General features: G+C 58.8%; 90 protein-coding genes, 1 pseudogene and 1 riboswitch. Of the genes and pseudogenes, 50 read left to right on the top strand and 41 right to left on the bottom strand.

Translation table 11 applies throughout. The annotated features are described in order from the left end of the window. The first annotated feature begins 269 nt into the window (after positions 1-269). Together I1969_RS03825 and I1969_RS03830 are read left to right on the top strand one after the other, a co-directional pair. Positions 270-371 (top strand): TetR/AcrR family transcriptional regulator, encoded by a 102-nt coding sequence (locus I1969_RS03825; RefSeq protein ID WP_218565035.1) that lies wholly within the window; start codon positions 270-272, stop codon positions 369-371. A 435-nt stretch (positions 372-806) separates the two neighbouring features. Next, positions 807-1,256, top strand: a complete 450-nt coding sequence (locus I1969_RS03830; RefSeq protein ID WP_195233024.1) for a hypothetical protein — start codon at positions 807-809, stop codon at positions 1,254-1,256. A gap of 208 nt (positions 1,257-1,464) precedes the next feature. Here the strand turns inward: I1969_RS03830 and I1969_RS03835 are convergent, their stop codons facing one another. Next, entirely contained in the window at positions 1,465-1,884 is a 420-nt protein-coding gene (locus I1969_RS03835; protein ID WP_195233026.1) for a YjdF family protein, read from the bottom strand. 272 nt (positions 1,885-2,156) lie between these two features. Between I1969_RS03835 and I1969_RS03840 the strand changes: the two genes are divergently transcribed. Together I1969_RS03840 and I1969_RS03845 are read left to right on the top strand one after the other, a co-directional pair. Beyond that, positions 2,157-2,351 carry a hypothetical protein gene (locus I1969_RS03840; RefSeq protein WP_117746116.1) on the top strand — a complete coding sequence of 65 codons (195 nt, stop codon included), beginning with the start codon at positions 2,157-2,159 and terminating at the stop codon, positions 2,349-2,351. Between the two features lie 146 nt (positions 2,352-2,497). Continuing rightward, positions 2,498-3,028: a flavodoxin family protein gene (locus tag I1969_RS03845; RefSeq protein WP_195233028.1), complete on the top strand. Its 531-nt coding sequence runs from the start codon at positions 2,498-2,500 to the stop codon at positions 3,026-3,028. Between the two features lie 108 nt (positions 3,029-3,136). On the opposite strand, the gene I1969_RS03850 is transcribed toward I1969_RS03845, so the two are convergent. The 7 genes from I1969_RS03850 to I1969_RS03880 all read right to left on the bottom strand — a co-directional run bounded on the left by I1969_RS03850 (position 3,137) and on the right by I1969_RS03880 (position 15,919). Next, positions 3,137-3,427, bottom strand: a complete 291-nt coding sequence (locus I1969_RS03850; RefSeq protein ID WP_147330594.1) for a hypothetical protein — start codon at positions 3,425-3,427, stop codon at positions 3,137-3,139. 380 nt (positions 3,428-3,807) lie between these two features. Beyond that, positions 3,808-6,048: a DNA gyrase subunit A gene (locus tag I1969_RS03855; RefSeq protein ID WP_195233030.1), complete on the bottom strand. Its 2,241-nt coding sequence runs from the start codon at positions 6,046-6,048 to the stop codon at positions 3,808-3,810. 45 nt (positions 6,049-6,093) lie between these two features. Further along, positions 6,094-8,091 (bottom strand): DNA gyrase/topoisomerase IV subunit B, encoded by a 1,998-nt coding sequence (locus I1969_RS03860; RefSeq protein WP_195233032.1) that lies wholly within the window; start codon positions 8,089-8,091, stop codon positions 6,094-6,096. 391 nt (positions 8,092-8,482) lie between these two features. Continuing rightward, positions 8,483-12,850 carry a hypothetical protein gene (locus I1969_RS03865; RefSeq protein ID WP_195233034.1) on the bottom strand — a complete coding sequence of 1,456 codons (4,368 nt, stop codon included), beginning with the start codon at positions 12,848-12,850 and terminating at the stop codon, positions 8,483-8,485. Positions 12,851-13,006: 156 nt separating this feature from the next. Further along, positions 13,007-14,011, bottom strand: a complete 1,005-nt coding sequence (locus I1969_RS03870; protein ID WP_195233036.1) for a helix-turn-helix domain-containing protein — start codon at positions 14,009-14,011, stop codon at positions 13,007-13,009. Between the two features lie 67 nt (positions 14,012-14,078). Beyond that, positions 14,079-15,230, bottom strand: a complete 1,152-nt coding sequence (locus I1969_RS03875; protein ID WP_195233038.1) for a HAMP domain-containing sensor histidine kinase — start codon at positions 15,228-15,230, stop codon at positions 14,079-14,081. Then, a complete protein-coding gene (locus tag I1969_RS03880; protein ID WP_229028238.1) occupies positions 15,227-15,919 on the bottom strand; it encodes a response regulator transcription factor in 693 nt (230 codons plus the stop codon). Before I1969_RS03880 ends, I1969_RS03875 begins: the two co-directional genes overlap by 4 nt. 147 nt (positions 15,920-16,066) lie before the next feature. Here I1969_RS03880 and I1969_RS11370 point away from each other — a divergent pair, with 147 nt between their 5' ends. The 6 genes from I1969_RS11370 to I1969_RS11000 all read left to right on the top strand — a co-directional run bounded on the left by I1969_RS11370 (position 16,067) and on the right by I1969_RS11000 (position 22,982). Next, the gene (locus tag I1969_RS11370) at positions 16,067-16,138 is read left to right on the top strand and encodes a CD1871A family CXXC motif-containing protein (RefSeq protein WP_254179316.1); all 72 of its coding nucleotides are present in this window, start codon (positions 16,067-16,069) and stop codon (positions 16,136-16,138) included. A gap of 205 nt (positions 16,139-16,343) precedes the next feature. Continuing rightward, positions 16,344-17,033 (top strand): 4Fe-4S binding protein, encoded by a 690-nt coding sequence (locus I1969_RS03885; protein WP_271748000.1) that lies wholly within the window; start codon positions 16,344-16,346, stop codon positions 17,031-17,033. 29 nt (positions 17,034-17,062) lie between these two features. Continuing rightward, entirely contained in the window at positions 17,063-18,034 is a 972-nt protein-coding gene (locus tag I1969_RS03890; protein ID WP_195233044.1) for a TlpA family protein disulfide reductase, read from the top strand. A 253-nt stretch (positions 18,035-18,287) separates the two neighbouring features. Continuing rightward, a complete protein-coding gene (locus I1969_RS03895; protein WP_138374946.1) occupies positions 18,288-21,527 on the top strand; it encodes an ABC transporter ATP-binding protein/permease in 3,240 nt (1,079 codons plus the stop codon). A 175-nt stretch (positions 21,528-21,702) separates the two neighbouring features. Next, on the top strand, positions 21,703-22,482 hold the full coding sequence (locus I1969_RS10995; protein WP_229028240.1) for an MFS transporter: 780 nt from the start codon (positions 21,703-21,705) through the stop codon (positions 22,480-22,482). Continuing rightward, positions 22,479-22,982, top strand: coding sequence for an MFS transporter (locus tag I1969_RS11000; protein WP_229028241.1), 504 nt, complete (start codon positions 22,479-22,481; stop codon positions 22,980-22,982). Before I1969_RS10995 ends, I1969_RS11000 begins: the two co-directional genes overlap by 4 nt. A 137-nt stretch (positions 22,983-23,119) precedes the next feature. Here I1969_RS11000 and I1969_RS03905 read toward each other — a convergent pair whose 3' ends face one another. Continuing rightward, positions 23,120-23,683: a TetR/AcrR family transcriptional regulator gene (locus I1969_RS03905; RefSeq protein WP_022094929.1), complete on the bottom strand. Its 564-nt coding sequence runs from the start codon at positions 23,681-23,683 to the stop codon at positions 23,120-23,122. A 239-nt stretch (positions 23,684-23,922) separates the two neighbouring features. On the opposite strand from I1969_RS03905, the gene I1969_RS03910 reads away from it, so the two are divergent. From I1969_RS03910 to I1969_RS03925, 4 genes are all read left to right on the top strand, one after another. Next, on the top strand, positions 23,923-25,161 hold the full coding sequence (locus I1969_RS03910; RefSeq protein ID WP_117840390.1) for an agmatine deiminase family protein: 1,239 nt from the start codon (positions 23,923-23,925) through the stop codon (positions 25,159-25,161). Between the two features lie 123 nt (positions 25,162-25,284). Beyond that, positions 25,285-26,349: an ornithine carbamoyltransferase gene (locus I1969_RS03915; RefSeq protein ID WP_195233046.1), complete on the top strand. Its 1,065-nt coding sequence runs from the start codon at positions 25,285-25,287 to the stop codon at positions 26,347-26,349. 11 nt (positions 26,350-26,360) lie between these two features. Continuing rightward, entirely contained in the window at positions 26,361-27,626 is a 1,266-nt protein-coding gene (locus I1969_RS03920; RefSeq protein WP_006234574.1) for an MFS transporter, read from the top strand. Between the two features lie 448 nt (positions 27,627-28,074). Next, on the top strand, positions 28,075-29,028 hold the full coding sequence (locus I1969_RS03925; RefSeq protein WP_117840389.1) for a tRNA dihydrouridine synthase: 954 nt from the start codon (positions 28,075-28,077) through the stop codon (positions 29,026-29,028). A 151-nt stretch (positions 29,029-29,179) separates the two neighbouring features. On the opposite strand, the gene I1969_RS03930 is transcribed toward I1969_RS03925, so the two are convergent. The 3 genes from I1969_RS03930 to I1969_RS03940 form a co-directional block, all read right to left on the bottom strand. Next, a complete protein-coding gene (locus I1969_RS03930; protein ID WP_195233048.1) occupies positions 29,180-29,446 on the bottom strand; it encodes a ribbon-helix-helix protein, CopG family in 267 nt (88 codons plus the stop codon). Between the two features lie 829 nt (positions 29,447-30,275). Further along, positions 30,276-30,521 (bottom strand): glutaredoxin family protein, encoded by a 246-nt coding sequence (locus tag I1969_RS03935; RefSeq protein WP_117763676.1) that lies wholly within the window; start codon positions 30,519-30,521, stop codon positions 30,276-30,278. Between the two features lie 52 nt (positions 30,522-30,573). Beyond that, the gene (locus I1969_RS03940) at positions 30,574-31,401 is read right to left on the bottom strand and encodes a TipAS antibiotic-recognition domain-containing protein (protein WP_158558640.1); all 828 of its coding nucleotides are present in this window, start codon (positions 31,399-31,401) and stop codon (positions 30,574-30,576) included. 141 nt (positions 31,402-31,542) lie between these two features. On the opposite strand from I1969_RS03940, the gene I1969_RS03945 reads away from it, so the two are divergent. The 4 genes from I1969_RS03945 (at position 31,543) to I1969_RS03960 (ending at position 36,810) form a co-directional block, all read left to right on the top strand. Next, a complete protein-coding gene (locus tag I1969_RS03945; RefSeq protein ID WP_229028242.1) occupies positions 31,543-32,280 on the top strand; it encodes an SAM-dependent methyltransferase in 738 nt (245 codons plus the stop codon). Positions 32,281-32,392: 112 nt separating this feature from the next. Then, entirely contained in the window at positions 32,393-33,607 is a 1,215-nt protein-coding gene (locus tag I1969_RS03950; RefSeq protein ID WP_055309984.1) for a MalY/PatB family protein, read from the top strand. A 144-nt stretch (positions 33,608-33,751) separates the two neighbouring features. Beyond that, positions 33,752-34,621: a substrate-binding periplasmic protein gene (locus tag I1969_RS03955; protein ID WP_195233059.1), complete on the top strand. Its 870-nt coding sequence runs from the start codon at positions 33,752-33,754 to the stop codon at positions 34,619-34,621. Beyond that, positions 34,618-36,810, top strand: a complete 2,193-nt coding sequence (locus I1969_RS03960) for a hybrid sensor histidine kinase/response regulator (protein WP_195233067.1) — start codon at positions 34,618-34,620, stop codon at positions 36,808-36,810. The genes I1969_RS03955 and I1969_RS03960 overlap by 4 nt, the downstream gene beginning before the upstream one ends. Before the next feature lie 69 nt (positions 36,811-36,879). On the opposite strand, the gene I1969_RS03965 is transcribed toward I1969_RS03960, so the two are convergent. After that, a complete protein-coding gene (locus tag I1969_RS03965; protein WP_195233070.1) occupies positions 36,880-37,359 on the bottom strand; it encodes a pyridoxamine 5'-phosphate oxidase family protein in 480 nt (159 codons plus the stop codon). Between the two features lie 42 nt (positions 37,360-37,401). Continuing rightward, complete coding sequence (locus tag I1969_RS03970) at positions 37,402-40,206, bottom strand: response regulator (RefSeq protein WP_195233072.1); 2,805 nt, start codon at positions 40,204-40,206, stop codon at positions 37,402-37,404. Positions 40,207-40,404: 198 nt separating this feature from the next. On the opposite strand from I1969_RS03970, the gene I1969_RS03975 reads away from it, so the two are divergent. The 4 genes from I1969_RS03975 (at position 40,405) to I1969_RS03990 (ending at position 43,657) form a co-directional block, all read left to right on the top strand. Continuing rightward, on the top strand, positions 40,405-40,830 hold the full coding sequence (locus tag I1969_RS03975) for a potassium channel family protein (protein WP_195233074.1): 426 nt from the start codon (positions 40,405-40,407) through the stop codon (positions 40,828-40,830). A gap of 36 nt (positions 40,831-40,866) precedes the next feature. Then, positions 40,867-41,400 carry an LOG family protein gene (locus tag I1969_RS03980; RefSeq protein ID WP_195233076.1) on the top strand — a complete coding sequence of 178 codons (534 nt, stop codon included), beginning with the start codon at positions 40,867-40,869 and terminating at the stop codon, positions 41,398-41,400. A 125-nt stretch (positions 41,401-41,525) separates the two neighbouring features. After that, on the top strand, positions 41,526-42,830 hold the full coding sequence (locus I1969_RS03985) for a chloride channel protein (protein WP_195233078.1): 1,305 nt from the start codon (positions 41,526-41,528) through the stop codon (positions 42,828-42,830). A gap of 35 nt (positions 42,831-42,865) precedes the next feature. Then, positions 42,866-43,657: an EFR1 family ferrodoxin gene (locus I1969_RS03990; RefSeq protein ID WP_195233080.1), complete on the top strand. Its 792-nt coding sequence runs from the start codon at positions 42,866-42,868 to the stop codon at positions 43,655-43,657. Between the two features lie 15 nt (positions 43,658-43,672). On the opposite strand, the gene I1969_RS11225 is transcribed toward I1969_RS03990, so the two are convergent. The 4 genes from I1969_RS11225 to I1969_RS04010 form a co-directional block, all read right to left on the bottom strand. Further along, positions 43,673-44,548: an EamA family transporter gene (locus I1969_RS11225; RefSeq protein ID WP_195233082.1), complete on the bottom strand. Its 876-nt coding sequence runs from the start codon at positions 44,546-44,548 to the stop codon at positions 43,673-43,675. Positions 44,549-44,616: 68 nt separating this feature from the next. Continuing rightward, a complete protein-coding gene (locus I1969_RS04000) occupies positions 44,617-45,324 on the bottom strand; it encodes an ABC-2 transporter permease (RefSeq protein ID WP_195233084.1) in 708 nt (235 codons plus the stop codon). Beyond that, positions 45,321-46,202: an ABC transporter ATP-binding protein gene (locus tag I1969_RS04005; protein ID WP_195233086.1), complete on the bottom strand. Its 882-nt coding sequence runs from the start codon at positions 46,200-46,202 to the stop codon at positions 45,321-45,323. Before I1969_RS04005 ends, I1969_RS04000 begins: the two co-directional genes overlap by 4 nt. Before the next feature lie 23 nt (positions 46,203-46,225). Beyond that, positions 46,226-46,606, bottom strand: a complete 381-nt coding sequence (locus I1969_RS04010; protein ID WP_195233088.1) for a GntR family transcriptional regulator — start codon at positions 46,604-46,606, stop codon at positions 46,226-46,228. Between the two features lie 215 nt (positions 46,607-46,821). On the opposite strand from I1969_RS04010, the gene I1969_RS04015 reads away from it, so the two are divergent. The 3 genes from I1969_RS04015 (at position 46,822) to I1969_RS04025 (ending at position 50,004) form a co-directional block, all read left to right on the top strand. Next, positions 46,822-48,435: a peptide chain release factor 3 gene (locus tag I1969_RS04015; protein ID WP_117820856.1), complete on the top strand. Its 1,614-nt coding sequence runs from the start codon at positions 46,822-46,824 to the stop codon at positions 48,433-48,435. 156 nt (positions 48,436-48,591) lie between these two features. Beyond that, a complete protein-coding gene (locus I1969_RS04020; protein WP_229028244.1) occupies positions 48,592-49,314 on the top strand; it encodes a VUT family protein in 723 nt (240 codons plus the stop codon). A gap of 9 nt (positions 49,315-49,323) precedes the next feature. Next, complete coding sequence (locus I1969_RS04025; RefSeq protein WP_195233090.1) at positions 49,324-50,004, top strand: SDR family NAD(P)-dependent oxidoreductase; 681 nt, start codon at positions 49,324-49,326, stop codon at positions 50,002-50,004. A gap of 50 nt (positions 50,005-50,054) precedes the next feature. Here I1969_RS04025 and I1969_RS04030 read toward each other — a convergent pair whose 3' ends face one another. After that, complete coding sequence (locus tag I1969_RS04030) at positions 50,055-50,780, bottom strand: uracil-DNA glycosylase (RefSeq protein ID WP_195233091.1); 726 nt, start codon at positions 50,778-50,780, stop codon at positions 50,055-50,057. 87 nt (positions 50,781-50,867) lie between these two features. After that, the gene (locus I1969_RS04035; protein ID WP_195233093.1) at positions 50,868-51,770 is read right to left on the bottom strand and encodes a DMT family transporter; all 903 of its coding nucleotides are present in this window, start codon (positions 51,768-51,770) and stop codon (positions 50,868-50,870) included. A gap of 158 nt (positions 51,771-51,928) precedes the next feature. Here I1969_RS04035 and I1969_RS04040 point away from each other — a divergent pair, with 158 nt between their 5' ends. Beyond that, entirely contained in the window at positions 51,929-52,795 is an 867-nt protein-coding gene (locus I1969_RS04040) for a LysR family transcriptional regulator (protein ID WP_195233096.1), read from the top strand. A 27-nt stretch (positions 52,796-52,822) separates the two neighbouring features. Here the strand turns inward: I1969_RS04040 and I1969_RS04045 are convergent, their stop codons facing one another. Continuing rightward, positions 52,823-54,205, bottom strand: a complete 1,383-nt coding sequence (locus tag I1969_RS04045; RefSeq protein ID WP_195233098.1) for an MATE family efflux transporter — start codon at positions 54,203-54,205, stop codon at positions 52,823-52,825. 151 nt (positions 54,206-54,356) lie between these two features. Between I1969_RS04045 and I1969_RS04050 the strand changes: the two genes are divergently transcribed. After that, positions 54,357-55,172, top strand: coding sequence for a putative RNA methyltransferase (locus tag I1969_RS04050; protein ID WP_195233100.1), 816 nt, complete (start codon positions 54,357-54,359; stop codon positions 55,170-55,172). 128 nt (positions 55,173-55,300) lie between these two features. On the opposite strand, the gene I1969_RS04055 is transcribed toward I1969_RS04050, so the two are convergent. Further along, on the bottom strand, positions 55,301-55,702 hold the full coding sequence (locus tag I1969_RS04055) for a hypothetical protein (protein WP_195233102.1): 402 nt from the start codon (positions 55,700-55,702) through the stop codon (positions 55,301-55,303). A gap of 436 nt (positions 55,703-56,138) precedes the next feature. Between I1969_RS04055 and I1969_RS04060 the strand changes: the two genes are divergently transcribed. Continuing rightward, complete coding sequence (locus I1969_RS04060) at positions 56,139-56,843, top strand: class I SAM-dependent methyltransferase (protein ID WP_195233104.1); 705 nt, start codon at positions 56,139-56,141, stop codon at positions 56,841-56,843. Between the two features lie 48 nt (positions 56,844-56,891). Here the strand turns inward: I1969_RS04060 and I1969_RS04065 are convergent, their stop codons facing one another. Further along, positions 56,892-57,140, bottom strand: a complete 249-nt coding sequence (locus I1969_RS04065) for a hypothetical protein (protein WP_229025960.1) — start codon at positions 57,138-57,140, stop codon at positions 56,892-56,894. Positions 57,141-57,265: 125 nt separating this feature from the next. Here I1969_RS04065 and I1969_RS04070 point away from each other — a divergent pair, with 125 nt between their 5' ends. The 4 genes from I1969_RS04070 to I1969_RS04085 all read left to right on the top strand — a co-directional run bounded on the left by I1969_RS04070 (position 57,266) and on the right by I1969_RS04085 (position 63,737). Beyond that, positions 57,266-57,754 carry a GNAT family N-acetyltransferase gene (locus I1969_RS04070; RefSeq protein WP_195233106.1) on the top strand — a complete coding sequence of 163 codons (489 nt, stop codon included), beginning with the start codon at positions 57,266-57,268 and terminating at the stop codon, positions 57,752-57,754. A gap of 261 nt (positions 57,755-58,015) precedes the next feature. Then, positions 58,016-60,019 carry a GTP-binding protein gene (locus I1969_RS04075; protein ID WP_195233108.1) on the top strand — a complete coding sequence of 668 codons (2,004 nt, stop codon included), beginning with the start codon at positions 58,016-58,018 and terminating at the stop codon, positions 60,017-60,019. Positions 60,020-60,112: 93 nt separating this feature from the next. Next, positions 60,113-61,231: an AAA family ATPase gene (locus I1969_RS04080; RefSeq protein WP_195233110.1), complete on the top strand. Its 1,119-nt coding sequence runs from the start codon at positions 60,113-60,115 to the stop codon at positions 61,229-61,231. After that, positions 61,224-63,737 (top strand): excinuclease ABC subunit UvrA, encoded by a 2,514-nt coding sequence (locus I1969_RS04085; protein WP_195233112.1) that lies wholly within the window; start codon positions 61,224-61,226, stop codon positions 63,735-63,737. Before I1969_RS04080 ends, I1969_RS04085 begins: the two co-directional genes overlap by 8 nt. A gap of 29 nt (positions 63,738-63,766) precedes the next feature. Here the strand turns inward: I1969_RS04085 and I1969_RS04090 are convergent, their stop codons facing one another. The 6 genes from I1969_RS04090 to I1969_RS04115 form a co-directional block, all read right to left on the bottom strand. Beyond that, complete coding sequence (locus I1969_RS04090; RefSeq protein ID WP_195233114.1) at positions 63,767-64,366, bottom strand: tRNA (cytidine(34)-2'-O)-methyltransferase; 600 nt, start codon at positions 64,364-64,366, stop codon at positions 63,767-63,769. Positions 64,367-64,461: 95 nt separating this feature from the next. Next, complete coding sequence (locus I1969_RS04095; RefSeq protein WP_117797701.1) at positions 64,462-65,592, bottom strand: GTP-binding protein; 1,131 nt, start codon at positions 65,590-65,592, stop codon at positions 64,462-64,464. A gap of 86 nt (positions 65,593-65,678) precedes the next feature. Continuing rightward, positions 65,679-66,020: an arsenate reductase family protein gene (locus tag I1969_RS04100; RefSeq protein ID WP_117645782.1), complete on the bottom strand. Its 342-nt coding sequence runs from the start codon at positions 66,018-66,020 to the stop codon at positions 65,679-65,681. Positions 66,021-66,032: 12 nt separating this feature from the next. Next, positions 66,033-66,656, bottom strand: a complete 624-nt coding sequence (locus I1969_RS04105) for a flavodoxin family protein (protein ID WP_195233116.1) — start codon at positions 66,654-66,656, stop codon at positions 66,033-66,035. Positions 66,657-66,730: 74 nt separating this feature from the next. Next, positions 66,731-68,260, bottom strand: a complete 1,530-nt coding sequence (locus tag I1969_RS04110; protein ID WP_195233124.1) for a diguanylate cyclase domain-containing protein — start codon at positions 68,258-68,260, stop codon at positions 66,731-66,733. Positions 68,261-68,387: 127 nt separating this feature from the next. Further along, positions 68,388-68,684: an EAL domain-containing protein gene (locus I1969_RS04115; protein WP_195233126.1), complete on the bottom strand. Its 297-nt coding sequence runs from the start codon at positions 68,682-68,684 to the stop codon at positions 68,388-68,390. Between the two features lie 128 nt (positions 68,685-68,812). Between I1969_RS04115 and I1969_RS04120 the strand changes: the two genes are divergently transcribed. After that, a complete protein-coding gene (locus I1969_RS04120; RefSeq protein WP_195233128.1) occupies positions 68,813-69,682 on the top strand; it encodes a patatin-like phospholipase family protein in 870 nt (289 codons plus the stop codon). Between the two features lie 297 nt (positions 69,683-69,979). On the opposite strand, the gene I1969_RS04125 is transcribed toward I1969_RS04120, so the two are convergent. The 3 genes from I1969_RS04125 to thiM are packed head-to-tail and all read right to left on the bottom strand — an operon-like array spanning position 69,980 to position 71,856. Next, positions 69,980-70,675: a thiamine phosphate synthase gene (locus I1969_RS04125; protein ID WP_006234517.1), complete on the bottom strand. Its 696-nt coding sequence runs from the start codon at positions 70,673-70,675 to the stop codon at positions 69,980-69,982. Then, positions 70,672-71,013, bottom strand: coding sequence for a thiamine-binding protein (locus tag I1969_RS04130; RefSeq protein ID WP_225093307.1), 342 nt, complete (start codon positions 71,011-71,013; stop codon positions 70,672-70,674). Before I1969_RS04130 ends, I1969_RS04125 begins: the two co-directional genes overlap by 4 nt. Before the next feature lie 3 nt (positions 71,014-71,016). Continuing rightward, positions 71,017-71,856: a hydroxyethylthiazole kinase gene (thiM, locus tag I1969_RS04135; RefSeq protein ID WP_238022525.1), complete on the bottom strand. Its 840-nt coding sequence runs from the start codon at positions 71,854-71,856 to the stop codon at positions 71,017-71,019. A gap of 51 nt (positions 71,857-71,907) precedes the next feature. Then, positions 71,908-72,018, bottom strand: a riboswitch (TPP riboswitch). A gap of 163 nt (positions 72,019-72,181) precedes the next feature. Between thiM and I1969_RS04140 the strand changes: the two genes are divergently transcribed. From I1969_RS04140 to I1969_RS04150, 3 genes are all read left to right on the top strand, one after another. After that, the gene (locus tag I1969_RS04140) at positions 72,182-73,090 is read left to right on the top strand and encodes an HAD-IIB family hydrolase (RefSeq protein WP_138375182.1); all 909 of its coding nucleotides are present in this window, start codon (positions 72,182-72,184) and stop codon (positions 73,088-73,090) included. 10 nt (positions 73,091-73,100) lie between these two features. Further along, the gene (locus tag I1969_RS04145) at positions 73,101-73,997 is read left to right on the top strand and encodes a LysR family transcriptional regulator (RefSeq protein ID WP_138111844.1); all 897 of its coding nucleotides are present in this window, start codon (positions 73,101-73,103) and stop codon (positions 73,995-73,997) included. A gap of 155 nt (positions 73,998-74,152) precedes the next feature. After that, positions 74,153-75,286, top strand: coding sequence for a 5-methyltetrahydropteroyltriglutamate--homocysteine S-methyltransferase (locus I1969_RS04150; protein WP_229028245.1), 1,134 nt, complete (start codon positions 74,153-74,155; stop codon positions 75,284-75,286). A 237-nt stretch (positions 75,287-75,523) separates the two neighbouring features. Here the strand turns inward: I1969_RS04150 and I1969_RS04155 are convergent, their stop codons facing one another. Together I1969_RS04155 and I1969_RS04160 are read right to left on the bottom strand one after the other, a co-directional pair. Further along, a complete protein-coding gene (locus I1969_RS04155) occupies positions 75,524-76,189 on the bottom strand; it encodes an alpha/beta hydrolase (protein WP_195233132.1) in 666 nt (221 codons plus the stop codon). A 138-nt stretch (positions 76,190-76,327) separates the two neighbouring features. Beyond that, positions 76,328-77,638 (bottom strand): NCS2 family permease, encoded by a 1,311-nt coding sequence (locus tag I1969_RS04160; RefSeq protein ID WP_195233134.1) that lies wholly within the window; start codon positions 77,636-77,638, stop codon positions 76,328-76,330. Positions 77,639-77,831: 193 nt separating this feature from the next. Here I1969_RS04160 and I1969_RS04165 point away from each other — a divergent pair, with 193 nt between their 5' ends. Both I1969_RS04165 and bsh read left to right on the top strand, forming a co-directional pair. Continuing rightward, complete coding sequence (locus I1969_RS04165) at positions 77,832-78,251, top strand: peptide deformylase (protein ID WP_022094377.1); 420 nt, start codon at positions 77,832-77,834, stop codon at positions 78,249-78,251. A gap of 131 nt (positions 78,252-78,382) precedes the next feature. After that, the gene (gene bsh / locus I1969_RS04170) at positions 78,383-79,348 is read left to right on the top strand and encodes a choloylglycine hydrolase (protein ID WP_195233135.1); all 966 of its coding nucleotides are present in this window, start codon (positions 78,383-78,385) and stop codon (positions 79,346-79,348) included. Between the two features lie 79 nt (positions 79,349-79,427). On the opposite strand, the gene I1969_RS04175 is transcribed toward bsh, so the two are convergent. Together I1969_RS04175 and I1969_RS04180 are read right to left on the bottom strand one after the other, a co-directional pair. Beyond that, the gene (locus tag I1969_RS04175; protein WP_195233137.1) at positions 79,428-81,677 is read right to left on the bottom strand and encodes a KUP/HAK/KT family potassium transporter; all 2,250 of its coding nucleotides are present in this window, start codon (positions 81,675-81,677) and stop codon (positions 79,428-79,430) included. A 139-nt stretch (positions 81,678-81,816) separates the two neighbouring features. Beyond that, the gene (locus tag I1969_RS04180) at positions 81,817-82,728 is read right to left on the bottom strand and encodes a DMT family transporter (RefSeq protein ID WP_195233139.1); all 912 of its coding nucleotides are present in this window, start codon (positions 82,726-82,728) and stop codon (positions 81,817-81,819) included. A 118-nt stretch (positions 82,729-82,846) separates the two neighbouring features. On the opposite strand from I1969_RS04180, the gene I1969_RS04185 reads away from it, so the two are divergent. Together I1969_RS04185 and I1969_RS04190 are read left to right on the top strand one after the other, a co-directional pair. Continuing rightward, entirely contained in the window at positions 82,847-83,704 is an 858-nt protein-coding gene (locus I1969_RS04185; RefSeq protein WP_271748006.1) for a LysR family transcriptional regulator, read from the top strand. A gap of 201 nt (positions 83,705-83,905) precedes the next feature. Continuing rightward, positions 83,906-85,387, top strand: coding sequence for an aminotransferase class I/II-fold pyridoxal phosphate-dependent enzyme (locus I1969_RS04190; protein ID WP_271748008.1), 1,482 nt, complete (start codon positions 83,906-83,908; stop codon positions 85,385-85,387). 199 nt (positions 85,388-85,586) lie between these two features. On the opposite strand, the gene I1969_RS04195 is transcribed toward I1969_RS04190, so the two are convergent. Continuing rightward, entirely contained in the window at positions 85,587-85,997 is a 411-nt protein-coding gene (locus tag I1969_RS04195; protein WP_195233143.1) for a peptide deformylase, read from the bottom strand. A gap of 271 nt (positions 85,998-86,268) precedes the next feature. On the opposite strand from I1969_RS04195, the pseudogene I1969_RS11230 reads away from it, so the two are divergent. Together I1969_RS11230 and I1969_RS04210 are read left to right on the top strand one after the other, a co-directional pair. Continuing rightward, positions 86,269-87,618 (top strand): annotated as a pseudogene (locus I1969_RS11230) (MFS transporter). A gap of 152 nt (positions 87,619-87,770) precedes the next feature. Then, positions 87,771-88,682, top strand: a complete 912-nt coding sequence (locus tag I1969_RS04210) for a hypothetical protein (protein WP_035137032.1) — start codon at positions 87,771-87,773, stop codon at positions 88,680-88,682. Between the two features lie 355 nt (positions 88,683-89,037). On the opposite strand, the gene pdxT is transcribed toward I1969_RS04210, so the two are convergent. Together pdxT and pdxS are read right to left on the bottom strand one after the other, a co-directional pair. Continuing rightward, positions 89,038-89,625 (bottom strand): pyridoxal 5'-phosphate synthase glutaminase subunit PdxT, encoded by a 588-nt coding sequence (pdxT, locus tag I1969_RS04215; protein ID WP_195233149.1) that lies wholly within the window; start codon positions 89,623-89,625, stop codon positions 89,038-89,040. A gap of 20 nt (positions 89,626-89,645) precedes the next feature. After that, a complete protein-coding gene (gene pdxS, locus I1969_RS04220) occupies positions 89,646-90,536 on the bottom strand; it encodes a pyridoxal 5'-phosphate synthase lyase subunit PdxS (RefSeq protein ID WP_022094325.1) in 891 nt (296 codons plus the stop codon). Between the two features lie 145 nt (positions 90,537-90,681). Between pdxS and pdxR the strand changes: the two genes are divergently transcribed. Continuing rightward, on the top strand, positions 90,682-92,121 hold the full coding sequence (gene pdxR, locus I1969_RS04225) for a MocR-like pyridoxine biosynthesis transcription factor PdxR (protein ID WP_195233151.1): 1,440 nt from the start codon (positions 90,682-90,684) through the stop codon (positions 92,119-92,121). A gap of 539 nt (positions 92,122-92,660) precedes the next feature. After that, on the top strand, positions 92,661-93,542 hold the full coding sequence (locus I1969_RS04230; RefSeq protein WP_161115325.1) for a hypothetical protein: 882 nt from the start codon (positions 92,661-92,663) through the stop codon (positions 93,540-93,542). Between the two features lie 241 nt (positions 93,543-93,783). Here the strand turns inward: I1969_RS04230 and I1969_RS04235 are convergent, their stop codons facing one another. Continuing rightward, positions 93,784-94,344: a ferritin family protein gene (locus tag I1969_RS04235; protein ID WP_022094328.1), complete on the bottom strand. Its 561-nt coding sequence runs from the start codon at positions 94,342-94,344 to the stop codon at positions 93,784-93,786. A 256-nt stretch (positions 94,345-94,600) separates the two neighbouring features. Between I1969_RS04235 and I1969_RS04240 the strand changes: the two genes are divergently transcribed. The 6 genes from I1969_RS04240 (at position 94,601) to I1969_RS04265 (ending at position 100,367) form a co-directional block, all read left to right on the top strand. Then, positions 94,601-95,821, top strand: coding sequence for an iron-containing alcohol dehydrogenase (locus tag I1969_RS04240; protein WP_195233153.1), 1,221 nt, complete (start codon positions 94,601-94,603; stop codon positions 95,819-95,821). Between the two features lie 8 nt (positions 95,822-95,829). Further along, on the top strand, positions 95,830-97,209 hold the full coding sequence (locus I1969_RS04245; protein WP_195233155.1) for an aldehyde dehydrogenase: 1,380 nt from the start codon (positions 95,830-95,832) through the stop codon (positions 97,207-97,209). 123 nt (positions 97,210-97,332) lie between these two features. Next, a complete protein-coding gene (locus tag I1969_RS04250) occupies positions 97,333-97,659 on the top strand; it encodes an HIRAN domain-containing protein (protein WP_195233157.1) in 327 nt (108 codons plus the stop codon). Between the two features lie 18 nt (positions 97,660-97,677). Next, positions 97,678-97,857: a hypothetical protein gene (locus I1969_RS04255; RefSeq protein ID WP_035137042.1), complete on the top strand. Its 180-nt coding sequence runs from the start codon at positions 97,678-97,680 to the stop codon at positions 97,855-97,857. 66 nt (positions 97,858-97,923) lie between these two features. Next, entirely contained in the window at positions 97,924-98,469 is a 546-nt protein-coding gene (locus I1969_RS04260; protein ID WP_195233159.1) for a metallophosphoesterase, read from the top strand. Between the two features lie 140 nt (positions 98,470-98,609). Beyond that, positions 98,610-100,367 carry a DUF2130 domain-containing protein gene (locus I1969_RS04265; RefSeq protein ID WP_195233161.1) on the top strand — a complete coding sequence of 586 codons (1,758 nt, stop codon included), beginning with the start codon at positions 98,610-98,612 and terminating at the stop codon, positions 100,365-100,367. An 80-nt stretch (positions 100,368-100,447) separates the two neighbouring features. On the opposite strand, the gene I1969_RS04270 is transcribed toward I1969_RS04265, so the two are convergent. Then, positions 100,448-103,129: a DEAD/DEAH box helicase gene (locus tag I1969_RS04270; protein ID WP_195233163.1), complete on the bottom strand. Its 2,682-nt coding sequence runs from the start codon at positions 103,127-103,129 to the stop codon at positions 100,448-100,450. Between the last annotated feature and the right edge of the window lie 277 nt (positions 103,130-103,406).

Below are 103,406 nucleotides of genomic sequence, written 5' to 3' on the forward strand. Positions count from 1 at the left end.
GCCACGGCGTCCTGCGCCTGGTCGCCGCGGCCGAAGCGCTTGGTGAGCCCGCGCGTCTCGAGCATGTAACCCATGGGCTTATCCTTTCTCTTCCGGGCGCGCGGGCCGAGTCGCCGTGCCCGCGCGCCTTACCTTTCGGGTTCAACATCCATGGTGGGGCGCGTTTCTAACGAAGCCGTAACGGCCGTTGGGCTCTTTTGGCGCCAGCCAATCTCGACCCGCACGCCACTCATGGTATGTTTATCGCGATAACAAGGACGGAGGTGCTCGTGGCACGCAATAAGTACCCGGAGGAGACGGTCGAGAAGATTCTCGACGTTGCCGAGCGGCTCCTCGTGGAGCGCGGCTACGAGCACACCACGATGATCTGAAGAGCAATACGCTAAATCGAAAAAGGTAATCGAAGCCGCGCCTGTGGACTTATCGAGGGTCGAGATTCCCGCCCCATCCATCGGCACCCAGCAGAAGGTCGTCGACATCCTCGACCGCTTCGGCACCCTAACCAAATCGCTCACCGACGGTAGGATAAACCCCCATGAATATATGAATTGACCTGCTGACTCCAATGAAGATTGGAGGGTAACTGCCAGGGGTGACGGCCCAGCGAGTGTTATTTTGCGAGCTATGCGCATTGAAAGCGACCTTTCGTGGTATAAACTACTTGCCGGAAGCCGCGGCTTTCAGAGTACGGCTTACGTGTACGTTTAACCTCCGTGGGCGACGGGGTGCCGCAAGGCGTAGAATATCGCCCACCTGTAGGGGCCTGCAGCGATGCGGGCCCCGCTTCGTATGAGGGGGCGTAACCGATGAAGATCGTATCCATCTCCCAGGACTTCTTCGACCTCGTCGATGGCGACCGTGAGCTCATGCTTAAGCACAATCGCCCCTGCATCGTGGTGGTGAGGCTGCGTTTCCGCGGAAAGCGCAGGGACTTCGCCGTGCCGCTGCGTTCCAACATCGCCCCTAACGTGCCCAAAGACCAGTACTTTGCGTTGCCACCCCGCCCCACGACGCGCCCCGGCTGCCGCCACGGCATCCACTACATCAAGATGTTCCCCATAACCAAGGCCTACCAGCGCCGCTTCAGGACCGAGGGCTCGGCCTACTACGAGACGCTCCAGCGCATCATCGATGGCAACACCAAACGCATTGTCTCCGAATGCCAGGCGTACCTTGACCTCTATGAGCGCGAGGGAAGGTCCTGCTTTGCCGTCGACATCGATCGCATCGTGGGCCTGCTGGAAGGCGAGAAGTAGGGCACCTCGGCTCAGTCTCGAGCCATGCGGAGTCGCTCCGCATTTTTGAACGCCGCGTGTGCGTCCTAAATACTTGAGAAACAAGCTGTGAAGTGCGGTGGCGCGCCCGTGCCCGTGCATAGCCGTCACCATCAGCGTCTACGCGGTGTCGGCTTCAAGTGGAACTGGCGCCGCTGCTGTATATGGTTTGCCTTGCTGCAAATGGCAATCAATGCCCACGATGCTTCTGCTTGCGCTTCAGCTTTCGCTGCTCGAAGCGCGCATCAGCCTCTTCCGCGCGGCGTCGGCTTCTTGCATGAGCTGACTCCTGTTTCATCGCTTCTCTCTGTGCTGCGAGCGCCTGCTGCGCCTTGGTGCTCATCGCGGGCCGCTTAAGGGCTTTCGCCGCCTCACGGGCGCGCCGCTTGGGGTTCTTCGCGGGCTTGTTTGTTTCAATGGCCTTGTCGCCGAAGAACGAGAGCTTCTCCCATTCGCTTGTAACGAATCGCAGGATCTCCTCATCGGACGGCTCCGCGCCGAAGACGATGCGGGCGACGCCGTACTTTCCGCCCTCGACGTGCTCCGCCAGCCCGACCCAGAATTGACCGTCGTGATATACGGTCAGGGTGGACGACACGCTGATCTGCATGGCTGGTTCCTCCTTTATGTAGATGACCATGCAGAGAAGGGACAACCAAGGAGGCAGGTTACTGATGCGGACTCCCGCACGCCCACGACTACCCGACGGGGACTGTGTTTTCATCTCTGATGCCCGCATTGTAGCACGCGCGGATGCGCCCTTCATCGCTGCCGACATGACGTGGCTGGGATTCGTTCCTCGACACATCCTTTTGTATATTGCCTTCCCGGTTTCGAAACTATAAATCAATTCGAGTTTCGAAACCGGGAAGGAGAGCGTATGTGAGAGGCGATATGAGCATCAACTTGATGCTTGAGGGGGAGCTCGCGTCGCTTCTGCCCATCGGGGACGTGTTCCCGAAGGTCCTCATCTCCCGCATAGGGCATGAGACCTGTACCCGGGAAGGCGTACTCGTGCTGGACCTCGCGCGGTGCTGCTCGGTGAGCAGGGGTTCTGAACACTGCGTAGGGATATAGCGCGACAGGGGGGTGCAGCACCGTTTGCGCCTTGTCTAGAGAACACGAACAAGAGATGTGGCCTGCAGACGACTGAATAGCTCCATCCGTTTTGGTTACAACAAAATGTGTGCCGCGCGCCTGTGGCATGAGGGAGGGAGATTTCTATGAATATCGTTGTATTGAGTGGTAGCCCGCGCAGGGGCGCCAATACCGACACCATGGTCGAGGCGTTTGCCGAGACCGCGCGTGAGGGCGGCAATACGGTCGAGGTCGTCCGTGTTGCCAGCAAGAAAATCGGTGGTTGCCTGGGGTGTCAGTATTGCTTCGCCCACGAGGGCACTTGCGTGCAGAAGGATGACATGGTCGACGTGATCGAGTCGCTGAAAGGCGCCGATATGGTTGTCTTCGCTTCGCCTATCTACTGGTTTGATATCACTGCGCAGGAGAAGGCCGCCATCGACCGCCTGTACGCCTTCGGTGCTACAGGCTTCCCGTTCACCAAGACGGCCCTTTTGCTCGATAGCCACAGCGAGGGCGTCTATGATGCGGCGATTGCTATGTACAGGGCCACATGCGCGTACTGCAAGTGGGAGGACCAGGGCATTGTCACCATCAGCGGCATGACCGAGCGCGACAGCATGGCATCGTCGCCCAAGTTGGAAGGGGTGCGAGAGCTCGCCCGCAAGCTCGCCTAAGGACAAGAGGGGCGCATGGCAATCAGCACTAGCGGAAATGCTTGCTGCCCTTACCAGGAGGAATGCTGATTGCCATGCAACGATGCTCCCGCGGACAATTCCGGTGTGCTAAAACGCCTTCTCGTTCAAGAATTCTCTGAACGCGGGGATGTCGAAGCCGACGAGGCCACGCCCACGTTCCCCGATAACGCCGTCCTCGAGGAGGCGGCGTTTGTATTGGCTTGCGTAGTTGCTGGCGACGCCCATGCGTTTGGCTATCTCCGAGATCCTGCTGGGGCCAGAATCGGGCAGCATCGCGAGCAAAAACTCAATGTCTTTATCGGAAAGCTCTCGATAGGTCGTTTCGAGAGAAGCCCGATGCCATGCTTCTCGAGTTGCCTGAAGATGCCATTCATGCACGTGCGCCAGTTGCCCTGGGCTTCTTGAACATATGTCCAATCGATGCCCACTGGACCAATTTGAACGCCGTTCATGCGCGCGTGAGACTGTGAAAGGTAGCTATCTGCCGCTTCTTTGGTTCGCTCGATAATATCTTCGAGCATGCCTGGCATGGCGGAGCCATTTGCTGTACTCCATGGTGGCTCCTTTGCAAGTTTTGCTAATTTTTGCATCTTTTGCTAACTTTTGCGAGTTTTGCTAACGGCTTAGGACGGTGCGGGAAGCCCCCGTATCGTCGACATTTCCGAGGATGACCTCCGCAACGAGCGGGGCCCGGGGCGCGATATTGCTGCGCTCCGGGCCCCGCTGCTTTGTAAAACCATGGCGGTTCTGCCGTCGTCCTAATCAAACAAACTCGGCATGTCGTTTTCTTTCATGAGGGCACCGGCTGAGGGGAGGCTCTGCGCGGTGAACTTCTCGGCCGAGACGCCGGCGCCAAGGATCTCTTCGGTTGTGCCGACGGTGGTGACCGAGCGGCCCTTCTTGGCGGTAAAGGCCTGGACGCCCTGCGTGTTGGTAGTCGTCTTGGTCTTGAGCAACGACGTGTTGAAGTTCATCAAACGATAGTCGCTCGAGACCAGTGCGATGTCGCGGTCTTCCTTGAGCACCTGGGCATACAGCAGCTTGCTGCCGCCGTAGATAGCGTTCTTGAGGCGCTTGCGGTTGGTCTTGGTGACGTATCCAGAAAGTGCGACACGCACCACGCGGCCGTTCTCAAAGACAAACAGCACGTCGGCCTTATAGTCCTCGGGGTCGATGACCCAGATGACGCTCTCGTCGGGTTCCATCTCAAGATCGGTCGGCAGGTACGAGCCCAGCTGGGCCGACTTGGTGTCCTCAAACGCCGCAACCTTGCATTTGTACACCTGGCTCTTGTTGGTAAAGACCAGCAGCTCGTGGGTGTTGGAGGACGGGAACTCGATAAAGGGTTTGTCGCCGTCCTTGTACTTGAGCGTGGTCGCCTTCTTGAGCACGCGGTCCGTCATCTTCTTAAGGTAGCCATCGCGCGAGAGCATGATGGTCACCGGGTACTCCTCGACCTCGGGCTCCAAGCTTACCTCGATAACCTCATGGGGCTCGATCCTGCCCGTGCGACGCGGCATCACATATTTCTTGTTGACCGCGGCCAGCTCGTCGCTGATGACCTTCTTGATGTTCTCCTCGCTGGAGAGGATCTCCTCAAGCTCGGCAATCTCGCTCTCAAGCTTGGCGATGTCCTTGGTGCGGTTGAGGATGTACTCTTCGTTAATGTTGCGGAGCTTGAGCTCGGCAACAAACTCGGCCTGGGTCTCGTCGATGTCGAAGCCGCGCATAAGGTTGGGCACGACCTCGGCCTCGAGCTTGGTGCCACGGATGATGGCGATGGCCTTGTCGATGTCGAGCAAGATTGCCTCGAGGCCGTACAGCAGGTGCAGGCGCTCGGACTTTTTGCCCAGGTCAAAGTTAATGCGGCGACGCGTGGACTCAATTCGCCATTTGACCCACTCGTGCAGAATCTGGCGCACGCCCATAACACGGGGATAGCCGTCGACGAGCACGTTGAAGTTGCACGAGAACGAATCCTGCAGCGTGGTCGAGCGATAGAGCTTGGCCATGAGCTTGTCGGGGTCGACGCCGCGCTTAAGGTCGATGGCGATGCGCAAGCCCGAGAGGTCGGTTTCGTCGCGGATGTCAGCAATCTCCTTGACCTTGCCCTCCTTGGAGAGCTTGACGATGCGCTCGATGATGACATCGGTCTTGGTGGTGTAGGGAATCTCGTAGACCTCGATAATGCGCTCTTCGGGAATCCAGCGCCAGCGGGAGCGGATCTGGAAGCTGCCAAGGCCGGTCTCGATAATCTTTTCCATCTCCTCGCGGCGGTAGATGATCTCGCCGCCGGTCGAGAAGTCGGGCATGGGCATGTACTCGAGCAGATCGCAGTCGGGATCCTTGAGGTAATGCATCGTGGCAGTACAGACCTCGTTGAGGTTGAAACCGCAGATGTCGGACGCCATAGCGACGCCGATGCCCTTGTTGGCCGAGACAAGGATGTTGGGAAACGTGGTGGGCAGCAGGCGCGGCTCCTTCATGGCGCCGTCGTAGCTGTCGACGAAGTCGACCGGATCCTTGTCGATGTCCTTGAAGATCTCGGCGCTGATGGGGGAGAGCTTGGCCTCGGTATAACGCGAGGCGGCGTAGCTTAGATCGCCCGAATAGTACTTGCCAAAGTTGCCCTTCGACTCCACGAAGGGGGCGAGCAACGCCTCGTTGCCGGTTGCCAGACGCACCATCGTCTCGTAGATCGCGGCATCGCCGTGCGGGTTGAGCTTCATGGTCTGGCCCACGATGTTGGCGCTCTTCTGGCGCTCGCCCTTGAGCAGACCCATCTTGTACATGGTGTAGAGCAGCTTGCGGTGCGAGGGCTTAAAGCCGTCGATCTCGGGGAATGCACGCGAGACGTTGACGCTCATGGCGTAGGGCATGTAGTTGACCTCGAGCGTCTGCGTGATCGGCTGGTCGGTGACCTCGGAGTGCAGGCCGATGACGTTCTCGGCGTTGACCTGCTTTTTCTTTGGCTGGTTCTTCGTCTTCTTCTTTGCCACGATTTCCTCTTGAACTTCTTATGGGCCGTCGTTATCGATTTGCTGCTATTGCAGGTCCAGCTGGTCCAGATATTCCTTGCCGTGCTCGGAGATATGGCGCTTGCGGCCCGCTTCGTCGTTGCCCAGCAACAGGTTAAACATGGTCTCCATCTTGGTGACGTCCTCGGGCTCCACCTTGATCAGGCGACGCGTCTCGGGGTTCATGGTGGTGAGCCACATCATGTCCGGATCGTTCTCACCAAGACCCTTGGAGCGGTTGATGGAGCACTTTTGGTCGCCAATCTCCTTAAGGATGCCGTTCTTTTCGAGCTCGGTGTAGGCAAAGTAGGTCTTTTCTTTGCAGTTGATCTCGTAGAGCGGCGACTCGGCGATATACACGTAGCCCTCGTCGATAAGTGTGGGCACCAGGCGGTAGAGCATGGTGAGCACGAGCGTGCGGATGTGATAACCGTCGACATCGGCGTCCGTACAGATGATGACCTTGTTCCAGTTGAGGTTGTCCAGGTCGAAGGCGCCAAGGTTCTTGATGCGCTTGTCTTTGATCTCCACGCCACAGCCCAGCACGCGCATGAGGTCCATGATGATGTCGGACTTAAAGATGCGCGGATAGTCCTCCTTTAGGCAGTTGAGGATCTTGCCGCGGACGGGCATGACACCCTGGAACTCGGCATCGCGCGAGGTGCGAATGGCGCCTGCTGCCGAGTCGCCCTCTACGATGTAGATCTCGCGGCGGCTCTTGTCCTTGGAGCGGCAGTCGATGAACTTCTGCACGCGGTTGGCCATGTCGGTCTTCTGCTGTAGGTTGGTCTTGATGCTCTGACGCGTCTTCTCGGCGTTCTCGCGCGAACGCTTGTTGATGAGCACCTGCTCCATGATCTTATTGGCGGCGTCTTTGTTCTCGATCAGGTAGGTCGAGAGGCGCTCCTTAAAGAAGGCCGTCATGGCCTGCTGGATAAAGCGGTTGTTGATGGCCTTCTTGGTCTGGTTCTCGTAGGACGTCTGGGTGGAGAAGCAGTTGGTCACCAGCACCAGGCAGTCCTGGACGTCTTGCCACTTAATGCCGCTCTCGTTTTTGTTGTACTTGCCCTGTTGCTTGATGTAGGCATCGATGGCGCTGGTCAGAGCGCTGCGGGCCGCCTTCTCGGGCGAACCGCCGTTCTCGAGCCACGATGAGTTGTGGTAGTACTCCTGCATCATGAAGGTGCGCGAGAAGCACATGCACGCGGTGATCTTGACGTTGTAGTCGGGCAGGTCCTCGCGGTCGCGACCGCGACGGTCGGCCTCGATAAAGAAGGGCTCGGTAAGGTAGTCGGTACCGACCTTCTCGAGCACGTAGTCCTCGATGCCCTTGGGATAGCAAAAATCCTCTTCGGTAAACTCGCCATCGTCGCCCTCAATGCGCAGGCGGAAGGTCACGTTGGCGTTGACCACGGCCTGGCGGCGCATGGTCTCGCGATACCAATCGTGGGGGATGCTAATGGAGGTAAAAACCTCAAGATCGGGACGCCACTTGATGGTGGTGCCGGTGCGTTCCTCGTCGCTGGGCTCAATCTCGAGTGCCTTCTTTTTGGCGCCGACGACCTTGCCCTTTTTAAAGTGCAGGGAGTACTTGTTGCCGTCGCGCCAGACGGTGACGTCCATGTACTCGGAGGCGTACTGGGTCGCGCATGAACCCAGGCCGTTGGTACCGAGCGAGAAGTCGTAGTCGCCGCCCTGGTTGTTGTTGTACTTGCCGCCGGCGTAGAGCTCGCAAAAGACGAGCTCCCAGTTAAAGCGCTTCTCGGAAGGGTTCCAGTCGAGCGGGCAGCCGCGGCCGTTGTCCTCTACCTGAATGGAGCCATCGCGAAAGGCGGTAAGGGTGATGAGCTTGCCGTAGCCCTGGCGCGCCTCGTCAACGGCGTTGGACAGGATCTCGAAGGCGGCATGCGCGCAACCGTCGAGTCCGTCCGAGCCAAAGATAACGGCGGGGCGCAGACGTACGCGCTCCTCGTCCTTGAGCTGGCGGATACTGTCGTTACCATAGTTTGCGGTGTTTTTTGCCATACTCGCTCTCTCGGTGCTCCTTTGCTGCGTTTAAGTCATATAGATAGTCAAGGTAGCATAGCCCAGCCCGTGGGCGATTCCACCCAACACGAAATCCATCGAACAATCGTTCGAGCTTAGGCTGAAAAGAGCTCACTCGCACAAAACCGAGTCGGTTTTGTCCGAGTAAGTTTGAAGACGGCCGAATGTGTCTTGCTGCGTTTGCGGTTGGATACGTTGTCGAAGACGTGTCGTGCGGATTGTTGGCGAAAAGACGCCGTGCCAAGCTCGAGGCAGAACTCAACTCCTCTGACGACATCTAATGCGTAATGGGCTGGCTCTGGGTATCCAGAACCAGCCCATTTGATGTTCGATGAGCCGAGTCGGCGTCTCTCGCAAAGGTAACTGAGAGCTAGTGAGGCTTATCAGAATTGACCTCATTGGCGGTGTCTTTTTCGAGCGCCGTGCGGCGGGCACTGTAGGCGACGAGGCCGGCGCCTGCCGCGGTGAGTGCTGCTGCGGCTGCCGTAAGGGGAGCGTTGACGTCGCCCGTGCCCGCAAGCGCGCCCGCTTTTCCGGAGCGCTTGTTATTGCCGTGATCCTTGCCACTGCTGGAGCTGCTTCCGCCGGAGCCGCCGCCCTTGTCAGTACCGCCGCCACTCGAGCCGCCACCGCCGTCCGCCGTCATCGGTGCATCGTGAAGTCCTGTCGTATCCGCGCTGTCGTATACGCCGACCTGAACTACTGAGCGCTCGCATGCCGCGTCGGGCACATGGAGCTCGTGCAGCACGGCACCCAGCGCCGAGTTTGCGCCCGGTCGAATTTCCTCGAGCGTTACGGGATCGAGCGCCACCAGATTACGCGCCTTCGCATACAGCGTTACGCGTTTGCCCACTTCGTCGCTCCAACTCTCGGGGATAGCGAAGCTCATGCGGAACTGTGCCGTGCAACCCGGTGCCAGCACGGCGTTGCCACTGTCGGCTACCAGCGGGTGCGTTGCAAAAGGTGTGCCCAGCGTTTCGAGCGCGTACTTCACGTGTGCCATGTCGTTGACCGAAGCGTCCTCGGCAAGCTCTGGATCGTAGATCGATGCCATGCGTGTGTTCGCTCCGAACCCGATGGATGCGCTGGAGAACGGCTGGCTGGAGCCCTCTCGGTACAGATCGATTGTGCCGGCGGTCAGCAAGGTGTTGCCGTCGTTTCGCACCGTGACCATGAAGGATTCGCCTGCTGCTCCGGGCACCACCGCGCCCGAGGTAGCGACTGCGCCCGTCGGAGTGGCACACGCCACCAAGGGCACTTCGATGCCGTGTAGTTCTGCCTCGCTCTTCTCCGCGCTCACAATGTGCGTGGCGAGCGCGGAGAGCATGCTCCCCGACGTCAAAAATGTCGTTATCTGATCGACGGGATGGTCCAGCTCGCACATCACGAACGGCTCCGTAAACAGATCGCCTGCCAAGGTGCTGGCGAAGATGCGGAAGTGCTTGCCCATCACTGCTACCGGGTTGCCTTCTTCGTCGTAGGTTTGCCCCACCTTGCCATCGGTGTTCTCTACATAGAGCACGCACCTGCCGTTGTTGCTTACGCTAAACGATGCCGGGCCACAGCCTGCGGCACCCACGGGCTGCGTTGCAAATGCCGATGCGCCTCGCGTCCAAGTAATATGCTGCAGTTGCTCGTTGACGGTAGCCAAAAAGCCCGTGTGCTGCGGCCACGGCACCGCGTGGGGTACTGTGGCATCTGGCGACATAACGCCCCAGCTCGCAATGGACTGGCCGATCACGGCGTACGATGCACAGCCACAACCGCCTGCGGTCTCGTATGCAATGGGCACCACCATTTTGCCGTTGATATTCTCGGGAGCGCCGAGCTCGATGCTCGACGGTGCCTGCGGAAAGCGGAGGACCTGACGGAACGTGAGACTGTCGCCCGAAACGTCCGACCACAGGGTAAAGCACTCCAGCGCAACCTCAGCCTCGCTGCCGAGCGCCTTTTCCGCGGTGGTTCCGCGGCGGTGGAGGTAGGCACCCGACAGGCGCCCGTCGACCAGCGTCTTGCCCACCGTGATACGCGGGCACTGCAGACAATGGTAGCCATCCTCTTGTAGGCGGCCGCGCGAGATGCTGCGCCATGACGTGTGCGATACCACGCGGGTCTCGTCATTACTTATGCGCAGACGCACAACGGACAGTATGCCGGCTGTGCTTGCCGTATCGAAAAGGGTGTCGTCGCCGTCACGCCGCTCGCCCGAGACCAGCAACACGTAGGCGTCCTGGTTTCCTCTTCCGTCCGTATATTCCACCACGTCGAAGTCGTAATCGTATATGCCGTCGCGTTCCACGTCGCCCTCACCAAACCCAAGGGGAAAGTCCACGGGCATGGGGGCGGACCACGTGCCGTTTGCCTTTGTGTGCACCACCAGACGCGAGCGGCCATTGTCGCCGTAGCGCACCGAGGCGATGCGGAACAGGCATTCTACGCCGGCGATAATCGTCAGCTTCATGTGGGCTTCGCTGAGCACGCCAGTAAACAGCACGTTGTCGCTCGAGGGCTTGATGCCGCCACGCTCGTCCTCCGATACACCAGCAGAATTGGCGTTGGGGTCCGCAACGGCGTCCTTCGTCTGCCCGATATGGGTGTACGCATACATCGGCGCGGCGTTTTCGTCGTTCTCTATCAGTGCGTGGACGAAATGCTCGATCTGTCCCGTGTCGTCGCTCTCCGCATCCGCCTCGAGCTCAATGCGCGTGACCGACCGGTCCCAATCGCGTACGGTAGGCTCGACATTCCTTGCAGTGGCCTTAACCTCAGCGCGTGCGAGTAGCTCGGCGTTGGTGACGATGGTGGCCGATGCGATAAATTGCGGCACGCCGCCCGCCTCGATGTTGCCGGGCATGCCGAAGCGGGCATCCAACGTGTAAGGCGTATCTCCACCCAATGCGAGCTCAGAGCGCTGGAGCACATACTGGTTGCCATTGTTCACCGACATATTCCACGAATCGAGGAGTGTGGGCCACGACCCCGACCAAGCCTTGGTGGTCCACTTGAACATTACGAACTGGAGTATCACATCGACATCGACGTCTGCACCCACGCGCAGCCGCGGAAGCTGGTGCCCGTCCGCCTTCTCGTACCCAATGAACAGGGTGAGGGATGCGGCGCCACGCACGGCAGACGAAGCGACGCCTGCAACGCCGGCGCCAAAGGTGACGGCAAGCCCGATCTGGATAGTGAATGAGCCCGACGTGTTGGAATAGTCGAGCGAAATGTTCTTGAAAAACGCCGCGCCGCCGCCGTGCGTGTGGGCACCCACGGCGAGCGCCAGTTTTGCCAGCACCCAGGGGTTGACGTTTAGGAAAAACGGCACCGGTCCTAGGGTAAACTGCTCGGTCCAATTGAGGTCGGTTCTTACTTGGAAGAGTGCCTTAATATTGCCGTATGCGGGGTCGTTGTTGCTGCCCCAGGTTTTGCCCACCCAATCGTAGGCGAGCGAGCCGTACAGCTGTGTGGCGATATCCATCGTGAACAGCGGCGTGCAATGGTGGTGAAGGAGCTTAGTGTTTCTTGGATCGGTGCCCGAACCGGCACTCATACTCTTGTACTGATTCCACTTCCCCTCCATCTCGTCGAGGTAGCGGTTTGCCTGCTTGGCGCCCGACTCGCGCGGCGATTTCTTCCAGTACTCTGGATCCGGATTGCCTGAATCGTTCATGTAGCCGACCGGTTTGTATCCTCCGCCAAACAGCACGTACCCGGCAAAAGAGAAATCGAACAAAATGGGGAACGAGGGCATCCAGCACGTGAACTTGTTGCCGCCAATGCCGGGAAACGCCGCGGGGAAATCAAACGGAGTAATCTCTTGGTCCATGGTAGTGGGGACGATAGTGGTCGATCCGGATTCCGCCTTTGCGGCCGGCGCGGTGACAACGGCCATGGGGGATGAGAGCGTGTAGGTTTTGCCCTGATAGTCGAGGCCAAAGCGCAGCTTGCATCCTTCCTCCAGAAGGTTTGACGCTGCATCGAGGAACGTGTCTTCGAGCGTGAACGTCGCCAGATTATCCGAACCCGATGCGCTGGCCTTGACTTGGCCAATTTGCGTGACGGTTTCGGGCGAGCTACCCGTGGCGGGCATTACCTTGTTGATGCACAGCGTTGCCTGTCCACCCTGTGGCAGATGTGCCTGCACGGTAAAGGCGTGCGTATCGGGCTGTTCGTTTGCCGTGTCGTCCTTCGGCAATGTCATGAACGTAGCGTCGGCGTACTGGATGTCCCATTCGTCGAACGTGAGCTGTCGAAAGTACGGCTTGCCGTCAGAAAGCGGACGCGTTGGCGCGGTTATGGCGGTGCCACCCTGGATACGCGCGAGGGGAATCTCGACATCGCGGTAGCCTGCCATGCTAATGGAGATGCCGCCGTTAAAATCGTACGCGTCGAGAAGCGTTGTCTCGTCCACGTAGCCTTCCGAAAGCGGCGCGACCTCAAAGATGGCCGTGCCTTCGTCATCGGTCGTGGCGGTGAGCTGCTTGCCTGCGGCATAGCGCGATGTGAGCGTGACCTGGGCACCCGTGATGGGCGTATTCTTGTTGGCGACGTCGACCACGACCACACCAAACATGGTGCGCGAGAGAACGAGCACCCTGAAAGGGTCTTTTTCGTCGGCATAGGCTTCGGTGGGCGCGAACGGCAATATGAAGGCGTTTGCGCTTCCCGGCACGCGCGGCAACATAATGCTCGCCAGCGAGGACGCTCCGGCAACAAGTAACGAACGGCGATCAAGCATCTTTGGCTCCCATCCCGCAGGTATCGGTGGAAATAATCCAATTTTGCGAGAGGGCGCTACGTGGCGGTAGTGCCGTTCGATGGCCAAAATGTCCAATTTGAGCGTGCGAAAGCGCCAGGACCCCGGAGCGCTTTCGATACGACGGGCAGTCTGCCGCTAACGCAACATATGCGCGACCAACTCGGCGCGAGTTCCGATACCAAGTTTGGCATACACTCCTGATAGGCGGTTTTTGACGGTGCCCGGCGATACTCCCATATGGCGTGCGATTTCGGCGTTGGTCCATCCACGACAGGCGAGCATGGCCATGGTGAATTCCGTGGTCGTTAAATCGTCGGCCACGTCCTCGCCCGAATCGGGGTTGTGGATGCGCCGCCAGCCGTAGCTGAATCGATACGTAATCTCGATGATGCGTGCGAAATCGTCAGGGTATTGCGATTTTAGGCATGCCTCGATGAGTCCCTGCAAAAGGCCGTGGTGCTCGCCAATGAGCTCGATAAGGCCGTCGGGACGCGCAATGTTCCAAGCAACTCCGAAGTGTGCCTTTGCGGCGTCGATGTCCTTGAGGCTCATGCATGCCATAGAAGCCGACAAGTGCAGGAATAGCTCCGAGATGGGATAGCTTCCCTGTTTCATGATCAGGGCGTTTTCTGCCATGCCCAGACTGCGGCCATATTCGCCGCGCAGGTACAGGGCGTGCGCCATCACGTAGCTGGCGAACAGGCGCAGGCCTTCGGGCAGATGCGCCGCAAGCGGATAAAACTCTTCGGCGGAATACGGGGAAGGCAAGTGCAGCAGGACGCTCGCGGCCGAGGCGAACAGGATATGCGTGGCGTGGACGGCGGGCGACTCCTCGTCGGTTGGCATATCGAGGATGCCAGCAAGGCACCGGCGGGCGTCGGGGATACGGTTGAGCGACAGGCTGGCATATCCGCAGATAAAGCATGCGGAATAGCGCAGTGTGGGATCGGTGGCGTCAAGATAGGGGCGCGCCGTCTTGGCAGCGAGGGCGGCCTGTCCGCGAAAGTACAGAGCTTCTGCCGTGGCAATGGCGCGCGAATCGGGGTCGGAAATGCCTGCAACCGCAGCGTCAATCTGCCCCGGCACAAAGGCGGTGCACATCAACGGCATGGGAACGCGTGGGTAGCCATCGCAGTCCATCTTCCATCTCCCATCAGGTGGCAACAATGCAGCAATTGTACTCCTGTTGCTCGGGACCCCTTTCGTTTTACTGTTCGGTTAACGCTGCGGATCGTTTTGGAAGGCTTGCGAGCATGGTAGTCCCGTTCTCGGAACTTGCTTCGACCTCTACAGCGCCACCGTGAAGCGCTGCAATCTCCCAAACGAGCGCTAGTCCGAGTCCTGCGCCGCCGTATGCCCTGCTGCGGGATTTATCCAGGCGAAAGAACGGTTGGAAGATGCTCTCACGGTACTGCTTGGGTATTCCCGGGCCCTGGTCCTCGACTCGCAGGAACACATGGCTGTCGTTGTCGCGGATGGAGACGTTGACAGTCGAGCCGGTGCGGCTGTAACGGATGGCATTTTCGACCAGGTTAAACACCAGCCGATAGAGGAGCGTGTCGCTCCCGATTACTAAAGCGTCTCCAGCACAATTGAGGGCTATGCCCTTATTTTCGGCAAGTGGCGCAAGGTCGGTGAGGACCTCTTCGGACAAAGGACCAAGTTCCACATCGTCCTCGCAAGGGACGCTGCGGAGCTCACTCATCTCGAGCAATACCTTGGCCATTCGAGACATGCGCTCGGTTTGTTCTTGTAGCAGGCCGAGCAGCTCGGCTGTTTCGGGTTGCAAACCGGAGTGCTCGGAGATGAATAGTTCAATCTGTGCTTGCATAAGGGCGAGCGGGGTGCGCAGCTCGTGTGCGGCGTTGCCGGTAAACTGACGCTGTGCAGAGAATCCTTCGCCAAGACGAGTGATCATGTCGTTGAAAGAGGCGCTGCATCGTTGTAGCTCGGTGGGCACATCTTCATTGAGTCTGATTTCGCTTAGGTTGTCAGGCTGCACACGCTCAACCTGCGCTGCAAAAGCCCGTAGCGGTTTGAGTGCACGGCCGCTCACAAAGTATGCCAGCGCGCCGCCAAGGAGTGTAACTCCAGCCGTGATGTACCAGGCTGTCGTGCCAAAAGACTCCTGTGCGTCGTTTACGGCGATCGTGACCTCGTCATCGAGGCTCCCCTTCGTTGGGTCGAACGCCTGGGGCGAGTCTTCGCCGGTTGCGTTAAGGGCCGAGATGTCACTGCCGATGGCGTCCATGTAGCGCATGCCCGTATAGCCGACCAGGCAGTTCGTCAGCACGCACGCCGCACACGTCAGCAGCGCCGTCATGATCGTTATGCGCCATTGCAGCGAAAGCCTTTTCATTCGCTATCCTCCATAACGTAGCCCTCTCCAATCCGATTGCGAATCGGGTCGTATCCCAAAGCGCTGCGCAACTTTTTTCGGAGCGACGAGATGTGAACGCGGGTTGCGTTGCTAAAACAGTTCACGGTGCTATCCCAAACGTGCTCGATAAGCTCCTCTTGGTTTACCGGTCGCCCCTGATTAAGCATCAGGTATTCCAAGATTCCCGTTTCCTTGCGTGTAAGAGATAAGGCCTCGCTGCCCACGGAAGCGATGCGCGCCTTGGTGTAAAAGCTGAGTTTTCCGCAGGTTAATACTATGTCGCTTTGTGCGAAGCGCCTGAGGGTAAGGCTGCGGATCCTTGCTGCAAGTTCGTCCAGATGAAACGGCTTGGTGAGGTAATCGTTGGCGCCGGCATCGAGTCCGTCGACTTTATCGGATACTTCGCCACGCGCGGACAGAATCAGTACCTTGGTCTCGCAATCGGTTTTCCTAAGTTCCCTGAGCACGGTCATGCCATCGATACGGGGAAGGTTGAGGTCGAGTACCACGAGGTCAAAGACTTCGACGCCCAGCAGGTCGAGCGCCTCCTGTCCGTCGTGACAGCAGTCGACGCTGTACGCCAAGTTTCGCAAGCTGCGCGCGATTGCATCGCACAGTGCTCGCTCGTCTTCGACGATCAAAATACGCATAACAGTCTCCTTGCACATTCCAAATCGCGCTTAACACGGATTTTATAGTCGATATGGTCCAATGGTCGCGTAACGAAAGGAGTGGTCGAGTTGTTCAAAGCGGTAAAACCCGTGGTACAGGTCGCTTTGTTGATCGTCGGAATTGCCATGGTGTGCTTTGGTGTTATGCGTGGCGAGGCGGATGCCGTGCTGGCCAAAGCGATTAGGCTGTGCTTGGAGTGTATCGGAATTGGATAAAAGAGAAAACACTGCGTCGCATGTTTTGGCCCGATTTCGCGGATTCATTCAGGCGGCGGCGACGCTGGTCACCAATATTCACCTGCCAAACTTTGCCAAAGGAAGCATCTATCAGGGCGCGGGAAAAACAGTCTGCGTACCTGGACTTAACTGCTATTCGTGCCCCGCGGCATCGGGTGCGTGCCCCATCGGGTCGTTCCAGTCGGTGGTAGGTTCATCCAAGTTCAACTTTTCTTACTATGTTACCGGTACGCTCATTTTGCTCGGCGTGCTGCTGGGACGCTTTGTATGCGGCTTTCTGTGCCCGTTTGGCTGGCTGCAGGAGCTGCTTCATAAGATTCCCGGCAAAAAGTTCTCCACGAAAAAGCTCAAGCCGCTCACGTACATCAAGTACGTCGTGCTGCTGTTTGCCGTGGTGCTGCTGCCCGTCTTGGTGGTTAACGACGTGGGCATGGGCGACCCGTTCTTTTGTAAGTACATCTGTCCACAGGGTGTGCTCGAGGGCGCCATTCCGCTGGCCATTGCCAATGCCGGCATTCGATCTGCGCTGGGGCAGCTCTTTACTTGGAAACTTGCCGTTCTCATTGCCGTGGTAGTGCTGAGCGTTTTGTTCTACCGCCCCTTCTGCAAATGGATTTGCCCACTCGGCGCATTCTATGCGCTCATGAATAGGGTGTCCTTGTTGGGGATTCAGGTTGACGCGTGCAAATGTGTCTCGTGCGGCAAGTGCTCAAAGGTTTGTCAGATGGACGTTGATGAGGTCCGCGCGCCCAATCATGCCGAATGTATCCGGTGCGGAAAGTGCATCGGGGCCTGTCCTGTCGATGCCATCAGCTATCGCTATGGCCTGGATGTGTCGGCGGAAAAGCTTCCCTTGACCGCTGATAAAAAGTAAACAAGCTTCGACAAAACGGAGGAATGACTATGAAGCTTTCTAAGATTGCGGCCCTGTTTATGGTGCCGGTATTGGCCTTGTGCCTTGTGGCATGTTCGGCGCCCGGTGGCAATGCGAGCGAATCTGCGAGCTCCGATCCTAAGATCGCAGAACTCACTGCGCAGAAGCCGGCCAATGCCGACGAGGCCGCCGAGTTGTATGCAAAACTCATGCAGAAGGAGAACGAGATCTTTTCGAGTGATAACGCGCTGTGGGAAAAGGTATTTAATGCGGCAAATAAAGACTCGGCAATGATTGAGGACGGCAGCAATTACGGCGATTTTCTGCTCAAGACCATCGACGGCGCCAAGGATGAGTTCACGGCGGATGAGCTTAAGACACTCAAGGCCGGTGCACAGCAGATCAAGGAGATCGAGGACAAGCTCGAGAGCCTGGAGAAGGAGTTCCCCGGCTGTGGAAGCACGCCGAGTGCAGGCGAGAGCGTCGACGCTTCGACCGCTGGCATGACGGCTGGTGCCAATGCTTCGAGCGAGGCGACGAAGTTCCCCAGCTTTACGGGCAAGGACCTGGATGGCAACGACGTGAACAGCGACGAGCTGTTCTCTAAGAACAAGGTCACCGTCATGAACTTCTGGTTCACCACTTGCAAGCCGTGCGTGGGTGAGTTGGGCGACCTTGAGGACCTGAATAAGGAGCTTGCCAAGAAGGGCGGCCAGGTCGCGGGCGTCAATTCCTTTACGCTCGATGGCAACAAGGGCGAGATTGCAGATGCCAAGGACGTACTGAGCAAGAAGGGCGTGACATATAAGAACATCTGGTTCAAGTCGGATAGCGAGGCCGGTAAGTTTACGTCAAATTTGTTCTCGTTCCCGACAACGTATGTCATCGATCAGAATGGCAACATCGTAGGGGAGCCCATCGTGGGCGCCATCAGCTCCGCTGAGCAGCGCGCAGCGCTCGACAAGCTTATCGACCAGGCGATTGCGAATAGCGAGCAGTAGAAAACGCGTAAAGCATGGCGATGATCGTGCACCGCTGTGCGAAGTAGTCCGCTACCTTTCAAGATAAGCTCCACCATATAGAGGTCCCGCTCGGGACCTCTTCTTTTGGGCGCCGTCCCGTTCGTTTTTTGGCGCGGTTTGTTACATTCCTCACTGGCGTCGGCAAAAAATGGGGATAGAGTAGGACAAAAGCGTCGAATACGAACGGCGGAGGAGAGCGGGCAGGGTGCCTGTGCAGGAGAGGTTGCCGTCCATGCTGGAGCTCAAAGGTATTTGCAAAAGGTACGTTACGCAGTCGTTTACGCAGGTAGCGCTCGACAGCGTGAGCCTGTCTTTTCGCGATAACGAGTTCGTGGCCATTCTGGGACCTTCGGGGTCGGGCAAAACTACGATGCTCAACGTTATCGGTGGGCTCGATCATTTCGATTCTGGCGACCTGCTGATCGACGGTATTTCGACCAAAGACTTTCACGATCGCGATTGGGATGCCTACCGCAACAACCGCATCGGCTTTGTGTTCCAAAGCTATAACCTCATTCCGCATCAGACCATTTTGGAAAACGTGGAGCTGGCGCTCACGCTCACGGGCGTGGGGCATGCCGAGCGTCGCCAGCGTGCGCGCGAGGCGTTGGAGAAAGTCGGCTTGGGCGAGCACGTTAACAAGCGCCCGAGCCAGCTATCGGGCGGGCAGATGCAGCGCGTGGCCATTGCCCGCGCCCTGATCAATGACCCTGAGATCGTCCTTGCCGACGAGCCGACTGGCGCTTTGGATTCAACGACATCCGTGCAGGTTATGGATTTGCTCAAAGAAGTTGCGCGCGACCGTCTGGTCATCATGGTCACGCACAATCCCGACCTGGCATACCAATACGCCACGCGCATCGTCAACCTGGCGGACGGCAAGATCACCGATGATTCCGATCCTTTCGATGTCGCTGACGCCACGCGCCGCGAGGCCAAGCCTACGCGCAAAACCTCGATGAGCTTTGTGACGGCGCTGGGGCTTTCTGCCCGAAACCTCATGACCAAGAAGGGCCGCACGGCCATGACGGCCTTTGCGGGCTCGATTGGCATTATCGGTATCGCGGCGATTCTGGCGCTGTCCAACGGCGTAAACGGCTACATCAAAAAGGTCGAGGAGGATACGCTCTCGAGCTACCCACTCACCATTTCCAAGCAGGATTACGACCTGTCGTCCATGATGGGCGGACAGGGGGCTGCGGATGATGACTCGCCTGAAAACGTGGATTCGTCCGACGACAGTGCCGAAACCGATAAGATTCCCGTGGTCACGGCCGTAAAGGATATGTTTGCGAGCGTTAAGTCCAACGACATGACGAGCTTTAAGGCATGGCTTGACGACGGCGGCGACGGTATCGACAAAGAGGTCAACGCCATTCAGTACGGCTACGGTGTATCGCCGGTTGTCTATCGTGCCGGCAAGGGCGATGAGAAGCCCGTTCGGCTTGTTCCCAACGCAATGACCGAGGCTATGAGCGGAGGCGCGAGTTCGGCGGCAACGGTGAGCATGGAATCCATGGGAACCTCGGTCTTTAACGAGATGATTGACGACCAGAGCCTGCTCGACAGCCAGTACGATGTCGTCGCCGGTCATTGGCCCACGTCTGCCAACGAAGCCGTGATGGTGCTTTCGAGCCGCGGTACGGTGGGCGACTATACGCTCTACAGCATCGGTGCGCTGGATATCGATGAGCTCAACGATCTGGTAAACAGTGCCATGACGGCCGACGGTGGGGTCAAAGCACCCGAGACCGGCACCGACTTTACCTACGACGATGCGCTGTCCACGACGTTTAAGGTGCTGTCGCCGGCCGATGCCTATCGCAAAAACGAAGAGACCGGCATGTGGACCGACATGTCTGGTGACGCCGACTTTATGGCCGCCAAGGTTGCCGATGGCATCGACGTACACATCGTGGGTGTGGTGCGCCCTAACGAGACGGCCAATGCGAGTGCGTTGTCTCCGGGCATTGCCTATACACATGCGCTGACTCGCCAGCTTATGGAGCGCGCCGCCGATTCGCAGATTGTGCGGGAGCAACTCGCCCACCCCGAGACGGATGTCTTTACGGGCAAAACCTTCGACGAACTGCAAGGCGAGGCCAAACAAGGCGTGGATCTGGGCAGCATGTTCAGTGTGGACGAGGCGGCGCTCAAGAGCGCGTTCTCGTTCGATACCTCCGTGCTCTCGGGTGTTGCCGGCGGTATGGACCCGTCGTGTCTTGACTTGTCCGAGCTGGACATTGACCTTTCGGGCGTAGGGAAGGATATCGACTTCAGCGACATCATGTCTAAGGCGCCAGCCCCCGATTTCTCGGGTGTCTTCGATGGGTTGGAGCTTACACCCGAGCAGATGCAGCAAGTGGGGGCGCTCGCCAACCAACTGTTCACGGGCTTTATGCAGTCGGAACAGTTTAAGGCGCTGACGCCCGAAGATCTTAAGGACGCGTCAAAGCTTGCCGCCGCGTTCTCGACGTATCTTGAGAGTGATACGGCAGCCCAGCAAATCCTGGCTCAGCTCAAGGCACTCGGCGGCGATGCCCTGGCCGAGCGCCTGCAGCAGGCGATGACCGACTATGTACAAAAGCAGCTGGCTCCGTATCTGCAGCAGGCTCTGGATCAGATGATGAAGTCGATCAGCGACCAGATTGCGACGACGGTGTCAACTCAGCTCAAGGCAGGCGCGGCAGGGCTCATGGGCCAGATGGCGACGCAGATGTCATCGAGTTTTGCCAACCTGGCGAGCGCTATGCGTGTGGATGCGAGCGCCTTTGCCCGCGCCATCCACTTCAACATGGACGCCGAGGACCTGAGTTCGCTTATGATGAGTTATGCCAAGGCATCGCAGCTTACCTATGACAACAACCTGACCACACTGGGTTATGCGGACGAGGCAGACCCCATCTCGGTCAAGATTTTCCCGCGCGACTTTGAGGCGAAGGAGCGCGTGCTCGACCATATCGATGCGTATAACAAGCAGGTCAAAGCTGCTGGCCACGATGAGCAGGCGATTTCGTACACCGACTATATGGGAATCATTATGGGCTCGGTGACCGACATTGTGAATACCATCAGCTTGGTGCTCATCGCATTCGTGAGCATCAGCCTAGTGGTGAGCTCCATTATGATCGGCATCATCACCTACATCAGCGTGCTGGAGCGCAAAAAGGAGATTGGCATCCTGCGCGCGATCGGCGCGTCGAAGCGCAACGTGGCCAACGTATTCAATGCCGAGACCTTTATCGAGGGCCTCATCGCCGGCGTCTTTGCCATTGTCGTCGTGGTGCTCGTGAGCTTTCCGGTTAATACCTGGGCGCTTGCGGCCAAACAGGTGCCCAATCTGATGAGCCTGCCCGTGCAGGATGCGCTGGTGCTCATCGCAATTTCAGTGCTGCTGACGGTCGTTGCCGGCCTGCTGCCGGCCCGCAGCGCATCCAAGAAGGACCCCGTCGAAGCCCTGCGCTCCGAATAATGTGACAAAGGGACAGTCCCTTTGTCACATTGAGACCCTTGCGAAAACGGGGTCTAATTACCGTTCGGCAGGTTAAGAACTCCCTCTCCCCGCTTAATGCTTGACGAAGAGTCCTCTGGTTTATATACCTATCGGTAGGCATATAGGATGTATTGTCGATAGAAATGGAGCAACCATGACTCTCACCACACCAGCCAAAAAAGATTGTCTCCGTGAAAGCGGCGCATTTGCTTGGGTCGTCGTTATTGCGCTCGGCTTAATGTCCGCCGGAACAACTGGCACATATAGCATTATTGCCGGCTCATTCGTTGCTCCAGTATGTGAAGATCTGGGCTTTGACTACACTTCTTTTTCTTTCTATTTCACCGCGATTCTTCTTGGCCTTGCGCTTGGGCTTCCGCTTTTGAGTCGCTTCATTCCAAAAGTAATCGGCAAACCATGGCATATTTGCATTGAACTCGTCCTTATTGCCGCCGGCGCCGCAATGGCGTTCTACACCGAGGTCTGGATGTTCACCGTCTCCGCCGCAGTGATCGGCATCTGCTTTTCGTTTACAACGGGCGTCTGCATGTCCGATGTCATTGACCAATGGTTCAGCAAATCGCCCGGTCTCGCCATCGGCCTCGCTTGGGGCGTTAATTCTCTCTGCACGCTGTTATTGAGTCCTGTCATTACGCTGGTCATCGAGCAGCAAGGCTGGCGTACGGGATACATCGTGCTTGCGGCCGTTTCTGCAGCTATGATTTTGCCTGCAAGCGCATTTATCATTCGCCTTAACCCCTCTGATCGCAATATGCTTCCGTACGGAGAGACCGCCTCCGAAACCCATGAGAGCTGCAGCGCCGATGAGCAGGAAGATGTCCTTTCGGGCATGGCACTCCGCGATGCCGCGAAAACGCCGTCTTTTTTCTCTGTGTCCTCTTGCTTTGCGTGGCGCAGCTCACCTGCTGCATGAACCAGCTGTTTCCAACCTATGCAAGCGAGGTCGGTTTCAATCCTATCGTAGGAAGCTTAATGGTCTCGGCAGCTTCACTCTCCGATATCTTCCTAAATCCCTTCGTGGGCAAAACATGCGACAAGCTTGGCGCTATTAAAGCAACGGTCGCATGGACAGGTGTCAGCATTCTTTCATTCCTGCTTCTTATCATTGGCGGAAGCAATGAGACCGTTTCCATCATTGCAGCTGGTGTAAACGATGTCATGTTCGCCATCGTTGGAACCGCAATGCCGATGCTTCTCCTCTCGCTCTTTGGATCACGCGATTTTGGAAGGATCTATTCGATCGTTTGCTCAGCGGGCTATGTCGTCGGTGCTTTTGGAATGCCGGTCATGATGAAGGTTTACGGCATGGCAGGGTCATTCCAGGGAGTATTTATCTTCTGCATTGCCTGCAACCTTATGATTGCTGCGTTTGCTATCGTTTCCGGCTTTCTCAATAAGGCTGCTGAAAAGTAATAAGCGCCGATTGCACCGGCATAGATTGCCACGCAACAGGGGTCGACTCCAAGCCAGATTGGAGTCGACCCCTGTTTTCGTTTTAAAGGTTGCCCGCAGGCACCATGGGCGCCAACATGCGCTTCAGCTTGGCTGGTCTATTTGAACATAAGCTCGACTATTCCCGCCCAAACCGCTTTCTCATCAATATCCTCACCTTGAGCGACCGTATTGCTTGCTCCCTCCAGAACGGTATAAAGAATTTGTACGTAGAGCATTACGTCGGCGCTATCGGAAAACGCGCCAATCTCTACACCATGAAGAAGGATGTCTTTAAGCGCATCCATGGTTCGTTTGGTCGCCGTCGCTTGACGTTCCTGAACTGCAGGAATTCGATTTGCTTGAACGCTAACCTCGGCCAGCACGCGCCGGCGCTTTTCATCGCTTCGATAGCCACCTATAACTGAATTGCCGAGCTCGATAAGCGCGGCCTTGAACCCGTCCCTATCGACTATTAGCGAGTAGTCGCGCTGATAGTCAATGGTCGGAAACATGCTGTCCAAGAGCGTAGTGAAAATCTCCTCTTTTGAGGGAAAGTAGTAGTACACCGACGGCTTGGATATACCGACAAAGTCGCAAATCTTTCCGATAGACGCTTTGTCATAACCGACTTCTGCCACAAGATCGTACATTGCGTCCAATATTTTTTTTCTTGTGCTCACGCTGCATTTCTCCATTGCAAATCACTTCCGCACTACCAACATTATTAAGGATGGCAACGGAACATCAATTCGTGTCCAAACATGACCACTATATACGGCGAACGGTATGTATCAGTAGGCGAGCGGCAATTATTCAAAATTATCTACCGAACGGTAGGTATAGTAGTACTATAGCAGGTGAAACCCCGCTATTGTCGCGGCCGGACAGCATCGCGGGAAACCCGACGGAAGGACCAACCATGTACGAGAACTATCGTATGCCGGGCGAGTTCGAGAAGCGCTCCAACGTCTATGTGACATGGCTTCCCGATTACATCCGTGCAGAGGGCTACGATAACCGCCAGCCCTGCGTTGACGTGATCAAGGCTCTGCTCGAGTATGGCGACGTTACGGTCAACCTCAATTGCGGCACCCCCGGCTCCTATGAGGAGGCTTGCTCGCGCCTGAAGGAGGAGGGGGTTGATCTCGATCGCATCGAGATCACGCAGTTCGAAGACTCCAACTTCTATGTCCGCGACAACGGTCCCAGCATCATGGTCGACGACAAGGGCCATTCTTATATGGTCAACCCCGCTTGGACCTATTACGGCGTGTGGGACAAGAACTCCCCGGAGTGCCAGTCCGCACGTAAGGCAGCCGTTCACATGGCGGTTGCGCTCGGTTGCTTCGATATCGTCAATTCCGAAATGGTTTCGGAGGGCGGCGACCGCGAGTTTGACGGTCACGGCACTCTGATCGCCATCGAGGACACGGAATGCCGCAAGCGTAATCCCGAGTTCACGAAAGAGGAAATAGAGGCCGAGTATAAGCGCATCTACAACCTCAACAAGGTTATCTGGCTTCCGCAGCCTATGCTCGAGGACGACGACTATCGACTGGGCATCCTCGACGAGAAGGAAGACGGAACTCCCGTCTTTGGCATGAGCTTTGCAGCTCACATTGATGAGATGTGTCGCTTTATCACTCCGAACAAGATTCTTCTTGCCGAGGTGTCCGATGAAGAGGCAGCCTCGAGCAAGGCTGGAGCAGAGTCTCGTCGCCGCATTGAGGCAGCCTACGAGATCCTGAGCAACGAAACGGACTGGGAGGGCAAGCCCTTCGAGATCGTTCGTATGCCCACCGCCGAGCCTATTGAAGTCGTTATCGCCCCTGGCGATGAAGATTACGAGCTCTATAAGGGCTTCATCGACGAAATGGGCGGCAAGTTTATGGATGGCACCCCCTGGCCCGAGGGCCCCGTCCACTTCTACGCCGCAGCGAGCTACTGCAACTTCCTGATTTGCAACGGCGTCGTTCTTGGCCAGCGTTATTACCACGAGGGCATGAGCGAGGTCGTGAAAGAGAAGGATGAGCAGGCCAAGGCAGTTCTTGAGAGCTGCTTCCCCGATCGCAAGGTCATCATGATTGATTCCCTCGCGCTTAACCTGTCCGGCGGCGGCGTGCACTGCTGGACTAAGGACGTGGCGGCCAGTCGTTAGTGAGCCTTAGAGCCTGCGCTCTTTGGCTTAGGCGCCACATGTACCGCTCCCCGAGGGATATCCGTGTTTTCCTCGGGGACACATTCACCAATAATTTTGATAATAATTCGAAAGGAAATAGGCATGAACAACAGCCTCCGCGGTCGCGACTACATCAACATCCATGATCTCTCCTCCGAGGATTTCCGCTATCTCATCGATCTTGCCTGGAACCTTAAGGCTCAGAAGAAGTCTGGTGTCGACCAGCGCTACTTCCCCGGCAAAAACGTCCTCGCCAACTTTGAGTGGGGCTCGACCCGTACTCGTTGCGCATTCGAGACCTCCTGCAACGATTTGGGCATGGGCTTCACTTATCTGACCAACTCCCACATGGGTGACTGCGAGACCGTCAAGGACGCCATGCGCGTCTTTAACGGCATGTATGATCTCATCGTCTATCGCGCACAGAAGGACGAGCAGTTCCTCTATGACGTCGCCGACCTGGTTGACATCCCGGTCATCAATGCCCTTACTCTCGGCGATCACCCGACTCAGATGCTCGCTGACGCTCTTACGATGGAAGAGCAATGGGGCGGTTTGCGTACGAGCCGCGGCAAGAAGATGGCTTTCGTTGGCAACTGCGCCGGCGCCCCGGTGTGGTATGGCCGTCTGTGCGCTATGCTCGACATGGACTTCCTCGCCATCGGCCCCGACGACCTCCGTCATCAGATGTGCAAGGAAATGATCGAAGAGGTGGAGGCCTGCTACGCCAAGTACGCTCCCAATAGGACCTTTACCATCACCTCTGACCTCGATGCCCTGGATGGCGTTGACGTTATCGTTACCGAGGAGTGGCGCTACATCAACCCCGAGTGCGGCGAAGAGGTTCTGGATCCCGACGACTACAACTCCTGGCTGGGCGATGCCGAGTCTTTGTACCCCTATCGCGTCACCAGCGAGCTGTGCAAGCGCACCAACAATCCCGACATCTTCTGCATGCATGAGCTTCCCTCTGTCCATAACGCAGATCACCGTGTCGGCAAAATGCTCCTCGACCAGTGCAAGAACGACCTCCATCGCGAAATCATCACCGAGGGCTTTGAGATTGCCGACGAGTGCTTTGAGGCCAACGTTTCGGTCATCTTCCGTGAGGCAGAGAACCGTCAGCACACCATCAAGGCCGTTATGTGTGCCCTTCTGGGTCTCTAGGAGCTGTATCAATGGAAAATGCAAAGTTAAAGAGCAGCAAGGTTTACGCATGGGTTCTCGTAATCGCGCTCGGCCTTATGTCTGCCGGCACGACCGGATCCTATAGCGTCATCGCGGGCTCCTTCGTCGCACCCGTGTGCGAGGAGTTCGGGTTTGACTATTCCATCTTCTCGTATTACTTCACCGCAACGCTCATTGGTCTTGCGGCAGCTCTTCCGTTTGTCGGAAAACTCATTCCCAAGGTCGTTGGCAAGGTTTGGCTCCCCGTTGTCGAGCTTATTTTGCTTGCTGCCGGCGCAGGCATGGCCTTCTACACCGAAGTCTGGATGTTCATCGCCGCTGGCGCCCTGATTGGCGTTTGCTTCGCCTTCACCACCGGCGTCGCCATGTCCGACGTTATTGACCAGTGGTTCAAAAAATCTGGTGGCCTGGCAATCGGTCTCGCTTGGGCAGTGAACTCGATTTACATGCTCATCATGAGCCCCGTCATCACCTCTGTCATCGAGGCCGCTGGCTGGAGGACTGGCTATCTGGTGCTCGCTGGCGTCTCCGCCGTGCTCATTCTCCCCGCTTCCGTCCTGATTATTCGCTATAAGCCTCAGGACAAGGGCATGCTGCCCTATGGCTACGTCGAGGGCGAGACGGTCACCGAGACCGAGGAGACGACCGAGGATAGCACGCGTGGCGTTAGCTATGCGCGCGCCATTAAGTCGCCTGCCTTCTTCTTCTGCATCGGCTTCCTCTGTCTCGTTCAGCTCACTTGCTGCATGAACCAGCTCTTCCCGACGTATGCTTCCGAGGTTGGTTTTAGCCCCATGGTGGGCGGCTTCATGGTATCCGCTGCATCGCTCTTCGATCTGTTCCTCAATCCGATCGTCGGCACCACTTGCGATAGGTTCGGCAGCACGAAGGCCATTCTGGGCTGGCTCGCTGTCTCCATCCTCTCCTTTGTCATGCTCATGATGAGCAGCGGCAACTCGACGCTCAGCATCCTCGCAGCAGGCGTGAACGACGTAATGTACGTCATCGCTGGCACTGCCCTGACCGTTTTGGTTATGGATGTCTTTGGCTCCCGCGATTTCGGTCGCATCTTCGCGCTGATCTGCTCCGTGGGCTATATCGTCGGCGCCTTTGGCATGCCCGTTATGATGAAGGTCTATGAGCTTGTCGGCTCCTTCCAGGGCGTCTTCATCTTCTGCATCGCATGCAACGTTATTATCGGCCTGTTCTTGCTGCTGGCAAAAAAGACTGGTAAGAACCTCTCCTGGGACGAATAGTTCGATTCGTCTTAGACATACGCTGTAGGGCTTAACCTGCAGCCGCTTTGGGGCATCGACTAACATCGGTGCCCTTTTTCATCGAATGTGACAAAGGAGCAGCCACTTTGTCACATTGAGTGGCATGTAAATCGAGGTCTAATACTTTTCCGAGAAGTGAACGGCCATACTTGGACCTCCGAAGCATCGACATTTTTAGACGTCAAACCCGCAGGATTTGGCTGGCAAAACCGCAGGAAATTGCATCTCGAAAGTGCCGATGCTTCGGGGGCCCGTTTTCACTCGTTCACTTCTCGGGAAAAGTATTAAACCTCGTTGTATGGGGTGCGGCTGGAGGGTGGTCATCGTTCAGTAGCTACCTCTTCCTTGTGAATCGCCTGAAGCGCAAGGCATAATGCATGTGACAAAGGGACGGCCCCTTTGTTGTGTTGATATGAGAGAAGAGTAGATGATCCTTTCGCTGGCCCCTATGGAGGGGATTACCGGGCATGTGTTCCGTCGCGTGCATGCGGAGTGCTTCGGTGCGCTCGATTGCTATTACACGCCGTTTTTGCCGCCGCCGCGGGTGGGAAACCGCTTTGGCGGCAAGGCGTTTAAGGAGATCGATCCTGCCAATAACCAGGGGCTCAACGTGGTGCCTCAGCTGATGTCCAAGAACGCGGACGAGTTTGTGTGGGCGGCACAGGTGCTCGCCGACATGGGCTACCGCGAGGTCAATCTCAACTTGGGTTGCCCTTCGGGAACGGTTGTCGCCAAGGGCAAGGGCTCGGGTTTCTTGCGCAATCTCGACGAGCTCGAGGCGTTCTTAAGCGATGTGTGCGAGCGGTCGCCGTTGCCGGTGTCGGTAAAGACCAGGCTGGGGCTGGAGAATGACGACGAATACGAGCGCGTGCTCGATCTGTATTGCCGCATGCCGTTGGCAGAGCTGATCGTGCATCCGCGCGTACAGAAGGACCGCTATACGGGCTTGCCGCGCAAAGAGTTTTATGGCGAGACGCTGGAGCGTGCGCCGTTCCCCGTGGCCTATAACGGTGACATTTTTGATCTTGAGGATATGGACGCGCTGGTGGAGGCCTATCCCGGCACGCGCCATGTGATGTTGGGGCGTGGCCTGCTCGCGAACCCCGCTCTGGCTCGCATGGTCAAGGGCGGCCCTGCTGCAACGGCTGCTGAGCTGCAGCGCTTCCACGACACGCTGTTTGCGGCATATGCAGAAGAGATTGGCGGCAATGCGGTCTTCCGCATGAAGGAGTGGTGGTTCTACGCCAAGTGCGCTTTCGCTGATCCCGCTACCGTCCACAAGATCGTACGCAAGACCAAAAAGGTCGACGAATACCGCGCTGCCGTCGAGCGCGTCTTTCGTGAACAGCCGCTTGCACCCACAGCTCGCTTCCACGGCTAACTAGTCATCGGGGGCGTTCTTTAACGACTGGTCATTTAAGGACGTCCCCAACGACTATGTAGCAAAAACATGTACACCAGCATCCAAAGATGTCGAAAAATGTCGACTTTGGATGCTGGTGTACATGTTTGGGTCCGACGGGGGAGCGGGCCTAGGCAATCAGTGCATCAAGTGTAATGAGCTCTCTGAGCCGCTCCGTGCGTGTTTGCCCATGGCGTTTGGCTTTTTCGTCAAACGCCTCAAGAATCGATTCGCCCACACGTGCTGATATAACGACGCTCGGCTCATCGGAGGTTGGTGGCCTTCCCAACTTGATGGTGTGACCTTTCGGCCACTCATCTTTTTCGTAGGCTTCCGCGGCTTTCTTCAACTCTCCGGGAGCAAACCCCATCATCTTTTCGAGCTGCTTAGCATCCATGGCGCCTCCTATCGATCGACATAATGTCGAGCGCCGGTTCTCGGATTCTCTTTTTGTATACAATTTTGTAGACAAAAATACAAGCAGTTCATCGGGCTAATTAGCTTGTTTTGACCTGCCTGTTCGATAGGAAATGAGCATTGACGGCTTCGATACTCCTTTGCTTTTTAGCTTGGAATTTGGATGCTCATTGAACTTCCGGAGGGGAGCCCTTTATTAAGCTATTGAGATTCTGGGCAGGAGCTCTCACTGGTCTTCGGTAATGGGGCCAGCTTAATTCGCGACACAGTGTGTCGCGAATGGGAGTAGTCGTTAGGTGTCCTTCATCAATGGCTACTCATATAAGAACGTTCAAGTGTCGGATTTTGTCATTTAGTGTCGCTCTCAGCGACTATTCTGGAGGGTCAAAAAAGGGCAAATATGAGTACTGTTGCCATTATGGTTGCATTTATTTGCTATAAATTGTAGCTCCTGATGAGATTTGTTCCCATTAAGAGCTACTTTTATTGAACATATGAGGAGAAATAACGTCGTCTGCGGACGAGTGGAACGTTGAATAGTTCCTGAAGTGATCAAAATCGCTGCTACTAAACAGGTAGCAGTACTCATATTTGCCCTTTTTGACCACAGCCCTCTCGGAAACCTTTCCAGAGGCGTCAAACAGCCATAATCCAAAGGTCTCCTCAAACAATTAGCCGGCCAAGAGCGTCCATGACTACCAAAAAGCTGTACGCCAGCATCCAAAGATGTCGAAAAATGTCGACTTTGGATGCTGGTGTACATGTTTGGGTCGTATGGGTTGGGGCCCTGGACGGACAGAGCGTGCGTACTAGAGCAGGTTTTCCTGCACCCACGCGATGATGTCGCTCGATTCGTAGAGTGGTTTGCCGTCGATGAACAGGCAGGGAACCTGGCGTTTTCCGCCGACGGCGATGAGTGTCTGTTCGGCATCGGAATCGGTCGAGATATTGCGCTCGGGAATGGTCACGCCGTTATCGGCCAAAAAGTGCTTGACCTTTAAGCAATACGGGCAGCCGGTCATAACGTACAGCGCGAGCTCGTGATTAGTAGCCATAGGTCTCCAATCGGTTGAGGTTTTGTTTTTAAATACCCAAAGCCGCCGCGGTCTATGCGCGCGTCAACGAAGACTCGATGGCCTGGACCAGAAACGCCGTGGCTCCGGTGGCGCAGGGCTTGTCGTAGTAGTCAACAAAGCGCTGGTCGGCAAGATAACCGTGGGCGAGGCCCAGGTACGCCTCGTCTTGGGGCTCGCATCCCCAGTTGAGAGCAATCCAGCGACGATGCATCGCGACAAGCTTACGAGCCTCGTTGCTCTCTGGGTCGCCAATGCCCATGGCAATTGAGAGCTGGCCCAGAATAGCGCGTTCAAGTTCCTTCATGTCGTTCCATGTCTCGGGGTCCATGTCCAGCAACGCTTCGTTTGCTGCATCGATAGCCTCATCGCCGTAGCGCGCCCGCGCCTCGGCACCGTAGCGCGCCTCGTTTTCCTGCATGGTGCGCCAGCGCTCCAGTTGCGGCAGGACGGCGCCCATGAGCGAGACGGCTTCGTCGAGCGACATGCCGGTGTTTTGTGCCAGGCGCGGGGCACAATCCTCAATCATTGCCTCCATGGTGGTGTCATAGGTGTACTTGCCGTGGTCGTAGCACCACTTGCAGTAATGATCGGTCGCGGTGCCCGTGGCATCGGTGCCGCAGTCGTCGGGCGTGAGTATCATGCCGCAGCTCTGGCAATAGTGCTCAGGCATTTCGAGCAGGTGGGACAGCGGTTCTCCGGTTACGGCGGCGATGAGCTTCATCATGTCGATGCCCGGTGTGACCTCGCCGCGCTCCCACCGGCTGATGGCCTGGCGTGTGACGAAGAGCTTAGCGGCAAGCTGCTCTTGGGTAAGGTGATGGGCGCGACGGACAGCAATGAGCTTTTCTGCAAAGGCCATAGCGGCTCCTTTCTGCTGGTTGATGGCTTAAGCATACGCGGCGGCAGGCGCCCTTCCAAGCAACCGTTGGTTGCACGACGGGGGACCGCGGCGAAGAATTGCGCGCAACGCCCCACGCCTCCATGCCGTACAATGACCGGCATGGAACCTATCGCACGCATACATACCGACCTGCCGCAGAAGTTCGGCATTCCGCGCAACAGCTTTTTGGCGCCCCATCTGCAGGGACGAATCTTTTTTGAGCCGGAATTTGCCTCCAATGCAGCGGTTGAGGGCCTGGACTCCTTCTCTCACCTGTGGCTGCTGTGGCGCTTCGAAAACGGAACGCCCGGCGGCACGGCTAAGGATATTGCCGTCGACGCTAAAACGCAGGACAGGTCCGGCACCAACGCAAAATGGTCGAAAACCGTGCGCCCGCCGCGTCTGGGCGGAGCCGAACGTGTGGGAGTGTTTGCCACGCGCAGTCCGTTTCGCCCTAATCCCATCGGGCTCACCTGCGTCAAGCTTGATCGTGTCGAGCTCACCGACGATGGCCCCATCATCCATGTGTTGGGGGCCGACCTGCGCGACGGTACGCCCATCTACGACATCAAGCCCTACATTCCGTTTGCGGACTGCCACCCGGATGCGACCGGAGGCTGGATCGAGGATGCTCCGTGGCAAGAGCTCGATGTTGAGTTTCCGCAAGCACTGCAGGATATGGTCCCGCCCGCAAAGCTCCTCGGCTTGGTCGAGGTCCTTCGCCAAGACCCGCGCCGCGCGGGCAGCAAGCACGAGCCACACCGCGTCTATCATCTGGCTTACGCCGGGCTCGACATATCGTTTACGGTCGATGAAACCCAGCTAACCGTAGTTGCCGTCAACGACGCGCAAGACTAACCAGCCATTCGTCCGCACCCGTCAAATTAAGCGCCAAACCCCGCGCCAAAACCGCCCACGCTGGTGGACAATAACGCCTACCAAAACAATCAACTTTGCACGGGAGTCCAGCATGAAATACGACTTCACTTCAATCATCGACCGCCACGGCATGGACGCCATCGCCGTTGACTCTTGGGGTGAGATCCCCGGTATGGCCCCGAACGCACCCGACGAGGGCTTCGACCGCATTCCCATGTGGGTGGCCGACATGAACTTTGCAACGGTGCCCACGGTCCAGGAACACATCATTCAGCGCGCCCAGCACCCCATGTTTGGCTATTTCAATCCGCGCTCCGAGTATTTCGACCGCATCATCGAATGGCAGAGCCGCCGCAATGGCGTCGAGGGCCTGCGCCCTGAACATATCGGTTACGAAAACGGCGTGCTGGGCGGTGTCGTGTCGACGCTGCGCGCGTATGTCCAGCCGGGCGATGCGGTGCTGGTCCACAGCCCCACCTACATCGGCTTTACCAAGTCCATTGAGGCCGCGGGCTATCGTATTGTCCATAGCCCGCTTAAGCTCGACGATCAGGGCGTGTGGCGCATGGACTTTGAGGACATGGAGTGCAAACTCGCCCAAAACCACATCCATGCCGCGGTGTTCTGCTCGCCGCACAATCCCTGCGGCCGCGTATGGGAGCGCGACGAAATCGAGCGCGCCATGGACATCTATCGCCAGCACGATTGCGTGGTGATATCGGACGAGATTTGGTCCGATATCATCCTGCCGGGGCACAAGCACATCCCGACGCAGTCGGTGAGCGAGGATGCCCGCATGCGCACGGTTGCCCTCTATGCGCCGAGCAAGACGTTTAACCTGGCGGGCCTTGTCGGCAGCTACCACATTGTCTACAACGAGACGCTGCGTGACCGCATCTGCGCCGTGTCCAACAAGACCCACTACAACGAGATGAATGTCCTCTCCATGCATGCGCTTATCGGTGCCTACCAGCCGCAGGGCTACGAGTGGGTGGACGAGCTCAACCAGGTGCTTGCCGGCAATATCGAGTACTTCTGCGATTACGTGGACGGGCATTTTGAGGGCGTGTCCTATTCGCGTCCGCAGGGCACGTACATGGTGTTTCTGGACTGCACCGAGTGGTGTCGCGAGCATGGCCGCGATATTCAGTGGCTGCTCGACGAGGGGGCGCGCGTGGGCGTGGGATATCAGGACGGCCGCCCGTTCCACGGGCCCTGCCACATTCGCGTGAATCTGGCGCTGCCGCTTTCGCGCGTAAAGGAAGCGTGCGACCGCCTGGACCGCTACGTTTTTAATGCACGGTAAGTGAGCACTGCATGCGGGGCCTTCTGCCAAGTCGGCTGGAAGGCCCCACATGGTAAAACGTCTGTAGCCATTGGGCACTCGTGTGGTTTTGTTTGCTATTATCTTTAACCATTTCAGTCTGTAAACAGGATCGTATGGAGCTCGATGAAAAGGTCCCGTCGCTCGGTTGCCATTTCGTTGTTTGTTGCGCTTGCGGTAGCGTGCGCCTTTGTCGTAGCGATAGCCGGCTGTTCCGGGTCGAATGGCAGAGCCTCGACGTCTGCATTAGAAGGCCTGGATGCCTCGCAGGCCAAAGACGACAACCTTAAGACGCTCAACGTCGGCAGCGACCTCTATCCACCGTTTGTGTATACCGACGAGTACGGCGATATCGTTGGCCTGGATGTCGAGATATTGACCGAGGCTTTGACTCGCATTGGTTACAAGCCAAAATACCAGCTGATCGTTTGGGAAAAGAAGAAGGAGCTGCTGGCGAGCGGCGAACTCGATTGTGTCATGGGCAGCTTTAGTATGACGGGTCGCGAAAACGAATATCGTTGGGCCGGCCCGTACCTTGCGAGCCGCCAGGTGGTCGCGGTCGATCCCCAGAGCGATATCTACACGCTTGCCGATCTTGAGGATAAGATCGTGGCGGTTCAGTCCACCACCAAGCCCGAGGACATTTTGCTCAATCGCATAAATGAAAACGTTCCGCAGATCAAAGAGCTCTACTGCTTTTCGGACCGCTCATACCTGAACCCGGCGCTCGTCGAGGGTCTGGTCGACGCCATCGCCGCGCATGAGTCTTCGCTGCTCACCTACGAAAAAGACTATGGTGTGACGTATCGAATTTTGGATGAGCCGCTGCTTGAGGTTGGTTTGGGTACCGCTTTCGATATCAACGATACGCGCGGCATCGACGTTAAGCTCACCCATGCCTACCAGGAAATGCTAGCCGACGGCACCATGAAACGCCTGGTGTCAAAGTACTTTGATGACCCTTCGCCCTTTTTGAATATAGAGGGCCTGTCATGATCGGTGCACCCGACCACGCCGTAGAGAAGCGGGGCAATCGTTCGGCAGGGGCATGGTTCCTTGTCGCCCTGCTGGGGATAGCGCTCTCGGTTGTTGCCGGTATGATGAGCTACGGCTACACGACAGCTCAGGCCGAGCAGCGCTTTGCCGACGTTGTCGATTACGTGGCGACGCAGAGCCTTTCCTACGATGCATTCAATAGCGCCTATACGACCAAAAACCTGATTCGCGTTATGGAGATCGCCGGAGAGACAGCGCGCGATATGGAGCGCGACGGTTCGGTGGATAACGCCATGCTGGAGCAATATGCCGACCAGTTCAACGTGAGCGCACTGATCGTGACGGACGCATCGGGCAATTTGGTGTCCGAGTCCTCGACGGATGGCGTGGGCTACGAGTCGCTCGCTACGTATCTCAAGGAAGTACCCGTGCTGGAGGTGGCAGCCCATCCGCTTAAGTCCTATACCGCCCGCATCACGCTTGCGGATGATTCGGTCGCAGACATTGGCTGCGTAACCCGGCGGGATGACGAGGGCATCGTTGTTGCGGTAAGGCATCAGAGCGCGAAGGCAGTTGCAAGCAATACGCTCAAACTGCAGAGCCTGCTCGGTGGTTATGAGACCATCGACAGTGGCAATATCGTGATCGAAAGCGATGGCAAGGTCGTTGCGACCAATGTCGTTGAACCCACCATATTGGGCGTATTCGATCTGCCTGCAACGGATGTCTTTATTGTCGACGGTATTAAGGATCGATGCCTGCCCGGCAAAGTCCGACTGGTCAACGCCAACGGCGAGTGGTATTTGGGCACATTTGGAAAAGCGCGCGGGTTCTACGTGTACACCTATGCCTCGGCGCGGCGCTACTTTGAGGTCGTCGCGGCTGTTGCTGCCGGCGTGCTGGTGCTCTACGGCGGTGTTATAGCCGTTGTTGTGATGGCGCGCCGCCGCGCTGATCGTCGACGTTTGACGGACTTGCTGCAGCAGGAGCGCGACTATGGTGACAGGCTGGCTAAGGCAGCGCGTGAGGCCTCGTCTGCCAACTCGGCAAAGACGGAGTTTCTACGTCGCATGAGCCACGATCTGCGCACGCCCATCAACGGCATTCGCGGCATGGTCGAGGTCGGCGATGCCAATGCGGACGATCTGCAAAAGCAGACCGAGTGCCGCTCAAAAATCTGGACGGCATCGGGACTGCTGCTCGACCTTGCCAACGAGGCGCTCGATATGAGTCGCCTGGAGAGCGGGCAGATTGACTTGGAACTCGTGCCCGCAAATTTGGTGGCCCTCAATCGCGAGGTGTGCGATATTCTGGAGCGCCAGGCCGAGGAGCGTCTGGTGACAATTATCTGCGACCAGCAGACGCTTAATCATCCCTATGCACGGGTGAGCGTGACGCATCTCAAGCGCTTATTGGTCAACATTGCCGGTAATGCCGTCAAGTACAACCGCCGGGGCGGCTATGTTCGTCTGGTGTGTCGCGAGGTGGAGTCGGTGGATGGCGTCCCCGTCTATGAATACACGATCGCCGACAACGGCATTGGCATGAGCGAGGAGTTCCAACAACACCTCTACGAGCCGTTTTGCCGCGAGGAGCAGCAAGTGGAGGGCGCTTCATCGGGAACTGGCCTGGGCGCGCCTATTGCCAAACAGTTGGTCGAGCTTATGGGCGGAACCATGAGCTTTACGAGTGTCTTGGGGCAGGGGACGACGTTTATCATCCGCCTGCCGTTCGAGAAGTGCGACCGCTCCGAGATTCCTCAGGCAGTTCGCGTAGATGCGGGCGACGGCGATGCGCTCCAGGGCCTGCGCGTTTTGCTCGTAGAGGATAACGATCTGAATGCCGAGATCGCGCAGTTTACGCTCAGCCGTGCCGGTGCCATCGTGACGCATGCTAAGGATGGTGAGTCTGCCGTTGAGGCGTTTGCCGCGAGCGCACCGCACGAGTGCGACGTGGTGCTGATGGACATCATGATGCCCGGTATCGATGGCCTTGAGGCCACGCGTCGAATTCGAGCACTCGATCGCGAGGATGCCGCGACCACGCCGATTATCGCCGTGAGCGCCAACGCCTTTGCCGACGACCGCAGGCTTTCGCGTGAGGCAGGCATGGACGCGCACCTGAGTAAACCCGTGAGCTCGCAAGAGCTCGTCGAGGCGCTAGCGCACATCGCCGCCGACGCTTCATAAGCATATGGCCCGGTTCCAAGGTGGGTTGGAACCGGGCCATATTGTTATTGATGAGGCCTGCTGAGGGGCTTACTTTTCTTGAATCTGCTTGCCGCAAAGATGCTCAATCGAAATCTCGTAGAGCTGGACGCCCTTGATGTCCTTGGCGATTTCCTCTTCGACTTCTTCGGCAGAAGGGTAGTACTTAAGGGCGAGCTGGCGGACTTTGTCCTCGATAAACGCGGGGGTGTCATTCGCCAGGCGACAACGGCCAAAGACGACGGTGCTCATAACGTAGGGAGCCCAGTCACCGTCCTGGTACCACTCGTTGCCGTATACGGTAAAGCAGACCTTGTCATCGCGCTTGAGTGCGTCGACCTTGTGGCCGGCTTTGGCGCCATGGAAATAGATCTTGTCGTGCTCGGCGTCAAAGAAGTAGTTGACGGGAATGGCGTACGGGTAGCCATCGTCGCCGTTGACGGCAAAGACGCCGCGCTTGCAGGTGGCGAGCAGTTTGCGCGCTTCCTCGTCGGTGATAGCGCGTTTCTTTCGACGTAAGGGCCTAAACATCGTTGGCTTCCTTTCTGGTCGTGCGTAGTGGTTGAGCACAAACTATAGCGAAATGGATCCGTTTTTCTTGATGCGGGCGAGTATGTTTTTGAGCTTGTTAAAGTCGAGCGGTTTGGACAGATGGGCGTTCATGCCGGCATCGTGTGCCGCCTTGGCGTCCTCGGCAAAGGCATTGGCGGTGAGCGCGATGATGGGGATATCGGCTGCATCGACCTTCTCGCTCAGACGAATCGCGCGGGTTGCCTCATAGCCGTCCATGTCCGGCATCATAATGTCCATCAGGATCGCATCGAAGCTGCCGGCGGGATGCGACAGGTACAGATCGACGACCTCGTTGCCGTTGGCGGCGCGGGTGACCACGACGCCCTCGGATTCTAGCAGCGTCTGGGCAATCTCGGCATTCAATTCGTTGTCTTCGGCGAGCAGCACGTTCATGTCGGTGAGCGAGCAGTCAGGCGCACTCTCAACCGTATTCGCCCGCGCCTGGGGATTCTCGTCGATATCGAGCGGAATCTCCACGTAGAACGAGGTGCCCACATGGAGCTCACTGGTGACTTCGATGGTGCCGCCCATCAGTTCAATAAGCGACTTGACGATTGGCATGCCCATGCCGGTTCCTTGGAACCTGCTGCGCGCATCGTCGCCTTCTTGGGCAAACGGCTCATAGATATGCTTTAAAAACTTGGGAGTCATGCCAATGCCGGTATCCGAAACGCTAAAGCAAAAGAGCGCGCGCCCGTTATCGAGTGGCTTGGTCTTTGAACTAAAGGTGACGGAGCCGCCGTGCTTGTTGTACTTAATGCTGTTGTCTAACAGGTTGATCATGATCTGTCGGATATGGGTGGGACTGCCGATCATGTATGGCCCCGTGGCGTACGGCAGGCTATTGTCCTGCATGGTGATGCCGTTACTGGACGCGCGGAGCTTGCACAGAACCAGCGTATTGTCACAGAGCTCTTTGAGGTTAAAAGGCGCATGTTCCAGTGTTAGCTTGCGGTCTTCGATTTTGCCCATCTCGAGGATGTCGTTGATCAACGAGAGCAGGTGATTGGCGGCAACGCGCGCCTTGGCACGGCTCTCGCGGGCGACCTTGATATCGCCTTCCTTCAATTCCTCAATCTCGATAAGGCCCAGGATACCGTTGAGCGGCGTACGGATGTCGTGGCTCATGCGCGTGAGGAATGCCGTCTTAGCGGCGTTGGCAGCGTCGGCTTTTTTGCGCTCGGTTCGAGCGCGCACGAGCGCCCAGATGAGCAGGACGATGCCGACCGACAACATACCGATGAGGGTAGCGGCAATGGCGGTGCGGTTGCGAAAAAGGAATTGAAGCGTGTCTGATTCCTGGGTCGTGTACGACATGGAGGAGTAACTGCTTGCAGAGAGCGATTCTCCGGCATTGACGATCCCCTTGTTGATGATTCCCAGCAGCTCGGGCTTTCCGCGCGAAATCCAGCACGAGAGCTCACAGGTGTCAGGGAGCTCGATCGTCTCGTAGTCCTTGAGATCATGACGGTCACCGATAGTTTTTACACGTGAACTGGGAGCGAGGATGCAGCGCGCCGTTCCCTTCCTGAGGGCGTCGAACACTTCATTGTCGGATTGGTATTCGGTCACGGTCGCTGTGGGGAACAGATTTTCAAGTGCATTTTTGTTGACAAACGATGATTTGGTACAGGCGATGTTCTGAAGGTCTTTGTTCAGGTCGCTGCCGGTGTGGATGGCGGTGAGGGATATGGTCTCCAACGATACCGACTGCGCAACGCCTGTTTGCTCGGCAAACCAGTAATCTCGGTATACCGGCAGCGCAACGTCTATGCTTCCCTTTGACAGGGCCTTTGACATCATCTTGTAGCTATCAAAGGGGACGGTTTTGACCGTAATGCCAAATTTATCGTGCAGCGTCGTCGCAAGCGATGCGAGCGAGCCTTTCATTTCGCCGTTTTCGTCTTCGTTGCAGTAGGGGAGTTTGCCCGTAATGTAGCCGAGCGTGATGGTGTTGCCATTTGCTTTGAGCCAGGAACGTTCGGGGCCGTTGAGCGATGATGAACCGCCGTTTTGGGCCGAGTAGTTAGATTTGACTTCGTCGATATAGCGTGGGTTGACGCGGGCGATTGCCGACATGGCGGCATTGATGTCGTCCATCAGGTCGGGGCGGCTTTTGGGGACGGCAAAATAGTAGTCGCTCGAACCAATGTAGAACATGGGGGAGGCATTGGGCGACGAGATTGTGTCGTTCATGATGACGGCATCGACTTCGTCGTTTGCGAGCGCGTCAAAGAGATCGGATCCTCCGTCATACTCCTTGTATGTGCAGGCGATTCCTTCGCTGGCGAGCCATTGCTGGCCAACGAAGGTTTGCATGACGTCGGGGTTGCAACCGATAGTGAGACCCTGGAGTGCTTGAGGGTCACCCTTTGCAAGGTCGTCACGGTCGGGCCTGGCGTAGATGTAGTAGCGCTCGGTGCCCTCGGGGTTCGAGGAAAAGAGCAGCTTTTGGGCACGTTCCTCGGAGTAGGAGATGTTGGGCATGAGGTCGATCTCGCCTGCCTCGAGCATGTCCATAAGCTCGGTGAAGGTGCCGGAGACGTATTCGTACCGCCAGCCGGACGTGTAGTACGACAGGGTCTGGAGGTACTCGTAACCCCATCCCGAGAGACGCTCGCCGGGGGTGCCGTCCTGGAAGCCTTCGTTGTTGACGAGCCAACCAACGCGGACCGTCTTGACTGGCTGACTAGAGTCAGCGGCAAAAGCTTGGACAGGCGCGACGGTGCTCAGTACGGCGAGCGCGGTAAGCGCGACGGCCAGGGTGCGATATATAACTGAACGAAGGACAGTGGCAGCTCTCACATGCAATCCTAACGAATCGAGACATTACCGCATAAGGATACCAGCTCAGCCTGCCCAGTCGGCAGCCGCACAGCTAAACGCTCCCGCCCGGCAGTTGGGGACAGTCCCTTTCTGCCGGCACAAAAGGAACGTCCCTAGCTGCCGGTTGTGGGACAATACCGAGCGAACGTGATTGGGCGTCTGGGAAAAGGGGTCGCGATGAACAGGTTGAGGACGCTTTCCGACGTACTGCGACAGGCTGGCTTTGCACGCATCACGGGTCTGTTTCTTATCTTTTACCTGCTGTGCTCGACGGCTGTCTGGCTGTCCGAGCCCACGACCCTCACGTTTGGCGATGGTCTCTGGTTTAGCTTTGAGACGGTCTCGACGATCGGCTTTGGCGACATTCCGGCCGAGACACCGGTTGCCCGCGCCATTACCGTCATTCTGAGCATCATCAGCATCTTCTACATCGCCATGCTCACGGGCGTGGCGGTGAACTACTGCAATACGCTTATCAAGCTGCGCCAAAAGGACACCATGGCGCGCTTTATGGACGATCTTGAGCATTTGGAAGAGCTCGATCGTGACGAGCTCGCCGATCTTTCGCGTCGCGTGCGCGAGTATCGTCGACGCCAGCGCTAAGACGAACGTCGTGCGCCACAACAAGGGGGACCAAATATGAATATCACCGTGTATCTGGGTGCCAGTGCCGGCAATGATCCGGCGTTTCTGCCCGCGGTGCAGGAGCTGGGCAACTGGATTGGCGCCAACGGACACGCGTTGGTATACGGCGGGTCCAAATCGGGCCTGATGGGTGCGCTCGCCGATAGCGTGCTCGATGCTGGCGGACACGTGACGGGTGTTGAGCCGAGCTTTTTTATCGAGGCCGAGTTTCAACATGACGGTATCGACGACCTCATCGTGACGAGTGATATGGCCGAGCGCAAAGCCAAGATGATTGAGCTCGGCGATGCGTTCATCGCCTTTCCCGGTGGGACGGGCACGCTCGAGGAGATTGCCGAGGTCATGTCCGCGGTGTCGTTGGGGCACCTGAGTGCTCCGTGCATCCTGTATAACCTGGACGGTTACTACAACGACCTCAAGGCGCTGCTCGGGCACATGATTGATAAAGGGCTTTCGAGCCCGAGGCGCCAGCACGGCATCTACTTTGCCGACGATTTGCGTGAGATTGCCTCGATTATCAACGGATAAGTCTTGAGCCTGCTCCACTATGACTCCCAATGGTGCCGTTTGCGGCGCAGGTGGTTGGCTCGTTCGGGCAACGCGCGCTCTACAATAAAATGTATCTATGTCGACTTTGACCGCGGGAGGACCCGATGGATAACCTTGCCAAACCCACAAACCGCGCGCTGTTTTTGGTCAGCGTTGCTGTGACCGGTGCACTCGCGGGTGCTGCAGTCTGGCTATTCTTCTTTGCGATGGAGCACGGCATCGACTATCTATGGACTGAGATCCCGCACGCACTGGGCGTCGCTTCGCCCGAGCTCGCCAGCGGCCCGTTTGGCTTTTTGCCGTACCCGTTTTTCGTTTGCCTGTTGGGCGGCTTGGTGATTGGCCTATACGAAAAGATGACGGGCATCAAGACCGATGACCTCAACCAGGTGATGGCAAAGGTTAAGCAAGACGGGCGCTACCCGTACGACAACCTGGGCAAGCTTTCGCTCGCGGCATTGCTGCCGCTGCTGTTTGGTGGAAGTATTGGACCGGAGGCCGGCCTGACCGGCGTCATCGCGGGTCTGTGCAGCTGGGTCGGCGATCGCATGCGTCGCTTTGGCGCCGAGTTTAGGGAGCTCACGCTGCTGGGCACCCAGGCTGCTCTGACGGCGCTCTTTACCGCGCCCGTGTTTGGCTTTGTGGCGCCGCTTGCCGGAAGTGCTGACGGCCAGGGTGCCGGCGATGGTGAGGATTCCGAATCCGGTGAGATCACCATCAGGCTGCCCAAGGCGCAAAAGACCGTGGTTTACGGCATCGCGATTGCTGGCGGCCTGGGCACCTACCTGCTGCTCGGCCAGCTCATGGGCGGCGGCATGGGTATGCCGAGGTTCGAGGCTGCCGTGGTGGGCAATCTGGAGCTTATCTGGCTCATCCCTCTGTCGCTGATCGGAACAATCTGCGGCTGGCTGTACTTTGTCTCTGAGCACGCGAGCGAAGCGCTTGCTCATGCAATAGGGGCGCGCCCTGTCGTCAAAGCCATGCTGGCCGGTCTGGCGCTCGCCATCTGCGGCACGGTCCTGCCCTACACCATGTTTGCCGGCGAGACCCAGGCCGACGTGCTCATGGAGACCTATCTGACCATCCCCGCCGGCGTGCTTATCGCGACCGGTCTTGTTAAGGCCATGCTGACGCCCGCCCTCATCAACCTTGGTTGGCGCGGCGGTCACTTCTTCCCGGTTATCTTCTCGGGTGTGAGCCTGGGCTATGGCCTTGCTATCCTCACCGGCGCCGATCCGGTCTTTTGCGTCGCCGTCTGCACGGCATCGACGATGGGCGCCGTCATGCGCCAGCCGGTCATGGTCGTGGGCCTGCTGCTCATGTGCTTCCCACTCAAGGGTATCGTCTGCATGATCATCGCCGCCGTTATCGCCGCCGGCATTCCGCTGCCCAAGCCGCTGCGCAAGTAGCGCGGTTTTTCACGAGTCAATTCCAGGGGTACGAGATGATCCTGTACTTTAGCGCGACAGGGAACAGCGAGCATGTGGCGCGTCGCATTGCAGCGGCGACAAGCGACAAAGTTATGTCGATTGAGCGCTTTGATGCCGAGATCCTTCACCTTGCTGTGATGGAAGGCCCCTGTCGGCTGGGGTTTGTCGCCCCGGTATACGCCTGGGGCTTGCCGACGCCAATGATCGAGTTTTTGAAGACTGTCGACCTATCGGTTGCTGCCGGCACAAAGGGCGGCGAGCGCCCCTATACGTTCTATGTCTCGACATATGGTTCGACGACCGGGCAATCGGCCAAGTTCGCCCGCGATCTGCTACACGAGCGTGGGCTCGAGTTAGATGCGGCGATGAGCGTCAAGATGCCCGATACCTGGACGCCTGTTTTCGACCTGTCTGACCCTCAAAAGGTTGAGGGTATCAATAGAGCTGCCGAGGCGCAAATTGATGCCGTGATCGAGGCGGTGCGGGCACGCCGCACGGGCAACATGATGCGCCATCGCGTGCCTCTGTTTGCATCGTGCGCGTATCACGCAATTGGGCTGCCGCGCATGCAACAGACGAGCAAGTTTGCCGTCGATGCCGATCGCTGCATCGGCTGCGGCCTGTGTGCCAAGCGCTGCCCCATGGCGGCGATTGAGATGCGCGACGGCCTTCCCGTCTGGACAAAGCCGGAGTGCGCAGCCTGCCTTCGTTGCCTGCATTGTTGTCCCAAATTTGCCATCTCGCACGGTGAGCGCACGGCATCCCACGGTCAGTACAGGCATCCCAAGCCAGGTGTGAGGATGTAGCGGCTGCTGGCCGCGCTACTTCCAAACTGCGAGCGCGGCGGTGCCCAGTACGATGAGGGCGAGACCGATGACGCTGTGTCGTGAGAGTTTTTCGTTGAATGTCAGGCGCGCAAATAGTACTGATACGACAATCGATAGTTTGTCGATCTGCACCACGACGCTCACCTGGCCTGTGGCGATGGCGTAGTAATAGAGCAGCCACGATGCTCCGGTCGCGATGCCCGATGTTGCGAGAAATGTGAGTTCGCGCCGGTCAGCGTGCGCGACCTGATCCAGTTTTCCCTTGGCTGCCACGATCGCCCATGCCATAACCAGTACCACGCAGGTGCGGATTGCCGTGGCCAGGTTTGACTCGACGCCTTCGATGCCAACCTTGGCAAGGATGGACGTGAGCGCCGCGAACACGGCAGCGCCGAGGGCGTAAGCGAGCCAGGTCCGGTCTTGCTGCTGCTCGGGTCCGGCAGACTGCTTCTTCTCGATCATTAAAAACGTGCCGAGGGTGATGACAGCGGTTCCCACGAGCTTAACCGCAAGGTTGCTCGTCTCGCCAAAAAGCACGATGGCGATCAGTGCGGCGAGTACGGTGCTCATCTTGTCGACCGGTACGACCTTATTGACGTCTCCGATGCCCAGCGCCTTAAAGTAACAGATCCACGAAGCGCCGGTAGCGAGTCCCGAGAGGACGAGAAAGAGCCAAGATCTGGGTTCGATGCTGCCGATGGTTCCAATGGATCCAGAAATGCCCGCCATTGCCCAGGCGAAAACGAGCACCACGCAGGTGCGAATGGCCGTCGCGACATCGGAGTCGGTCTGCTTGATGCCGCATTTGGCCAGGACAGATGTGACGCCGGCAAAGAAAGCCGACACAAATGCTGCTGCGACCCACGACACGGGTTGAGCGCCTCCTCAAAAAAGACCACGCCAGATCTATGGCGCATGTCCAATGATACCGCGCTTGCCTATAGGTTGCGTGCCCAGTAGACCTTGGTGCTGATGGCGCAGCTGACAGCGCCAAGGACGACCGTTGCCAGCGCGGCAATTCCTGCGCACAGGAAGCCAAGAACGGAAGGATCGGGATTCGCCCCGGCAATCATCGACATGAGATGGTTGCTGATGGGGTTGAATGAGTTTAGCGTGACCATGATAAGGCACATGTATAGGGCGTATAGACCAACGGATAGGCGTTGCGCCTTCATGTGTTCAAATCGAAAGAACAGAGGCAGTACCAAAAACACCGCCATGAGGGAGAAAAGCATCGATATTGCCGAGGCGATTGCGGTCTCAAAGACGGTCTCTCCCGTGGAGGGGATACCCACGCTGTTTAAGATCGGGATGGCGACGATACTCAACAGCACGGCCGCGCACGTCATGATGACCGAGAAAATAGTGATGCACAGGTAGCGTGCGCTGACGATGTCTTTGCGTGAGATGGGCAGCGTTGCCCGATAGCGCTCCCATCCGTTTTGGTTGTCGAGCCCGGCCAGCGACGTCATGGCCATGATAGGCGACATGGCACTGATCGCGAAGGCGCCGGCGGCGCTCATATCGGAATCACCATTCGATGCCCTGACGGCGGTCAGCACGACGAAGATGAACAGGCCGACACCTGCGATGCTCGGGACGAGCGTGCGAACGATGGCAAGCTCGGACATAATGGCGCGTTTCATTTCAAAGCCCCTTTCAGCATGAAGCGAAGATAGTCATCAATGGTTGCCCGATCGCAGGGAATCTCGGGGAAGGCCTCGAGCACTTCGCGGTGGTTGGACACGAGCACGTCCACGCTGTAGGCGTGGCGGGCGGCGCGGGTGCCTTCGACGCAAGCCATGAGCTCGGCGGCCTGTGCCTGGGTGCAGTGGGCGATGCCGGCGCGGTCGGTAATGTCCTCGCGTGGCAGGTCAAACACAATCGAGCCGTTATCGATGCAGATGACGCGGTCGGCAGCACGATCGAGATCAGACGTAATGTGGCTCGAGAGCAGCACGCTGCGCTGGCCGTCGGCGACAAAGGCGAGCAGCTCATCGAGCAGTTCCTCGCGTGCCATGGGATCGAGGCCCGCGGTGGCTTCGTCCAAAACGAGCAGCTTGGCATTGTGGCTGAGTGCACAGGCAAGCTGCAGTTTCATGCCCATGCCGCGGGAGAGGCCCTTGACCTTTGTCTTGGGATCGAGGCCAAATCGGTTGATGAATCCGGCGAACGTTTCGCGGTCCCACGTGGGGTACGCCGGGCCTACGAGCGACTCGACCTGGCCCACCTTGAGCGTGGAGGGGAAGGGGCACGTGTCCAGGACAAGACCGACGCGGGAGCGTAGATGGCGCTGCGTTTCATCGGGCGCGTCGGCGCCACAGCGCTGCCCAAACAGGCGTACCTCGCCGGCATCGAGCTTGATAAGCCCGAGCGCGGCGCGAATGGTCGTTGTCTTGCCGGCACCGTTAGCGCCCACAAAGCCAACAATCTGGCCGGGCTCCACGGCGAGCGTGACATCACGCAGCGAAAAACGGTCGCTCACGCGGCGTGAGACACCTTTGAGTTCTAACAAGTTTTGCATGGTATAGCCTTTCTTGCAGATGGCTACTGCATGGTTTCGGGGGCTACCAGGTCGAGCATCTCGTGCAGTTTGTCGCGCGTGACGCCCAGGGCTTCGGCTTGTTCTGCCGCCTGCGTAAGCAGCTCTTCGATATGGCAGAGCTGGTTTTCGCGCAAGAGCTCTTGGTTGCCCTCGGCGACAAAACAGCCCTTGCCCTGCACGGTGCAGATAAACCCGAGCTGCTCCAGATCGGCGTAGGCGCGCTTGGTGGTGATGACGCTCACGCCCAGGTCGCTCGCGAGTGCGCGGATGCTGGGGAGTTTGGCTCCCGCGGCGAGCGTGCCCGAAAGGATTTGAGCTTTGACCTGCGAGGATATCTGCTCGTAGATGGGCTTGTCGCTCGAATTGGATAGGATAATGTCCACAGCGGCTCCTTAGCTGTTGGGCTACACGTGTATATAACCGGTAAGCACAGTATATATACACTATGCACAGTTATGCAAGAGGCAAATGCTGATTGGGCCAGCTACCCAGGCCCCAACTGATGAATTTGTCCTGATAGGCGCTCTAGAGCGAGGTTTCGCGGCTACAATAATGCGGTTACAACGACGTAATGCACTCAATGCAAGAAAGGATCCGCATGGCAAGCCTGTCGGATGAAATCTCGTCGCGCCGCACATTCGCGATCATCAGCCACCCGGACGCCGGTAAGACCACGCTTACCGAGAAGCTGCTGCTCTATACCGGCAGCATCCAGACTGCCGGCTCGGTCAAGGGCAAGAGCTCGGCCAAGCATGCCGTCTCGGACTGGATGGACATCGAGAAGGAGCGCGGCATCTCCGTCACCTCCTCGGTGCTGCAGTTCACCTACAACGGCGCCTGCGTCAACATCCTCGATACCCCCGGTCACCAGGACTTCTCGGAGGATACCTACCGTACCCTTATGGCCGCCGACGCCGCTGTCATGGTCATCGACGGCGCCAAGGGCGTCGAGGCCCAGACCAAAAAGCTCTTTAAGGTCTGCACGCTGCGCCACATTCCCATCTTTACCTTTGTGAACAAGCTCGACCACGAGGCTCGCGACCCGTTTGAGCTCATGGAAGAGATCGAGAACGTCCTGGGCATCAATACGTATCCCATGAACTGGCCGATCGGCAGCGGCCGCAACTTCCGCGGCGTGTTCGATCGTCAGACGCGCCGCGTTATCGCCTTTGAGGGCGACGGCCACGCCAATGCTACCAAGAAGGTCGCCGAGGTCGAGGCCGAGTTGGGCGATCCTTCCATGGATGAGCTCATCGGCGAGGAAAACCATAAGAACTTGATGGACGACATCGAGCTGCTCGATGGCGCCGGTGATGAGCTCGACTTGGATGCCGTGGCCTGCGGCAAGCTGAGCCCGGCGTTTTTTGGCTCGGCGCTCACCAACTTTGGCGTGGAGCCCTTCCTCAAGGAGTTCCTGCGTCTGGCCCCGACGCCGCGTGCCTATACCGATACGCTCACCAGCGAGCCGGTCGATCCCTGCCGCGACGACTTTAGCGGCTTTGTGTTTAAGATCCAGGCCAATATGGACAAGAACCACCGTGACCGCATCGCCTTTGTGCGCATTTGCTCGGGCAAGTTCGAGCGCGGCATGGATGCCTTCCACGTGCAGGGCAACCGCAAACTCAAGCTTGCCACGGGCACGTCGATGATGGCCGATGACCGCGCGATTGTTGACGAGGCGTACGCGGGCGATATCGTGGGCCTGTTCGACCCGGGTATCTTTAGCATCGGTGACACCGTGTGCTCTGGCAAGCGCCACGTGCAGTATCCGCAGATTCCGACGTTTGCCCCCGAGATGTTCGCTCGCATTACGCAGGTTGACACGCTCAAGCGCAAGCAGTTCGTCAAGGGCATGGAGGAGCTTGCCCAGGAGGGCGCCATCCAGATCTTCCGCGAGCTGGGTGCCGGCATGGAGAGCGTCATTGTGGGCGTGGTCGGCGTGCTGCAGTTTGAGGTGCTCGAGCGCCGCCTCAAGGCCGAGTACCGTGTTGAGGTTCGTCGCCAGCCGCTGCCCTATACGGACATTCGTTGGATCCAGAATGACCCCGATACCATCGATATCCCGGCTCTTTCGCTCACGCGCGACACGCTGCGCGTCGAGGACATGCGCGGCGGTAAGCTGCTGCTGTTCACGAGCCCGTGGAACGTGGATTGGGCAACTGACCACAACCCCGACCTTATCCTGTCGGAGTTTGGCAACGTGGCCTTTTAACGCATCGGTGCGGTGGCCCTGCGGGGCTGCCGCGCCGTTTGCTTGCCTTATGCCGTGTGAGCGGCTATTATACTCACCGTCGTCTCAAGACCGGGGCGTCCGAGCAGTTCGGGTCCGATATCCTGCTCGTTAAACCTAAAACCAAAGGAGTACATAATGATCAAGAAGGTCATGGAGGACTACAAGGTCCTGTTGCGGAGCATTCCCGCGGCAACGGTTTCGCTGTTTTTCGTGAGCGTCATCATGATGAACCTGCTGGCCAACAAAGAGCTCATCAGCCTGCCGTATCTGGCGCTCGACTGTGGCTTTGTGGTGAGCTGGGTTTCGTTTTTGTGCCAGGACATGATCTGCAAGCGCTTTGGCGCCAAGGCATCCATCAAAATCTCTATCCTCGCGCTGCTGGTCAACCTGGCCGTGAGTCTGTGCTTTTGGGCATGCTCGCTCACGCCCGGCATGTGGGGCGCCTACTACGACACGGGCATGATCGAGGTCAACACTGCCCTTAACGCCACCATCGGCGGCACTTGGTACGTGGTGCTGGGCTCTTCGCTGGCAATGCTCGTTTCTGCCGTGGTTAACTCCACGCTCAACCAGTCGCTCGGCCGCATGCTCAAAAAGAATAATTTTGCGAGCTTTGCCTTTCGCTCCTATGTGTCCACGGGCATTGGCCAGTTTATCGACAACTTGGTCTTTGCCATTGTGGTGAGCCACACGTTCTTTGGTTGGACCTGGGTGCAGGTCCTTATGTGCTCGCTGACCGGTGCTGTTGCCGAGCTGCTGTGCGAGGTCTTCTTGAGCCCCGTGGGCTACAAGGTCGTGCGCGGCTGGGAGCGCGAGAATGTGGGCTCCGAGTACCTCGAGCGTCACGCAACCGCCTAAGGAGCAAGTATGCGGGTTTTGATCACGGGCGCTTCGGGCGGTATCGGAGCCGCGTGCGTGCAGCGCTTTTTGGATGAGGGCCACGAGGTCGTGGGCTTTGATCTGCTGTCGCCGGCGATCGAACACGAGCGCTACCGCCATCTGATCGTTGATGTCCGCGAGCCGGACTCGTTTCCAAGCGACCTTGAGCCCCAGGTGATCGTGAACGTTGCCGGTACGCAGGATTCGGCCGACGACATCGCCGCCAACCTGTATGGCACCATCAACGTGACCGAGCGCTACGCCTTTGCGGGGGAGGGGCTTGCTGCCAAGCCGGCATCGGCTATCAAATCCGTGGTCAATGTGGGGTCGGCGAGCGGGCATACGGGATCGGAGTTTCCCGACTATGCCGCCAGCAAGGGCGGCGTTATCGCCTACACCAAGAACCTTGCAAACCGTCTGGCGCCGCAGGCTATCGCCAACAGTGTGGACCCGGGTGGCGTTATCACGCCGCTCAACCGTTGCGTGATGGAAGACGAACACCTGTGGAACCAGATTATGGAGCTCACGCCGCTTAAACGCTGGGCTACCGCCCAAGAGATCGCCGAGTGGATCTACTTTGTGGGCGTGACCAACCGGTTTATGACCGGACAGAGTCTGTTGATCGATGGCGGCGAGGCCGGCCGCACACAATTTATTTGGCCCGAATAGGAAACGCGCCCGATGGAAAGCCGTCGGGCGCGTTTTTGATGTATCGATTTTTAGCCGAGGCAAGTCCAGTCGACGGGGGTCGAGCCGTGCTGTTCGAGTAGCCGATTGGCAGCAGAGAAGGGGCGCGACCCCATAAAGGCGGGGAGTTCTGCCGTGGCACGGTTGGCCGAAAGCGGCGAGGGGTGCGTGGATGCCAGGCAGAACTTGCCGGTTGCCTTGCCCGCGCCGGTCGCGGCGAGCTTACCATCGACCATCTGCTGGGCAAAGCGGCCCCATGCCAAAAAGACGACCGGTTGGGGCAGCTGACAGCAGCGTTCGATAATGTAGTCGGTGAGCGTGCTCCAGCCCAGTTTGGCGTGCGAGTTCGCGGCATGCTCGCGCACGGTGAGCGTAGTGTTGAGGAGCAGGACGCCCTGTTGTGCCCAGGGGGTCAGGTCTCCCGTGGCGGGAATGGGGCAGCCCAGATCGGCTTTGAGTTCCTTATAGATGTTGCGCAGACTCGGCGGCAACTTGGTTTGCGTCGCGGGGACCGAGAACGACAACCCCATGGCCTGGTTGGGTCCGTGATAAGGGTCTTGACCCAAGATGACAACTTTGACCTGGTCGGCCGGCGTGTAGGCGAGGGCATTGAGGATGTCGTCTTGTGCCGGGTAGATGGTTTGCTTGGCACGCAAAAGGGCGATGCGCTCGAGCAGCCGGTTCGTAGTTTCACGTACCGGCCGCGGCGCATCGCCCAACCAAGTTGCTATGTTGCGGTCGCGGGTTGCGGTGTCCATGGGGCTCCTTTATGGCAGATGCTCTGTTGACATCTATTGTAAAGGCGTCTGGAGATCTTTATGCCGCGGCTGCATAAGGAGTGGGGTCTACGAGACGTGCTCGGGCGCTCCTGCCATGCGGGCCTGTCCATGTGCACGAAGGCGCGGAAGCTCGACGGTTGCCGCCATGACGCCGGTGAGGATGAGGGCGGCGCCAAAGAAGGCGATGGGACTCAGGACCTCGCCGACCAGGAAGAACGAGAAGACGGCGGAGCAGACCGGCTCGAGCGAGAAGGCGAAGCCGGTAGTCTCGGCGGGCACGTGGGGCTGCACGAGCGTCTGGGTGATAAAGCCGTAGGCAGAGCAGATGAGTGCGAGGGCAACGACGACCACGATCTCGCTGGGCGTACTGGGAAGCGTGAAGCCGCCAAAGGTGAATGCGGCGATGCCCGAGAACAAGCCGCCAAAGCCCAGCTGCCAAACGCCCAGAGCAAGCGGATCGACTTCTTCGACAAACCGCTTGGCGACAATGATGTGTCCAGCGTAGATAAAGGCGGAGAGCAGCATGATGAGCGCGCCCGGGTTCAGGCTGGTAAAGTCGGCGCCCGAGAGCAGCAGCATGCCGCAGGTGACGATGGCCGTGCCGATGAGCACCTTGCGCTCGGGGGCGCGACGCAGCAGGGCGGCGTTGGCAAACGGCACGATCACGACCGTCAGGCTCTGCAAAAAGCCGGCGGTGGAGGCGGAGGTGAGGCTGGAGCCCAGGCACATGCAGGTGAGCTCGGTTGCCATAATGGCGCCGATGATGGCGGCGCGGACCATAAGGTTACGGTTGATGCGCAACGCGTGCTTGTGGAAGAGCAGCAGGCAAGCCGCAAAGGCGATGATGCAGCGCAGCGCGACGATGCTCGTGGCGTTCATGCTGTCCATGCCGATCTTCATAAGGGGATACGAAAAGCCCCATGCGACGGGAACGGAAAATGAGAGCGCGATTGCTTTTTTGCGATCCATGGGACTCCTTTTGTTACAGAACGGTTTCGCAAAAAGGATTCTGCTCCCAGATGTGGATGTAGTAAAGCGAATGTATCTTCAGTATGATTAAGAAATGCTAATGTTGACAGAAAAAGCCCTGGCAAAACGTTTTACGGCAACATCGATGGGGAGGCACGATGGCATCGCGGTATCAGATTGTATGTATGGTGGTCGATTGCGGCAGTCTGAAACGTGCGGCGGACGAGCTGGGCTATACGCAAAGTGCGGTGAGCCAGGCCGTCAAGGCGCTCGAGCGCGAGCTGGGTACCACGCTTATCGAGCGCGGTAAGCAGGGTGTGTCGCTTACGCGCGATGGCAAGCAGTATCTGCCGTATCTGCGACAGATCGTAACTGCTGAGGCCGAGCTTGAGGGCAAACGTCAGGAGTTGCTGGGACTCTCCTCGACTGATATTCGTATCGCGACGTTTACCAACGTGAGTCGTACCGTGCTGCCGCGTGTGATCCGCGACTTTGGTGCGCTGCACCCGGGCGTACGCTTTACCCTCAAGCAGGGCGATTACACGCGCAACGCTCAATGGGTGCACGATGGCGTGGTTGACTTTTGCTTTACGGCGCGCGGGTTTACCGCTGGGCTCGAGAAGCGCGTGGTCTATCACGACGAGTTGGTGGCATTGTTGCCGACCGCGCATCCGCTGACGGCAAAGGAAAAGGTGACACTTGCCGACCTGGCGTCCGAGCCGTTTGTGCTGCTGGATGAGGGCGAACAGAGCCTGGTGCTCGATGCATTCGCGGCGCATGGGCTGTCGCCACACGTGACGAGTGAGGTAACCGACGACTACACAATCATGGCGATGGTCGAGGAAGGCCTGGGCGTGAGTATGCTTTATCGCCGTACCGTTGAGGGCGTGCAAGCCGATATCCGTGTGCGGCCTATCGTGCATGCCCCCTCGCGCGACGTGGTGGCCGCCTGGCGCAGCTGGGACACCATGCCCATCGCCACGAGGCGCTTTATCGACTATATGAGCTCGCATATTGTCAATTAATGACTGGCGTGGCGTTGAGTGCGGTGTTTAGCGGGCTGTCGCTTTGGCTTGGGCGGCGCGATAGGTGCGTGCCGGGTGGCAGAGTAATACCGCCACGACCATAAAGAACGCCGTGGTGCCCAGGCTGATGGGGTAGACCATCATGATGTTCGCAAAGGTGCGGAAGTGCGGGAACACGCAGAACACCCAATAGAAGCGGATGCCGCAGACACAGATCATGGTGATGAGGGCGGGCATGAGCGAGATACCAAAGCCGCGCAGGTAGCCGGACATGTTTTCGTAGAACATGCTAAAGGCGTACGCCGGGAAAATCGAGCACACGCGGATATAGCCGATCGAGACGATGTTGGGATCGCTGTTGAACAGCGACAAGATCTCGCGTCCCAGGCCGACAATAACGATAATCGTGGTGAGGGCAACGATACCGCCTTCGACCAGGCAGACCTTAAGCGTTTTGGTGCAGCGGTCGATCTGGCGAGCACCGTGGTTTTGTCCCACAAAGGTGGTGCAGGCCTGGCTAAAGCTGTTGAGCAGGTTGTAGCACACGTACTCTAGGCTCATGGCGGCGCTCGATGCCGCCATGACCTCTGTGCCCAGGCTGTTGATGGCGGACTGGATGATGATGTTGGCGACGGCAAAGACGGCGCTTTGGATGCCGGCGGGCAGGCCGATCTTGACGATGCGCTTGAGGGCGACGGGGTCGATAGCCAGGTCGCGTGGGGTGACGCGGACGACGGAGTCGGTCTTGAGCAGGCGGATAAAGAGTGTAGCGGCGCTGACGGTGTAGGCGATGGCGGTGGCGATGGCGACGCCAGCGACGCCCCAGTGGAGTATGGGGACAAAGATGAGGTCCAGGCCAATGTTGAGGACGGTGGACACAGCAAGCGCCTGCAGCGGCATGCGGGCGATGCCGACGGAGCGGAAAATCGCGGCCTCAAAGTTGTAGAGCAAGATCGAGGGCAGGCTGAGCAAAAAGATGCGCAGGTAGAGCGAAGCGAGCGGCATGGTTTCGGCGGGAACATTGAGCGCGGCGAGCATGGGCTCGGCAAAGATCTCGCCCAGCGCGATGACGACAAAGCCCACGAGCGCCATTAAAATTGAGGTATGGACGGCGCGTTTGACCATGTTCTGATCGTTGCGGCCGATAGCGTTGGCGATGACCACGTTGGAGCCAAGCGACATGCCAATAAACAGGTTGAGCATAAGACTGGTAAGCGGAACATTGGAGCCGACCGCCGCCATGGCGAGGGTTCCCTGGTCGCCCGAGAAGTTACCGATGATGACCGTGGCGATGAGGTTCGACAGCTGCTCCAAGATGCTCGTGGCGGCCACGGGGAAGGCGAATAGGGGAATATTGCGCCACAGCGAGCCGGTGGTCATGTCAATGTGCTTAGATGCGGTATCAGCCATACGCTCTCAATCTCTAACATGCTCTTTCGTGCTTATTTGCGCAGATGATGATACTCCTAATCGACTAGTCATTCAAGAACGTCCCCAATGACTAGGTGGGGAAGGCGTGCGACAATGGTGAGCGTTGTGTTGTTCGCGCTAAGGAGTTGCCATGTTGTTGTGTCCCGTTTGCCATGAGCCGTTGGTGGACGATGAGCGCGGTGCTGCGTGCGCGGGCGGACACCGGTTTGACCGTGCTCGCGAGGGCTATCTATATCTGCTGCGCTCGTCCAAGAGCGGCGACTCCATGGGCGATCCCAAGTCACAGGCGCGCAGTCGTCGTGACTTTCTGAACCGCGGATACTATGCGCCGTTGCGCGATGCGATGGTCGAGTTGGTGCGCAAGCAGGTGTCTGGGCGTGCCACGTCTACGAATGGCCCCATGACGCTGCTCGACATTTGCTGCGGCGAGGGCTATTACACGAGTGCCATGGGCGCGGTGCCGGGCGTGGATGCCTACGGTTTCGACCTGGGCAAGGAGATGGTACGCCTGGCTGCCAAGCGCGGCGATGCGACCTACTTCGTGGCCAACATGAAGGACATCCCCGTGGCCGATGGCGCCTTCGATATGGTGACCGAGCTCTTTGCTCCCTTTAACGAGCGCGAGTTTGCCCGCGTGCTGGCGCCCGAGGGCTCGCTTTACACCGTGGTGCCGGGCGCCCGTCATCTCTTTGGTCTCAAGGAGGTACTCTACGACACGCCGTACCTTAACGATGAGAAGCTGCCGAAGACCACCGAGCTCGAGTTAGTCGGAACGCAGCGGGTGTCTGCGAACATTACGCTCCAGACGCAGGCCGACATTGAGGCGGTGTTCCAGATGACGCCGTACTACTACCGCACGCGCCCTGCCGACAAAGAGCGACTGGCAAACCTCGATACCCTTCAGACCGACATCGACTTCATCATCGCCGAGTACCGTCACAGCTAACAACCTGCCAAAAAGGGACAGGTTTATTTTGGCAGGTTTTATCTGGGCAAACGTAAAGGGCCGACCGCGGAGATGCGCGATCGGCCCTTTTTAGTTGCTTGGCTGCAGAGCTTATGAGAAGCGAGCGCTTACAGGCGGTCCTTGTTCTCGGCCTTAACGGCGTGCGCCTGCTGAACAAAGAACAGGTCGTACACCACGATGACAAAGGCGACGATATTGACGGAGCTGCCGCCGAGCGCGGGAAGCGTGAGCGCGGCCTGGAGGAGCGTGGCTGCCGCGGCGACGATGCCGAGCTTAAACGCGCCATCCACCTGCGAAGGCTTGTTGGCGCCCTTGATACCCGCAACACCTGCGGCAAGGTCGACAAGGCCCTTGGCGACCAGCACGACCGCGGCGAGCATGGCGTTCGACCCGTACGTGGAATCGAGGTTGCCAGTCGCGATGCCGGCGATTCCAATGACGAGACTGGCGATGCCCAGAACAAAATAAATCAGGGCAAGGATTTTGAGTGTCTTGCGAGCGGCGCTCATAGCTGGTCCTTTCGATGCGGGCGCGGAGAATCTGTCGCACCCAGGTTGCGGCACATATCGTGAAGCACATTGTAGTTCAACGGGGCGATGCATGCGTTTGAAAGCGTTTCTTGCCCGTACGGTCCAACCTTTCAAAAAGGAAAGCTGGACGTAAGCCAAATCGATGGCAGCTCATGTGCGGCGCTGAGATGATGAGGCCGTAACAAGGAGTTGGTCTCAAGGAGGAGCCATGATGTACGGAGCAGGGCAAGTGCGTGAGCCGCGATCGTTGGGAAGGCGCATGAGTGATTCTGTGATCGCTGCCGTGTGCACGGGATTGATGGCGGTGCTTTGCATTGGGATGCTGTGGGCCATGTCGCATGTGGGACAATAGCGGACGGTTGGGTGCCGGCATAAACGGCGCTCACGTATTCGTTTTGCTTGTTAAGGAGTACCCATGGGCGTCGTCGATCCCTTTTCTGTTGCTCGGGCCGCGGGGCTTGAGCTGACCGGGAAGCCCGAGGGCCTCACGCTCACCGACGGCACGATGGAGCTGCGTGCCGATTTTGGCCGCATGCTTCCACGGCTCAAGCAGGGCCGTCTGCAGCAAGAGCTGTTGGTGAAGGCTGCGCGCGCAAAAGGCATCGAGAGCCCATGGGCGATTGACGCCACGGCAGGCTTTGGCGAGGATTCGCTGCTGCTGGCGGCCGCGGGCTTTACCGTCGATCTGTATGAGCAGGATTGCGTGATCGCGGCGCTCCTCAAGGATGCCCTGGATCGCGCGGCAGATGATCCGGCGCTTGTGGCTGCCGTGTCGCGCATGCGCTTACATGCGGGCGAGGATAGCATTGCCGGCCTTCGCCATACAGCTGAGCTGATCGGGCAGGGCGAGCTCACCGCTCCTGACGTGGTGTATCTGGACCCCATGTTTCCCGGACGCACCAAGAGCGCGGCGGTTAAAAAGAAGTTCCAACTCTTGCATCATCTGGAACAGCCGTGCGCCGATGAGGAGACGTTGGTCGAAGCTGCGCTTGCGGTGCACCCGCGCAAGGTCGTTATCAAGCGACCGGTGAAGGGGCCACTGCTTGCCGGCGTTAAGCCGAGCTATCAACTTGCGGGCAAGGCCGTTCGTTACGATGTTTTGGTGCCGCCGCGCCCGTAGCTTGCGTGCGATGGCTGGCGCTCCGTCAATGCCGTGCCGATGCGGCGCCTATTTCCAAGGGTGCGACGTCAGGTGCCATCCACCGCAGTATTCGCATTTGTAGCAGGCCAAACCGCGCCGCCCGCGGTTTTCGCAGTCGGCCATAACGGCCTCGGCCTCGGCGCGCGTGTCGTAACGGTTTTTGCGCTCGCACGACTTGTAGCGCCAGGCCTCATCGCGCTCGGCGTCCAGGGCGTCGCGGCGCTCGTCCTCGCGTGCAAACAGGTCGCTCATATCGCCGCCGGTGGCAGTGCTCAAAAACTCGCTTTTTGCTTTTGACCAGGCGGCTCGCTTTTTGCTCCCCATCTGCATCGCGCCCCTCTCCAAACGTTGGTATCATTGCTCAATCAAAGTGATACCAATAAACGTGAGGTCGCCGCGTGATGATCAGAAAAACCCTCGATACCGACATTCCCGCTGTCATGGCTATCTATGACGCGGCCCGCGCCTTTATGCGCGCGCATGGCAACGCCACACAGTGGCCCGAGGGCACGCCTTCTGCCGAGCAACTGGCTGCCGATATCGCCGCCGGTGGCAGCTATGTGTGCGAAGTCGATGGCCGCGTGGTGGCGACGTTTGCCTTTTTGCCGGGCCCGGACGAGTGCTATGACGTAATTGAGGATGGTCAATGGCGCAGCGACACTCCGTACGCCGTGCTGCACCGTGTGGCGTCCGATGGCACCGTGCACGGTATCGCGGCTGCGATGTTTGCCTTTGCCAAGGAGCGTGCCGATCACCTGCGCATCGACACGCATCAGGACAACCTGCCCATGCAGGGCGCGAGTATTAAGGCGGGGTTCGAGCGTGCCGGCGTCGTGTATGTGTCGGACGGCACGCCGCGTGTTGCGTTCGACTGGCTGCGTGAGGCGTAAGAGTAGGGGCACGTGTCAACAATTCGCACGAACGAAAATGGTCCCGGGTGGGGCCATTTTCGTTCGCTGCGCTGATTTGCAAGCCGGCTTTCGCAAGGCGCGAACCTACGAAAATCGCCGCGCGGCAACGCAGGGCGATGAGCTTGGTCGGGGGATAGGGCCCGCTTCGCCCGCCGGCTCGTAAATTGTATCATCCAGTGTGGAACGAGGACGCCCGTTGCCGCGTGCGATGGGCTTGTAGCTTGTAATAAGAGGAGAGCCATGTCGAAGCAGGCAGTCGTTGGAATCTTGGCGCATGTCGATGCCGGCAAGACCACGTTGGCCGAGGCCATGTTGTTCAACGTGGGTCGCATTCGCAAGCGCGGCCGCGTGGACGATGGCGATTCGCATCTGGACACTAACGCGATCGAGCGCGAGCGCGGCATTACGATCTTCTCGTCGCAGGCCGTGCTCGACCACGGCGATACCCACGTCATGCTTGTGGATGCGCCCGGCCACGTCGATTTTTCGGCCGAGGCGGAGCGCACGCTGCGCGCGCTCGACTATGCGATTTTGGTTGTGGGTGCCAACGACGGCGTGCAGGGGCACACCGAAACCCTGTGGCGCCTGCTTGCGCGCTATGACATTCCGACGTTCATCTTTATCAACAAAATCGATTTGGAGAATCCCGGCCGCGATGTTTTGCTGGCACAGCTTGGGCAACGTCTTTCCGAGGGCTGCCTGGATGCCAGCGAACTGTTGGTGGGTGGTGCCGTTCAGGAGGACGCTGCTGCGTTGGACGAGGCGGCGCTCGAGGAGTTTCTCGACGCAGGGGAGCTTTCGACTGCCACGCTTTCGCGGCTGGTCGCAGAGCGAAAGTTGTTTCCCTGCTTTGCGGGCTCGGCGCTCAAGGACCAGGGTGTGGCAGAGCTACTCGACGGCATATGCGCTTTGATGCGCGAGCGAACATGGCCCCAGGAGTTCGCCGCGCGAGTCTACCGCGTGAGTCGTGGAGACCGTGGCGAGCGTCTTGCCTGGGTCAAGGTGACGGGCGGTGTACTGCGTGCAAAGCAAGTTGTCGAGGGATGCTCTGGCGCCTCCACTTGGGAGCAAAAGATCGACCAGGTGCGCATCTATAACGGCGAGAAGTATGAGCTTGCCCAAGAAGTTGCTGCTGGCGGTATTTGTGCCGTGACGGGCCTTGCGCACGTTCGCCCAGGGGATGCCTTGGGGGCGGAGCCCGTGGGCGATGCGCCTGTCATCGCTCCGGTCCTCACCTATACGGTGCTTCCGGGCGAACACGATGTCCACGCGGTGTTCAAAGCACTGACAGAGTTGGCGGACGAAGATCCCATGCTCGGCGTAAGCTGGAACACTCATCTTGAGCAGATTCATTTACAGCTGATGGGCGCCGTGCAACTCGAGGTCGTGCAGCGGGTGTTGGCCGATCGCTTTGGCCTTTCGGTTGCGTTTGAGTCTGGCGGCATTCTCTATAAGGAGACTATTTCGCAGCCGGTCGAGGGCGTGGGCCATTTTGAGCCGCTGCGCCACTATGCCGAGGTACATCTGCGCCTGGAGCCGTTGCCAGCGGGTTCGGGCGTGCAGTTTGGCACCGTGACCTCGACCGACGAACTCGATCTTAACTGGCAGCGTTTGGCACTCACCAACGCCATGGAGCGCGATCACCTGGGCGCGCTGACCGGCTCGCCCATCACCGATGTGTGCATTACGCTCACGGGCGGCCGTGCGCATGCCAAACACACCGAGGGCGGCGATTTTCGCCAGGCCACGTACCGCGCGATTCGCCAGGGGCTCATGCAGGCGCGTGAGGCTGGCGCGGCGGTGCTGTTGGAGCCGTGGTATCGCTTTGAGCTCGAGGTGCCGGGGGAGTGCGTGGGCCGGGCACTCTCGGATGCCACGCGCATGGGTGCCGAGTACGAGCCGCCGACGATGGCGGGAGACCGGGCGAAGCTTGTGGGTCGCGTGCCGGCATCTGAGGTGCAGGATTACGCGCTGGAGGTGGCCGCCTATACGAGTGGTCGTGGGCATCTGTACCTAGAGTTCGCCGGCTATGCGGCTTGCCATGATGCCGAGCGCGTCATCGAGACGGCCGCCTATGAGCCCGAGGCCGATCTGCCCAACACGCCCGATTCGATCTTTTGCTCCCACGGCGCCGGTTACACGGTCAAATGGTACGACGTCCCCGAGGCAGCCCACGTAAAGGTCGATCCCTCCACCTTCCGCCCCTGGCGAGCAGCAGACGCCGAGTTTTTCGGCCACATGTGACAGAGGGGCAGCCCCTTTGGCAGATTCAGTTGGTATAACTCGGTATAAGTTGGTATAACTATTACCAGGGTTTGCCAATCCGAGGAGGCCGACATGAATCCAAATCCCTTTAAGCCAACGGCAGGCAAGCGGCCTCCGATGCTCATTGGTCGCGAGTCGGTCATCGAAGATTTCGAGGAAGGGCTCGATAACGGCGCCGGAGCGCCGGGCAGGCTCATGCTCATTACGGGAAACCGCGGCTGCGGCAAGACAGTTCTCCTGCGGGAGCTGCAACGTCTGGCCAGCGAGCGCGGATGGGCGGTTGTCTCCGATTCCGCTTCGCTTGGCTTATGCGACCGCTTGGCCGACGCGCTTCGCTCGAATAAACCCGTTGTGACGTCAATGGAGTTCGGTCCTTCGTTTGGCCGGATGTCGGTCGAGGCGGCGCGAGCAAAGGGCGAGACGTTGCGAGGGCTGGTCAACGAGCGCCTTAAGAAGCTCGGTCCAGGCAAGGGCATACTGTTTGCGATTGACGAGGCGCAATCGGCGTCTATCGAGGAACTGGCGGCTCTTGCCGTTCTCTATCAGCAGGTGCTCGGAGACCAGGATGCCACGGGATTACCCGATAGCGACCAGCGCGGTCTTGCGCTGGTTTTTGCCGGCTTGCCCAGTATGGTTGACGATCTGCTCGAAGAGCCGAGCGTGACGTTTTTGCGCCGCGCCCAGCAGCGTACGCTGGGGGCGATATCTTTGCCCAAGGTGCGCGATTCATATATCCAGACGGTCAAAGACGCTGGTCTTTACGTTGACGCGGAGACGGCGGACCTTGCGGCACGCAAGAGCATGGGGCATCCCTATATGGTTCAGCTGGTGGGATATTACATGTGGCGGTCTGCTGTCCGGCGTGGCTCGCAGGTCATCGAAAGGCGCGATGTCGAGGATGGCCATGCGGATGCCGTCTCCGAGTTCTACGAAGCGGTTGACGCGCCCCTGTATTACGGGCTGCGCAGTCCACAGCGCCTCTTTATCGAGGCCATGGCGGTTGACGAGGACAAACCGACGCGCATGGCGGATATCATTGAGCGCTGCGAGCGTACCCAGAGCTGGGCGAGTAAATATCGAGCAAGCCTGATTCGCGAGCGCGTCATCGAAGCTGCCGGATACGGCCTCGTCCGGTTTACCGTGCCCATGCTGGGCGCGTACATTCGCGATCGAGTTTTATGGCATGAGTAGGGTGATAAAGGTGACGGAACAGAAGATGAGCCCGCAGGCTATCGAAGTGCGTGGCGCACGTGTACACAACCTCAAGGACATCGATATCGATATTCCGCTGGGAAAGCTCGTGGGTATTGCCGGCGTGTCGGGCTCGGGCAAGAGTTCGCTGGCGCTGGGGGTTCTTTATGCTGAGGGCTCGCGTCGCTACTTGGAAGCACTCAGCACCTATACTCGACGTCGCCTGACGCAGGCCGAACACGCCCAGGTGGACGAGGTACTGCACGTGCCGGCGGCGCTCGCATTGCATCAGCGCCCCAGCGTGCCGGGCGTGCGTTCCACCTTTGGCACCATGACCGAGCTCAACAACAGCCTGCGTCTGCTCTTTAGCCGCTGTGCCCATCACGTGTGCCCGCATTGCGGGGCGCGTGTGGAGCCGAGCCTTAATGTGGCTGCGGGCCTGTCGCTCACGTGCCCCGCATGCGGCCGCGAGTTCTACGCGCCGGGTGCCGAGGACCTTGCCTTTAACAGCGGCGGCGCGTGCTCTACCTGCGGCGGCACTGGTGTCATGCGCGAGGTGGACGAGGCGAGCCTGGTGCCCGACGAGTCAAAGACCATCAACGAAGGCGCGGTGCTTCCCTGGGGTACGCTCATGTGGGATCTGATGAAGCAGGTGGCCGGCGAGATGGGCGTGCGCACCGACGTGCCGTTTAACCAGCTCACGCCTCAAGAGCGCGACATCGTGTTTCATGGTCCGGCGGTTAAGAAGCACATCCTCTACGTGCCCAAAAACGGCGAGGGCGCTACGCCACTCGACTTTACCTATTACAACGCCGTCTATACCGTCGAGAATGCGCTCGCCAAGGTCAAGGACGATAAGGGCTTAAAACGCGTTGCGCGCTTTTTGCGCGAGGGGCCATGCCGTGACTGCGGCGGCACGCGTCTCTCTGAGGCCGCACGCCAGCCCCAGGTGCGCGGTATCAATCTGGCACAGGCCGCGGCCATGACGCTTGGTGATGCGGTTGAGTGGGTGCGCGAGGTGCCCGCATCCTTGCCGACCGAGATGCAGCCCATGGCGACGGATATCTGCGATTCGTTTTTGGGTGCGGCCCGTCGCCTGGTCGATTTGGGCCTCGATTATCTTTCGCTCGATCGCGCCGGTGCCACGCTTTCCACGGGTGAGCGCCAGCGCGTGCAACTCGCCCGCGTGGTGCGCAACCGATCGACGGGCGTGCTCTATGTGCTGGACGAGCCCTCGATTGGCTTGCATCCTGCCAATGTCGACGGCCTGGTAGGCGTGATGCGAGATCTGGTGGATGACGGTAACACCGTGGTTGTTGTCGACCACGATACGCGCGTACTGGCGGATGCCGACTATCTGGTCGAGATGGGTCCCGTTGCCGGAGCAGGCGGCGGCAATGTGATCGCCGCTGGTACGGTAGACGAGGTCGAGCAATCGCAGGGCAGTCGCATCGCGCCGTTTTTGCGCTCAGAGTCCAAGCGCTTGCGTCCGCAGGTGACTGATGAGGAAATGTTCGACCAGGGCCATATCCGCATGGCAACCGAGGCCATCCATACCGTCAAACCGCTCGAAGTCGATATCCCGCGCGGCCGCCTTGTCGCGGTGACGGGCGTTTCGGGTTCGGGCAAGACGACGTTGGTGCTCGAGACGCTCATCCCGGCGCTCAAGGCGCAGGCAGCCGGCGAACGCTTGCCGGGGCACGTGCGTTGGGTCGATGCCGAGGGCATTGCCCGTGCCAACCTGATTGACGCCACGCCCATCGGTGCCAACGTGCGCTCGACGGTAGCGACCTATGCCGACATCCATGATGAGCTGCGCCGCGCCTTCGCCCGTACGCCCGAAGCCAAGGCAGCCGGCTACAAGGCAGGTGCCTTTAGCTACAACACTGGCACTCTGCGCTGCCCTACGTGCGATGGCACGGGCTCGATATCGCTCGACGTGCAGTTTCTGCCCGACGTCGAGATCGTCTGCCCAGCGTGTCGCGGTTCGCGTTATGCAGACACGGCTTCGCATATCCATCGCGAGGGCAAGGACGGGAGCCTGCTTACGTTGCCGCAGCTCATGGACATGAGTGTGGACGAGGCCATCGACGCCACACTGGGACTCAAGAAAGTCCAGGCGCGCTTGCAGACCTTGCACGACCTGGGCTTGGGTTATCTCACGCTCGGTGAGCCCACGCCGGCGCTCTCGGGCGGCGAGGCGCAGCGTCTTAAGCTTGCGAGCGAGATGGGACGCGTGCAGGACGATGCCGTATTCGTGTTCGACGAGCCTACGATCGGCCTACATCCGCTCGATGTTCAGGTGCTGCTGAGTGTGTTCGACGGCCTTGTTGCCAAGGGCGCCACGGTTATCGTGATCGAACACGATCTCGACCTTATCCGTAACGCCGATTATGTGATCGACATGGGCCCGGGCGGTGGCGACGCCGGCGGGCAAATCGTCTGCGCCGGCACGCCGGCGGATATCGTCGCTTGCTCCAAGAGCATTACCGGTCGCTACCTATAACCGAATGTGATAAAGGGACTGTCCCTTTGTTACATTCCCGGAAAGCCTGTTTGGCGCAGGGCCTCGTAGAGGACGATGGCGGCGCTGTTGGAGAGGTTGAGTGCACTGATGCGGTAGTCGTCCGGGTTGACGAAGTTGCCGCAGATGTCCTGTTGAAGGATGGCCTCGTGGCTGTCCTCGGTATGCCCGAGTGATTCCTCGTGGGCTTCCCATGCCTCGGCGTTATCGAGTGAGTCACAATCGCGCAGCATCGGGATGCGCTCGCAGCGCTCGGGCGCCGCGGCAAGCAGTGGCTCGGGAATGCCCGAGCTCTCGCTGCCAAAGACCAGGTAGTCGCCATCGCGGTAGGTACTCTGCGCATAGGTTCGGCGCGCCTTTTTGGTCAGCAGATGCAGGCGCTCGTCGGCGGGGGAGAGGCCGTTGCGCGCAAGGAAATCCTCCCAGCCGGCATAGGTCGTCACGTCCAAGTTTTGCCAGTAGCCCAGACCGGCGCGACGTACCGTCTTGTCATCGAGCGAAAAGCCCAGTGGCTCCACCAGATGCAGATGGGCGCCGGTGACCACGCAGGTACGGCCGATATTGCCCGTATTGGCCGGAATCTCGGGTGCATACAGCACGATATTGAACATGAATCTCCTTGGCTCAGAACGAAAAACCACCACGAAGGGTACCTTCGTGGTGGTTAGGCGGTTACGTGGGCGGAAAAATGCCCGCTTGGATAAACCTAGGCGCGGTGCCAGTCGGTCAGGCAGGCATCGAGGGAGGCGATGAGCGCATCCTTGTCCATGTGACGGCCAATGATGCACAGGCTCGTCATGCGGTCGCCCGTCTCGTCGTCCCAAATCTGCATGATCTCGGGGTTCTCGTCGATGATCTTCTGCTTCTCGCCCTCGGGCGCCGAATCGACAAACAGGCCGTTCTCCATCAGGCGCATCTGGTGGCCGGCCTGCTCAAACATGTAGCACATGTCCGGATCGCCGGTCTGCCACAGCGGACCCTTGACGCGGATGACCTCGTCGGGCCACTCCTGCTCAACAAAATCGGTGAACTTCTGCAGGTCAAACGGCTTGCGGCGCGAGTACACAAAGGTCTCGATGTCGTACTCGAGCACCTCGGGGTCGTCGTGCTCCTCGGGATGCTCCATGGCCTCGATCCAGGCGGCGGAGTTGTAGGCGCGCATAAAGTCGAAGCGGTCGGTATCGAGCAGCTCCTCCATGGGGACCTCGCCGTTTTGGGCCTCGACAATTACGGCGTCTTTCTGCAGGCTGCGCACGATGGCCTTGAGCTCGGCAATCTGCTCAGGCGTCACGGTGTCGGTCTTGTTGAGGATCAGCGTGGAGCAGAACTCGATCTGCTGGATGAGCAGGCTCTCGATGTCGTCCTCGTCGATATCCTCGGCCAGCAGGTCGCGACCGCCGTTGAACTCGTCGTACATGCGGGCGCAGTCGACCACAGCCACGATGTTGTCGAGCGCGAGCTTGGGCTCGCCGCCCACCTTAGCCTCATCGCAGAAGCTCGAGATGGTGTAGGCGATGGGGATGGGCTCGCAAATGCCCGATGCCTCGATGATGATGTAGTCGAAGTTGCCCGAATCGGCGATGCCCTGCAGCTGGTTGGCCAGGTCATCCGAAAGCGTGCAGCAGATGCAGCCGTTGGTGAGCGGGATGAGGTCGTCGGTCTCGGAAAGGCCGCCGTCGGCGATGAGGCTGGCATCGACGTTGATCTCGCCGATATCGTTGACGATCACGGCGGCGCGGATGCCGCCGTCGTTAGCGAGGATGTGGTTGAGCAGCGTGGTCTTGCCGGCACCGAGGTATCCGGTAAGCATGATGATCTTCACGGGTTTGTTGGGCATGTGCCCTCCTTTGTTAGACATGGCTTACAGTTGAATCATATGCCAAACGCCTGCTCTTATACCCACGCGCTGGCAAATAACACAGGCTACTCCCAGGCTCCCCATACATCGGGGCAATAACCGACGGTGGCCTTTTTGCCGTTGCGCACGATGGGCTCGGCTAGAACCTGCTGGTTCTCGAGCAGCTTGTCGAAGCGCTGGCTAGGGGTGAGGTGCTGGATGAGCGCGAGCATCTCCTCGTCCTTGGCCTTGGGGTTGAGCAGCTTGTCGATGCCGCCGACCGCCTGCATCACGCTCGTGAGCTCGCCCTTGCTCATCTCCTTTTCCTTAAGGTCGATAAACTGCACCTTAATGCGGCGCTCCTTAAAATAGCGCTGGGCCTTCTTGGTATCGAACGACTTCTTAGTCCCGAAGATTTGAATATTCATGGCCCCGCCGCTCTATCGAATGAAGTTGGTCGTTGCGCGATCTGCCTCGGGCGCGTTGATACCGGCGGCTTGTCCCGCCTCGATGCAGCGCAGGAGCCAAGCCATGTTTTTGCCGATGTTTCGCATGGTGGCAAGGCCCTCGGCATCCCCATCGGCGTCGCCGGGCACGCGGCCAAACACGTTGTTCCAGTAGGTGGAAGCAACCACGGGCATTTGGTTGATGGTGAAGTACTTGTTGAGCACGTCGAAGGTCGTCGACGTACCGCCGCGACGGGCGACGGCGACGGCAGCGCCCGGCTTGTGTGCAAAGGCTTTGCCTCCGGCATAGAATACGCGATCGAGGGCCGAGAGGATGCGTCCGCTGGGATGCGCATAGTAGACAGGTGAGCCAAAGACAAAGCCATCTGCCTGCTCGGCGGCAGCGATGAGCTCGTTCACCACGTCGTCGTCAAAGGTGCAGCGACCGCCAAGTTTGCCACACTGGCCGCAACCGATGCAATCGCGAATGGGCTTGGCGCCCAGCTGAAACGCCTCGGTATCAATGCCTTCGGCAATGAGCTGCTCGGCGACTTCGGCGAGTGCGCGGGCGGTGTTGCCGTTTGCCTTGGGGCTGCCATTGACCAAAAGAACCTTCATCACAAACTCCCTCTGCTTTTGGTGACTTCTGCAGAGGATTATCGCACGATGGGGGAGGCGGCGCGGGCGCGGCGCTAATCCAGTTTGGTACCTGGCACCTGCACGGCTTTCCCGAGCAACGCTTTGAGCTCGTTCAAAATGGAAACGGGCTGACGGTCGACGCCGTCCAGATGGAGCGTGGCCACGCGAATGGGCGGCTGATATTCAAGCGAGCCGATGAGCACGGGAGTACCCAGGAACCGTTCGATGTCGCTTGCGATCTCGTCGATTGCCTCGGGGCCGAGCTCATCGAAGAGTGCCACGAACATCGGCCCCGTTGAGCGGAACAGGCGGCCCTTGCCGCGCGAACAATCCATGAGGCAGGCGGCGCTTTCGGCGAGCACGCGGTCGCCTGCATCGAATCCAAAGCGGGCATTGACCTCGGCGATATCGTCGACCTTAATGGCAATAAAACCTGCCTCGTGCGGCACGTGGCGCATCTCTCCAATAGCGTTGACCAGTGCGTGGACATCGCCCAGGCCCGTTACTGAGTCGGTCGTATCCGCTAGGCTTCGGTTGATGATAATGCCCACGTACATGTTGGGCTCGGTATCGGTGCCGTCCAAGCGGTAGCCCGTGCAGTCGCAAAGCGCGTACGCTCCGGTGGCGTCCATTACGCGATACTGCATGTAGTGGAAGTGCCACGTGCTGTTTATCACCATATCGAGCTCGGCGCGTACGTTGTCGCGGTCCTCGGGGTGGACGCGGGCGAGCCACATGTCGAGTGAGTTAAAAGGGTGCTGGGAGGGCAGGTCAAAATCGCGCACGGCGTTAACCGACCATTGCGATTCTCCAGTATCGAGGTTAAGGATGAACGGATAGCGCGTCTCGGAGCTCATGGAGATCGCTTGGAACACCCGGTCGTTGCAGGGAAGCTGATCGACGATTGGGCGTTGCGGCGCGTCATCGTCTTTCGGTTGCTGCACACGATGCATAAGCTTATAGCGATACATCTTGCGATCGGCATCCATCGTCATCTGGCGACGCGTGTCGCCAGCAAGTGGATCGACGCGCGAGCAGCCAAAGCTAAAGCTGCCGATCATGGGCGCCTTGCCGCCTGAGCTCGCCTCGATCAGCCCGGTACGTACCTGCTCCAAGCGCTGCTCGAGTTCAGTCTCGTTTGCGGAGAGCGAGATGAGCACAAACTCGTCTCCACCGATACGGAACAGCATCTCATCGTGTTCCATGGTTTCGGAGAGCGTGCGGCAGATGCTCAGAATATAGCGATTGCCTTCGGCGTGGCCAAACCTATCATTGCAATGCTTGAGATGGTCGATGTCAATATAGGCGCAGGTGAAGGGGTCGCCTTTGCGCCAGAGTTGCTCGACGTGACGGTCGAATCCGTTGCGGTTGCCCAAGTTGGTGAGCGGATCGATATAGGCGTTGCGCTCAAGCAGCTGGCGCTCTTGTTGCAGGATGGCATGCGTCTTTTGCAGTTGCTCACCAACGGCGCGTAGCTCAGCAGGCAGCGCGGCAACATCGAGTTCGGCGGTCGAGATGCCATTCGCAAGTCGCTGAAGATAGGCAATAATCGATTGCTCGCCCATGCGGTACGACTCGTTCATGATGGATAACCTCCTTGGGCGGAACAACGGTTTGTATCATATCCCCAATTTGGTTTGAATTGGGGATATAAGTTAGCTAATGGAGACAAATGTTCCCTTCGACGGTGGCGTTTTGCGTGCGAACGTATCAGTTGTTATTGCCACCATCGAGCAATGCCTCAAAATCCTTCGCCGGCATGGGGCGGTAGTAGAGGAAGCCCTGAGCGTAGCGGGCGCCCATTTGTTGTAGCATGTTCGCCTGCTCGTTTGTCTCGACGCCTTCGACCGCGACGGGCAGATGGAGCGACTGCGCCATCTCGAGCATCGATGAAATGATTTGCGTGCTGCGGCCTTGATCGCGGTCGGTGGGCGCAATCTGCCAAATGTGCTTGTCGAGCGTCACCATAAAGCCGCTTTCCTCGAGTGCGGGGATATGGGTGCGCATACTGTGGGCGGCTATTATTCGACAAACGGTAGCGCGGCGATGCGATGCTCGATAAAAATGCGACTGGGACGATATATGTTGACGGGTATACTTGTCCCGTTTTAAAACGCAGGAACGGAGATGGTCGCATGGCACAGTCAAATATGACGCGCACGGTGGGGCTGGCGCTCGAGGGAGGCGGCTACCGCGGTATGTATACGGCGGGCGTGCTCGACGTTTGGATGGAGCACGCTTTGACCTGCGACCATATGGTGGGTGTCTCGGCGGGCGCGGCGTTTGGCTACAACTTTAAATCGCGGCAGATCGGCCGTGCCATTCGCTACAACAAGGCCTATTGCGCCGATAAGCGCTATGCGGGTGTGACCAGCTGGCTGCGAACCGGTGATATGTTCAATGCCGATTTTGCCTATCACGAGGTGCCTATCGAGCGCGATCCCATCGACTTGGAGGCGTATCGCGCCTGCCCCATGCGATTTACGTGCGTGTGTACCGATATCGAGACGGGCAAGGCCGTCTACCACGACCTGCCCTATGGCGACGAGAGGGATATCGAGTGGATCCGGGCATCGTCTGCGATTCCTGTGGCGACGCGTCCCGTTGCTATTGACGGGCATAAGTATCTGGATGGTGGCGTGGCTGATTCTATTCCCAGTGCATGGCTGTTTGCGCAGGGGTATGACCGCAATATCGTGGTACTCACGCAGCCGGCGGGCTTTGTGAAGCAGCCCAACAGCGTGATGCCCATGCTGCGTCGCGTGTTTCGTCACTATCCGGAGTTTGTCGCAGCGCTTGAGCATCGGCATGAGGTCTACAATGCCACGCTCGATGACTTGGCGCGTCGTGAGGCTGCCGGCGAGGTCTTTGTGGTGCGGCCGAGCGAATCGGTGAAGGTGCCGTCGCTGTGCCGCGAGCCGGATGAGCTCGAGCGTATCTACCAGGTCGGCCGCCACGATGCGGAGGCGACCTTGCCGGCGCTGGAAGCGTATCTGGCAGAGTAGAGCAAACTGCCGTGGACTCGGCGGAAAGCGCATCCCGGAATCGGCGCTAAAAATGGGATGAGGTTTCCGCGAGAGGCCCGTAGCGGAAAGCGCGCCCCGGAATCGGCATCCAAAACGGGATGCAGTTTCCCCGACGGCGGGTTTTGGAAACGGCGTCCCAGAATTTGCGCCTGGAATGGGATGGGGTTTCCCAACGGAGCCGCATGCGGAAAGCGCATCCCGGAATGGAGGTCCAAACTGGGATGCGCTTTCCATTGCTGAAGATATGAGGCCGCGGATCGGCTGCTCGGCCTAGACTTATGCCTGCTGCCAGGTGTCGACGAGCTCCTTGGCGGCGGCGTAGGGGTCGTCGGCACTGCAGACAGCGCTCACCACAAAGAAGCCATCGACGCCGGTGGCCTTGAGCTGCGGCAGGTCGGCCGTCTTGACGCCGCCGCCCACCACGATGGGCACGGGGCTTGCCGCGTGGAGTGCGGCCAGGTCCTCAAAGCTCTTGGTGATGATAGAGCCGTCGGCCGCGCGTCCGCAGTCGCGCTTGGTTTCGGTCTCGTGGAGCGGGCCGATGCCCAGGTAGTCGACTAGGCTCATGTCGGCGGTCTTGACGTACTCGAGCATCTCCTCGCAGCGGGCCGAAAGGCCCACGATGGCATCGGGGCCCAGAAGCTTGCGGCAGACCTCGACGGGAATATCGCTCTGGCCCACGTGCACGCCGTCGACAGCAATACCCTGCTCGCGCGCGGCGAGTACGCAGTCCAGGCGGTCGTCGATCAGCAGGGCAACCTGACCGGTTTTGCCGGCCTGTGCGATTGCCTGCGCGGCGTCGCCCGTCAGCGCAATGATCTCGCGGGCGCTTGCCACCTTGGAGCGCACCTGGATGCAGGTAAAGCCGGCGTCGAGCGCCTGGGCCACCACATCGCCCACGGGACGCCCGAGCGTGTTTTCGGGGCCGAGTACCAGATAGGCCGAGATATCAAGGTTGTCGCGGATGCTCATCGTGCTTCCTCCTGCTTTTTGATCTGCGCTTCCATGCGTTCGAGCTTGCCGGTCATGGTGTCGGTAAATCCGGGTCGAATATCGGCTTTGAGCACGACTTCGGTGCGGATGCCCTTGCTCGCCAACACAAAGGTTGCGTCGCGCACGACCTGCATGACCTCGTCCCAGTCGCCCTCGATCTCGGTGAACATGGAGGTGGTGCGGTTGGGCAGGCCGCTCTCGCGAATGACACGCACGACCTCGGCGACCTCGGCGGATAGCTCATCGCCGGTGCCGCACGGGGCGATGGCCACGGCGACGAGCGTGTTCATGCCGGCATTGGTTGCGGGCTCGGACATGGCCTATGCCTCCTCGAGCTCGAGTCGGTTATCGGCGATGTCTTGGGCGGTTGCGCGGTAGAGCTCGTCGATAAAGGCGACCTTAAAGCTTGCCGGGGCGTCGGCGACAGCGGCGGCACGCGTGCCGGCCACGTTGTAGACGGCGGTGCCGCAGACGGCTGCCGTAAACGGGTCGGCGGCGCAGGCGTACACGGCCAGCACGCCGCCCTGCGAGCAGCCGCAGCCGGTGATCTTGGACATGAGCGGGCTGCCGCCGTGAGACTTGGCCACCGTCGTGCCGTCGGTGATCAGGTCGACTTCGCCCGAGACCACAACGGCGCCACCGGTGTGGCGAGCGAGCGCCACGGCGGCACCACGGGCGGCGTCGACCGTGTCGGTGGTATCGACACCGCGCACGCGGCTCAGATCGGCCGCCTCGCCCTCAAGACCCCACAGGCCGGCGAGCGCGATAATCTCGGAGGCGTTGCCGCGCACGATGGCGGGCTTGTACTGCTTGAGCTCGTTGACCAGCTGGGTGCGCAGGCTACCGATACCCAGGCCCACCGGATCGAGCACCCAGGGCTTACCGGCGTCGTGTGCCGCCTTGGCCGCGCGGGGAATCGTTTGCTCGTAAATGGGGAAGAGCGTGCCCATGTTGAGATAGATGGCGCCGCCGCCGGCAACGAGTGCCTCGCCCTCGTCGGGCAGATAGACCATGGCGGCCGATCCGCCCACGGCGAGCTGCGCGTTGGCGACAAAGTCGATCGTCACCGTGTTGGTGATGGAACCGGCCATCGGATTGGTAGCGCGAATCTCCTCCACGGCCTTGACCATATGTTGCTTAAGCTGTTCCGAATCAATCACTGCACATGCCTCCTTGGCATAGAAAAGGGGCGCTGTGCATAGACAGCGCCCCTGTAAAGGCGGCATGCTCCCTACGCCAGCATTAACTGACAGGTTCAAAGGATTGGGCCCATTGCCCTCTCAGCCTTGTGGTTTGCACCGCCGGCACTCCCGCATCGAATCTGTTGTTCCCTATACTAGCGCACCTGCCAAAAAGGGACAGGTTTATTTTGGCAGGTAACAACTGGGACTTTGCGTTTTCCCAGATGAAACCTGCCGAAATAAACCTGTCCCTTTTTGGCAGGTCGGTACAATAGATGGGATTAAGAATGACCGAGGGGACCTTATGATCAAACTTGTGCTGACCGATATGGACGATACACTGATTCCAGCCGGGCATGACGGCGCCAGCGACTACGCCATTGAGGGTATTCATGCCATGCAGGCGGCGGGTTTGCACTTTGGGCCGGTTTCGGGTCGTCAGCCGTCCGCGATGGGCTGGATGTTCCGCAATCGCTCCGAGTGCTTCTCGACCGGTGCGTTTTGCAACGGCCAGGTGATGTTTGTCGATGGCGAAGTAGTCGCTTCGCGCGCAATCGATAACGATGTCCTTATGCGCTTAGCCGATTATTTTGAACAGGAGACCGACGATACGTATTTGAAGGTCTACCGTCTGGGTGATGACTTTTGGAATAACGATGCCTATTGCGTGACAAGCGATCCCGAGCGTGTGCGTCGCGCCATGAAGTCAGGCGGCAACGCGTGGCTCAAGGGCGAAGAGGCTCCCTGTCGTCCTGTCGTTGACGATGCCCCGGTATACAAGGCGAATATCTGGAGTGCCCGTTCGCGCGAGGAGCTCGCCGAGCTGCGCGAGCGTGTTGCCGCTGAGGTGCCGGAGCTCTCACTCGTGTTTCCCAACAACCGCGTGCGCCTGTTCGACGTTCTTCCGACCGGCTGGGACAAGGGCTGCGCTGCGCTGGAGCTGGCGCGCGCTTTGGGCCTGACGCCCGACGAGGTGGCCGTATTTGGCGATTCCGATAACGATTTGCCCATGATCGATGCCGTTCCTAACTCCGTTGCAGTCGCCAATGCCAACGAGGCCGTCACGGCTGCCGCACGCTGGCATATTGGCGCTGCGGCAGATGATGCGGTTGCCGGGGCTCTGCATCAGATTGCCGCCTGCGCCGCGACGGGGGAGATGCCGTCGTTTATGAGCCAAATGGACACGGCGGGTTTTGACGTCACGAACGTCTAGGGAGAAAGCCATGAAGCTCCAGCAACTCAGATATGTCGTCAAAGTTGCCGAATGCGGCAGCATCACCGAGGCCTCGCGCCGGCTCTTTGTGTCGCAGCCTTCGATTACCGCGTCGATCCGCGATCTCGAAAACGAGATGGGTGTGCATATCTTTGAGCGCACCAACAAGGGTGTCATTGTGTCCGAGGAAGGCGAGACCTTCTTGGGGTACGCGCGCCAGGTGCTCGACCAGGCCGACCTGCTCGAGGGCAAGTACAAAGGTACGTCCGAGCAGGTGCCGCACTTTAGTGTGAGCTGCCAGCATTATTCCTTTGCCGTTAATGCGTTTGTCGATGTGATCCGCGAGTTCGATGCCGCGCGCTACGACTTTACCCTGCGCGAGGAGCAGACCCACGAGATTATCGAGGATGTCGCGCATATGAAAAGCGAGCTGGGCATCCTGTATCTGTCGGAGCACAATCGCGAGGTCATCGAGCGCATGCTGGTGGCCAACGAGCTCGTGTTCGAAGGGCTCTTCTGCGCCACGCCGCATGTCTTCGTCTGCGCCGACCATCCGCTGGCGGGCCGCTCCAGCGTGACGCTCGAGGATCTGGAAGACTACCCGTTCCTGTCCTACGAGCAGGGCAGCTATAACTCGTTTTATTATTCCGAGGAGCTGACCTCGACCTTTGAGCGTCGCAAGAATATCCGCGTGCGTGACCGTGCGACGCTGTTCAATTTGGCCATGGGCCTCAACGGCTACACGGTATGCTCGGGCGTGATCAGCCACGAGCTCAACGGCCCCGGCATTATCTCGATTCCGCTCGACGTGGACGAGTACATGGAGATCGGCATTATTACGCGCAAGAACACGACGCTCACGCGCTACGGTCGGGCCTATATCGACGCGATTCGTCAGCATATCTAGGCTGCTGTGCTCCGCACGGTTCAAGTCTCTTTATGACAGTCCAGACTGATATAGGAAGCATCTATATCAAACTGTTATAAACGTATATTTTACGATGGCCATATGAGCGCTCATACTCTGTCCCAGTAAAGCAACCAATGCAAAGGGAGATATCTATGAGCACTTCGATTCAACCGAACGCGCCGTTTCGCGCCGATATCGTCGGCAGTTTTCTTCGTCCGCAGGCTGTAAAGGATGCCCGTGCCGCCTATGTCGCGGGTAAACTTGACGCTTCCGGCCTTAAGGCCGTCGAGGACGATGCTATTCGCGATTTGGTGGCAAAGCAGAAGGCCGCCGGCCTGCAGGTCATCACCGATGGCGAGTTTCGCCGCAGCTACTGGCACCTCGATTTTATGTGGGGGCTGAACGGCGTCGAGCGTCGCACCTCGCGTACGGGATATATGTTCCACGACGAGGAGACCACGGCCGATACCGCCGTGGTGACTGGCTCCATCAGCGGCGAGAACCACCCCTTCGTCGAGCACTTTAAGTTTGTCAAGGCACTTGAGGGCGAGGACCACGTTGCACGCCAGACCATCCCGGCGCCTATCCAGACGTTCTCTGAGGTTACGCTCGACCGCTGCGATGGCCAGCAGGAGAGCCTGCGCGCTGTCTATAAGACCGATGAGGAACTTGCCGACGCCATCGCAGCCGCTTATCGTACGGTGATCGCCGACCTGTACGCTGCAGGCTGCCGCAACATCCAGTTTGATGACTGCACCTGGGGCATCTATTGCGATACCGACTTTGTGTCCAAGACCGGCATGAGCCCGGTTGATCTGCAAAAGGTGAGTGAGCTGGGCGTGGCGCTCAACAACGCCGCTATCGAGGGCAAGCCCGACGACCTGGTCATTAACACGCATGTGTGCCGCGGTAACTACCACTCTACCTATGCCTTCGAGGGTGGCTATGACCCCATCGCGCCATACCTGTTCGCAAACGAGGATGTTGACGCATTTTACCTGGAGTTCGATACGCCGCGCGCCGGCGGTTTTGAGCCGTTGAGGTACGTTGCCCCTGGCAAGAAGGTCGTGTTGGGCCTGGTGACCACCAAGGCCGCTGAGCTTGAGGACGAGGATGTTATCGTCGAGCGCATCCGCGAAGCCGCTAAGTACGTGCCGCTCGAGAATCTGTACCTGTCGCCCCAGTGCGGCTTTGCCAGCTGCGAGATTGGCAACAAGCTGACCGAGGACGAGCAGTGGGCGAAGATCGCGCTGGTCAAGCGCATTGCCGAGCGCGTTTGGAAGTAACGCTACCGTTTGCAGGTGGCGGCGCGCGCGAGACATTGCGTATCACGTACAATGGTTCGGATCGTATCGTTCGGGCAGGTTATCCGATATGCCTGATCGCCCTTCCATCATGAAAGGACATCCATGCCCCAGTTCTCGACGCCCACCGTATCTGAACTCGAGGAGACTGCTGAATAGTAGCTGCGTTCAGCCAAATTAAAAATGGCGTCCATGCGTATGTACGCGTGGACGCCATTTTTAATGCGTCAGTATCCAGTGGATGCCGCGCGCCATGCGCAGGTCAGTTTGGGCAAAATGATTGCCGGGGTTGAGCTCCAGCGTTGTTGGGATGTCGCGCTCGATAAACAGCTTTTCCATCGCGCGCGTATCGTCGAGTACGTGCCGCATCATGCGGTTGGGCGTCTTGGTTTCCTTTTTACCGAGCGACAGATAGGCGGCGTCGGGCGTAGCCGTCATCGTGCGCTCGCGCGCGTAGTCGATAAAGCCGGGGAACCACAGCGACCCCGATGCACTCGCCACGCGCTCAAAGACATCTGTTTGCCAAAGTGCCCACAGTGCAAAAAGACCCGCCAACGAGTAGCCGGCAACGCCGCGCCAGGCGGGCGGTTGCGGGAGCGATGATTCGGCCTGGGGGATTATCTGCTTCAACAACTCGTCAAGAAAACCAGCAGCCTGTCCGCCAAAGGGCCCGGCATCTCGTATAGTTCCGTCGCATTCCCAGGGGCTCAGCTCGCGATTCCAATCGAGCCCTCCAATGGCGACAAGGGTGAACGGCGGGCAGTCGAGCTCTCGGCAGCGCTCGTAGACTTCACTACCGTTGCCCATAACCACGGGGAGATAGATGACGGGCGCGCCTTCCGCACACTCTGAATAAACGGTTATCTGCTTATGATGCGCTTCCAAGGCAGGCTTCTCTCAGTGTTGTGATAATTGACAGCCTCAATTGTCGCACGCTGACACGGGGGCAGACGCTAAAAGAAAGGCGCGGAGCCGCTCGATGCGATTCCGCGCCTTGTTGTTTTGCTTTAGCAGACTATGCCGTTACGCCACGAAGAAGTAGACGAGGAAGGCGAGGGCTGCGATCCACATGAGCGGCTTGATCTTGGAGGCCTCGCCCTTAAAGAGCGCGACGACCACGTAGGCGATAAAGCCCAGGCCAATGCCGGCAGAGATGGAGTAGGTGAAGGGCACGCCGGCGACAATCATGAACGCCGGGAAACCCTGCGACACGTCGGACCAGTCGATCTCGGAGGCCTCGCTCATCATGAGGTAGCCGACGTAGACCAGAGCACCGCAGGTGGCGGCGCTGGAAACGATGGTGACGATGGGGGAGAAGAACGCGGCGAGAATGAACAGCACGCCGGTGGTGACGGAGGTGAGGCCCGTGCGGCCACCGTCGGCAGCGCCAGAGGTGGACTCGACGAAGGTGGTGATGGAGGAGACGCCCATGAAACCGCCCACAGCGGCGGCGGCGGAGTCGACGATCAGGATCTCCTTGATATTCTCGACGTTGCCGTCGTCGGTGAGGAACTCGCCCTGCTTGGCCACGGCCATCGCGGTGCCCATGGTGTCGAAGAAGTCACTCATGAGCAGCGAGAACGAGATGACGAGGAGCGTGGGGTCGGTAAGGACCTTGACGATGGCGGGCACGCCGCCGGCGTCGGCGATGGGGCCACCGATGCTCGAGAAGTCGAGCGGGGCGATGATACCGGTCGGAGCCTGGGTCACACCTAGGGGGATACCGGCGATGACGGCGACGACGATGCCGATGAGCAGCGAGCCGGGGACGTTGCGGCAGGCGAGGGCGACCGTCACCAGGATGGAGATGATGCCGACGATGAAGGTGGGGGAGGTGATGTCGCCCAGACCGACGAGTGTACCGGCGCCAGCGGTGATAATGCCGGCATCGCACAGGCCAATCATGGCGATGAACAGGCCCAGGCCCACCGAGATAGCGTGGCGCAGAACCACGGGGATGGCGTCCATGATGGCCTCGCGCAGGCCACAAAGCACGAGCAGCAAGATGACGATACCTTCGAGGAAGATGACGCTCATGGCCACGTGCCAGTCACCGCCGCAGACGGTGGTGGTGATTCCGGCGATCATCGCGTTGACGCCTAAGCCCGACGCGCAGGCGAGCGGGCGGTTGGCGAAGATGCCCATGCAGATGGTCATGATGCCGGCGCCCAGGCAGGTGGCGCAGGCGAGCGCTCCCGCATCGATGCCAGCGCCCGAGAGCACAGCGGGGTTGACGGCGATGATGTAGGCCATCGCCAGGAATGTTGTCAGTCCAGCGCGAAGTTCGGTCCCGATTGTGGACTTGCGCTCGCTGACGTGAAATAGTTCGTCCATGCATACCCTTTCCTTGTTCGGCCCCGAGTTTAGGCCGATTGACACGAACTCACCCACTATAGCCCCTTTACGACGCTGTCGTTCCTCGCATGTTGATGTTCGGCGCTTTGTAGCAGACGGACGGTATTTTTCGCATGAGAATGTGTGGGTACCGTATACTTAAGCGGTTACAACGACCCCTATGGAGGAACGTATGATTAAAGAGCTTTGCCACGACGAGGCTATCCTGTCCCAGCGTTGCGAGGTTGCGACTGTCGAGGACGAGTCGGTCGCTCAGGATCTGATTGATACCATCAAGTCGCTCGATGATGCCGGCTGCTTGGCTGCCAACCAGATCGGCGTCACCAAGAAGGTCTGCGTCTATCTGGACGATGCCGGCGAGCCCCACGTGCTCTACAACCCCCGTCTGGTGTTTGGCCTGGGCGCCAGTAAGATGGAGGAGAGCTGCCTGACGCACGAGGAGGTCACCAAGTCCACGCGCTATATCAAGTGCAAGGTTGCCTTTGACCAGATCGTCGACGGCAAGATGAAGGAGTGCCGCCGCGACTACGCGGGCTTTGAGGCACAGATGATCCAGCATATGATCGATCACTGCCAAGGTAAACTTGTCTAGGGTGACTACAGCACCGCACTTCGTCTCTTTTGGTCCGGGCGTGACATTGTTGTCATGTCCGGGCTTTTGTGTTTAGCGCCTTTTTGTTTGGTGACAATAACCTTAGCAAGAACGTAAGGCTGGGAGGCGCTATGTGCACGAGCATTCGATTTACCGATAATTCTGGCCACATGTATCTGGGCCGCAACCTCGACTGGAGTTTTGACTACGGCCAACAGGTTCGCGTGATGCCACGCGGGTTTCACATTCCGTATTCGTTTATCGACGACACGACAGCGGCACACGCGGTGATCGGTATGTGCATCGATTACAAGAACTACCCTATGTTCTTCGACTGCGGCAACGATGCGGGGCTCGCCGTGGCGGGTCTCAATTTCCCGGGTTATGCCGAGTATGCCGAGGGCCCTGTCGACGGCAAGACCAATATCGCGGCCTATGAGTTTCCCCTGTGGGTGGCAGCGACGTTCTCGACGGTCGACGAGGTCGAGGCTGCGCTGCGCGATACGGTGATTGTCGCAAAATCTGCAGGAGAGGGGCTGGGCGTGTCGCTGCTCCATTGGATTATCGGCGACAGCCAGCGTAGCATCGTGGTCGAGATGATGGCTGACGGCCTGCATGTATACGACGATCCGGTCGACACCCTTGCCAACCAGCCGACCTTCCCGTGGCACATGGAAAACCTGCGCACCTATATCACAGCCACAAGCGATTTTCCGCAGACGGCGACATGGCGTGGCGCCGAGCTCAAGCCCTATGGCGCGGGTGCCGGCATGCGCGGTATTCCGGGTGACTGCTATTCGCCGAGCCGTTTTGTAAAGGCGGCGTACCTCAATGCCAATTACCCGCAAAAGGAGAGCGAAACCGAAAACGTCGTCCGCATGTTCCGTTCGCTCGAGGGCGTGGTGATGATCGAGGGAGCGTCCAGGATGGGCGATGGCAAGTTCGAGAAGACTATCTATACCGGATGCTTTAGCGCGCGCACGGGCAATTATTACTACGCGATGTATGGGGATCCGTCGATTCGCTACGTGAGCCTGATGGATGCCGAGGGCGCGAGCCCCGATAGGCTCGTGGTTCCCGAGCCGCGTCGTTCGTAGCCGTTAGCTTTACTGCAATGCAAATCGGCCCTGCGTCTCCCGTGAGATGCAGGGCCGCTGTCGTTGATTTGTGACGTCGCTAGAAGTTGGCATCGTTGAGCTGTTCGCTCTCGAGGCCGTCGAGCTGTTGCTGTTCGGGCATATCGGCGACGCTCTCGAGCAACTCGGTGGGATCGACGTTCATGTCCCTACCGGCTTCGTTGCCGTTGACCAAGTCGTCCGAGAAGATGTCGACTTCCATTTCCTCGGCCTCTTCGATCTGAACCTCGAGCGGCACCTGGGTGCGCACGAGCTTAACGGCCGGGCGCATGCGGGCAAACAGCGGCACGTACTCGATGATGATGGCCGAGTTCTCAAGACCGTACCAGCGTGCCGGGCTTCCGCAGGCGCGGCGGACGGCGTACTTGATGGCCATCACGCGGTGGTCATTGCGGTTGATGTCCGTTTCGGGGGCAAGCATCTTGCGCAGCATGCAAAAGCGGAAATCGCCCACGTTGCCGCGCGTCTCGTAGATGGAGTAGGTGTGATGTTGCGGCGGCAGCTCGCCCGATGCCATCAAGTCGCCGACGATCTGACGCAGATAGGCGTTGACGCGCTGGTTGACCTTAAAGCCCAGGTCCAGGCGCACGCGGAACAAAAAGTCCGTGCCAAAGGTCTCGACGGAATACTCGTGCGTATAGGGTTCGTCGGTAACGTGCACGTTGATGAACCAATATGCCTTGGCGCGCTTGGGATGCTTGTCCAGGATGGAATAGAGCACGTCGCGGTCGAGCGTGAGCGGATCGGGGCTGTTGGTGAGGAACACCAGATTGTCGGCGAGCACGGGGTAGGTCTCGTCGTTGCGCAGGCGGTTGAGCTGATCGATGTACTTGGAGACGGGCAGCAGGATCGTTTGCGTGCGCTCGATGGCGGTGCCACGACGCCACACGTACATAAGGCCAAACAGCAGTGCGGCCAGGAAGATCATCACATAGCCGCCGTCAAAGAACATAGTGAGGCACGAGGCAAAGAAGCACAGCTCGATGGCGCCAAAAAGCAGGGCGAAGACGCAGGCGCCCAGTCTGTGCTTGAGAATGCCGGCGATATAGCTCGTCAAAAGCGTGGTGGTCATAAGCATGGTCACGGTAATGGCGAGGCCGTAGGCACTCTCCATGCGCTCGGAGTTTTGGAACAGCAGCACGATGAAGATGCAGCCGACCCACATGATGTTATTGACGAGCGGAATATAGAGCTGGCCCTTGGTGTCGCTGGGGTAGTGGATGCGCAGGTGCGGCATAAGGTTGAGGCGCGTTGCCTCCGAAACCAACGAGAACGAGCCGGTGATGAGCGCCTGCGAGGCAATGATGGCCGCCACGGCCGAAAGCACGATGGCAAAGGGGCGCAGGGGTTCAGGGAGCATCATATAGAACGGGTTGACGATATCCATCGCGAGCATCTGGGGATTGGAATTGTTTGCGAGCAGCCAAGCGCCTTGACCCAGATAGTTGAGGATAAGGGCCGCCTTAACAAACGGCCAGGATGCATAGATGTTGGCCTTGCCAACGTGGCCCATGTCCGAGTAGAGGGCCTCGGCGCCGGTCGTCGACAGAAAGACAAAGCCGAGCACCATAATGCCCGAGTGGTTGATGGGCGAGAACAGGAACATGATGCCGCGGATGGGGTTGAGCGCGCGCAAGATGGACAGGTTGCCGAGCATGTTGAACAGGCCGGCGCCTGCCAGGAACAGGAACCATAGTGTCATGAGCGGGCCGAACAGCTTGCCGATCGACGAGGTACCGGCGCGCTGCATGGCAAACAGGCCGCAGATAATGATGATGGTGATGATGATGACGTTGGTTTGGCCGTCGCCCAGCAACGCATGGCCCCATTCGATGGTGCGCAGACCCTCGATGGCTGTGGTGACCGTGACAGCGGGGGTGAGGATGCCGTCGGCGAGCAGCGCCGCACCGCCGATCATGGCGGGGAGAATCAGCCACGGTGCCACCTTGCGCACCAGGCTAAACAGGGCGAAGATGCCGCCTTCGTTGTGGTTGTCGGCCTTCATGGCGATTACCACGTACTTGACCGTGGTCACGAGCGTCATGGTCCAGATGACGAGCGAAAGCGCGCCCAGGATCATGTCCTCGCTGACGGTACCGATGCCGCCGTTGTTGGCGACGATTGATTTCATGGTGTACATGGGGCTCGTGCCGATGTCGCCATAGACGACGCCGAGCGTTACGAGCAGCATGCCAGCGGAGAGGGGGATGGCTCCGTGCCCGCCTTGCCCGCGCTGGTCTTGGAGGTTTGCCTCCAGTTTGTTGTGTGCCACGAGGACTCCCTTAGACATCCGGTTATCTGTCTAGGACAAAAAACTTTATGCCGTCTTTATACATACAAGAGCAGTTTGGCACATCGGGTTATTTTAGACAATAATCCTCAGCTGGGGATTATTTATCTACCCAGGTAGCATTTCAAAGCAGGGGCTTTTAAGCACGTACTGTCTGGGCGATGCCAGCCTTGGCGTTTGCGCGTTTGCCAGCGAGTTCGCAAAAAACCGCGCCGCCGATGATAAGCGCGGCGCCCATCAGGCGGACCGGTGTTATGGCTTCGCCCAAAAGGACGGCCGAGAACACGACGGCCGAAAGCGGCTCGAGGTAGCCGACGACCGCGACGGTCTGGACGGGCAGCTTGGCGACGGCACTAAAGTAGAGCAGGCAACCGATGCCGGTGTTGACGACGCCGAGCATGACGACGGTGCGCCAATCGATGCCTGCGGCGATGTCGGGGGAGAAAAACGAGGGAGCGCCTTGGGTGACGAGCGTAAGGACCAGCGCGGTCACAAAGGCGGCGCTCACCTGGAGCGCGGAGTTCTCGAGACCCTCGATGTGCGGCGCACCCTTGCTAGCGATGACCATCAGCGCATAGCAAAATGCCGAGGCGATGCCGCAGACGATGCCCGCAATGGGCATGTTGCCGCCGAGACCTTGCGCTGCAATGAGAAAAGCGCCGCAGGCGACGGCGATAAAGCCGGCGATTTTGCTGCCGGTCAGTTTTTCGCCAAAGATAAACGGCGAGAGCGCCATGACGATGATGGGGCCGCAGTAGTACAGCAGCGAGGATACGCCGACGCCGATCGTCTGGTAGGCGCGGAACAGAAAAATCCAGCTGGCGCCCAGCGCGGCTCCCGAAAGGAGGAGGGCTGCGGCTTCGCGGGGGCGAGATGGCGCCTGCAACTTATGGCGTTGGGTGATGGCGAGAATGGTGACAAGCGAGAGTGCGCCCAAAAACGTACGCAGTAGCACGATATCCGAGCTCGGCAGCGCGATGGCAGCGGCGATAATGCCGTTGGAGCCAAACAATAGCAATGCTGCTAAGTACGTAAACAGTCCGTTGTTCATGCGCTGACATCCCCTCTATATCCGAGCATCTTCACTATGGTTGAACTGGCTTTAGAAGAAAAGCGAATATAATGCATGGCTAACATGACAAAAACTCATGCAAAGATGGAGGGGTGCCGTGGAAACGAATATTCAAAAGATGCAGGTGCTGCTCGAGACCGTGCGCGCCGGCAGTTTTACGCGCGCCGCCGAGCGGCTGAGCTATTCGCAGTCGGGCGTGAGCCGTATGGTGGCCGATCTTGAGGCCGATTGGGGCTTTAAGGTGCTCGACCGCAGTCGCGAGGGCGTAGTGCTTTCTGCTGACGGGCGGCAAGTTATGCCGGCGGTCGAGGCGTTATGCGAGGAATTTGTTCGTTTGCAGCGACGGGTGGATGAGATGCGTGGGCTCATGCGCGGCAAAATCTGCATCGGTACGTTTTCGAGTGTGGCGACCCACGTGCTGCCGCCGGTGATTGCGCGCTTTCGCGCCGATCACCCGGACGTCGATTATGAGTTGCTGATGGGTGATTACTCAGAGATTGAACAATGGGTGGCGGAAGGGCGCTGCGATCTGGGCTTTATCCCGCGTGAGCCCCGAGAAAACGGCATGACATCGCGGTCTTTGGTGCGCGACGAGTTGATGGCAGTAGTGCCGGCAGACTCTTTGCTTGCCACGGCGGAGGTCGTTTCTCTTGTCGATTTAGCCAACGAGCAGTTTATTCTGCTAGAACGCGGCACCGATGACGAGATTACGCCGCTGTTCCGTCGGGCGGGACTGACGGTGTGCTCCAAGCTGTCGACCTGGGATGACTATGCGATTATGGCCATGGTCGAGGACGGCCTGGGCGTGAGCATTCTTCCCGCGCTCATCTTGCGCCGCTGTCAGTTCGATGTTGCCGTGCGCCCGCTCGAGGGACATCCCCATCGGCAGATCAATGCGATATATCGCACGGCTGACGTTTCGCTTGCCGCTGCTCGATTCCTTGAATACCTCTAAACGTGTGCACGTCATTGTCCGCTTTGGGCAAATCTCGGAGTTCGGTACGTTTTCTTATGAAATTGAACTTTCGAATGAGGTACGGCGCTATACTGCTGCCTAAATTGAACTCAGGTTCAATTCGTGTTCTATAAATTGAACTTTGCCAGCAAGGAGGTTCCTGTGGCCCAAGAGACGTTTTGCGATCGCCTGCGACAGACTATGTCCAATCGCGACGTTCGCCAGTCGGACGTAATCCGCGCATCGGAGATGCTCGGCAAAAAACTCGGCAAGAGTCAGATGAGCCAATATGTGAGCGGCAAGACGATCCCGCGGCGCGATGTGGCTGAGCTGCTCGCCCGTATTTTGGAGGTCGATGTTACCTGGCTGCTCGCCGGCGACGCCGATCAAGGCGAGGCATCATCACCCCGCAACGATTCCAAGCCCGAACCCCATCCCTCAGCTCAAATTGCAAGGAGCACCACCATGCGTACTTTTTCTAAATCCACCAAACTCGACAACGTCCTGTATGACGTGCGCGGTCCCGTCGTCGACGAGGCCGCCCGTATGGAGGACGAGGGCGAGCGCATCCTCAAGCTCAATATCGGCAACCCGGCGCCCTTCGGTTTCCGCACACCCGATGAGGTCATCAAGGACATGCGCCAGCAGCTGCCCGACTGCGAAGGCTATTCCAACTCGCATGGCCTGTTCTCCGCGCGCAAGGCGATCATGCAGTATTCGCAGATCAAGGGCCTGCCCAATGTTCAGATGGAGCATATCTACACGGGCAACGGCGTGTCCGAGCTCATTCAGCTTTCGATGAACGCGCTGCTCGACAATGGCGACGAGATTCTGATCCCCAGCCCCGACTATCCGCTCTGGACGGCGTGCGCTACCCTTGCTGGCGGTCATCCCGTACATTATCTGTGCGATGAGCAGGCGGATTGGTATCCCGACCTGGAGGATATGGAGTCCAAGATTACGAGCGCGACCAAAGCCCTCGTCATCATCAACCCCAACAACCCCACGGGCTCTGTCTATCCGCGCGAGGTGCTCGAGGGCATCGTCGAGATTGCACGCAGGCATCAGCTGATGATCTTTGCCGATGAGATCTACGACCGCCTGTGCATGGACGGCTACGAGCACGTCTCGATTGCCTCGCTCGCCCCCGATCTGCCCTGTGTCACCTTTAGCGGTCTGTCCAAGTCGCACATGATCGCGGGCTATCGCATTGGCTGGATGGTGCTTTCGGGCAACCAGCGCTGCATGAGCGACTTCATCATGGGCATCAACATGCTCTCTAACATGCGCCTGTGCTCCAACGTGCCGGCTCAGTCGATCGTTCAGACGGCACTCGGTGGCCATCAGTCCGTTAACGACTACATCCGTCCCGGCGGCCGTGTCTACGAGCAGCGCAACTTTGTGTATGAGGCGCTCAACAAGATTGACGGCATCTCGGTGGTTAAGCCGCGTGCAGCGTTCTACATCTTCCCCAAGATGGATGTGAAGAAGTTCAACATCACCGATGACGAGCAGTTCGCCCTTGACCTGCTGCACGAGAAGAAGATTCTGATCACGCGCGGCGGCGGCTTTAACTGGGCCGAGCCCGATCACTTCCGCATCGTGTACCTGCCGCGCATGGAAGTACTCAAAGAGTCCCTCGAAGACCTCGCCGACTTCTTTGACCATTACCGCCAATCGTAGGGGATTAGGTGCCTGCCGCCGCAAGAATCGAGGCGTCGCAGGATAGACATACGACAGCGAGCGAGCCGCATTTGCGCCAAGGTGACGTGAAATGAGAGGGCGCTGACCTTCTGGTCGCGCCCTCGAAATTGAACGTCAGATTGGCGTGAATGCGGCTCGCGCAGCGTCAAGTGGTCCGCCGTTCGGTAGAACGGCGGAACTAAATAACAATCCCGTTGCAGTGGTCGATTTCGTGCTGGATGATCTCGGCGGTGTAGCCCGAGAAGTTTTTGATGCGGTGAACGAAGTTCTCGTCCAAATACTCAACCTTAATGCGGCGATAGCGGGTGCAGGGACGCTCGCCGATCAGCGAGAGGCATCCTTCGCCCGTCTGATAGGCATTGACCTGTTCAAGAATTTGAGGGTTGTACATCAGGAGCGCCCTGTTGCCGTCCTTTACGCAGATGATGCGTTTGCGCACGCCGATCATGTTGGCGGCGAGGCCCACGCACTCGCGCTCATGCTCGTGGAGTGTATCTAGGAGATCCTGCCCGGTCGCGGCGTCATCGGGGCCCGCGTCTTCGGAAGGCAGGCGCAAAAAGAACTCGGATTTCATGATGGGCTTAATCATGGCGGGCTCCTCATGTCTTATGCTTTCGTGGACTTTTAATAATAGCGCGGAAGGAAAGCTGTGCGTCCGCGTTACAATCTTTCGACGTTGGACCATGTTGCCAGATTCGTCGTGTACGGCGTCTGGCGTAAGTCTAGGGCTCATTTTTCGCCCTGGACTGTTCCTCTGGGGCGATGCGACTGTCGTTCCAAGAGGAAGGAAATGCATGGGGAGCAAATCTCAGCAACAAGTTCAAGTAGCGCCATCGGCCACTGCGGCGATTCTCGTCGTAATGTATATTGCAGCCTTTGTTGCCGCGTTTAACGAGAACATCATTAACGTGGCGTTGCACGACATTATGGCAGCCTTTTCGGTGAGTGCCACCACGGCGCAGTGGCTCGTCTCGGGCTACATGATCGTGACGTCGATCTTTACGGCCATCATGGCCTTCCTGTCCGGCCGTTTCTCGACGCGCAAGCTGCTGTTTTTCGCATGCGGATGCATGGTCGCCGGCGAAGTTCTGTGTCTGGTCGCTCCGTCGTTTAGCGTTTTGCTGCCAAGCCGTATTTTGCAGGCCGCGGGATCGGGTATCTTGTTCCCGCTCATGATGAACGTGGTGCTGTCTTGCGCCCCGCGCGAGAAGCTTGGTCTGTATCTGAGCCTGGGCGGTGCCTGCATTACGCTGGGGCCGGCGTTTGGACCCGTGATCAGCGGTCTTATGTGCACGTTGTTTGGCTGGAGGGCGGTGTTCGTAGTGCCGCTGGTGGGCGGCATTGTGGTCGCTGCGGCGGGCGTAAAGCTTGTTCAGAATGTCGGAGAGCGCTCGAGCACCACGCTTGATATTCTGTCGGTTGTTTTGCTCGCCGCCGGCATTACGGCATTCGTGTATTCCGTAGGCGAGTTCTCGACCAATCCGATTGCCGGCATCGTGGCGCTTTTCGCCGCCATTGTGCTGCTCGGCCTGTTTGCGGCCCGTCAGCTCAAGCTCGAGCATCCGGTGCTTAACGTGCGTCCCATGGCAAGCGTTCGTTTTTGGCCCGCGTGACTGCTTGTGGTGGTGTCGATGATGACGACGTTCTCGATGAGCGTTTTGTTGCCGCTCTATTTTGAGGGCGCATACGGCATGACCGCACTTATTGCGGGCTTGCTCATTTTGCCGGCGATTGCCTGCAACGCCGTGACCTCGATTGTGGGCGGACGCGTGATGGACGCCCGTGGCGCATGGCCGCTGCTGCCGGTCGGCTTTGCCCTGATTGCCGTGGGGCAGACTGCCATCTCGATGACGGCGGCAAGTATGAACATCGGCGTCGTCGTGGCGCTGACCGTTGTGGTGTATGCCGGAGTCGGTTTGGTGCTGAGCCCCTCGCAAACGGCCGGCTTGGAGACGCTGCCTGCCGCTGAGCATCCCCACGGAACGGCATTGCTTAACACGTGGAACATGATTGCCGCATCGTTTGGCCCATCGCTGTTTATCGGTCTGCTCTCGAGTTCTGCGGCGACTGCCGGCGCGGCTGGCGCTGCGACCGACGTTGCCCAGGCGATTGGATTTGCAATTGCCGTGCGTGTGGCGGCTGTGATTGCCGTGGTCGGGTTCGCGACGTCGCTGGTGTACGCTCGTCGCGAGTCGCACATGTCGCATTAATGTGTGCACATAGATTCTGCAGCTAGATTGGATGGCAACACCATAAACTAATGGACGTTTTGCCGAGAGGCATGAATGTTTAAAGCGCAAAGAGTGCGCGACGGGCCCCGCGAATGGGGCGATGATGCCCGAGAGGGCTAAGAAGGAGTCTCATGTCCGAGAACGAAGAGATCATGAACGAGACCGAGAACGAGACCATGGCTGCCGAGGTTGAGGCAGTCGAGACCGTGGAGACCGAAGCTGCCGAGGTTGAGGCTGCTGACGAGGTTTCCGCCGAGGAGGAGGCCGAGGTTGTCGAGGCCGCCGTTGATTACGATGACGAAGAGCTGATGGACAAGATGCAGAAGGCCGCCCGCCTGCTGCGTAGCCGTCGCTTTGCTATTTCCAAGGAGGAGGAGGCCAAGGCCGAGCGCATGGCGAACATCGAGCGCGCCATCAAGCTTCTTGACCTCAAGCCCAAGATGGAGCAGAAGGAAATGTCCGACCTGCTGGGCATGCGCCTCCGTGAGCTCGATGGCCTGATGGCCGAGGCCGAGGCTGCCGATCTGGTCGGCCGCATCGACGACGCCGAGGGCGATATGCGCAAGATTGTTGTCTTCGCCGCCGAGGATGCCGCTGAGGGCCTGGTCGAGCTTGCCAACAAGAAGGAGAAGCTCCTGCCCGAGCTTTCTTATGAGGAGGCCACCGAGCTGATGGCCGCTCTCGATAAGGTTATCGCTCCGCTCGTCGCCATGGGCCTGGACGAGGACCGCGGTCCTCGCGGCGGCCGTGACGACCGTGGCGGCCGTGGCGGCGACCGTGGCGGTCGCGGCGGTTTTGGCGATCGCGGTGGCCGTGGCGGTGACCGTGGCGGTCGCGGTGGCGATCGCGGCGGCCGTGGCGGCTTTGGTGACCGTGGCGGCGACCGTGGCGGTCGCGGCGGCTTTGGCGGCAACCGTGGTGGCTATGGCGATCGCGGCGGCAACCGTGGTGGCTTCGGCGGTAACCGTGGTAACGACCGCGGCGGTCGTGGTGGCGACCGTGGCGGCCGCAACGGCGGCGGCTTCCGCGGTAACCGTTTTTAGTTACGGCGTTTTACCAAACGCCGTAACGGGCCGACGCTGCGCGGGCCGCATTTGGACAATCTGACGTTCAACTTCAAGGGCGCGACCAGAAGGTCAGCGCCCTTTCGTTTCACGTCACCTTGCCTCAAATGCGACCCGCTCGCTGTCCGTCCTCTGCCTGCGGCGTTGTCTTGCCCCGGATGCGGCAGTTAGGGACGTTCCTTTTCTGCCGGCAGCTTGGGACACTCCTTGTAGTCATTGGGGACGTTCTTAAACGACTACATAGAACAAGAGTGGATGATCTCCCGGTTTGAGCCTGCATTCAAGCTCAAAGTGGGAGATCATCCACTCTCGTTTCGTTTGTTGATTTCGATGCCTACATTTGTAGGAACAGTTCGTGGAGGCGGGTATCGTCGTCGAGCTCGGGGTGGAAGGTTACGCCGAGCTGGTTGCCCTGACGGGCGGCGACAATACGACCGTCGACTTTCGCTAAGGCCTTGGCGTCGCCGTGGACCTCGACGATGCGGGGCGCGCGGATAAACGTCAGCGGCACTTCACCGTCGATGCCGGCTATTTGCCCCTTGGTTCGAAAGCTGCCGAGCTGCCTGCCGTAGGCATTGCGCTCGACAAGTACATCCATGGTTTCCAGACGCGGCGCGCCCTTATCGTCATGGGCGGCAAGGTCGTGAGCCAGTAGAATCAGGCCGGCGCAGGTGCCCAGGACGGGCATACCTTCAGCGATACGGGCACGAAGCTCCTCGAGCATGCCCAACTCATCAAGCAGCTTCCCTTGAACGGTAGACTCGCCGCCGGGAAGTACCAGACGGTCAAAGTCCTGCTTCAAATCAGCCGCCTGCCTCAGCTCAATACAGTGTGCGCCAAGCTCGAATAGTCTTGCCTCGTGCTCGGCAAATGCGCCTTGGACCGCCAGCACGGCGACCGTTTGGTCTGCATAATCGCTCATGTGCGATCCTTTCTGCCGGACTAGCGTCCGCGCTCCTCCATGATGATTTCGATCTCGTCGGCGTTGATGCCCACCATGGCCTCGCCCAGGTCCTCCGAAAGCTCGGCGATGAGCTTGGCATCGGTGAAGTTTGCCACGGCCTTGACGATGGCGGCGGCGCGCTTGGCGGGGTCGCCGCTCTTAAAGATGCCCGAGCCGACAAAGACGCCCTCGGCGCCCAGTTGCATCATCAGCGCGGCGTCGGCAGGGGTCGCTACGCCGCCGGCGGCAAAGTTCACAACGGGAAGCTTGCCCGTGGCATGGACCTCGCGCACCAGCTCGACCGGAACCTGCAGTTGCTTGGCTGCCTCAAAGAGCTCATCATCGCGCAGGGCAACAACGTCGCGGATTTGCTTTTGGATCTTGCGCATGTGGCGCACGGCCTGGACCACGTCGCCCGTGCCCGGCTCGCCCTTGGTGCGAATCATCGTGGCGCCCTCGGCAACACGGCGCAGCGCCTCGCCCAGATCGCGGGCGCCGCAGACAAACGGGACGTCAAACTGGGTCTTGTCGATGTGATAGACGTCATCGGCAGGGGAGAGAACCTCGGACTCGTCGATGTAATCGATCTCGATAGCCTGCAGGACCTGCGCCTCGACAATGTGACCGATGCGGCACTTGGCCATAACAGGGATGGAGACGGCCTCTTGGATGCCCTTGATCATCTTGGGGTCGCTCATGCGCGAGACGCCGCCTGCGGCACGGATGTCGGCCGGGATGCGCTCGAGTGCCATGACGGCGCAGGCGCCTGCCTCCTCGGCGATGCGTGCCTGCTCGGGCGTGGTGACGTCCATGATGACGCCGCCCTTGAGCATCTGCGCGAGTTCGCGATTGAGTTTGACGCGATCGGCCTTGCTGGTCTGTTCTGCCATGGTTGCTCCCTTGGTTGGCATGTGCATTGCTTGACGGAACATCCTATCGGGGAGCTGGGTATGGCAAAATACTCAGTTTTCGAGATAATAATAATGTCAGCCTAATACCAGATTGAACAGCTCGATAAGGTCAGGTGGCAAACTCATGCTTGACTACAATTTGGAAAAACGCGGCGAAGCATCGCTTTATGAGTATGTTTACCAGCAAATTCGAGATGATATTGTTGCTGGACGTATTGTGGCGGGGGAGCATCTTCCGTCTAAGCGCGCCTTTGCCAGTCATCTGGGAATCAGTGTCATTACCATCGAGAATGCATATAGCCAGTTACTTGCCGAGGGCTATATTTGCTCAATGCCGCGTCGTGGCTACTACGCTTGCAAGCTTCCGGATGCACCGGTTTTGCCTTTGGCTTCGCAGGGCATCGACCGAGATACCGTCTCTGTGGGCCTCAGCGCGCATGATGTCAACGGACAGGTCGAGCTGTTCGATGCACTTTCTCCTTCCGCTTTGGAGGCGGCGCGGCTTTGGCAAAGCGCACTACGGGCGACGCTGGCATCCGAAGATGAGCGCGAAATCTTTTCGCCCGCACCGGCGCAGGGCACCGCTCGGCTGCGACGCGCAATTGCTCACCATCTGCGTGGGACAAGGGGCATGAATGTCGACCCCAACAACATTGTTATCGGTGCAGGCGCCCAGCTGCTCGATACCATGTTGGTTCAGTTGCTTGGCGCTGACAAGGTGTATGCTGTTGAGGACCCGGGCTATTTGCGTCTGACGCGCATCTATCAGGCTATGGGCTGCCAAGTACGACATATCCCGTTGGATGACGACGGCGTGGACCTGAGCGCTCTGCAGAAAACTGGGACCGATGTCCTTCACCTTATGCCGTCCCATCAGTATCCCACCGGTCTTGTGACGAGCATTGCGCGTCGCTATGCGCTGCTGAGCTGGGCCGCCGAGCGACCAGGTCGGTATCTCATCGAAGATGACTTTGATTGTGAGTTTCGCCTTGCCGGCAAGCCAATTCCCGCGCTCGCGTCGATCGATGCCTCCCAGTCGGTTATCTACACCAACACGTTTTCGAAGAGCCTGTCATCGGCGTTGCGTCTAGCGTACATGGTGCTGCCCGATGAGCTAATGGAGCGGTTTAGGCGCAACCTTGGTTTTTACGCCTCGTCGGTGAGTTCTGTTGACCAGGTCGCTTTGGCTCGTTTGCTGGAATCGGGTGATTACGAGCGACATGTGAACCGCGTGCGCGTTCGTGCTCGCGAGGCGCGTGATGGCCTGGCGGCGCTTGTACGGAAGGCATTTCCGGCAGGGGAAGTCTCGATCGAACACGCAGACGCGGGCCTTTACTGCACCGTGGTTGCGGAGCGTGGAACGGGCGGAAGCACTATTGCACGGGCCCTCACGCGCTCGAGCATCCCTTTTATCGATATCGGTGACTGTTTTTGGTGTGCCGATGGCGCATCTGCCCCTGAAAACTCAAGTCAAATTCTTGTTCAGTATGACGATTTGAGTCCAAAAGCGCTAAATACCTTGGAATCGCAGCTAATGGGAGCGCTCTGCAATCTAAGTGAGTAGGCATTTGGAACTTTGGCGACCAGGCAGTTTTGTAACAAGCTATCTACCTGCGGTTTTGAAAAGCAGGATGACCGGGCTGCTCGGAATGTTCAAAAAAGTCTACTCACTTGCCGCGTAAAGCTTCTGCATGAGAAAAAAAATGGGGTTTTCAACAGGGCTTCGTCCAGCTCTCGACAAGCTTTTGGCCAGTTGGGGAGGGCTGTTGAAAACTTGGCAGTCCGTTCGGCGCCATTTTTGGTGCGTTCGCGCCAATGCGTGACTGACTGGGTTGAAATTCGTGTTCTCCTGTGCCTATGAAGGATCTACTTTGTGACATATCGGCTTTTAGGTACTGGCGTTTGCCTCCTCAAGTCCGCGCTTTGTGTCCGCCGCTTCCACGACCGGAAGAAGACCGGCAGCGATATGATCTCGCCCGCAACCCGACGGCTGCGGTCGCGCTCGGTTTTCCGTTGCATACATTGGTTCGGACGAGAAACAAACGGACTTGTCCTGCCAGCATTAGGCAGCGGCTGTTTCTTGGTGAGCTCCCCAGGGAATCCGTGCTGGAAACGGAGCATGGATTTTTGATTACGTCTCCTCTACTGACGGCATTCATCATGTCACGGCATCTGACGGATCTTCAGCTTCTTTTGGTATTGGCGGAGATGTGCGGCTTGTTTGCGGTGTGTGCCCTGCCGGCGTTACTTGAGACGGAGCTTTCGCGTGCAATTGATTCGGGTGCGATTTCGACAACGTTCGGTTGGGCGCGCTGCCCGTCCGAGGACGGCACCGCCTCAAATTTATGGCGTCGAGACGCTTTGGTTTTGGGCGGAGACCTTGACCGTTTTTGTTCAGATGTTTGTGGGATGCGTTACGGCAATAGATTTATGGCGGTATCGCAACTCGTTCCATTGGGTGCCGCGTCGCCTTTTGAGGTCGAGGCGTATTTGCTACTTGCACTGCCGCGATCCCTGGGAGGCGAAGGTTTTTGCGGCATAGAGCTTAATGTTGAAGTGATGCTAAACACAAGTGCTCGAGCGATTGTGGGAAAGTCCCGTGTATATATCGACCTACTTCTTTCTTCACCGGACGGTAGGCGACAGGTGGCCATTGAATGTCAGGGAAAGGCCTCGCACGGACGCGCAGGGGATGGCTTGCGTGACGCTGACCGCATGACGGCCCTTCAGGCCATGGGCTACGATGTACTTCTCCTGACACACAGACAGATATCCGATGAGGGTAGATTCCGCGCGATCGTTAAGACCGTATGCAGGATGCTCGATGCTGAATATCGCGATAAAAGCTCAGATGAGCAAAGGGCTGAGACATTACTTCGGTCTGAACTATTCGTTGACTGGACAAAATTGGGAGTAATTGACGGAAAGATGCCCGTTAGACACAAAACAGTTCGATCGTGGACGGCTGCGGTTCTAAGTGAGTAGACTTTTGGCTTGATGGCGACCAGGCCGTTTTGAAACAAGTCATTTCCCAGCGACTTTATAAAGCAATACGGATGGTCTGCTCGGCAAGTTTCGAAAAGTCTACTCACTTAGTTTTTGACGAGAGACCGATGCCGAAGATAGCTCTATTTCAGGGCGTTAACGAGTCCTCGAGACACAAAAAGGCCCGAACCAATACGGTCCGGGCCTCATCGAGCTAGAGGTTATGTCTCAAGCGGTTGGCTTAGCCAAAGTAGCGCTTGAGCAGGCCGGCGAAAGCCTTGCCGTGACGAGCCTCGTCGCGAGCCATCTCGTGCACGGTATCGTGGATGGCATCGAGGCCAGCGGCCTTGGCGCGCTTGGCAAGATCAGTCTTTCCGGCGGTGGCGCCGTTCTCGGCCTCAACGCGCATCTCGAGGTTCTTCTTGGTGGAGTCGGTCACGACCTCGCCCAGGAGCTCAGCGAACTTGGCGGCGTGCTCGGCCTCCTCGTGGGCAGCCTTCTCCCAGTACAGGCCGATCTCGGGATAACCCTCGCGATGGGCGACGCGAGCCATGGCCAGGTACATACCGACCTCGGAGCACTCGCCCTCAAAGTTGGCGCGCAGGTCGGCAACGATGTCCTCGGAGACGCCCTCCATCTTGGCGACGCCCACGACGTGCTCGGCAGCCCACTCGAGCTGGCCCTCCTCCTGCTTCAGGAAACGAGAACCGGGAACGCCGCACTGGGGGCACTTGAAGTCCTCGGGCAGCTGGTCGCCGTCGAACTCTTCCACATAACCGCAAACGGGGCAAACAAACTTCATGATTCGATCCTTTCGATCGATGGCGATTGTGCGCTCGTCCGGTCCCGTAAGGGCCCTCTCCGGACGTGCGTCTTGACGAGTTCTATTATCCATAAATGCAACCAAATGTGAAGCCTATTAGGAATGATTTTTAATAAAACAATTTCGAGATATGAAGATGTTGATTGATTAACGATTGGGAGGCCGTCTGCGATTTTTGCTGAGTACAATCGGGCGAGCAAATGTTGACCTATCAACAAATGAAGGAGTTTCCTTTATGCATCTAGCCCGTCGTGCCTGGTGCCGAACATATCAGACGGTTTTTCGCATTGCATTGCCGATCCTGCCCTATACCGAGCCGCGCATTCTGGAGCATGCCGAGGATGTGCCCGCGGTGCTTCAAAAGCGCTCGATCCAGAAGGTCCTTATCGTGACAGACCCTGGCATTGCACGTTTGGGACTCACGGCATCACTCGAGCGTGCGCTTACGGCTCAGGGGATTGGCGTTACGGTCTATGCCGAAACGCGTGCGAACCCCACGGTCTCGAATGTGGAGGAGGCGGCGTCCCTGTATCGAGAGCGCGCCTGCCAGGCCATTATCGGTTTTGGCGGAGGATCAGCCATGGACTGCGCCAAGGGCGTGGGCGCACGCATTGCGCAGCCAAGCAAGCCCATCAACAAGATGCGCGGGCTGCTGCGGATTCATCGTCGTCTGCCGCTGCTCATCGCCGTTCCCACCACGGCGGGCACGGGAAGCGAGGTCACGCTTGCGGCGGTAATTACCGATGACGAGACGCACTACAAGTATCCCATTAACGACTTTGTGCTTATCCCGCGCTTTGCGGCGCACGACCCCGAGTTTACGCTCGGTCTGCCCGCCTCCATTACGGGGCAGACGGGCATGGACGCCCTGACGCATGCTGTCGAGGCCTTTATCGGCCGTAGCACCACGCCCTACACGCGCAAGATGGCGCGTCAGGCGGTCCAGCTCATCCGCGACAATTTGCTCGAGGCCTATGAGCATGGCGACGACATGCGTGCGCGCCGCAATATGCTTTCGGCGGCGTATAAGGCGGGTGTTGCGTTTACCCGCTCCTATGTCGGATATGTGCATGCCATCGCGCATAGTCTGGGCGGCCGATACGGAATTCCGCACGGTTTAGCCAACGCGATTATCCTGCCGCACATGCTTCGCGTTTATGGTGACGCCGCCGCCCCCAAGCTTGCCGATCTTGCTCGCATGGCGGGCATTGCGCCGGCTACCGCGCAGGACAGTCTTGCGGCCGAGGCCTTTATCGATTGGGTCGACCGCATGAACGAGGCCCTGGGAATCCCCAAATATGTCTCAGGTATTCGCCGCTCCGATATTCCGCAAATGGCGGCACATGCCGATGCCGAGGCCAATCCGCTGTATCCCGTTCCGCTTTTGATGGACCGCCTGGAGCTCGAGCATATGTACGAAGTTGTTGCAGGTGGTATGGTTGAGGACGAGAACTAGGAGGGTCCATGAACACCGAGGAAATTGCGCGCATCGTCGGCGATCAGCGCACCTACTTTAAGACGCACGCTACGTTTGATGTCGATGCTCGACGTCGTGCGCTCGTGCGCCTGCGCGAGGCGGTGCGGGCACACGAGACCGATATCGCCCATGCGCTCAAGACCGATTTGGGTAAGTCGCATGACGAGGCATATATGTGCGAGATCGGCACGTCGCTTTCCGAGATTCGTCATCAGATTGCGCATGTGGCTCGATGGAGTCGTCCGCGCCTGCGTCCGTGTGACCTCGCTAATGCTATTAGTGTGTGCAAGACGCAAGCCGTGCCCTATGGCGTCACGCTCATCATGGCGCCTTGGAACTACCCGTTTTTGCTGACGCTCGAGCCGCTCGCCGGCGCGCTCGCTGCAGGCAACACCGTGGTCATCAAGCCGAGTGCCTATGCGCCGGCTTCGAGCGCGGTGCTCAAGCAAATCTGTGAAGAGGCATTTGATCCGTGCCTGGTGACGGTTGTCGAGGGCGGGCGCGCCGAGAATGAGGCGCTGCTCGATGAATGCTGGGACAAGATCTTCTTTACCGGTAGTGTTCCGGTTGGCAAGCTCGTCATGGAGCGCGCGAGTAAAAACCTTACGCCCGTGACGCTTGAACTGGGCGGAAAGAGCCCCTGTGTCGTGGATGCGACGGCAAACCTGAAGGTCGCGGCGCGGCGTATCGCATTTGGTAAATGGCTCAACGTGGGCCAGACCTGCGTGGCGCCCGACTACCTGCTGGTCGACGTGCGCGTGCACGATGAGCTGTTGGGTCTCATCAAGGAGGAGGTCCGTCGCATGTTTGGCGAGCACCCGCTCGACAACGAGGACTACGATCATATTGTCAACGCCAAGCATTTCGCGCGCGTGCGCGGGCTGATCGACCCCGATAAGGTTGTGCTGGGAGGAACGGCGCGCGAGTCGTCGCTCAAAATTGAGCCGACGATCCTAGACGGCGTGGCGCCTGAGGACGCCGTGATGCAGGAGGAGATTTTCGGCCCCATCTTGCCGGTGCTGACGTTTGAGAGCCTAGACGAGGCCGAAGCGTTTATTACGGATCGTCCGACGCCGCTGGCCCTGTATATCTTTAGTCAGGATCGCGCGGTTCAGCAGCGCTTTGTGCGCTACGTGCCCTTTGGCGGCGGCTGCGTTAACGATACCATCATGCATCTGGCTACGAGTCATATGGGCTTTGGCGGCATGGGCGCGAGCGGCATGGGACAGTACCATGGCCGCGAGAGCTTCGATACGTTTAGCCACAAGAAGAGTATCGTGAACAAGGCAACCTGGCTGGACGTGCCGTTTCGGTATGCGCCCTACGCAAGCTGGAAGCACAAATTCGTGCGCATGTTTGTGCATTAGAATCAGATGGTGTAGCGACAAACGGTCGAAAAGGCGCGGGTGGGGCGAATTTGTGTCCGCACGGGACCGTAGACTTCTCAATAAGGTTACACACCGGTTTATCCGGCCGTTAGAGGAGCTGCTATGTACGAGCCTTCACGTGTTCTTCTGTCATTTCACATTGCAGGATTTCAGTATGCCGACGGTGCCTTGGTCCTGGGCGATCTTAAGGTTGGCGATAAGCTGACGCTGTGCGCCGAGCGCGATAATCCCCATGACCCCGAGGCAGTTGCGATCTACTATGGCAAGACCAAACTTGGCTACGTTCCGGGAAACGAGGTCGGCCCGCTGTCCTTGATGATGTATTACGGCCACGAGGACGTATTTGAGGCCCGCGTGCAACAGGTTGCCCCCGAGCGCAGCCCGTGGCATCAGGTACGCGTTGGGCTCTACGTGGTGGATGCTCGCTAGTCGGCAATGGAGGCTGCCATGTTTGATGACGATGACCTGTTTGATCTGGCAGATGATCCGTTTGAGTGGGATGTGCTACTCGATGACGATGAGCTGGAACAGGACCGTAAGATGCGGCAGGACAAGAAAACTCAGGGTGACGCTTCGAAAAAGCAAGACAAGCGCCGCCGCGGACTGTTCGGCGGGCTCTTTGGATAACCGCCGCATCGCTACGTCTGTATACTTAGCACGAGTTGAACACGTTGCGAAATGAGGGCATAGACGATGATGTGGTTTACCGCCGACCTGCACCTGGGCGATACGAATATCTTGCACGACATGGACCGGCCGTTTGACTCGGTCGAGGAGATGAACCGCAAGGTCATCGATGCCATCAATGAGTGCGTGGCTGCGGACGACCGCCTCTATATTCTGGGTGACTTTACCTATCGTTTGCCCCTGGCGGAGGCGGTGCGCCTGCGCGAGCGTATCGAATGCCAGAACGTGACGCTCATCCGCGGTAACCATGACGGCGACTGGGAAGATTCCGACGTACCGCAGATTTGGGAAGACGTGCGCGATTACCTGGAGATTGCTCCCGGCTATGCCAAGGGCCATCGTCTGGTTATGAGCCACTACCCCATGCTCAGCTGGAACGGCAAGGCGCGTGGCGCCGTCATGCTGCACGGGCATATCCACAGCAGGGGAGACCGCACCAACGTGCGCAACCGCGATCGCGAGCGCCCTATCTTTCGCTACGATGTCGGTCTCGATGCCAACGAGTACAAGCCCGTAAGCCGTGATCAGATTCTTAGCTTCTTTGGGTTATAGGGCGCCAGAGCCACCACAAAGGGGACAGGCACCTTTGTGGTGGCTCTGGCGCCGTTGCCATTATGGCAGCGGCGCCTTTTTTGTCCGTGCGGCGCGGTAGAGTGTAGGCGGTCGAAATTTGCGTCCATCGAGGAGCTGCTATGAACGAGATTAAGTGCCCGCATTGCGGCGAAGTTTTTAAGGTCGATGCGTCCGGCTATGCGGATATCGTCAAGCAAGTACGCGATGCCGAGTTTTCGCGCGACCTGGACGAGCGTGTGAAGGCAGTCCAGCGCGAGGGCGAGCAGGCGCTGGAGCTTGAGCGCTCGCGTTCGACGGCTGCCTTGCAAAAGGCAGAGTCTCAGCGCAACGCTCAGCTTGTCGAGCAGAAGAACGCTGCAGCTCAGCAGCTGGCACAAGAAGTCGCCAAGCGCGATGCCGAGCTTGCCGAGCTGCGTGCCAAGCTTGAGGGCGCTGCCGCAGAGCGCGAGAGTGCAAGCCAGCGCGCGGCGGTTGAGGCCCGTGCCGATGCTCAAAAGGAGAATGCCGAGCTGCAGCGCGAGATCGATAGCCTGCGTGCGCAGCTTGGGCGCAAAGATGACGAAGCAAAGCTTGCCGAAGCCGCGGTACGCAATGCGACTCAAAATGACCTCGCCGCGCGCGATGCTCAGATTGCGGAGTTGCAGGCAAAGCTTGCCGCCGCAGATAAGGCTCAAGAAATGGCACTCGCAACTGCTGCGGCCGAGGCGCAGCGTAAGCTCGAGGCTGCGCAAAACGAAGCGAATCGTAAGCTTTCCGATTACCAGACAGAAGTGCGTGAGAAGTTCTCGAATGCTAAGACTCAGTCCGAGCGCGAGGCCGAGGGCCTTCGTGCACAGCTTCGTGAGCAAGAACTTTCTGCAAAAATGGAGCTGTCGAAGGCGGTCGCCGCGGCGGAACGAGAGCGCGATGAGGCACGTGCCAAGCTGACGAGCGAGCTGGCGGTGCGCGATTCTCGCGAGGAACAGGCCAAGGCGGCACACGAGCTCGAGCTTGCGCAGGCCAAGCGCGCGAGCGATGACCTGATTCGCTACAAGGATGAAGAGATTGAGCGCCTTAAGGACATGAAGGTCCGCCTGTCCACCAAGATGGTGGGCGAGTCGCTCGAACAGCATTGCGAGACCGAGTTCAATCGCCTGCGCATGACGGCGTTTCCCAATGCATACTTCGAGAAAGATAACGATGCGTCCGAGGGCACCAAGGGCGATTTTATCTTCCGCGAGTGCGATGCGAGCGGTAACGAGGTCATTTCGATTATGTTCGAGATGAAAAACGAGAACGATGAGACCGCGACCAAGCACAAGAACGAGGACTTCTTTAAGAAACTCGACCACGATCGCCGCCAAAAGGGCTGCGAGTACGCGGTGCTCTGCACGTTGCTCGAACCCGAGAGCGAGCTTTACAACGCCGGCATCGTGGACGTGAGCTATCGCTACGAGAAGATGTACGTGATTCGCCCACAGTTCTTTATTCCCATGATCACGCTTCTTCGCAACGCCGCCATGGGTTCGCTGCGCTATAAGCAGGAACTGGCGGAGTACAAACAGCAGAATATCGACGTCACGAACTTCGAAGCCAAGATGGAAAAGTTCAAGAATGATTTCGGTCGCAACTACGAGATCGCGAGCCGCAAGTTCCAAACGGCGATTGATGAGATCGACAAGACGATTAGCCATCTGCAGAAAACCAAGGAGGCGTTGCTGTCCTCCGAGAACAATCTGCGCCTAGCCAACAAGAAGGCCGACGATCTTACCATTCGCAAGCTCACGTGGGGCAACAAGACCATGAAGGCCGCGTTTGACGAGGCGCGCGGGGCTGCGACAGAGACAAACGATGAGCCAGCCGAGGCGGATTCGTATGAGGTCGAGGATACCGAGTAGGGGATAGCGTATCGCGCAAAAAGCGGGGCCGCTGGCGATGTTGCCAGCGACCCCGCTTCGTTTCGTTCCAGTATGTTCGGCTAGTCCTCGAGCAGGTCCTCGATAAAGCCGACGCGGTAGTTTTTGAAGATGACCTCGCCGCCGTCTTGCGTGGCGTCCAGATCGACATCGCCCATGATGCCAAAGTCGTGGTCGCCATCCTCGTCGGCAAAGATCTGGTGCACGTGCCATACGTGCGCGGTCTTCTCGTCGGACTCGTCAATGGAAAACATCGCGGCGCTGCGGGCATCTCCGTCGGTGAGGATTTCCTCGTGCTGCTCGTGGTAAGCGTCGAGTGCTTTTTGCCAGCGGATCTCGCTCATGCCCCAGTCGTCGTCGAGCTCGCCCAGGTCGCGAACGTGCTCGCGAGCGGCAAGGGTCACGCGGCGGAAGAGCGCGTTGCGCACCAACAGCGTGCAGCCGCGGCGGTCCGCCACGACCTCGTCGATGCCCTGCGGCGGCGCGGCGTCGAGGGCTGCCGGGTTGCCGGCGTTCTCCCACTCGTCCACCAGGCTCGAGTCCACCGAGCGCACCACAAAGCCCAGCCACGAGATAATGTCGCGCAGGCGCTCGTCGCGCTTCTCGATGGGCACGGTGCGGTCGAGTGAACGGTAGGCCTCGGCTAGGTAGCGCAGCAGAATGCCCTCGGAGCGGGCGATGCCGAGCTTTTGAATGTAGCCCTTAAAATCGCTCGCGCTTTCCAGCATATCGCGCAGGACGCTCTTGGGAGAGAGCTGATAGTCGTTTGCCCAGGGCACTTCCTGGCAGTACTTGTCAAAGGCGGCGTCGAGCAAATCCTCGAGCGGCTTTTCGTACGTGACGTCTTGAATGCGCTCCAAGCGCTCCTCATACTCGACGCCGTCAGCCTTCATTTCGGCCATCGCGCGGTCGCGCGCAGCGCGCTCCTGTGCGCGCAGCACCTGCTTGGGGTCCTCGAGCGTTGCCTCGACCATCGAGATCAGATCCATGGTATAGGTCTCGCTCTCGGGATCGAGCAGCTCCAACGCGGCAAGCAAGAACGGCGAGAGCGGCTGATCGAGCGCAAAGTCCTCGGGCAGATCGACCGTCAGTGCATAGTCAATGTCTGGTGCGGCGTCAGTCGGGGCGTCGGGTGCGGGCGGCACCTCGGTGCGAACGACGACGCCGGAATCGATGAGTGTGGCGAAGATTTCATCGGCGCGAACCTCGAGCTTGGCCTTTTCCTCGGGGGTCTGCAGGCTCGTCTCGATGAGGTCGTGTACGCGGGCACGGGCGTCGCCGCCCTGCTCGACCACGCTAATCACCATGGAGTGCGTGATGCGCAGGCGCGGCTTGAGCGTCTCGGGCTGCGTCTCAATCAGACGCTCAAAGGTCTGCTTGTTCCAGGTGACAAAGCCCTCGGGGGCCTTCTTCTTTTTAATCTTGCGGAGCTTCTTGGGGTCGTCACCCGCCTTGGCCATGAGCTTGGCGTTCTCGATCTCGTGCTCCGGGGCCTCGGCGATGACCATGCCCTCGGTATCGAAGCCCGAACGGCCGGCGCGACCGGCAATCTGATGGAACTCGCGGGCGCGCAGACGACGCATCTTGTAGCCATCGAACTTGGTGAGCGCGGTGAGGACCACGGTGTGGATGGGTACGTTGATGCCGACGCCGAGCGTATCGGTGCCGCAGATGACAGGCGGCAGGCCCTGCTGCGCCAAGCGCTCGACCAGCAGACGATAGCGCGGCAGCATACCGGCGTGGTGCACGCCGACGCCGCAGCCAAGCAAGCGCTTGAGGATCTTGCCAAAGGCCGTCGAGAAGCTCGTGCCTTTGGCGGCTTCCTTAATGGCCTCGCGCTGCTCCTTGCTGGCGATGCCAAAATTGGCGAGTGACTGTGCCGTCGCAAGGGCGGCATCTTGGCTAAAGTGCACGATATAGAGCGGGGCCTCGCCGCGGCGCATGGCGAGCTCGACCGTGCCCTCGAGCGAGGTCGTCACGTAGTCGTAGCTCAGCGGCACGGGGCGTGGGGCGTCGACAACCAAGTCGCAAGCAGCGCCGGTGTGTTCCTCGAGTGAGGCGGCGATGGCGGTGACATCGCCGAGCGTGGCGCTCATGAGCATAAACTGCGTGTGGGGCAGGGTGAGCAGCGGCACCTGCCAGGCCCAGCCGCGGTCGGGGTCGGCAAAGTAGTGGAACTCGTCCATGGCCACGCAGCCCACGTCGGCGCCCTCGCCCTCGCGCAGTGCATCGTTGGCAAGGATTTCGGCCGTGCAGCAGATGACGGGCGCCTTGGTATTGATATGCGTATCGCCGGTGATCATGCCGACGTTATCGCGGCCGAGTACCTGCACCAGATCGAAGAACTTTTCGCTGACCAAGGCCTTGATAGGGGCCGTGTAATAGCAACGCTTGCCCTGTGCCATGCCCATAAAGAGCATGCCCAGCGCGACGAGCGATTTACCCGATCCGGTCGGTGTGCCTAAAATGACGTGATCGCCGGCAGCCAGGTCCATGAGGGCCTCTTCTTGGTGATCCCACAGCTCAATGCCGCGATCGCTTGTCCATTCAAAGAAGCGTTCGAAGGCTTGCTCGGGCGTGAGCCATGGTTCGGGCTCACTGCCGTCCTCGGGCTCCCACCAGGTGGGGGAGAGCGCGCCGAGCGAGCCAAACTCGGCTTCGGTTCCCGTGCCGCCCGAGAATGAGCTGGCAGCGCCGGCGCCGGAGACGGTGCTGGCGGCGGTATCTGTCGTGGTCTGTGTCATATGGTTGCTTTCTCTCGCGATTGTCCGCCAACTATTATGGCGTAGCGGCGGCGTGGGGTGCCAGCGCGCGAGAAAATGCAGGAAATGGGCGTTCTGCCCAGCCGTTTAGTGTAGTCGCTAGCTAAGTGAGTAGACTTTTTGCGATATTGCGAGCACATCGCTTTTGCGCAAGGGTTCTACCTGCACTGATAATTGTTCTCGGGGGAAGCGGGCACTGCGGGGCGCGGCAACGGCGCGCGATTTCCGCGTCGCAGCGCTACCCTGATGCTGAATGCCG

It is taken from the genome of Collinsella aerofaciens (genome assembly GCF_015548375.1).
GTDB classification, from domain to species: Bacteria; Actinomycetota; Coriobacteriia; order Coriobacteriales; family Coriobacteriaceae; genus Collinsella; species Collinsella aerofaciens_AB.

Bases quoted from the DNA above. Each gene is read 5' to 3' on its own strand.
- I1969_RS03830 (WP_195233024.1), top strand. From the start codon at position 807: ATGAAGATCGTATCCATCTCCCAGGACTTCTTCGACCTCGTCGATGGC.
- I1969_RS03835 (WP_195233026.1), bottom strand. From the start codon at position 1,884: ATGCAGATCAGCGTGTCGTCCACCCTGACCGTATATCACGACGGTCAA.
- I1969_RS03845 (WP_195233028.1), top strand. From the start codon at position 2,498: ATGAATATCGTTGTATTGAGTGGTAGCCCGCGCAGGGGCGCCAATACC.
- I1969_RS03860 (WP_195233032.1), bottom strand. From the start codon at position 8,091: ATGGCAAAAAACACCGCAAACTATGGTAACGACAGTATCCGCCAGCTC.
- I1969_RS03865 (WP_195233034.1), bottom strand. From the start codon at position 12,850: ATGCTTGATCGCCGTTCGTTACTTGTTGCCGGAGCGTCCTCGCTGGCG.
- I1969_RS03870 (WP_195233036.1), bottom strand. From the start codon at position 14,011: ATGGACTGCGATGGCTACCCACGCGTTCCCATGCCGTTGATGTGCACC.
- I1969_RS03875 (WP_195233038.1), bottom strand. From the start codon at position 15,230: ATGAAAAGGCTTTCGCTGCAATGGCGCATAACGATCATGACGGCGCTG.
- I1969_RS03880 (WP_229028238.1), bottom strand. From the start codon at position 15,919: ATGTGCAAGGAGACTGTTATGCGTATTTTGATCGTCGAAGACGAGCGA.
- I1969_RS03890 (WP_195233044.1), top strand. From the start codon at position 17,063: ATGAAGCTTTCTAAGATTGCGGCCCTGTTTATGGTGCCGGTATTGGCC.
- I1969_RS03895 (WP_138374946.1), top strand. From the start codon at position 18,288: ATGCTGGAGCTCAAAGGTATTTGCAAAAGGTACGTTACGCAGTCGTTT.
- I1969_RS10995 (WP_229028240.1), top strand. From the start codon at position 21,703: ATGACTCTCACCACACCAGCCAAAAAAGATTGTCTCCGTGAAAGCGGC.
- I1969_RS11000 (WP_229028241.1), top strand. From the start codon at position 22,479: ATGAACCAGCTGTTTCCAACCTATGCAAGCGAGGTCGGTTTCAATCCT.
- I1969_RS03910 (WP_117840390.1), top strand. From the start codon at position 23,923: ATGTACGAGAACTATCGTATGCCGGGCGAGTTCGAGAAGCGCTCCAAC.
- I1969_RS03915 (WP_195233046.1), top strand. From the start codon at position 25,285: ATGAACAACAGCCTCCGCGGTCGCGACTACATCAACATCCATGATCTC.
- I1969_RS03920 (WP_006234574.1), top strand. From the start codon at position 26,361: ATGGAAAATGCAAAGTTAAAGAGCAGCAAGGTTTACGCATGGGTTCTC.
- I1969_RS03925 (WP_117840389.1), top strand. From the start codon at position 28,075: ATGATCCTTTCGCTGGCCCCTATGGAGGGGATTACCGGGCATGTGTTC.
- I1969_RS03930 (WP_195233048.1), bottom strand. From the start codon at position 29,446: ATGGATGCTAAGCAGCTCGAAAAGATGATGGGGTTTGCTCCCGGAGAG.
- I1969_RS03935 (WP_117763676.1), bottom strand. From the start codon at position 30,521: ATGGCTACTAATCACGAGCTCGCGCTGTACGTTATGACCGGCTGCCCG.
- I1969_RS03940 (WP_158558640.1), bottom strand. From the start codon at position 31,401: ATGGCCTTTGCAGAAAAGCTCATTGCTGTCCGTCGCGCCCATCACCTT.
- I1969_RS03945 (WP_229028242.1), top strand. From the start codon at position 31,543: ATGGAACCTATCGCACGCATACATACCGACCTGCCGCAGAAGTTCGGC.
- I1969_RS03950 (WP_055309984.1), top strand. From the start codon at position 32,393: ATGAAATACGACTTCACTTCAATCATCGACCGCCACGGCATGGACGCC.
- I1969_RS03955 (WP_195233059.1), top strand. From the start codon at position 33,752: ATGAAAAGGTCCCGTCGCTCGGTTGCCATTTCGTTGTTTGTTGCGCTT.
- I1969_RS03960 (WP_195233067.1), top strand. From the start codon at position 34,618: ATGATCGGTGCACCCGACCACGCCGTAGAGAAGCGGGGCAATCGTTCG.
- I1969_RS03965 (WP_195233070.1), bottom strand. From the start codon at position 37,359: ATGTTTAGGCCCTTACGTCGAAAGAAACGCGCTATCACCGACGAGGAA.
- I1969_RS03975 (WP_195233074.1), top strand. From the start codon at position 40,405: ATGAACAGGTTGAGGACGCTTTCCGACGTACTGCGACAGGCTGGCTTT.
- I1969_RS03980 (WP_195233076.1), top strand. From the start codon at position 40,867: ATGAATATCACCGTGTATCTGGGTGCCAGTGCCGGCAATGATCCGGCG.
- I1969_RS03985 (WP_195233078.1), top strand. From the start codon at position 41,526: ATGGATAACCTTGCCAAACCCACAAACCGCGCGCTGTTTTTGGTCAGC.
- I1969_RS03990 (WP_195233080.1), top strand. From the start codon at position 42,866: ATGATCCTGTACTTTAGCGCGACAGGGAACAGCGAGCATGTGGCGCGT.
- I1969_RS04000 (WP_195233084.1), bottom strand. From the start codon at position 45,324: ATGAAACGCGCCATTATGTCCGAGCTTGCCATCGTTCGCACGCTCGTC.
- I1969_RS04005 (WP_195233086.1), bottom strand. From the start codon at position 46,202: ATGCAAAACTTGTTAGAACTCAAAGGTGTCTCACGCCGCGTGAGCGAC.
- I1969_RS04015 (WP_117820856.1), top strand. From the start codon at position 46,822: ATGGCAAGCCTGTCGGATGAAATCTCGTCGCGCCGCACATTCGCGATC.
- I1969_RS04020 (WP_229028244.1), top strand. From the start codon at position 48,592: ATGATCAAGAAGGTCATGGAGGACTACAAGGTCCTGTTGCGGAGCATT.
- I1969_RS04025 (WP_195233090.1), top strand. From the start codon at position 49,324: ATGCGGGTTTTGATCACGGGCGCTTCGGGCGGTATCGGAGCCGCGTGC.
- I1969_RS04030 (WP_195233091.1), bottom strand. From the start codon at position 50,780: ATGGACACCGCAACCCGCGACCGCAACATAGCAACTTGGTTGGGCGAT.
- I1969_RS04035 (WP_195233093.1), bottom strand. From the start codon at position 51,770: ATGGATCGCAAAAAAGCAATCGCGCTCTCATTTTCCGTTCCCGTCGCA.
- I1969_RS04040 (WP_195233096.1), top strand. From the start codon at position 51,929: ATGGCATCGCGGTATCAGATTGTATGTATGGTGGTCGATTGCGGCAGT.
- I1969_RS04045 (WP_195233098.1), bottom strand. From the start codon at position 54,205: ATGGCTGATACCGCATCTAAGCACATTGACATGACCACCGGCTCGCTG.
- I1969_RS04050 (WP_195233100.1), top strand. From the start codon at position 54,357: ATGTTGTTGTGTCCCGTTTGCCATGAGCCGTTGGTGGACGATGAGCGC.
- I1969_RS04055 (WP_195233102.1), bottom strand. From the start codon at position 55,702: ATGAGCGCCGCTCGCAAGACACTCAAAATCCTTGCCCTGATTTATTTT.
- I1969_RS04060 (WP_195233104.1), top strand. From the start codon at position 56,139: ATGGGCGTCGTCGATCCCTTTTCTGTTGCTCGGGCCGCGGGGCTTGAG.
- I1969_RS04070 (WP_195233106.1), top strand. From the start codon at position 57,266: ATGATCAGAAAAACCCTCGATACCGACATTCCCGCTGTCATGGCTATC.
- I1969_RS04075 (WP_195233108.1), top strand. From the start codon at position 58,016: ATGTCGAAGCAGGCAGTCGTTGGAATCTTGGCGCATGTCGATGCCGGC.
- I1969_RS04080 (WP_195233110.1), top strand. From the start codon at position 60,113: ATGAATCCAAATCCCTTTAAGCCAACGGCAGGCAAGCGGCCTCCGATG.
- I1969_RS04085 (WP_195233112.1), top strand. From the start codon at position 61,224: ATGAGTAGGGTGATAAAGGTGACGGAACAGAAGATGAGCCCGCAGGCT.
- I1969_RS04090 (WP_195233114.1), bottom strand. From the start codon at position 64,366: ATGTTCAATATCGTGCTGTATGCACCCGAGATTCCGGCCAATACGGGC.
- I1969_RS04095 (WP_117797701.1), bottom strand. From the start codon at position 65,592: ATGCCCAACAAACCCGTGAAGATCATCATGCTTACCGGATACCTCGGT.
- I1969_RS04100 (WP_117645782.1), bottom strand. From the start codon at position 66,020: ATGAATATTCAAATCTTCGGGACTAAGAAGTCGTTCGATACCAAGAAG.
- I1969_RS04105 (WP_195233116.1), bottom strand. From the start codon at position 66,656: ATGAAGGTTCTTTTGGTCAATGGCAGCCCCAAGGCAAACGGCAACACC.
- I1969_RS04110 (WP_195233124.1), bottom strand. From the start codon at position 68,260: ATGAACGAGTCGTACCGCATGGGCGAGCAATCGATTATTGCCTATCTT.
- I1969_RS04115 (WP_195233126.1), bottom strand. From the start codon at position 68,684: ATGCGCACCCATATCCCCGCACTCGAGGAAAGCGGCTTTATGGTGACG.
- I1969_RS04120 (WP_195233128.1), top strand. From the start codon at position 68,813: ATGGCACAGTCAAATATGACGCGCACGGTGGGGCTGGCGCTCGAGGGA.
- I1969_RS04125 (WP_006234517.1), bottom strand. From the start codon at position 70,675: ATGAGCATCCGCGACAACCTTGATATCTCGGCCTATCTGGTACTCGGC.
- I1969_RS04130 (WP_225093307.1), bottom strand. From the start codon at position 71,013: ATGTCCGAGCCCGCAACCAATGCCGGCATGAACACGCTCGTCGCCGTG.
- I1969_RS04140 (WP_138375182.1), top strand. From the start codon at position 72,182: ATGATCAAACTTGTGCTGACCGATATGGACGATACACTGATTCCAGCC.
- I1969_RS04145 (WP_138111844.1), top strand. From the start codon at position 73,101: ATGAAGCTCCAGCAACTCAGATATGTCGTCAAAGTTGCCGAATGCGGC.
- I1969_RS04150 (WP_229028245.1), top strand. From the start codon at position 74,153: ATGAGCACTTCGATTCAACCGAACGCGCCGTTTCGCGCCGATATCGTC.
- I1969_RS04160 (WP_195233134.1), bottom strand. From the start codon at position 77,638: ATGGACGAACTATTTCACGTCAGCGAGCGCAAGTCCACAATCGGGACC.
- I1969_RS04165 (WP_022094377.1), top strand. From the start codon at position 77,832: ATGATTAAAGAGCTTTGCCACGACGAGGCTATCCTGTCCCAGCGTTGC.
- bsh (WP_195233135.1), top strand. From the start codon at position 78,383: ATGTGCACGAGCATTCGATTTACCGATAATTCTGGCCACATGTATCTG.
- I1969_RS04175 (WP_195233137.1), bottom strand. From the start codon at position 81,677: ATGTCTAAGGGAGTCCTCGTGGCACACAACAAACTGGAGGCAAACCTC.
- I1969_RS04180 (WP_195233139.1), bottom strand. From the start codon at position 82,728: ATGAACAACGGACTGTTTACGTACTTAGCAGCATTGCTATTGTTTGGC.
- I1969_RS04190 (WP_271748008.1), top strand. From the start codon at position 83,906: ATGTCCAATCGCGACGTTCGCCAGTCGGACGTAATCCGCGCATCGGAG.
- I1969_RS04195 (WP_195233143.1), bottom strand. From the start codon at position 85,997: ATGATTAAGCCCATCATGAAATCCGAGTTCTTTTTGCGCCTGCCTTCC.
- I1969_RS04210 (WP_035137032.1), top strand. From the start codon at position 87,771: ATGTCCGAGAACGAAGAGATCATGAACGAGACCGAGAACGAGACCATG.
- pdxT (WP_195233149.1), bottom strand. From the start codon at position 89,625: ATGAGCGATTATGCAGACCAAACGGTCGCCGTGCTGGCGGTCCAAGGC.
- pdxS (WP_022094325.1), bottom strand. From the start codon at position 90,536: ATGGCAGAACAGACCAGCAAGGCCGATCGCGTCAAACTCAATCGCGAA.
- pdxR (WP_195233151.1), top strand. From the start codon at position 90,682: ATGCTTGACTACAATTTGGAAAAACGCGGCGAAGCATCGCTTTATGAG.
- I1969_RS04235 (WP_022094328.1), bottom strand. From the start codon at position 94,344: ATGAAGTTTGTTTGCCCCGTTTGCGGTTATGTGGAAGAGTTCGACGGC.
- I1969_RS04240 (WP_195233153.1), top strand. From the start codon at position 94,601: ATGCATCTAGCCCGTCGTGCCTGGTGCCGAACATATCAGACGGTTTTT.
- I1969_RS04245 (WP_195233155.1), top strand. From the start codon at position 95,830: ATGAACACCGAGGAAATTGCGCGCATCGTCGGCGATCAGCGCACCTAC.
- I1969_RS04250 (WP_195233157.1), top strand. From the start codon at position 97,333: ATGTACGAGCCTTCACGTGTTCTTCTGTCATTTCACATTGCAGGATTT.
- I1969_RS04255 (WP_035137042.1), top strand. From the start codon at position 97,678: ATGTTTGATGACGATGACCTGTTTGATCTGGCAGATGATCCGTTTGAG.
- I1969_RS04260 (WP_195233159.1), top strand. From the start codon at position 97,924: ATGATGTGGTTTACCGCCGACCTGCACCTGGGCGATACGAATATCTTG.
- I1969_RS04265 (WP_195233161.1), top strand. From the start codon at position 98,610: ATGAACGAGATTAAGTGCCCGCATTGCGGCGAAGTTTTTAAGGTCGAT.
- I1969_RS04270 (WP_195233163.1), bottom strand. From the start codon at position 103,129: ATGACACAGACCACGACAGATACCGCCGCCAGCACCGTCTCCGGCGCC.